Source organism: Citrobacter sp. RHBSTW-01044 (assembly GCF_013781945.1).
Lineage (GTDB): Bacteria > Pseudomonadota > Gammaproteobacteria > Enterobacterales > Enterobacteriaceae > Citrobacter > Citrobacter braakii.
Map to the genome: position 1 here is coordinate 1,034,959 of NZ_CP056180.1, position 115,343 is coordinate 1,150,301.

Here is a 115,343-nt window from a genome sequence, read left to right on the forward strand (position 1 = left end):
AGATGAATTGTCCGTTGGTAATGACCTCCGGCAATCTCAGCGGCAGACCGCCCGCTATTACCAACGCGCAGGCGCTGGAAGATTTACACAAAATTGCCGATGGTTTCCTGCTGCATAACCGCGAAATTGTGCAGCGGATGGATGACTCTGTGGTACGCGACAGTGGCGAGATGCTGCGTCGTTCACGGGGTTACGTGCCGGATGCGGTGGCGCTGCCGCCAGGATTTCACGACGTGCCGCCGATGCTTTGCCTGGGCGCAGATCTGAAAAATACCTTCTGCCTGGTGCGTGGTGAACAGGCGGTTATTAGCCAGCATTTGGGCGATCTCAGCGATGACGGCATTCAGCAGCAGTGGCGTGATGCGCTGCGCCTGATCCAAAACATTTATGACTTTACGCCGCAGCGTATCGTGCATGATGCACACCCTGGTTATGTTTCCAGTCAGTGGGCCAGCGAAATGAATCTGCCAACCGAAACGGTGCTGCATCACCATGCGCATGCCGCTGCGTGTCTGGCCGAGCACGGCTGGTCGCTCGAGGGTGGCGACGTGATTGCTCTGACGTTAGACGGTATCGGCATGGGGGAAAACAGCGCGCTGTGGGGGGGAGAGTGTTTGCGGGTCAACTATCGTGAATGCGAACACCTTGGCGGCTTGCCAGCGGTAGCGCTGGCGGGGGGCGATCTGGCGGCAAAACAGCCGTGGCGCAATTTGCTCGCGCAGTGCCTGCGTTTTGTTCCTGACTGGCAGCGCTACCCGGAAACATCGGTGCTGCAACATCAAAACTGGAACGTGCTGGCGCGCGCCATTGAGCGGGGGATTAACGCGCCGCTGGCGTCATCGTGCGGACGGCTGTTTGATGCCGTTGCCGCCGCGCTTCAATGTGCGCCGGAATCGCTGAGTTATGAAGGTGAGGCGGCCTGCGCGCTGGAGGCGATGGCATCGCAATGTGCTGGCGTTGAGCACCCTGTCACGGTGCCGCTTGAAGGCAATCATCTGGACTTAGCGGTTTTTTGGCAGCAATGGCTGACCTGGCAGGCCAAACCTGCCGAAAGAGCGTGGGCGTTTCACGACGCGCTGGCGCGTGGGTTTGCTACCCTGATGCGTTTGCAGGCCGAAGAGCGGGGGATTAAGACGCTGGTATTCAGCGGAGGTGTGATGCATAACCGCTTATTGTCAGCCCGGCTGGCGTTTTATCTGCATGATTTTACCTTACTGTTCCCACAGCGTTTACCGGCGGGCGACGGCGGGTTGTCGTTGGGGCAGGGCGTGATTGCCGCGGCGCGGGCGTTGGCGCAAAAATAAAAAAGCCCCGGGACTGGCGGGGCAAGAACAACAGGTCGGGGCATACCGACAAGTGGCAACGCACATCCATGTGCGTGAGGTTAATAAATCAAGCAACGGTATCCTGTACTTACACGGGCAGCGTTTTCAGCAGCGCAAAGGCCTCTTTCATGCGGTCTTCGCTGACGACAAAGGCACATAGCTGGCCTGCGTCGTTCATCCCTCTGGCCACTATCCCTTGCGCTTCGGCGGCAATATGCCAGTTCAGATCGCGGCGCTGGGTTTCCCCAGCCAGATGCAAGGGTAATTCCGGCGTTTTGACTTTTACCAGCATGGCAGGCAACTTCAATGGCGCATTGCCGCCGAGCAGGTTTTTCGCCAGATACATGGCGCTCAGCTGAATCGGTTGCAGGAACGGGAGTACCTGACCGTTAATTTCTGCACAGTCGCCGAGGGCATAAATGTCCGGGTGGCTGGTTTGCAGGTAGCTGTCGACGCAGACGCCACGATTGATGTTCAATCCGGCGCGACGCGCCAGCGCGGTTTCAGGGCGCAGACCCGTAGCGGCGATCACCGCATCGACTACTACGCTGCGGCTACGATCGAGCGTGGCGCGAATCCCCGACTCTGTTTTCTCCAGCCCCTGAAGCTGCGATTTCAGCAGCAGGTGTACGCCCATATCGGTCAGACGATGCTGTAAGCGACTGCTTACTTCTGGCGGCATCAGCGAAGCCAGAATGCTGGCGGCGTTGTCGATAAGCGTCACCGCTTTACCAGCACGACAAAAATCCATCGCCAGTTCGCTGCCAATCAAGCCGCCGCCGACAATCAGCACCCGTTGGGCGTCACGCAGTTGTGTTTCACAGGCGCGATACTCTTGTTGGCTGTTCAATGTGAGCATTAACTCACGTCCGGTAATCGGCGGTACGAAGGCAGATGCTCCTGTAGCCAGCACCAGTTTGTCGTATGGCCACTGTTGCTCCTGGCTTTTCACTACGTGAGCATCGGCATCGATGTCGGTTACCCAGGTGTGCGGGAACAGGCGCAAATTAAACTGTTCGGCAAACTCCCCCGCCGACTGGCGGGTGAGGTCGTCTGCACGTTGCGACTGACTGATAACATGGCTGAGATCAGGCTTGTTGTACTCATCCATACTGTCCGCAGCAATCAGGGTCAGCGGGACATTTGCATCCTGCTTACGGATATTTTTGACTAACTGGCGGGCGGCGAAGCCCGAACCAATAATGACAATTCCGCGGCTCATTTTGCCTCCGTTGCCAGTACGTCAAAGACGTCTTTACCTAATGAACATTCCGGGCACAGGAAGTTATCCGGCACGTCGCTCCACGGTGTTCCCGGGGCGACATCCTGCAGCGGTTCACCTTTTGCCGGGTCGTAAATCCACTGGCATACGCTGCACTGCATGCTTGGACCAAGATCAGCGGCAGCCGCAGCGGCACAGGCGCACTCTTCCTCTTTGGTTGCCGTTTTGACGATTGTTTCCGGCAGCGGAGCAAGCGCCCACTGACGTGCGATTTCACGGCCATGCTGGCGACACAGTTCCAGCGCGTCCAGATCCGGACGCCATTTCGCTTTCAGACTCAGCGACATCTCGAAACCGGCATCCTGCAAGCGTGTGGACAAACGGTCTACCGCACCGCCGCTCCAGCCGTGTGAACCAAAGGCGCTGGCGCGTTTGTTACGAAAACGCAGGCCGGTCATCTCTTCTACCAGACCGGCGATTTTTGGCATCATTACGTTATTCATCGTTGAAGTACCAACCAGCACGCCTTTAGAGCGGAAGACGTTAGTCAGGACTTCGTTTTTGTCGCTACGGGCGACGTTAAAGATTTTCACCGCCACGTTCGGGTCAACTTCGTTGATGCCCTGGGCAATGGCGTCCGCCATCATGCGGGTGTTGTTGGACATGGTGTCGTAGAAAATGGTGATACGGTCTTCCTGATAGTCAGCCGCCCATTTCAGATACATTTCAACGATTTGTGTCGGGTTGTCGCGCCATACCACGCCGTGGGAAGTGGCAATCATATCCACCGGCAGGTTGAAGCCGAGAATCTCAGTGATTTTCGGTGTAACCAGACGGCTGAACGGCGTCAGGATGTTGGCGTAGTAACGCTGGCACTGTTCGAACAGTTCGGTCTGGTCAACTTCGTCGTTAAACAGACGTTCATCACAGTAGTGCTGGCCGAAGGCGTCGTTACTGAACAGCACCGCATCGCCGGTCATGTAGGTCATCATGCTGTCAGGCCAGTGCAGCATCGGCGTTTCAACGAAGATCAGCTGCTTACCGTTGCCAATGTCCAGCGAGTCGCCGGTTTTCACCACGTTGAAGTTCCACTCCGGGTGGTGGTGGTGTCCGTTGATAGAGTCAATAGCGTTGGCTGTGCAGTAAATTGGGGTGTCAGGGATGCAGGACATCAGCTCAGTCAGCGCACCGGCATGGTCCTCTTCCGCGTGGTTAATGATGATGTAGTCGATATCTGCCAGGTCAATTTCACTGCGCAGGTTCTGCACGAATTCACGGCTAAACTTGTGGTCTACTGTATCGATCAGGACATTTTTTTCTTCACGGATGAGATAGCTGTTGTAGCTGCTACCGCGCAGCGTTTTATATTCAGTCCCGTGGAAATCACGAACTTCCCAGTCACGTTGGCCAACCCAATGAATGTTATTTTTAACCAGAATAGACATAGCAACCTCAGTAATTAATTCAGCGTTTTTCTAAAAAAGATGTTTTGCTTATTGCAGGTTGCGTGCCAACTTTTTATTTGTTGATTTTAAAGGGTTTGTTTTTTAATGCCTATAAGGTGGTAGTCAAAATGACTATTCATTTTATTGTCAATATGACAATATGAATTGTCAAAATGACAATGAGGTCGTCATGAGTTTTTCCGTAGACGTGCTGGCGGGTATCGCCATTGAATTACAAAGCGGTATTGGACATCAGGACCGTTTTCAACGCCTGATAACCACCTTGCGTCAGGTGCTGGAGTGCGACGCGTCGGCATTGCTGCGCTATGAGTCGCGACAGTTTATTCCGCTGGCGATCGATGGGCTGGCGCAGGACGTTCTCGGCAGGCGCTTTACCCTGGAAGGGCATCCTCGTCTGGAGGCGATTGCCCGCGCCGGGGACGTGGTTCGTTTCCCAGCTGACAGCGATTTGCCAGACCCTTACGATGGGCTGATTCCGGGCCAGGAGAGCCTGAAGGTACACGCCTGCATTGGCTTACCGCTGTTCGCCGGTCAAAATCTGATTGGCGCGTTAACGCTGGATTGCATGGAGCCCGATCAATTCGATGTTTTCAGCGATGAAGAACTTAGGCTGATTGCCGCGCTGGCGGCGGGCGCGCTGAGCAATGCGCTGCTGATTGAACAACTGGAAAGCCAGAATATGTTGCCGGGCCCGTCGACGGCCTTCGAGCAGGTGACTGAAACCCAAATGATTGGCCTGTCGCCCAATATGCTGCAGTTGAAAAAAGAGATTGAGATTGTGGCGGGATCCGATCTCAACGTACTGATTAGCGGCGAAACGGGGACCGGGAAGGAGCTGGTAGCTAAGGCTATCCATGAAGGTTCGCCGCGCGCGGTGAATCCGCTGGTGTATCTGAACTGCGCGGCGTTGCCGGAAACCGTAGCGGAAAGTGAGCTGTTTGGTCACGTAAAAGGCGCCTTTACCGGGGCTATCAGCAATCGTAGCGGTAAGTTTGAAATGGCTGACAATGGGACGCTGTTTCTCGATGAGATTGGCGAACTCTCGCTGGCGTTACAGGCTAAGTTGCTACGTGTGTTGCAGTACGGCGATATTCAGCGTGTGGGTGACGATCGCAGCCTGCGCGTGGATGTTCGGGTGCTGGCGGCAACGAACCGTGATTTACGGGAAGAGGTGCTGGCCGGGAATTTCCGTGCGGATTTGTTCCACCGTCTGAGCGTCTTTCCCCTTTCCGTACCGCCCCTTCGTGAACGCGGCGAAGATGTGGTGCTGCTGGCCGGTTATTTTTGCGAACAATGTCGGCTGCGGCTGGGACTTTCCCGCGTGGTGTTAAGTCCCGGCGCACGTAGCCATCTGTTGAATTATGGCTGGCCCGGGAACGTGCGTGAGCTGGAGCATGCCATTCACCGGGCGGTTGTTCTGGCAAGGGCCACCAGGGCAGGGGATGAAGTGGTGCTTGAGGCGCAGCATTTTGCCCTGCAGGATGAAAACCCGGCTCCCCAGGCGGAGGTTGTTGCGGAGATCCCGCAGCATCGCAACCTGCGTGAGGCAACGGAGTCATTCCAGCGGGAGATGATCCGCCGGGCGTTGGCGCAAAATAATCACAGTTGGGCGGCAAGTGCGCGGGCGCTGGAAACAGACGTCGCCAACCTGCACCGGCTGGCGAAACGTCTGGGGCTGAAGGATTAGATAATACCTGCCTGATAGAAATCCTGCAGGTTGATAGCACCGGTGAGTTTACCGTTTTCATCAACCACCGGTGCGGCAGTGATTTTGCGCTTCATCAGGATCTCTTTGGCGTCAATGGCGCGGCTCTGCGCCTGCAGCGTAATGCCATTATGGGTCATTGCTTCGCTAACCTGAGTGGTGAGCGCTCCGCCGCCAACCAGCCAGCGGCGCAGGTCCCCGTCGGTAAAGACGCCTTTCACCAGCGACTCGTCGTCGCAGACTGCCACCAGGCCAAGACCCGTACGGCTTAATTCCAGCATCGCGTCCATGACGCTGGTGGTGAGCGTCACCTGCGGAATGGCATCGTCACGGCGCATCAGATGATGCACTTTATTTAACAGACGAGCGCCCAGCGCACCCGCCGGATGCGAGCGGGCAAAATCTTCTTCGTTAAAGCCGCGCGCCTGCATCACGGCGATTGCCAACGCGTCGCCCATCATCAGAGTGTTCACGGTACTGGAAGTCGGTGCCAGGCGCATTGGACAGGCTTCGCGCTCAACGGAAATATCCAGCACGGCTTTGGCTGCCAGACCCAGCGGTGAGGTCGGTTTTCCGGTCATTGCCAGCAGAGCGACGGATTTGTCTTCCAGGCGCGGAATGATGAGATCCAGTTCTTTTGCGCCGCCGGAGTAGGAAATAAACAGCATGACATCGCGGCTTTCAATCATCCCTAAGTCGCCGTGCAGCGCTTCAGCCGGATGCACAAAAAAGGCGGGCGTGCCGGTACTGGCGAGGGTCGCGGCTATTTTTTTGCCAATATGGCCTGATTTGCCAATCCCGGAGACAATCACTTTGCCTTCGCAGTGGATGATAGTATTGGCGGCGCGAACAAAATCATCGCCCAGTCGTTCAGGCAGTCGGCTGGCTTCCTGTAGCTCCAGCATTAACGTCTGACGGCCCGCGTTCAGTAGTGCATCACTCATTGGTTTCTCCGGTTATGATCACTTCAATCCCTTTTGCTTCCAGCGCCTGACGAAACGCTGGGTCGATACCCGCATCGGTAATCAGCTTGTCGACGCTTTCCAGACTGCACACAACATTGGGGCTTTTGCGCCCAAATTTTGACGAGTCAGCCATCAGAATCACTTCGCGAGCGGCATTGCACATCGCTTTACTGACGCTAAACACCTCATTAAAGGTGGTCACGCCGGCATTGAGGTCAATGCCGTCGGTGCCCATGAAGAGTTTATCAAAGCTGAACTGCTCAAAGGCGTTTTCTGCCAGCTGACCGTGAAATGACGCAGATTTTTTGCGAAAAGTCCCGCCGGGCATCAGGATAGTTTGCTCGTTGTCCAGCTCTGAAAGGGCGTTAACAATGTGCAGACTGTTGGTCATGACGGTGATGTTGCTAAAGTGGGTGAGCATCGGCACCATCTGCAATACGGTGCTGCCCGCATCCAGAATAATCGAGTCGCCATCGTGAATAAAACGGACGGCGGCTTCGGCAATCTGCTCTTTTTTATGCGTATTGATTAGCGTTTTGTGATCGATTGGCGGGTCGGATTCGTCTTTATTTAATACCACGCCGCCATAGGTACGAATGACGGTTCCGGCATTCTCCAGAATGACCAGGTCTTTGCGAATGGTCGTGCCGGTTGTGTCAAAGTAGTGGGCCAGTTCTTCAACCGAGCATTTTCCCTGCTTTTGCAGGTGCTCCAGTATGGCCGCCTGTCGCTGACGAGGTTTCATAGGCGTGATTACCCTGACTTATTAGGTTGCAAAATGATAATTTCGCAAGCTATTAGCATTCACAACGAAATTACCCATGTTTCAGTTTAAGCGCCAATGATAGTGCATTCTGCGCTAACGGATCATGGGGAAAGATCACATCAGGCTGTAAATCATCAAGATGTTTGCCCATTATCGTGGCAATTTTACCGGGCCTGGCAAATACAGTAAGACCTTTCATAAATAACGAATCGGTAACCCGCTGCTGTTCATCCAGCGCGATGGCGACCACCACGCGGGGTTTAAACCGTCCACCGGAACGACCTACGCCAACCCGACCCCGCTGGCAGAGTTGATCAAACGCCCGGTTAAAGCGGGATATTTGCCAGCCACCGAGCGCCAGTTGCAGGCACCAGGCGATAGCGGCGACGGTAATCAGTGCGGAAACCATAATGTGCTCCTTTGATTTTGCCGGATGGCGGCTGTGCCTTATCCGACCAGATGTGTGTAGGCCCGGTAAGCGCAGCGCCACCGGGCAATCATGTTTCTTAGAACATCACCTGACCACCGGTCACGTTAATGGACTGACCGGTGCAGTAAGAGGCTTTCGGGCTGGCGTAAAACAGCAGCATGTTCAGCACGTCCTGATAATCGCAGCCGCGCTTAAGCGGAACCTTATCAATGTAGTACTGCTCGACTTCGTCTGGCTTAAGGCCAAGCTTGGTCGCATATTGCGGTAATAATGACTGAAACATCGGTGATTTCAGCAGATTGCCGAGCATCAGTGAATGCACGGTGATCCCGTACTCTGCCAGATCCAGCGCCAGCGACTGGGTTAAACCTACGCCGCCAAATTTTGCCGCGCTATAGCCTGAGTTGTGTTTACTGCCCACTTTCCCTGATTTGGAGTTGATCTGGATAATGCGTCCCTGGACGCCATCGCGGATCATCAGGCGTGAAAATTCCCGTGCGCAGAGAAAGTAGCCGACCAGATTCACCTGCAACGAGCGATCGAAATCCCCAAGCTGAAAGTCGCTGATAAACGCGGCTTTTGCGATACCCGCGCTGTAAACCAGCAGATCGACGCGGCCAAATATTTCATCCACTCCGCGCGACAGCGCCAGCACACTTTGTTCGCTGGTGGCATCAGCGCCAAAACCGTAGGCGGTGCCTTCGCCAAACTCGGCGTTAATTTCCTGCGCGACGTTGGCGGCTTTATCGCTTTGGATATCCACCACCGCGACGCGGTACCCTTCTGTCGCAAGCCCACGGCAAAGGAATGCCCCCAGGGTCTGGCCTCCACCAATGACAACGGCAACCTGATTCATCTTTATCTCCTTCAATCTTAAGCAATAAACTTCAAAATACAGCCCGGTGCGATACCGTCCGGTACGGGGCCCGCAACGTGTACGGTGCCGGGAAATTCCGCTTCACTCAGTCCGTCAAAACGCAGAGTGATATGTCCCAGTTCACGTAAGTTTTGTTCCGCCACGCTGCCAACGGCTGTGACCGGGTAGCGATGCTGGCTTAGCTCAAATTGGATCCCAGCCTGCAAAGAGCCGTTCAGCTCCCCATGGCAATGGATGAAGCAAAATTCTTCGATATCCGCAGGCGCGCCTTCACGAAAGGTAATTAGCATCTGGTCGCAGAGTGCATCCGGGGCGCTCTGGCCGATGCGGGTGATGGTGGTTTCATAAATCACGGTCATTTTTGAGTGCCTCTTATTGGTAAATAAAGCCGGAAACAAACCAGGCGATGAGAACGGTCGGTGCGCCGGTCAGAAAACGACTCACCAGTACGGATGGCACACCGACGCGGACCGTGTCCTGGCGCGCTTCGGCTAGCGACAATCCGACTGGAATAAAGTCGCATGCCGCCTGAGCGTTAATGGCGAACAAGGCAGGTAGCGCCAGATGCGGAGGAATGTTCCCCAAACCAATCTGTACGCCGATCAGGACGCCGATAACCTGGGCGATGACCGCACCAGGGCCGAGGAAAGGGGACAGCAGCGGGAAAGAGCAGATCAGCGCCAGGGTTACCAGCCCCAGCGGATGGCTGGCCAGCGGTGCGAGTCCATGGGCAATCCAGTCACCCAGGCCAGACGCCATAATGATGCCGATCAGCGCCGAGACGAACGCCATAAACGGCAGAATGGTTTTCAGGACGGTATCGATAGTGTCTCGCCCAGCCTGAAACAGAACCGCAACGGCTGAACCCATTCCCATGCCGACTTTTGCCAACAGACCGTCGCTTTGTTCGGTAATTTTCTTGCTGGTGTCGTACTCGCGACCCATCGTGCTGTTTGCAGGCGTTGGCGCAGCGGATGCTTCACCGATAACGGTAATGTTTTCTTCTTTCACGCCAGAGACATAGATATCTTCGATAATATATTGGGCCAGCGGACCTGATTTACCCGTCGCGTGAATATTCACTGTTGGTATACGGCGTTTTGGATAGATCCCGCAGCGCAGCGTGCCACCGCAGTCGATGATCGCCACGCCAATTTCGTTCTCTGGCGGCTCGCCTTCTTTGAAGCCATCAACGGCCTGCCAACCTGTCAGGCTGGCTATCCTGTCGACTATTGCGGGGCGAGTCCCGGCGGTGATATAGACAATTTTCTTGCCTGGCACGGCATCCAGTTCAAGCGGGCCGCCCCAGCCGCCGGTGCCTTTTTCAATACGAATACGCGTCATGATGCTGCTCCCGCCAGATGTACTTTCTGCTCAAGTTGAATGCCCATTTTTTTCTCAAAGATGGTGGTGGTGAAATCGGTCACCCAGCCGCGGAAGAAGTTGGTCACCAGGCCGACCAGCAAATAGCTCACCGCCAGCGGGCCGAGCGGAAGACCCAGCGTGGTCAGTCCGCTGGCGATCCCCAGATAGACGAACAGCTCACCGGGGTTGATGTGGGGAAATAAGCCGTTCATTGAATGGCAGCTGTAAGAGGCGGCTGCGTAGTAGCTGGGCTTGAACTTTTCCGGCATAAAGCGGCCCAGGCTCAGCGTCATAGGATTACAAAACACAAATGTGCCGATGCACGGCAGCAGTAGATAGCGGGACAGCGGGTTTCCGGCGCAGCGCTGGGCAAAACGTTCAATACGTTGCTGACCGATAAAGTTAATCAGCGCATTCATGATGACCAGCAGACTGATCAGCAGAGGCAGAATACCGGTCACCATGCCGGTAAACACCTCTCCGCCTTTCTGGAACAATCCGATAAACCACTCAGCACCGAGTGTGATGGTGTCGATCATTATTCTCTCCTGTAGGGGTTTTAGTTATCTTGCCAAACGGTAACTAATTTTAATCAGATCGAAAGATTTAAAAGTGTTATTTTGATCGCAAAATGAAAGATAAATATTTTAATTTGAAAGATTGTGCGTGAGGACGCGCAAATGTGCCGGTCAGGAGTGCAAGAGGGGGGAAATTCTGTGAAGGAGAGCGACTACTGCTTCCTTGTGTGGCGGAGGATGCTTTACCATACTTCTCCCAGGCTGAATTTGTTTAATGGATGTCTCATGTTCAAGCGTCGTTATGTAGCGTTACTTCCCCTTTTCGTATTGCTTGCTGCTTGTAGCAGCAAACCTAAACCTTCAGAGACTCAAACGACTACGGGTACGCCATCCGGCGGCTTCCTGCTTGAGCCACAGCACAATGTCATGCAAACGGGCGGCGATTTTGCCAATAATCCGAACGCGCAGCAGTTCATCGAGAAAATGGTGAACAAGCACGGCTTTGACCGCCAGCAGTTGCAGGAGATCCTGTCGCAGGCCAAGCGTCTGGACTCGGTATTGCGTTTGATGGACCGCCAGGCGCCGACGACTCAACCGCCAGCCGGACCTAACGGTGCATGGCTGCGGTATCGTAAACAGTTCATCACCCCGGATAACGTACAAAACGGTGTGGCCTTCTGGAACCAATATGAAGATGCGCTGAACCGTGCATGGCAGGTCTACGGCGTACCGCCAGAAATTATCGTTGGCATTATTGGCGTAGAGACTCGCTGGGGCCGCGTGATGGGTAAAACGCGGATTCTGGATGCGCTGGCGACGTTGTCGTTTAACTATCCTCGTCGTGCGGAATATTTCTCTGGTGAACTGGAAACCTTCCTGCTAATGGCGCGAGATGAAAGCGACGATCCGCTCGATTTGAAAGGTTCTTTCGCAGGGGCGATGGGCTACGGCCAATTTATGCCATCTTCCTATAAACAATATGCCGTTGATTTCAATGGCGATGGTCACATTAACCTGTGGGATCCGGTTGATGCTATCGGTAGCGTGGCGAACTATTTCAAAGGCCACGGTTGGGTGAAAGGCGATACGGTCGCGGTTCCGGCGAATGGCCAGGCGCCTGGGCTGGCGAACGGCTTTAAAACCCAGTACAGCATTTCTCAGCTTGCCGCCGCAGGCCTGACGCCGCAGCAGTCTCTGGGTAATCATCAGCAGGCCAGCCTGCTGCGACTGGATATCGGTACCGGTTATCAGTATTGGTATGGACTGCCAAACTTCTACACCATCACCCGCTATAACCACAGTACCCACTATGCAATGGCCGTGTGGCAATTGGGTCAGGCGGTCGCGCTGGCGCGCGTGCAGTAATCATTTGTTATCGGTCTACAGGGGCAATTCCTTGTAGACCGAATACGCTATCCTGGTGCGTTATCCGGTACTCTTTTGAATGCGGTTTATCTATTTTCTGAATGCCCCTCGTAAAATTGTCTCCTCATCCCCATCTTGGTTATGAAAGTGCTATCTTGTCCGGCATATTTTTTTAACTGACAGAGGCTGAAATGACCGACAGTGAACTGATGCAGTTAAGCGAGCAGGTTGGCCTGGCGTTGAAAGCGCGCGGGGCAACCGTGACGACGGCGGAATCCTGCACCGGCGGCTGGGTAGCCAAAGCAATTACGGATATTGCCGGCAGCTCCGCCTGGTTTGAGCGCGGGTTTGTGACCTACAGCAATGAAGCCAAAGCGCAGATGATTGGCGTGCGCGAAGAGACGCTGGTCCAGCATGGGGCGGTGAGCGAACCTGTGGTGGTGGAGATGGCGATTGGCGCGCTAAAAGCGGCCCGCGCGCATTTCGCTGTTTCGATTAGCGGTATTGCGGGGCCAGATGGCGGCAGTGAAGAAAAGCCCGTGGGGACGGTATGGTTCGCTTTTGCCAGCGCGAGCGGCGAGGGGATTACTCGCCGGGAATGCTTCAGCGGCGATCGCGATGCGGTGCGTCGACAGGCGACCGCCTACGCGTTACAAACCCTGTGGCAACAATTTCTACAAAATACTTGATACTGTATGAGCATACAGTATAATTGCCCCAACAGAACATTATCTATCACGTTTCGCGGTTTAACCCGAAAGCGGCATGACAGGAGTAATTAATGGCTATCGACGAAAACAAACAGAAAGCGTTGGCGGCAGCGCTGGGTCAGATCGAAAAGCAATTCGGTAAAGGCTCCATCATGCGCCTGGGTGAAGACCGTTCCATGGATGTGGAAACCATCTCCACCGGTTCGCTTTCTCTGGATATCGCATTGGGCGCGGGCGGTTTGCCAATGGGCCGTATCGTTGAAATCTACGGGCCTGAATCTTCCGGTAAAACGACGCTGACCCTGCAGGTTATTGCTGCCGCACAGCGCGAAGGTAAAACCTGTGCGTTCATCGATGCGGAACACGCACTGGATCCCGTCTATGCGCGCAAGCTTGGCGTTGATATCGACAACCTGCTGTGCTCTCAGCCGGATACCGGTGAACAAGCGCTGGAAATCTGTGATGCGCTGGCGCGTTCCGGTGCGGTTGACGTTATCGTTGTCGACTCCGTTGCCGCATTGACGCCGAAGGCAGAAATCGAAGGCGAGATTGGTGACTCTCACATGGGCCTTGCGGCACGTATGATGAGCCAGGCCATGCGTAAGCTGGCCGGTAACCTGAAGCAGTCCAACACGCTACTGATTTTCATCAACCAGATCCGTATGAAGATTGGTGTTATGTTCGGTAACCCGGAAACCACCACCGGTGGTAACGCCCTGAAATTCTATGCTTCTGTTCGCCTGGATATCCGTCGTATTGGCGCGGTGAAAGAAGGCGACAACGTGGTTGGTAGCGAAACCCGTGTTAAGGTCGTGAAAAACAAAATTGCCGCGCCGTTCAAACAGGCTGAATTCCAGATTCTTTACGGTGAAGGTATCAACTTCTACGGCGAACTGGTCGATTTGGGCGTGAAAGAGAAGCTGATTGAAAAAGCCGGTGCATGGTACAGCTACAACGGTGAGAAAATTGGTCAGGGTAAAGCGAATGCCACTAACTGGCTGAAGGAAAACCCGGCAACGGCGAAGGAAATTGAGAAGAAAGTACGCGAGTTACTGCTCAATAACCCGGATTCAAAACCAGACTTCTCTGTTGATGACAGCGGTGAAGATGTAAAAGAAACGAACGAAGATTTCTGATAATCTGACGTTATCGCACATAGAAGGGCTGCATACGATGCAGCCCTTTTCCATTTCTGAAGGCTCACTATGACAGAAGCAACTTCCCGCCGCTCCGCTTATTCCCGACTTCTTGACCGCGCTGTACGTATACTGGCGATGCGCGATCACAGCGAGCAGGAACTGCGGCGTAAGCTGGCCGCTGCGGTGATGGGAAAAAATGGACCGGAAGACATTGATGCAACGCCGGAGGATTACGACAAGGTCATCGCCTGGTGTATTGAAAGTCGTTATCTGGATGATGACCGCTTTGTTCAGCAGTTTATCTCCAGCCGTAGCCGTAAAGGTTATGGACCCGCGCGTGTGCGTCAGGAATTAAACCAAAAAGGGATTTCGCGGGAAGCCGTTGAACGAGCCATGCGCGAGTGTGAAATTGACTGGGCAGCACTTGCGCGCGCACAGGCCATTCGTAAATACGGAGAACCTTTACCTGTAGATTTTTCAGATAAGGTAAAGGTCCAGCGCTTTTTGCTCTACCGTGGCTATCTGATGGAAGATATTCAGGCAATATGGCGAAATTTTGACGATTGAGCGCATACGGGATTTTACTTCCCAGTAAAGAAAACTTATCTTATTCCCACTTTTCGATTGCCAGAGGCGCAGTTTACGTGCCGATGCTGGTAATGACATTTCGTTAGCTTGATTTCTTCAGGATAATTATGAGCAAGAGCACCGCTGAGATCCGTCAGGCGTTTCTCGATTTTTTCCATAGTAAAGGACATCAGGTAGTTGCCAGCAGCTCCCTGGTACCGAACAATGACCCTACTTTGTTGTTTACCAACGCCGGGATGAACCAGTTCAAGGATGTGTTCCTTGGCCTCGACAAGCGTAATTATTCCCGCGCAACCACCTCGCAGCGTTGTGTGCGTGCGGGCGGTAAGCACAACGACCTGGAAAACGTCGGTTACACTGCACGTCACCATACTTTCTTCGAAATGCTGGGCAACTTCAGCTTCGGCGATTATTTCAAACATGATGCTATTCAATACGCATGGGAACTGCTGACCGGTGAAAACTGGTTTGCCCTGCCAAAAGAGCGTCTGTGGGTCACCGTCTATGAAACTGACGATGAAGCCTATGAAATCTGGGAAAAAGAAGTTGGCATTCCGCGCGAACGTATCATCCGTATCGGTGATAACAAAGGCGCGGCTTATGCTTCCGACAACTTCTGGCAGATGGGTGATACCGGCCCTTGCGGTCCGTGCACCGAAATTTTCTACGACCACGGCGACCACATTTGGGGTGGCCCTCCGGGAAGCGCAGAAGAAGATGGCGATCGCTACATTGAGATCTGGAACATCGTCTTCATGCAGTTCAACCGTCAGGCTGACGGCACCATGGAACCGCTGCCGAAGCCGTCCGTGGATACTGGTATGGGCCTTGAGCGTATTGCGGCCGTGCTGCAACACGTTAACTCCAATTATGAAATCGACCTGTTCCGTTCACTGATTGAGTCCGTGGCGAAAGTCACCGGCGCGACCGATCTGAGCAACAAGTCGCTGCGCGTTATCGCTGACCATATCCGCTCCTGTGCATTCCTGATTGCCGATGGCGTTGTCCCGTCGAATGAAAACCGTGGTTATGTGCTGCGTCGTATCATTCGTCGCGCGGTACGTCATGGCAACATGCTGGGCGCGAAGGATACCTTCTTCTACAAGCTGGTTGGTCCGCTGGTGGACGTCATGGGCTCCGCAGGTGAAGAACTGAAGCGTCAGCAGGCTATGGTTGAGCAGGTTCTGAAAACCGAAGAAGAGCAGTTTGCGCGTACACTGGAGCGTGGTCTGGCGCTGCTGGATGAAGAACTGGCAAAACTGTCCGGTGATACACTGGATGGCGAAACCGCATTCCGTCTGTATGACACCTACGGTTTCCCGGTTGACCTGACGGCGGACGTTTGCCGCGAGCGCAACATTAAGGTTGACGAAGCGGGCTTTGAAGCTGCAATGGAAGAACAGCGCCGTCGCGCACGTGAAGCCAGCGGCTTTGGCGCAGACTACAATGCGATGATTCGTGTTGATGGCGCCTCTGAATTTAAAGGCTACGAACACCTGGAACTTAACGGCAAAGTGACCGCGCTGTTTGTTGATGGTAAAGCGGTAGACGCAATTAACGCAGGTCAGGACGCAGTTGTCGTACTGGATCAGACTCCGTTCTATGCGGAATCTGGTGGTCAGGTTGGCGACAAGGGTGAACTGAAAGGCGCAGGCTTCGCGTTTGCCGTGAGCGACACGCAGAAATATGGCCAGGCCATTGGTCACATCGGTAAGCTGTCTGCGGGTTCTCTGAAAATTGGCGATGCAGTACAGGCTGATGTTGATGAAACTCGTCGTGCGCGCATTCGCTTGAACCACTCCGCAACGCACCTGATGCACGCGGCGCTGCGCCAGGTACTGGGCACGCATGTGGCACAGAAAGGCTCGTTGGTTAACGATAAAGTGCTGCGCTTCGACTTCTCTCATACTGAAGCTATGAAGCCTGCTGAAATCCGTGCCGTTGAAGATCTGGTTAATGCGCAAATTCGTCGCAATCTGCCGATTGAAACGAACATCATGGATCTCGAAGCGGCGAAAGCCAAAGGCGCAATGGCGCTGTTTGGCGAGAAATATGACGACCACGTGCGTGTTCTGAGCATGGGTGATTTCTCTACCGAACTGTGTGGTGGTACTCATGCCAGCCGTACGGGGGATATTGGTCTGTTCCGTATTGTGTCTGAGTCAGGCACTGCGGCGGGCGTTCGTCGTATTGAAGCTGTGACCGGTGAAGGCGCTATCCAAACCGTGCATGCTGAGAGCGATCGCTTAAGCGATATTGCGCAGCTGCTGAAAGGCGATAGCCAGAATATTGGTGACAAAGTTCGTTCCGTGCTGGAGCGTACGCGTCAACTCGAAAAAGAATTGCAGCAATTGAAGGAACAGGCTGCGGCGCAGGAGAGTGCAAATCTCTCCAGCAAAGCGGTTGATATCAATGGCGTGAAGCTGCTGGTCAGCGAACTCGCGGACGTTGAGCCGAAAATGTTGCGTACCATGGTTGATGATCTGAAAAATCAACTGGGGTCTACCGTTATCGTTCTGGCAACGGTAGTGGAAGGTAAGGTTTCTCTGATTGCAGGTGTGTCTAAGGATGTGACAGATCGCGTGAAAGCAGGGGAACTGGTTGGAATGGTCGCTCAGCAGGTAGGCGGTAAGGGTGGTGGTCGTCCGGACATGGCGCAAGCCGGTGGTACGGATGCTGCGGGTCTGCCAGCAGCGTTAGCCAGTGTGAAAGGCTGGGTCAGCGCAAAACTGTAATAATTATAAGCGTAAGTCGACGCTGCGGACTTCAATCCGCAGCGTTTGTATCAACGCTATCGACAACGATAAAGTCAGGTTGAAGTTGTGTATATCGGCTAAACTTAGGTTTAACAGAATGTGATGCCGTGACTGCTTACACTTAGGTGTTTGTCATCGCTTACTTTTTGGCGTTATATGATGGATAATGCCGGGATACAGAGAGACCCGACTCTTTTAATCTTTCAAGGAGCAAAGAATGCTGATTCTGACTCGTCGAGTTGGTGAGACCCTCATGATAGGCGATGAGGTCACCGTGACAGTTTTAGGGGTGAAGGGCAACCAGGTGCGCATTGGCGTAAACGCCCCGAAAGAAGTTTCTGTCCATCGTGAAGAGATCTACCAGCGTATCCAGGCTGAAAAATCCCAGCAGTCCAGTTACTAAGGTTTTCGCGTCTCACCTTTCTGGTGAGGCGCAACCTGATTGAATTATCCCTTTTCTTCTCTTTTCTTCTTCGTTTTCCTCATTTTTTCGATTCTCATCCGCGCATTGCCTTTCCCTGCGATTTTTCCGTTTGTTCATTGCTTCAGGAAATTGCCAATTTATCTGTTGATAAAACACTCTTTTTGCCGTTTTTGCAGACTAATTGCGCGTGAAATGTGCAAACGATAAAAGCGCTGGAAAAATTGTTTGACTTATAAGTCCCAGAAAGTAATATGTGCGCCACGCAGCGACGATGAGCAGAAACAAGTTCTTCGAAGCACTCGCAAGAGGCGTGTTGGTGAGGTGGCCGAGAGGCTGAAGGCGCTCCCCTGCTAAGGGAGTATGCGGTCAAAAGCTGCATCCGGGGTTCGAATCCCCGCCTCACCGCCATTTGCATCCGTAGCTCAGCTGGATAGAGTACTCGGCTACGAACCGAGCGGTCGGAGGTTCGAATCCTCCCGGATGCACCATCTTCTCTGCAATAGCGCATTAGCGTTGTTACAGAAAATCGATATCACTTTAGCAGCGATATCAAATCTGCAGTAAGTAAGTTTCCCTGATGCATCCGTAGCTCAGCTGGATAGAGTACTCGGCTACGAACCGAGCGGTCGGAGGTTCGAATCCTCCCGGATGCACCATCTTCTCCGAGATAACAGCAAAACTGTTGTTTCATGGTCTGCGAGATAATCGCGAGCACCAGGGAGGATAACGTTGCTTCAGCAACGGCCCACAGGGCGAGGCGCAGCCGAGTAATCCTCCCGGATGCACCATCTCTTACTTGATATCGCTCATTACGATATCAATATCGGCAGTAAAGCAAGTTTCCCGATGCATCCGTAGCTCAGCTGGATAGAGTACTCGGCTACGAACCGAGCGGTCGGAGGTTCGAATCCTCCCGGATGCACCATCTTCTCCGAGATAACAGTAAAACTGTTGTTTCATGGTCTGCGAGATAATCGCGAGCACCAAGGAGGATAACGTTGCTTCAGCAACGGCCCGCAGGGCGAGGCGCAGCCGAGTAATCCTCCCGGATGCACCATCTCTTACTTGATATCGCTCATTACGATATCAATATCGGCAGTAAAGCAAGTTTCCCGATGCATCCGTAGCTCAGCTGGATAGAGTACTCGGCTACGAACCGAGCGGTCGGAGGTTCGAATCCTCCCGGATGCACCATCTTCTCCGAGATAACAGCAACACTGTTGTTTCATGGTCTGCGAGATAATCGCGAGCACCAGGGAGGATAACGTTGCTTCAGCAACGGCCCCAGGGCGAGGCGCAGCCGAGTAATCCTCCCGGATGCACCATCTTCTCTCCTTTGAATCATTTCCACATACTCCCGGAACACCCCTTAATTCGCTGTCAGCGACAAAATCAATCAATTACGATAAAATAACGTCTGGTCATTCGGCTTGTGAGAAGACGATGTACGAACGTTATGCGGGTTTGATTTTTGATATGGATGGCACCATCCTGGATACCGAGCCAACGCACCGTAAGGCGTGGCATGAGGTATTGGGGCATTATGGATTACGTTTTAATGAACAAGCCATGGTCGCCCTCAATGGCTCCCCAACGTGGTGTATTGCCCAGTCGGTAATTGAATTGAATCATGCCGATCTTGACCCTCATGCATTGGCGCGTGAAAAAACCGACAAGGTGAGAAGTATGCTGCTGGATAGCGTCCAGCCTTTGCCATTGGTTGACGTCGTGAAAGCCTGGCATGGTCGTCGTCCTATGTCGGTAGGTACGGGGAGTGAAAGCGCGATTGCGGAAGCTCTGCTCGCACACCTTGGGCTGCGTCGCTATTTTGATGCTGTAGTCGCAGCCGATCACGTACAACACCATAAACCTGCTCCTGATACGTTTTTGCTCTGTGCCGAACGTATGGGTGTTGCTCCGGCGCGCTGTGTCGTATTTGAAGATGCCGATTTTGGACTGCAGGCGGCGCATGCCGCAGGAATGGATGCTGTGGATGTCCGGTTATTGTGAGTGATGGACTATCGCTCCTGTCACTGTTTGCCAGCAGTTTTCTCAGCGCTACGCTATTACCCGGCAATTCTGAAGTTGTTTTAGTTGCTTTGCTGGTCTCTGGGGTAAGTCATCCCTGGGTCTTAGTCTTAACAGCAACAATGGGTAATAGCCTTGGAGGGTTAACTAACGTTATCCTTGGGCGTTTCTTTCCATTGCGTAAAACATCGCGCTGGCAAGAAAAAGCCACTGGCTGGCTGCGGCGCTATGGCGCTGTCACACTATTATTAAGCTGGATGCCGGTTGTGGGTGATTTACTGTGCCTGTTAGCTGGATGGATGCGCATCTCGTGGGGTCCAGTACTTTTTTTCTTATGCCTTGGCAAGGCGCTGCGCTATGTAGTTGTCGCAGCGGTTACGACGCAAGGCATTATGTGGTGGCACTAATTGTGTTGTGAGATAGCCTTCAGGGTAACCAATACCATTATGCTAATTAAAACGATTTTGACAGGCGGGAGGTCAATTTGATCCCGGACGTATCACAGGCGCTGGCCTGGCTGGAAAACCATCCTCAGGCGTTAAAGGGGATTCAACGTGGGCTGGAGCGCGAAACGCTGCGCGTTAATGCAGATGGGTCATTAGCAACGACAGGCCATCCTGAGGTGTTAGGCTCAGCGCTAACGCATAAATGGATAACCACTGACTTTGCCGAAGCGCTGCTGGAGTTTATTACGCCTCCAGGCGACGACATTGAGAAAATGCTCACGTTCATGCGCGACCTGCATCGGTATACCGCCAGGAATCTGGGCGACGAGCGTATGTGGCCGTTGAGCATGCCTTGCTATATTGCCGAAGGCCAGGATATCGAACTGGCGCAGTACGGTACGTCGAATACTGGTCGTCTGAAAACGCTGTACCGTGAAGGCCTCAAAAACCGTTACGGCGCGTTGATGCAGACTATCTCCGGCGTACACTACAATTTCTCATTGCCGATGGCTTTCTGGCAGGCGAAATGTGGCGTAACGGACGGCGAAGATGCTAAAGAGAAGATCTCCGCGGGTTACTTCCGTCTGATCCGCAACTACTACCGTTTTGGTTGGGTGATCCCGTATCTGTTTGGCGCCTCTCCGGCCATTTGTTCCTCTTTCCTGCAAGGAAAACCGACAACCCTGCCGTTTGAAAAAACCGACTGTGGGATGTATTACCTGCCGTATGCGACGTCGCTGCGCCTGAGTGATTTGGGCTATACCAATAAGTCGCAAAGCAATCTCGGAATTACGTTTAACGATTTGCATGAGTATGTGGCAGGATTAAAGCGCGCGATTAAAACCCCTTCCGAGGAGTACGCGGCGATCGGTCTGGAGAAGGACGGTAAGCGTCTGCAAATCAACAGCAACGTTCTGCAGATTGAGAATGAGCTGTATGCGCCTATTCGCCCGAAACGCGTCACTCGTCGTGGCGAAACGCCTTCTGACGCGCTTCTGCGTGGCGGTATTGAGTACATCGAAGTTCGCTCACTGGATATCAACCCGTTCTCACCGATCGGCGTGGACGAGCAGCAGGTGCGATTCCTCGATCTGTTTATGGTCTGGTGTGCGCTGGCCGATGCCCCGGAAATGAGCAGCGATGAATTGCTGTGTACGCGTAAAAACTGGAATCGGGTGATTCTCGAAGGTCGTAAGCCTGGACTGACGTTAGGTATTGGCTGTGAAACAGCCCAGTTCCCGTTGCCTAAGGTAGGGAAAGATCTGTTCCGTGATCTGAAACGCGTGGCACAAACGCTGGACAGCATCGATGGGGGAGAGGAGTATCAAAAGGTCTGTGATGAACTGGTTGCCTGTTTTGACAACCCAGAACTGACTTTCTCTGCCCGCATCCTACGGTCTATGATTGATGAAGGCATTGGCGGCACGGGTAAAGCGCTGGGTGAGGCTTACCGAAATCTGCTGCGTGAAGAGCCGTTAGAAATATTGCAGGAAGCGGAATTTATTGCTGAAACCGAGGCTTCAAAGCGTCGTCAGCAGGAGATCGAAGCGGCTGATACTGAGCCGTTTAGCGTGTGGCTGGAAAAGCACGCTTGATACAAAAGAAAAAGGCCACTCGGGAGTGGCCAAAATTTCATCTCTGAAAACAGGGATGATGATAACAAATGCGCGTCTTTCATATACTCAGACTCGCCCCGGAACAAAGAGTTCAGATTATTTTCAAAAAATTTATCGGAGGTGGCTAAATGCCGTTGTTAGATAGTTTTACTGTCGATCACACCCGGATGGAAGCTCCCGCGGTCCGGGTTGCAAAAACGATGAACACCCCGCATGGCGACGCAATCACCGTGTTTGATCTGCGTTTCTGCATTCCGAACAAAGAAGTGATGCCTGAGAAAGGTATCCACACGCTGGAACACCTGTTTGCAGGTTTTATGCGTAACCACCTCAACGGCAACGGCGTGGAGATTATCGATATCTCTCCGATGGGATGCCGCACTGGCTTTTACATGAGCCTGATTGGTACGCCAGACGAGCAGCGTGTTGCCGACGCGTGGAAAGCGGCGATGGCGGACGTGCTGAAAGTGCAGGATCAAAACCAGATCCCGGAGCTGAACGTTTACCAGTGTGGCACGTATCAGATGCACTCTCTTAGCGAAGCACAGGATATCGCACGTCATATTCTGGAGCATGATGTACGCGTTAACAGCAATGAAGAGCTGGCGCTGCCGAAAGAGAAACTGCAGGAACTGCATATTTAGTCATACTGATTAGTTGTTCCAGTATTTAAATTAACCTCGGCTTATAACCGGGGTTTTTTATTGCCTCCCGTAAACCATCTCCCTGGGAGGTGGTTTACGGGGCAATAAAAAAGGGATCCGCAGATCCCTTTTATCAGATATTTAGTGCGCGCCACCGCCGCCGCCGCCCGCACCGAAGGGTGGCTTGGCAAACCACACCAGGCCAAGCAAGACCAGGAAGATCCCCGCCGACATCCAGAAGATTTCGTTGGCGGAAATAATCAGCCCCTGATTGGTGATCTGCTGGGCTATCCAGCCTGACGCCTGCTGGTGCGTCATCCCTAAATCCTGCAGCTTATCGTACATTGCCTGCGCGTTTGGATTGTAGGGATTAACGGATTCCGTTAACTGCGCATGGTGAAGTGACTCACGGTTAGTCCACATCGTCGTCGTAATTGATGTGCCAATAGAGCCGGCCAGCGTTCGCGTAAAGTTCGACAAACTTGATGCCGCGGCCAGACGCTCAGGCGGTAAGCCGGACAGCGTGATAGTCGTCAGCGGCATAAAGAAGCAGGCTACCGCGAAACCCTGAATAAACTGTGGCCAGGCCGATGCGCCAAAGTCCATACCCGGTTCGAACGTCCACGCACGCCAGTAGAAACAGACGGCGTACATAATAAAACTGAACGTAACTAACCGACGCATATCAAGCTTGTGCGCGAAGCGGCCGATAATCGGCGATAAGATCACCGGAATCACCCCAACCGGCGCTGACGCCAGACCGGCCCAGGTTGCTGTATAGCCGTATACCTCCTGCAACAGCTGCGGCAGCAGGACGATTGCGCCGAAGTAGAGCATATAGGCCAGACTGATACACAGACAGCCGATGGTAAAGTTGCGCGACTTAAACAGCGAGAGGTCGACAATGGGGTGCTCGTCGGTAAGCTCCCAGACGATCAGGAAGCTGATGGCGACAACGGCGACCACCGTCAGGATGATAATCTCCTGAGAGGCGAACCAGTCCAGCTCTTTGCCGCGGTCGAGCATGATCTGCAAGCTGCCGATACCAATGACCAGCAGGGCCAGACCAATGGCATCGATGCGCCGCTGCTCGGTTTTGGTTTCCCGACCGCGCAGGGTTTGCAGGGTCATCAATACCACCGCAGCACCGATTGGCACGTTGATGAAAAATATCCAGCCCCAGTGATAGTTGTCGCTGATATAGCCCCCAAGAATAGGGCCGCATATCGGGGCAACAATCACCGTCATCGACCATAGCGCCAGAGCGATAGAACGTTTGGCGGGAGGATAGTTATTCAGCAACAAGCTTTGTGACAGCGGAATTAATGGACCGGCGACAATCCCCTGGATTACGCGGAAGAAAATCAGCATGTTCAGGCTGGTGGACATCCCGCATGCCCATGACGCAATGACGAAGGCGATAGTTGACCACATGAATAGCCTTACTTCGCCAAAACGCTTTGCCAGCCAGCCGGTGATCGGAATCGAGATAGCGTTCGCCACCCCGAATGAGGTGATCACCCAGGTACCCTGGCTCAGTGAAGAGCCGAGGTTCCCGGCGATAGTGGGGATCGCCACGTTAGCAATGGTGGAGTCCAGCACCTGCATGAATGTCGCCAGGGACAGCGCGATCGTCATAATGACGAGCTGCGCGCCTTCCAGCGGTTTTTGCTGTTGCATCACACGCACCTTTGAATTAGCCCGCGTTGGCCTGCACGATCTCTTCGATCATCTTATTGACCGGAGCAAGGTTGATTTCCCGTGCATTACTTTCTGATACCGGCGTGGTGCGAACCTGGCTTGCCAGAATTTGTCCGTCACGATTTGAGGTATCTACCGTAACCAGCGTAGATAAACCGATACGCAGCGGATGCTGCGCCAGCTGCTGTGCATCTAGTTCAATACGCACCGGCAGACGCTGGACGACTTTGATCCAGTTACCCGTTGCGTTTTGTGCTGGCAGCAGGGAAAAGGCGCTGCCCGTACCCATATCCAGCCCGACAACCTTACCGGTATATTTCACGTCATCGCCGTAAATATCGCTGATAACGGTCGCAGGTTGACCGATACGCATGTGCGCGAGCTGTGTTTCTTTGAAGTTGGCATCCACCCACAGGTTAGTGGCTGGAACGACCGCCATCAGCGGCGTGGTCGGGCTAATTTGCGCTCCCGGCTGCACGGAACGACGGGAAACATAGCCAGTCATTGGGCTGACGATTCTGGTTCGTTCCAGCGCCAGCCAGGCATTGCGCACTTCAGTGGCAGCCTGTTGCACGGCGGGCTGGTCTTCCAGCTTACTGCCGAGAATCATCGCCTGGTTGGCATTATATTGTTGGATAGCCACATCAAGCTGAGCCTGAGCGCTGGCGACGGCATCACGCGCATGTTGCAGCTCTTCGCGGCCAATCAGGTTGGCGTTGCCCAGCGGGACACGGCGATTAAAGTCGCTTTGTGCCTGCGCCAGCGCGGTTCTCTGCACTTCAATGCTTGCCTGTAACTGCTTGCTATTGATCATCAACTGGTGCGTCTGACGCACGCTGGAAGCCAGCGCAGTTTTGGCTTTTTCAAATGCCTGCTTTGCGTCTGTCTGGTCGAGGGTGACCAGCACATCGCCTTGTTTTACAAAGTCAGTGTTATCAGCCCAGACTTTCGTCACGCTGCCTGATACCTGCGCCATGATTTGAACTTGGTTCCCTGCCACGTACGCATCGTCTGTCTCTTCGACATGACGCAGTACTAAAAACCAATAAATCCCATATGCCACGGCAATAATAATAAAGAGCAAGGTCAGAAGGAGCAGCATACTTTTACGTTTGCCATTCTTCTTGACCGGTTGCTGCGGGGTTTGAGTCTCCGCATTTACGCTCATGTTGTTCTCCACGATCTTCTTTTTTTTCACATCGGCTGAGCCGACCTGTTTATCAGACAGGCCAGCAGTATGCGTGCTGGCCTGTCGGTTTTTTCATTTATAAATCTGGATTTCTGAGCGAGTCGGCGCGTTAGCGCAACGCTTCTAATACCGCGCCATCCTGTTCCATCTGGTCAAGACGGGTCAGAAGTTTACGGGTAATTTGCTCAAGCTGATCTTTTTCGGTGGTGCTGAGAGATGACCAAAGCTGATGCAGGCAGTTATGCTGAGGCGGTAACACCTCTTGCAAAAATGCGTGGCCTTTCTCGGTCAATTGCAGATGCAGACAGCGGCGATCGTTATCGCTTTCGCGACGTTCGATCCAGCCACGTTTTTCTAACTCATCCGCAATGCGGGTTGCGTTAGTGCGTGACGAGCCAAGCGCGCAACTCAGTTCAGAAGGCTGAATACTGTGGTTTTCCTGAGACTCCAGCGTAATCAACGCCATAAACAATGTCTCGTTAATCCCTTGAGCTTTCAGCATCTTATTGCGGTTTTCCAGCAGCTTGCCCTGCATGTGCATGCATAGACGAGTCAGAAGCACTTCCTGATAAGGGAACTCTTCGTAGCGGCTGGCGCGAAATTTTAGCATTTGTTCAATGGGCGTAAACGAACTATCCATTTGGGTATAACCTCATTAATTTCAGCCGATATAGTAACGACAGTGACAAATAAAGTAAATGTATTATTTATTTAAAATGATTGTTTTTATCTATAAGACAATCAGCATTTTCCAGGCTAATCCATAGCCCAGAGCACTCAGTAAGGTTGGAATGATGATGCTGCGGGTCTTATAGAAGCTTGCGCCCAGTATGACAAACCCCACCAGCGTAGGCACGAACCGACGAGAATCGTGCATCACTTCTGGCGCGGTAGACACCACCAACAGGGCGCAAATTGATGCAATGCCAATGGTGTCGAGTAATATGCCCGTCGCGCCGCGCTTCGTCGGGCGAACATTCCCCACTCCAAGACGGAGCGGCAAATAACGAAAACAGTAGTTAACGCAGCCGACCAACAGGCCAAGCAGCAGGACCTCATAGCTCATCGGGACCTCCCTGCCAAAATGACTGGATAAGAGCCGTCAGACATCCGCAGACAATGCCTGCAAGGATGGCGGCAGGAATGGAAAACAGCATGACGCCAGCCAGCGCGCCGGCCAGTGCTGCAGTCACGCAGAGTGCTTGTTGACGCTGGAAAGAGGCGAGCAGGAAGCTCATGAACAGCGCCGGGAGCATGAAGCCCAACGCGGCTTCAACTGCCGGGTAATCCTTGAGTAAACCACTACCGGAAAACGCGCCGATCACCGTGCCAAACACCCAGGAGGCCCAGGAGCATAGCGCAATGCCGATCATCCAGTTTTCACTCCAGCGCCGGTTATCCCGTACCAGCTTCGCCGTGGCGGCGGCAAAGACTTCATCGGTGAGGCCAAAGGCCCACAGCGCGCTTTTGGGTTTGCTCAGTCGCTGGGCGATTCGGCTACGCAGGGAAGGTCCGTACAAAACATGGCGTACATCCATGGCCATGACGGTCAGTGCGGCGACCCACAAAGAACTGCCTGCGGCGAGCATTGTGGTGATGACAAACTGGCTGGCTCCCGCATAGATAATGCAGGAGAAAAACACGCTTTCAACCGGAGTAAAGCCAAGGCGAGTGGCATTGAGACCAAATGCAAAAGCGACCGGAATATAGCTGATGACTATTGGCAGGCTGTCTTTGAATCCTTCAGTTAGCGTCGCAGAACTGGGTTCAGACTGGGATATCGGGCTTTCCATAGGGTTATAGGTTTCATTACCGAAATTAATATAACTTGGTTCAATGAGTTATAACCTTAGCAGACTGATGGGCTCCTTAACACCCTGCGGAGCCCAATCAGCGGTAAACATACGCTATATGCTTAATTTACGGCTTCCTGACGGTGATATCCTCGCCACCAGACCAACAGGTTGAGTAGGGCAACGGTCGTACCGGCCAGACAAACGCCAGCCCAACCGGCATGCTGCCAGGCGGAGGCCGAAATCAGCGAACCTGCCGCCCCGCCAATAAAATAGCTGGTCATGTATCCGGCGGTCAGGCGATTACGCGCGTTCGGATGAATGCGATAGATAACCGTCTGGTTGGTGATATGCACACCCTGAACGGTGAGGTCCAGGACCAGGATACCGATAATCAGCATTGGTACGGAACTATGCCCTAACCAGATAGCCCACCAGGAGAGCAGCAGTAATAACAGACCTGTGGTCGTGGTGAGATGTGATTTTCCCTTATCGGCAAAACCACCTGCCGGACGCGCGCCTAACGCCCCTGCGGCCCCTGCCAGGCCAAACAGCCCGATCGTTCCTTCGGAGTAGTTAAACGGCGGCGCGGCGAGCAAAAACGCCATAGAGGTCCAGAGAATACTGAAATTGGCAAAGGTCAGGCAGCCCAGCATCGCGCGGGTACGCAGCAATTTATCATGGATAAACAGGCTGAATACGGAGCCTAACAGTTGCGGATAGTTGAGATGAGTATCTGATTTCATCTTCGGCAGACCGCGCCACAGCGCAATCGCCATCAGCGCCATTAATATCGATGCGACCCAAAATACGGTGCGCCAGCCGCCAAGATTGGCCAGTAATCCCGCCACGGTGCGCGCCAGCAGGATACCCAGCAGCAGGCCGCTCATAATGGTGCCGACAACTTTACCGCGCTTATCCGGCGTGGCAAGCGTCGCCGCCAGTGGAACCAGAATCTGTGCCACTACCGAGAACAACCCGGTCAGGGCGGTGCCGAGGATCAGCATGCCCAGCGACTGGCTGCTGGCGGTAATAAGCATGCCGCCTGCCGCTAACAGCGTCATGGAGACGATCAGCATCCGACGTTCAAACATATCGCCAAGCGGTACTAAAAACAGCAGGCCGGCGGCATAGCCGAGCTGGGCCGCGGTGACGATAAAGCCAGCGGTGCTGGCCGATAGCGAAAAGTTACGCGCGATGGTGTCGAGCAGCGGCTGCGCGTAATAGTTACTGGCGACGGCGAGGCCGGTGGCGATAGACATTAACAGGATCAGCGAAGGGCTAAGTCCCTGAGTGGTTTTCGTCATGGTTTTCAACTGAAAAATGGGTTGCAGAAAACAATCATAACGTAAGTGATTAAATGTTGCTGATTTGTTGGGTGATGGATTGTGCGGTTGGGAGGAGGGCGTGTAGGCCGGATAAGGCGCATCGCGCCACCATCCGGCATTGGTGTGATGGCGCTACGCTTATCAGACCTACGAGGGGGTTATTTCTGCGCAGCCAGCGCTTCTTTCACCCAGCCATCAAACTGTTGCTGGTGGGCTTTGATCCAGCCGTCAACGTGACCCTGCACGTCGGCTTCAGATGCTTTCCCGTCGTGCATCATCGCGTTCTGCGCGTTGATATCCGCCAGCGGCAGCTTCATGACGGCAAACAGTTTCGCCGCAGCCGGGTTTTTCTCCGCCCAGGCTTTGTTGGCGACGATATGCATAGTGTTCACCGGGAAGCCGTAGTTGGCGCCGTTTGGCAGCTTGGTATCAATGTCTTTCTGCTCGCCTGGCAGGGAAGAGAACGGCACCTGCAGCCAGACCACATCTTTACCCGGTTTCATTACGTCGCTCACCCAGTACGGTGTCCAGGTGTAGTAAAGAATGGGTTTGCCTTCTTTAAAGCGGGTAATGGTGTCAGCCATCATCGCCGCATAGTTACCGTGGCTGACCTCGACGGTTTTTTCCAGATCGAAGGCTTTGTTCTGGTGGTTGATCACCGCTTCGCAGCCCCAGCCCGGCGAGCAGCCCATCATGTCTGCTTTTCCGTCGCCGTTGGTGTCAAAAATTTTGGCGATCTTCGGATCTTTTAACTGAGCAATGTTGGTGATTTTATACTGCTCAGCGGTTTTTTTATCGATCAGATAACCTTGCGCGGCACCCGTAACGAATACCCCCTCGCGATAGAACTTTTTGTCTCCGCCCGCTGCGGCATACATATCATCATGCAGCGGCTGCCAGTTCACAGCGGTAAAAGTTGCATCGCCAGAGGCAATGGAGGTATAGCCGACGTTGTAGTCAACTTCGCTTGTTTTGTTAACGGTATAACCCAGTTTCTCCAGCGCACGGGCGACCAGTTGCGTCTGGAAGGATTCTTCAGAGATAGTGCTCTGGATTGGCTGTACAGTGATGCCTTTGCCTGGCAGATCGGCAGCGAAAGTGCTGGTGGAGACAAGGGTGGCAAACGCTGTGGCAATAATGACGTTCTGTCGCATCGTTGTTCCTTAATTATTGGAGGGACGTATAGGCCCGGTAAGCAATACGCCACCGGGCAACGGGTGAATTACTTCGTGAATGGGCGAGTGATAAGCCCAACGGGACCGGTGGTGTACCAGCGACGGTTGCCACGGCTACGGGCGTCGCGACCGACAGCCTGCGTCAGGCGGTCGAGAATGATGGCGAGGATCACGATCCCAACCCCGCCGACGGTGGCAAGCCCCATATCCAGACGACCGATTCCGCGCAGAACCATCTGACCCAGTCCGCCGACGGCGATCATCGACGCGATGACGACCATTGAGAGCGCCAGCATCAGCGTCTGGTTGACCCCGGCCATAATGGTAGGCATCGCCAGCGGGAGCTGGACTTTAAACAGCATCTGACGCGGGCTGGCGCCAAATGAGCGCGAGGCTTCAATCAAGTCGGCTGGCACCTGGTTAATCCCCAGAATGGTCAGACGCACGATTGGCGGCAGGGCGAAGATAATCGTCACCACCACGCCCGGGACGTTACCAATACCAAACAGCATGACGATCGGCACCAGATAGACGAACGCCGGTGTGGTTTGCATGGCGTCCAGCAGCGGACGAACAATTTTTGCCGCCCGTGGACTGCGCGCCAACCAGATCCCCATGGGTAGACCGATCACCACGCAGAACAGCAGCGCGGTTAGTACCAGCGCCAGGGTGATCATGGCCTGTGACCACGCGCCGATGGCTCCGATTGCAATCAATGAAATCAGCGTAGCAACGCCCATTCCAACGCCGGAAATCTGCCAGGCAATCAGAGCGAACAGGATAATCGCCACCGGGGCTGGCATACCCAACAGAAGCTGCTGGAAGCCGTTGAGAATATAATCCACCGGGACTCGAATGCCCTGGAAAACTGGACGGAAATGGGTAACGACCCAGTCGATCCCTTCTGTGACCCAGCTATCCAGCGGGATCAGCGTTTTATGGAACGGATCCATAATATTGAAATGCTCTGGCGCCGGCGCGGGTGCGCTGGTCAGCCAGTCTGCGCCACCGCCGTCAGCTGGCGCGCCTGATGGCGTACTCCAGGCATCGGCGGTTTGTGCGGCACTGTCGGCCGCTGGTGTGGTATCCCACGGATTGGTTTGATCAGCCATTGTTTGCCCCCTCACGATCTAAAGCCTGTAACAGCATGCGTTTTGAAATGATGCCCACATACTGTTGTTCCTCATCAACAACCGGCACCGCGCACGGGGCCTGGCCGACATGAGAAAGCAACTCGCTGAGAGGAGTTTGTGCATCCACGGCTAGCGGCTCATCGATCAATGCCGCTTCAATACCTTGCGCCTGACTTAATGCTGTTTTTAAAGAGTCGATAGAGACAACGCCGACGAATTTATTGCCGCGCTCGATCACGTAACCATATTCGCGATCTTTGTCCTGCAATAATTGCAGCGCTGAACGTGGACCGACCCCGGGCGTTTTACGAATTAAACCTTCAGGGCTACGACGTGAAATATCCTTGGCACTAAAGACCTGGCTAATATCAACGCCGCGGAAGAAGGTGCGTACATAATCATTGGCCGGATTATTCAGGATTTCATCTGGCGTGCCGACCTGGACCACTTCACCGTTTTGCATAATGGCAATTCTGTCGCCAATACGCATAGCTTCGTCGAGATCGTGGGAAATAAAGACCACGGTACGTTGATGTTTCGCCTGTAGTTTTACCAGTTCATCCTGCATCTCGGTACGAATTAACGGATCGAGGGCAGAAAAGGCCTCATCCATTAATAAGATGTCAGGGTTAATGGCTAATGCACGGGCGAGGCCCACACGCTGGCGCATCCCTCCGGAAAGTTCATCCGGGTATCCGTGAGCATAATTCTCCAGACCAACCTGACGCAGCGCATCTAACGCTTTTTCACGACGTTCATCCGCGCCAACACCGGCTAATTCCATGCCGAATGCCGTATTGTCCAGGACCGTCATGTGCGGCATCAGGGCAAAGGACTGGAAAACCATCGCAATCTTTTTTCTGCGCACCTCGCGAAGCTCAGCATCGGATATCCGGGCGATGTCTACGCCGTCAATCAATACTTGCCCGCGGGTGGGTTCAATCAGGCGATTGAGAAGGCGTACCATTGTGGATTTACCCGAACCGGATAATCCCATGATGACAAATATCTCGCCTTCTTCAATGGCCAGACTGGCGTTCTTAACGCCAAGCGATAGCCCTGTTTTATCCAGAATCTGCTCTTTTGAAAGTCCTTTTTCAATATATTTGAAGGCTCTCTGCGGATGCTCTCCAAATATCTTATAGAGATTTTTAACTTCTAATTTAATTGCCATGCAATAGAATGATTCCTGTTATTTGTTTATATCGATATATTACCTGATGGAAATAGTGACCTTTTTCTACCCTAACATACTGAGAATCTGAGACAACCCTGAATTTGTTTGTGGCACGAATATTGCTGAAGGCCATGTGGCGGGACTTCCCGTGATATAAGGGCTGAGCGCGAATGTGAATGGGGTAATATTTTTTGTAAATGGCAATGAAAAGTCGCCTGAATTGCTGAAATGCAGGCGAATAATGCGGCTGATATTGAGTGTAGATCACACAATTATATTTGCACGACAAAAGTGTGATCCTGTTAGAATATTTCCGCGAAAAATGTACGGTATTTTCCGCGGAAATGAGCGCTAGAAATTCCAGTCGTCGTCTTCGGTTTCGACAGCTTTTCCCATCACGTATGATGAGCCGGAACCCGAGAAGAAATCGTGGTTTTCGTCAGCGTTGGGCGACAGCGCAGCAAGGATTGCCGGGTTAACCTCCGCCATTTCTGGCGGAAATAATGCCTCATACCCCAAATTCATTAATGCCTTATTGGCGTTGTAGCAAAGGAAGGCTTTGACGTCATCCACCCAGCCGGTTTCTGCATACAATTCTTCCGTATAACGCGCTTCGTTATCATACAATTCCATCAGCAGGTCGAGGGCAAAATTCTTTAACTCCTCGCGTGCGGATTCAGAAATGTGCTCCAGACCTTTTTGATATTTATAACCAATGTAATACCCGTGAACGGCTTCATCACGAATGATCAGACGAATGAGATCGGCGGTATTGGTCAGTTTTCCGCGGCTGGAGAAATACATTGGCAACCAGAAGCCGGAATAGAACAGGAAGGATTCCAGAAACACGCTGGCAATTTTTTTCTTCAGCGGTTCTTCGCTGGCGTAATGTGTCAAAATGATCTGCGCCTTGCGCTGGAGTGGGGTATTTTCTTCACTCCACGCGTAAGCCGCATCCACGTCTTTGGTCTGGCAAAGAGTGGAGAAAATTGAGCTGTACGAACGGGCGTGAACCGCTTCCATAAAGCTGATATTCGATAGCACCGCCTCTTCATGCGGCGTTAACGAATCGGCCATCAATGCTGGCGCACCGGCTATGTTCTGAATGGTGTCGAGCAGCGTCAGCCCGGTAAAAACGCGGATAGTCAGCTGCTGTTCGGCGGCGTTCAACGTTTGCCAGGCCGGGATATCGTTGGAGAGCGGGACCTTTTCCGGTAGCCAGAAGTTACTGGTCAGGCGATTCCAAACCTCGAGATCTTTATCATCCTCAATCTTGTTCCAGTTGATGGCACTTACGCGGGATAATGTCATGTTGTCCTCCTTACAGCGCGCATGACACGCAACCTTCGATTTCGGTTCCTTCCAGCGCCAACTGGCGTAGTCGGATGTAGTACAGCGATTTGATGCCCTTACGCCAGGCGTAAATTTGCGCTTTGTTGATATCGCGAGTGGTGGCGGTATCGGGGAAAAAGAGCGTCAGTGAAAGCCCCTGATCGACATGCCGCGTTGCTTCAGCGTAGGTATCAATGATTTTTTGTGGACCAATCTCGTAGGCATCCTGATACAAGGCCAGATTCTCATTGGTCATAAACGGGGCAGGGTAGTAAACGCGCCCGGTTTTGCCCTCTTTGCGAATCTCCACTTTTGACACGATCGGGTGAATGCTTGATGTCGCATGGTTGATGTAGGAGATAGAACCCGTTGGCGGAACCGCTTGTAAATTCTGGTTATAAATGCCGTAGCGCATGACATCTTCACGCAGCTGCGACCACATTTCGCGCGTTGGCAGCGTAATGCCGCTGGTGGCAAACAGTGTGCGAACCTTGGCGGTTTTTGGCTGCCAGTCGCCCTGCAGATACTGGTTAAAATACTCACCGCTGGCGTAGCGGGACTGTCTGAATCCGGCAAAGGTTTTGCCGCGCTCGCGGGCGAGCTTCATCGACGTATTCAGCGCATGCCAGGTGATGGTGTAGAAATAGAGATTGGTGAAATCCAGCCCTTCAGGTGAGCCGTAGGCGATACCTTCCCGTGCCAGATACCCGTGCAGGTTCATCTGCCCAAGACCGATAGCGTGCGATGCGCTGTTCCCGGCCTCAATTGAGGGTACGCTGCGGATATGGCTCATGTCCGAAACGGCCGTTAAACCGCGAACCGCCGTTTCCACGGTGCGCCCAAAGTCTGGCGAATCCATGGTATGAGCAATATTCAACGAGCCGAGGTTGCAGGAGATATCGTGCCCTGTTTGCGCGTAATTGAGGTTTTCATCGTAGGTGGAAGCGCTGTTAACCTGCAAAATCTCCGAGCACAGGTTGCTCATATTGATACGACCGGCAATCGGATTGGCGCGATTCACCGTGTCTTCAAACATGATGTAAGGGTAGCCGGACTCGAACTGGATCTCGGCCAGTCGCTGGAAGAAATCGCGGGCGTTAATGTATTTTTTGCGCACTCGTTTGTCGGCAACCAGTTCGTCATACCGTTCAGTTACGGCGATATCACCGAATGGTTTGCCGTAAATGCGTTCCACGTCATACGGTGAAAACAGCGCCATTTGGGCATTTTCTTTGGCTAACTGGAAGGTGACATCCGGGATCACCACACCAAGCGAGAGCGTTTTGATACGGATTTTCTCGTCGGCGTTTTCACGTTTGGTATCGAGAAAACGCAAAATATCCGGATGATGCGCGTGCAGATACACCGCGCCCGCACCCTGACGCGCCCCTAATTGATTCGCATAAGAAAACGCATCCTCCAGCATTTTCATTACCGGGATCACCCCAGAGGACTGGTTCTCAATGCGCTTAATGGGCGCACCCGCCTCACGCAGGTTAGAGAGCAAAAATGCCACGCCGCCGCCGCGTTTGGAGAGTTGCAGCGCCGAGTTGACCGCCCGTCCAATTGACTCCATGTTGTCTTCAATGCGTAACAGGAAGCAGGAAACCAGCTCGCCGCGTTGCTGTTTACCGCAGTTTAAAAAGGTTGGCGTGGCGGGTTGAAAACGCCCGGAGAGCATTTCATCGGTCAGTTGCAGAGCGAGCGCTTCATCGCCCTGCGCCAGAGTGAGCGCCACCATCGTTACGCGATCCTCAAAGTCTTCGAGATAGCGCTTCCCGTCGAACGTTTTCAGCGTATAGCTGGTGTAGAACTTCCATGCGCCGAGGAACGTCTGGAAACGGAATCCGCTGGCGTGGGCGTGGGCGAATAGCTTCAGCACAAACGCGCGATCGTAGCGGGCTAACACGCTGGCATCGTAATAGCCTTCATCCACCAACGTGTCCAGACGCGCCTGCTGGCTGGCAAACGCCACCGAGTTGGGGCGGACGTGGGCGGTAAAGAATGCCTCCACCGCCTGATGGTCTTTGGCGAACTGAATGCGCCCGGCCTTATCGTACAGATTCAGCATGGCGTTCAGGGCGTGATAATCCAGCGTCTGCTGTTCTACACGTTCTGTGGTTGTCGTTGCCAAAATTCGCTCACTCCTTTTTGCACGTTGTCGATATCGCTTTGGGTGCCCATCAGCTCAAAGCGATAGAGCCACGGCACGCCGCATTTTTGTGAGATGACATCACCCGCGCGACCGTAGGCGTCCCCGAAATTGCGATTGCCGGAGGCGATCACTCCACGGATTAACGCCCGGTTGTGCGTATCGTTTAAAAAGCGGATCACCTGTCTCGGGACCGCGCCAGCTGTACCGCCGCCACCGTAGGAGGGCACGATTAAAATGTAAGGTTCGTCTACCCGGATCCGCTCGCGTTCGTTAAGCGGAATGCGGATGGCAGGCAGCCCCAGACGCTGCATGAAGCGGTGCGTATTTTCGGAGCTGCTGGAAAAGTAGACGAGCTGACTCATGCGCTGGCCACTTGAGGAGCCGGGCGCAGACGGTTGATCATGTCCGGGCGAAATCCTGACCAACTGGTTTCCCCTGCGACCACGACCGGTAACTGACGAAAGCCTTGATCGCGCAGGCGATCAGCCATATCGGGGTGTAAATCGACGTTTACCATCTCAAAGTCAAACCCGCGGCTTTCCATCGCCCGCTTAGTGGCGTGGCACTGAACACAGTTGTTACGAGTGTAAATAACAATGCGCATGATTCGTATTTCCATCTAAAAGTAAAAGAATGACGCGATAGAGGGCGTCAGGTTGTGTGTGTCTTGATAGAGGAGATACTAGATGTAGTTTTAAAAAGATTCAACCATACAAGATATGGTAATTTTAGATTGATGAGGGCATGGGTGATGAGCGTGACGGAGGAGGTGATAGAAACTATGGTAGGTTGCCGGATGGCGTTTATGTCGCCATCCGGCAGCGCAGAATCACATGCGCATCCCTACCGCCAGACGGTTAAAGCAGTTCATCAGGCTAATAGCAAACGTCAGATCGCTAATCTCTTTCGCGCTAAAATGGTCGAGCAGCGGCAGATAAACGTCATCTTCGGCATGGGTGCTGGCTATATGGGTGACGGATTCGGCCCACGCCAGCGCTGCACGCTCCTGCTCGCTGAAGTGATGACTCACCCGCCAGCCTGCCAGCGCGTCCAGTTTGGCCTGCGCAACACCGGATTTGCGCAGCGCCTTACTGTGCATTTCCAGGCAAAAGGCGCAGCCGTTGATTTGCGAGACTCGCAGGTAAATCAGTTCCGTCAGCGTAGGTTCCAGCGCGCAGTTTTCCAGCGCTTTGCTGGCCTGAACCAAAGCGTTATAGATTTCAGGACTGAGTTCATAATAGGGCTGGCGTAACATTGTCATGGTATTTCTCCTCGTTTGGATGACCCGCAATGTAGCACTATAATGGACTGCTACAGAGAGCCATATTGTTGCCAAAAAAGCAGACCATAAATGCCACGCTATCAGCAAATCGCCCGTCAGTTAAAAAACGCCATTGAGAAAGGTGAACTAAAGCCAGGCACAAGATTGCCCTCCAGTCGGACCTGGGCCCAGGAGCTGGGGGTATCACGTTCGACGGTGGAAAATGCCTATGCAGATCTGGTGGCGCAGGGCTGGCTCGCGCGACGCGGGCAGGCAGGAACATTTGTCAGTGAGCAACTGCGACCGGAAAACGCACCTGTGTCTCCCGCCATCTTCGCCGGAGAAAACCCCAGGCCACAGCCTTTTCAGATGGGATTACCCGCACTCGATCTCTTCCCGCGGGACGTCTGGGCGCGGGTGATGGGGCGGCGTTTACGCACCCAAACGCGTTTTGACCTGGCCGTGGGCGATGTTTGCGGCGAACGGGTGTTACGTCAGGCGATTGTCGATTACCTGCGCGTCTCACGCAGTATTGAGTGCCAGCCGGAGCAGATTTTTATTACTTCAGGCTACGCGGCATCAATGACGTTAATCCTGCGCGCTCTGTCTCAACCCGGTGAGGGGATGTGGGTCGAAGATCCTGGCTTTCCGTTGATTCACCCCGTGGTGGCTCAGGAGCGCATTGAGCTGATGCCGGTGGCAGTTGATGCCGATGGCCTGGATGTCTGCGCTGGGATCCGTGACTACCCGCAGGCGCGTTTTGTGCTGCTCACACCCGCACACCAAAGTCCGCTGGGCGTCGCCCTGTCATTAGACCGTCGCCACCAACTGCTTGAATGGGCGACTCGGGAGCAGGCGTGGATCATTGAAGATGATTACGACAGTGAATTTCGCTACCACGGTAAACCGTTGCCGCCGCTAAAAAGTCTGGATGCGCCCCAGCGGGTGATTTATGCCGGAACGTTCAGCAAATCGATGTTTCCGGCTTTGCGCACGGCATGGCTGGTGGTATCCCTGACTCAGGTCGAACATTTTCGTCAGCAGGCGGCGCTAACGGCCTGTAGCGTTCCGGTTTTATGGCAGCAAACGCTGGCGGATTTTATGCAAGATGGCCACTTCTGGCGGCACTTAAAACGTATGCGCCAGAATTATGCCCTGCGACGTCAATGGATGGAAAACGCGCTGAGCGAACAAGGATTTAACGTCATTCCTCAGGAAGGAGGGATTCAGCTGGTGATAACTGTCGACGGAGATGATGTTGCGCTAGTGCGCAAAGCGAATCAGGCCGGGCTGGCGGTTCAGGCGTTAAGCCGCTGGCGAATAACTTCAGCAGGAAAGGGAGGAATATTGCTGTCGTTTACCAACATCAGCTCGGTGGAAATGGCGCAGCAGGCGGCGTATCAATTGCGGATGGCGCTGACATAAATCTGCGCGGTTCTTAAGATATTCGTCCCACCATCGCCACTCGTTTATGGACTTTTCTGAAAGCGTTGCTAATGCTGAATCAGGTAAGGTAAGCCCGCAGTAAAAAAGATAACGAGGAAAATATATGTATTTACGACCTGATGAGGTGGCGCGCGTACTTGAAAAAGTGGGCTTTACCGTCGATGTAGTGACGCAAAAAACGTACGGCTATCGTCGTGGCGAAAATTATGTGTACGTTAACCGTGAAGCACGTATGGGACGTACCGCATTAGTTATCCATCCCACGCTAAAAGAGCGCAGCTCTTCGCTGGCGGAACCTGCGACGGATATTAAAACCTGCGATCACTACCAGCAATTCCCGCTATATTTAGCCGGAGAGACTCACGAACATTATGGTATTCCGCACGGCTTCAGTTCGCGAATTGCGCTTGAGCGTTATCTGAGTGGGTTGTTTGGCGACGTTAGTTCAAACTAATAATGCGACTGGCAGGGCCAGTCGCGAAGAGATCTGTCAGGCTTTAGCCTGGTGATAGCTGCTGACCTTAAACAGGCGGCGGCAATAATCAAGAAAGTAGCCATAGACCGCGCCCATCAGCATTGATACCACGATGTTCGAACTTACTGCAGCCGTAATCTGGTGCCAGTCGGCGCCAACCGTCAAAAGAATAATCATATACACTGGTGACTGGAAGGTGACATAAGCCAGCACGTCCGCCAGATTTTTCCCCCATCCTGCCTGCGTGGCTTTACGCGCCGCGCGCATAAACAAATCGCGATACATGCCGTATGGCCACGCGATCAGGATGTTGACGGGGATAGCCACCAGTCTGGAGTACAGAGACTGTTCGAAGCTCATTCCTGAAAGGAATATTTCGATCAACATGTTCACGACAGAACAATAAACAACCATCGCGAACGTGTCTGCTACTGCATGACGCAAGCGTGACTGCGGAGAGAACATGTTAATGCTCCTTGTAAAAAGGGAAAAAAAGGTTTTGAATACCTTCTTGCTAGTGATTTGTCTTGCTGCTTTCGCGTTTGAATAGGATATCTGCCTGGATAATAACTAGCAACTAGCTTAAAATTTTTATTTATTACCTTTTTGTCGATAAAATGCTCTGTAATGGTTTGTTTTTTGTTCGTTTTGGTATTTTCGTTGCTGATTTAATTAAAGGCATTTTAGATCAATGGGTTATGGAAATTTGTTTTTCTGAATTTTTTGCGCTCCTTTTCTCAATGTTGACTAATGTGCAATATGTATACGCACCGGCTCCGCGCGATGTTGTGGCCTGTTTCTCGAGTGATACCCTGAGATTCCTTGTAGGTATATTTATAGCGACTATCAGAGGAATAGAATATATCGCATAGGCGATATCAAAATGGATGCAATAAATACACGAATTAGCTTTTTTGATTAGTAATATGCGAATAAATTAGACTGGAAATATAATAAGCAGTTGCATACAATATTTAGGGTAATACCGTTTTTATGTTTTACGTTAAAGAGGTTTTGTTAATATGAGTTCAATGTTAAAAAACTTAAATAATATCCGCTCGCTGCGTGCAATGGCTCGTGAATTTTCCGTTGATGTGCTGGAAGATATGCTTGAAAAATTCAGGGTAGTGACCAAAGAACGCCGCGATGAAGAAGAACAACTACAGCGCCAACGTGCAGAACAGCAGGAAAAAATTAATACTTTGCTGGCGCTGATGCAGGCAGACGGGATCAATCCGGAAGAGCTACTGAGCATGACGCCTGCGACGGCAGGTTCAGTTAAAAAACGTCAGCCGCGCCCGGCGAAATATCGTTTTACCGATCTCAATGGTGAAACAAAAACATGGACCGGACAGGGTCGCACACCGAAGCCAATTGCCCAGGCGCTGGCTGCCGGTAAATCTCTTGATGACTTTTTGATCTGATTATTAATGCGGTGAGGGCGACCTCACCGCTTATTTTCAGCAAACGCCAAAATCACCCTCTTCGGTATATCGCGTCACGTCAGCTGCTTTCAGCGTGAATTTTTCGCCGCTTTCATTACTGGCGTGTACCGCCACAATGTGATCGCCATTGACTTCGACAACTTTCAGTTTAGGTCCACCCATGCGTGGTTGAACCAGATCGCCAGGTTTAAACATATTGCTCTCCTTTATTTATCGCAGAACTCACCATAGATCACGTCAATCAGCGGGTACAGTGCAGTTTCAATGATTACCGCTTAATGAGTACGTCGGTTCCAGGGCATGATATCCAGCAATCGCGCCATGCCGCAAAAGCCGGTCACGCCAGCGAGTATTAGCCCGGCGCCCACAAAACCGCTCAGCAGGAAGAAGGCGCTGCTAACGGTGTAGCCCAGAATGACGCCGAGTAAGGCAAGGCTACCTGCGGCTATCTGCACCTGGCGCATCAGCGGTAACGGTTGTGAACGATCTTTTGCCACCGGAAAACCTGCGGCTTTCCAGCCGTCAATGCCACCTTCCAACAACCAGACCTGCGCAGGCGCGGCAATAGCGTTCAGTTTTGTCGCCGCGTTTTGTGTACGTTTGCCTGACTGGCAGTGAAAAATCACCTGCCCGGCGCGTAAATTCGCAGGCAGCGATCCCTGCTCAAGCGTAGGTAATGGCGCCAGATGCGCCTCCGGAATATGCTCGTACAGATACTCGTCAGCATCGCGGATATCAATCAGTTTTGCGCCTTGTGCGACCAGCGTCTGCGCCTCGCGCGGGGAAATCGTCCCAATGGTCATGATGGCTCCTTATGGGCAATACAGTGTTTTTAATGTGGCGATCAGTGAATTCACGGCCGCATTTTTGATGGAGTACAGGATACGCTGGGCATCGCGTTGGCTGTCTATCAGGCCCTCTTCACGCATACGCGCCAGATGCTGCGAAGTGGCGGAAGGACTCAGGCCGGTAACACGGGCTAATTCGCCCGCGCTGGTACCGGGTGAGCCGCAGAGCATGCACAAAATCAGCAACCTTTTCGGGTTACTCATCGCTTTTAGCAGGGCGGCAGCCTGCTCAGCGCTGGCCTGGAGTTGTTCAAGTTCAGTCATAAGTATTTAAGCATGTCCTAAATTAAGCTTATTCTAAAATAAATGGTCAACGTACGCCAGCGTAAAGAGCGTAAAGGAGGGTAAAACAGCAGGGGAAGGCTGGCAGAGTTAGGTACACTGACTATGCTTAGAGATAAAATCTCTTTTTAAACAATGAGTAACTTTTTGCTTGTATGGAGTGTGTATGGGTTTCTGGAGAATCGTTTTTACTATTATTCTGCCCCCGCTTGGCGTGCTGCTGGGGAAGGGGTTCGGCTGGGCATTTATCCTCAATATTGTTCTGACGCTGCTGGGCTACATCCCGGGTCTGATCCACGCCTTCTGGATACAAACGCGTAACTAATTACTTTTCTACTACGGCGCTCTGGCGCCGTTTTCTTTGCGCTTCTTTCTCCTCTGCTACACTTCCTGGTGTTGATTGTTAACTACCGAGGTGGATATGGGACTCTTTAATTTTGTAAAAGATGCGGGTGAAAAACTGTGGGATGCGGTTACTGGCAACCATGACACTGCCTATCTGGCAAAAAAGGTACAGGAACACCTGAACAAAACGGGCATCCCGGATGCGGATAAAGTGAACGTCCAAATTAACGAAGGTAAAGCCACCGTTTCTGGCGATGGATTAAGTCAGGAAGCGAAAGAAAAAATCCTGATTGCGATTGGTAATATCTCTGGTATTGCCAGCGTCGACGATCAGGTAAAAACTTCTGCGCCGGCGAGTGAAAGCCAGTTTTATACCGTAAAATCAGGAGATACCCTGAGCGCTATTGCCAAACAGGTATACGGTAACGCCAACCTGTATAACCAGATATTTGAAGCGAATAAACCGATGCTGAAAAGCCCGGATAAAATTTATCCAGGGCAGGTTTTGCGTATTCCAGAACAATAAGAAAGTTCAGGCTTATTGCGTCAGCAATTTGCCGGACATCGCTTGTTGAATAATCGGAATGGGCGTCAGCAGGTGCTGGCGCATTAATTCGCTGGCACGTGCAGCATCGCGTGCCAGAATTGCTTCGGTCAGCGTTTGGTGCTGATCGTGTTTATCTTCCAACATCTCCACCGACAGCACCGTCTTTCGCAGCCAGATAAACCGGTAGCGCGCCGCCAAATCGAATAGCCGTTCGCGCATTTGCAGCAGATACTGTGAACCGCAGCCAGCGACAATTGCCGAGTGAAAAGCCTGATGGCGCTGATCCCACTCGTCGAGCATCTGTTCACTGGCGTCAACGGCTTCAAGCTTGCCGAGCATATGCGCCCGCGCCAGGATTTCAGCTTCCCAGGCGTCGCCGCCGCGTTCAATGGCCAGCGCGACCAGCATGGCTTCCATATTTGCGCGGGCATCGAAAATATCGAGCAACTCCTGTTCGGACATTGGGGCGACACGATACCCTTTCTGATTGACCACCGTGACCAGCCGCTCGGCAACCAACTGCGAAAGCGCTTCGCGTAGCGGTCCCACGCCAAGCTCATAGCGTGAGGTCAGCAGGCTCATACGCAGTTTTTCATCAGGCTGATACACACCGCGGATGATGTCGTTTTTCAGCCAGCGGTATCCATCAATGGCCGTCGGTTGGGGAATGGCGGTCATGGTCTTACTCCTGAACGGTTTTCCCGGCCTGCGCCGGGAAAAGGTTTAATGCGTATTTTGCAACGGTGCTTTTTGCCACGATAGCAGTTTTTTCCAGCGTGACATAATAGGCACGGTGCAAATAATTCCTATGGCTAACAACCCGGTAGAGATAACTTCCAGCTGTTGAGCCGGGCGAAAGAGCATCACCACCAGCACAAAGATAATAAAGGCGATTACCAGCCAGGTAAGCCACGGATAGAGCCACATTTTCAGTTTAATTTCACCGCCTCGCGCCAGCAGGATTTTGCGCATCCGCAGTTGGGAAATTGCAATCACCAGATAAACCAGCAGGGCGATGGCGCCGGAGCTGTCGATCAGGAATTTGAACACCTTGGCCGGGGCGTAATAGTTGACCACCACGGTGAGGAACGCGGCCCCCGTAGACAGCAACACCGCCACATAAGGCGTTTTACTCCGGTTCGTTTTACCCATAAAGGCGGGAGCATCGCCACGACGGCTCAGGGAGTAAAGCATACGCGAGGACGTATACAGCGCGGAGTTCAGACAACTGGTTACCGACAGCAATATGACACAGTCCATGATCAGCTTCGCGTGTGGGATATGCAGTAACTCCAGCACCGAGCGATAAGAGCCCACCTCTTTCAGTCCCGGCATGTTCCACGGAATCAGCGCGACGACCACGAAAATAGAGCACAGATAGAAGATGGAGATACGCCAGATAACCGAGTTGGTGGCGCGGACGATGTGCTTATCCGGGGTGTCGGACTCGGCGGCGGCGATGGTAACAATCTCTGCGCCCATAAAGGAGAACATGGTGATTAGCATCGCGCTGATCACCGCGCCAAAACCGTTGGGCATGAAGCCGCCCTGATCCCACAGGCGCGAAACTCCGCTGACCTCGGCATAGGGGTAGAAACCGCTAATCGCCACCGCGCCGAGAGTGATAAACGCCAGAATGGCAATCACTTTGCACAGCGCCAGCCAGAACTCGAACTCACCGTAATTTTTGACGCTCAGCAAATTACTGCCGGTTAATGCCAACGTGATAACCAGAGAAAACAGCCAGATAGGAATGCCTGGAACCCAGGAGTGCAGAATGATGGCGGCGATATTCGCTTCCAGCGGGATAACCAACACCCAGAACCACCAGTACAGCCAGCCGATGGTATAACCCGCCCACGGCCCGATGGCCTTATCGGCGTAGGTGGAAAAGGAACCGGTATCTGGGGTGGCAACGGCCATTTCGGCCAGCATGCGCATAATCATCACCACCAGCAATCCGGCGAACAGATAGGCCAGTAATACTGCGGGACCGGCTTCTGCAATCGCCACGCTTGAACCCACAAACAAACTTGCGCCGATAACCCCGGCAATAGACAGCATGGTGACGTGGCGTGATTTCAGCCCGCCCCCTAAATCATGTGATTGTGACACTTGCCCCATCTTTTAAACCTCTCGAAAGTATTTCACTTGGGAGAGCACCCCGGCATTCCCGCGCCGGGGCACGCGTATTTATTGTTATTGACCCTGTCTGCCGGATGGCGGCTCCGCCTTATCCGGCCTGAGGATTGCGTTTTTTATTGGTCGAATGCGGTGTTAACCCTGCTTCGCTTCGGCAAAACACTGAGCGATAATGTCCAGCCCCTGGCGGATTTGGGCATCTTCAATGGTCAGTGGGACAAGAATGCGCAGTACGTTGTAGTAAGGTCCGCAGGAGAGCAGGATCAGCCCTTTATCGCGCGCACGCGCGACGATTTCCGCGGTCAGTTTGGCGTCTGGTTTCGTGTGATCGCCGTCTTCAAACAGTTCGATTGCGATCATCGCTCCCAGCCCGCGTACATCGCCAATCTCGCGGTGGCTTTCCGCGATAGCCAGCAGGCCTTCGCGCAGGGTTTGCCCCAGCTCGTTGGCTTTTTGCAGCAGATTTTCCTGTTCGAAAATATTCAGTACCGCCAGGGCGGCGGCACAGGCAATCGGGTTACCGGCATAGGTACCGCCCAGACCGCCCGGTGGGATTGCGTCCATGACTTCGGCGCGCCCGGTCACTCCCGCCAGCGGGAAGCCACCGGCGATAGATTTGGCGAAGGTGGTGAGATCGGGCGCAACGCCCATCTGCTCCATAGCGAACAGCGTACCGGTACGGCCCGCGCCGCTCTGTACTTCATCGGCAATCAGCATGATGCCGTGCTCGTCACAAATGGCGCGCAGACGTTGCATAAAAGCAGGAGAGGCGGCGTAAAAACCACCTTCGCCCTGGACGGGCTCAATCACGATGGCGGCAACGTCTTCCGGAGCGGCATCATTTTTGAAGATACGGTGAATGCTGGCGATAGCATCGTCTTCACTGATGCCGTGCAGCGGGCAAGGATAAAGCGCACGGTACACGTGGCCCGGCATCAGTCCCATTCCTGCAGAGTACGGGTTTACTTTCCCGGTCAGCGACAGGGTGTAGTGGGTTCGACCGTGGTAAGCGCCGCTGAAGGCGATAGTGCCGGTTCGTTTGGTGGCGGCGCGGGCGATTTTCACCGCGTTTTCCACCGCTTCCGAGCCGGTTGTCACCAGCAGGGTTTTTTTGGCGAAATCGCCCGGCACTTTCTTATTCATGATTTCGCACAGCTCCAGGTACGGCTCATAGGCCAGCACCTGAAAACAGGTATGGGAAAGCTTTTTCAACTGTGCTTCTACCGCAGAGACGATCTGCGGGTGCAGGTGGCCGGTGTTCAGCACCGCAATACCGCCAGCAAAATCGAGGAATTCACGGCCTTCAACGTCCCAGACTCGACAGTTTTCTGCACGCTCGGCAAAAATAGGGTGGATTTGTCCTACGCCACGGGGAACGGCGTTGCTGCGGCGTTGCATAAGTTCTTTGTTGGTGCTCATCAGGTGTTCTCCAGTATTTATTTTATTAAAGGCCGATGCACATATATTTGATTTCTAAGTAGTCTTCGATGCCGTATTTCGATCCTTCACGGCCAAGACCGGAGGCTTTAATTCCCCCAAACGGGGCGACTTCGTTGGAGATAATGCCGGTGTTAATCCCGACAATGCCGTATTCCAGCGCTTCGCCAACGCGAAAGACGCGGCTCAAATCACGGGCGTAGAAATAGGCGGCCAGACCAAACTCGGTGTCATTGGCCTGAGCGATGACGTCAGCCTCGTCCTTAAACCGGAACAGCGGAGCCAGCGGGCCGAACGTCTCTTCTTTGGCGACCTTCGCGTTGTCAGGCACATCCACCAAAATGGTGGGCTGGAAGAAGTTGCCGCCGAGTGCGTGAGGTTTGCCACCCGCGATAATGCGCGCGCCTTTATCCAGAGCATCGGCGATGTGTTCCTGCACTTTGGCTACCGCTTTCTCGTCGATCAGCGGCCCGGTGGTGACGTCAGGTTGCAGACCATCACCGAGGTGCAGTTTGCTCACTGCCTGCTGGAGTTTTTCGGCAAAACGGTCATACACGCCGTCCTGCACGTACAGGCGGTTGGCGCAGACACAGGTTTGGCCTGCGTTACGGAACTTCGATGCCAGTGCGCCTTCCACGGCTTTATCAAGATCGGCATCGTCAAAGACGATAAACGGCGCATTGCCGCCCAGCTCCAGCGACACTTTTTTGATGTCTTTGGCGCACTGCTGCATTAACTGACGGCCAATTTCGGTTGAGCCGGTAAATGACAGCTTGCGCACCAGCGGGTTGCCGGTCAGCTCGTTGCCGACCGCGCTCGCTGAACCGGTCACCACGCTGAAAACGCCTGCCGGGATCCCGGCGCGATTGGCAAGCTCTGCCAGCGCCAGTGCGGAGTAGGGGGTCTGGCTGGCCGGTTTAAGCACCATTGTGCAACCAGCCGCCAGCGCCGGACCGGCTTTGCGGGTAATCATCGCCGCGGGGAAGTTCCACGGCGTAATCGCGGCGGTAACGCCGATCGGCTGTTTGATGACGATTAGGCGTTTGTCGGCCTGGTGGCCGGGGATCGTATCGCCATAGATACGTTTGCCCTCTTCGGCAAACCACTCAATAAAGGAAGCGGCATAGGTGATTTCACCTTTGGCTTCTGCCAGCGGTTTACCCTGTTCCAGGGTCATCAGACGGGCGAGATCGTCCTGATGCTCAATCATCAGGTTGAACCAGCGGCGCAGGATGTTGGCCCGCTCTTTGGCGGTCAGCGCACGCCAGGCGGGCAGAGCGCGGTTAGCGGCGTTAATCGCTTCGCGGGTTTCATCCGCCCCCATTTTCGGTACGCTACCTAATTGCTGACCGTTGGCGGGGTTGGTCACCGCGATGGTCTCGCCGCTGTTGGCGTCACGCCAGTTGCCGTCGATCAGTGCCTGCTGGCGAAATAAGGTTGGATCGTTAAGTTGCATAATTGCGTCCTGTCTAAATCGTTTTAACGGGTGAATGCGGCGTGTAATGTTTCCACGCTACGTGCCGCACGTAGCGTGCGTCCGGGATTACTCTGGTTCTCCAGCAGCGCATGAACTTTGCTGACAATATGCGCGCCGATAGGGATCGCCGACGTTGCTGCTGGAGAAGGCGCGTTACAGGTGTGAATTGAGCGTGGCGTGGTGACAAACAGGAAATCGTCGATTAGTTTGCCGTCCGGTGATACAGCCTGTGCCCGCACGCCAGCAGGCCAGGGCTGCAGATCCTTGAGCGTCAGACTCGGGCAGTACTTTTGTACCAGTCGCAGATAACCGCTTTTGCACAGCGAATTCTTCATTTCGCCAAGTCCTGAGCGCAGGTTGTTTTGCAGCACGCGACGAATGCCGGAAGAGCTGAGGATCTCCAGCGTATCGCTGAACGAGAAGTCGCGTTTACGGTAGCCTTCACGTTTAAATGCCAGTACCGCGTTGGGGCCCACGGTGACGCTGCCGTCAATCATCCGGGTCAGATGAACGCCGAGAAACGGCATCGCCGGGTCGGGGATGGGGTAGATCAGATGGTTGACTATCTGGTTATGTTCTGACGCCAGACGGAAATATTCGCCACGGAACGGACAGATGATAAAGCCGGGTTCAACGCCGAGCATTTTCACTAGTCGGTCCGCCATCAGGCCAGAGCAGCTAATCAGCGTCGCTCCCTCAAATTCCTGACCCTGACGGGTATGTACGACAACGCCCGCAGCGTGCTCTTTTAGCGCGCTGACCTCAGCGTTGTAGATAATCTCACCGCCTTTGGCCTGAAATATCTTCGCCATCGCGGCGGTGACTTCGCGGTAGCTGACGATCCCGCTCGACGGAACAAAAATACCGCCCAGCCCGGTGATGTTGGGTTCACGTTCGCGAAGCTCCTGCGCATTCAGCCATTCGCGCTCAAGGCCGTTAGCGGCGGTGCGATCCCACAGCGCGCGCATGCGCTCCATTTCCAGTTCGGAGGTGGCAACCAGCATTTTTCCGCAGACGTCGTAGCGGATGCCGTTTTGGTCGCAAAAGGCTTTTGTGGCGCGATTTCCGGCCAGGCAAAACTGCGCCTTCAGGCTGCCGGGGGTGTAATAGACCCCGGCATGAATTACGCCGCTGTTGTGGCCCGTCTGGTGACAGGCCGGGCCGGACTCTTTTTCCAGCAGCGCGATTCTGGCGTCCGGATAGACATCAATCAGCTGCATGGCGGTCGACATGCCGATAATGCCGCCGCCAATAATCACAAAATCATACATCCGCTTTATTCCTTCGCGCTTACTGATGGGTCTGGTAGTGGTTTGTCGCGTAAGCGAAATAACCACGCTGGCGCATCAGTTCGCGGCGCAGGTCAGGATGCGAGGTAAAGCGATCGCGACCGTGCAACCAGAACAGGTTGTTGATTAACAGGAATTTACCGACTGAAACCGGAACGGAAATAATGGCCTTGCTGGTTTCCAACGCATCGGACAAATCGCTCAGCCAGACGCCTTCTTCATAATCTTTTGGCTGGACGAACTGGTCGATGTAGCGCATCACCGGGCGGCCCTGCTGGTCAACGTCAAACACCGGATGGAACACTTCCTGGCTGACGTTTTTGCTTGGCGGTGCGGCAAAGCGCATGGCGCGACGCGCCAGCGGGTGGGTAAAGTACTGATCCAGATGTTCCCAGTCGTCGAGGTGCAGCAGCAGCGAGTTACCGCCGGTCATGTTCTGCTCGTCAATCTTCATCATCAGCACATAGTCGGTGATTTCTTCGAGGTAGGTTCCGTCGTTATGCAGTTCCATTACACGGTGCGGCTGGCGCAGATAGCTGTCTGAGTTATCAACGTTTTTCACCACAAAACGGGCATAGTATTGACCGCTCATCGCATCAAAATTGGAGCGCCCGATAAGATGCGCTACCGCCGTCGCCAGCTTGACCATCTCTTCAGCCTGTGCCACATCATCTACGCCAACGGCGTTGATCAGCAGTGCGCCTTCGGCACGATCGAGCAACGTTTTCAGCAGCAAAGGCTGCAACTGATTGCCGCACAGGTCGTCGAGGATCTTGCCCACTTTGAAGCGCAGGAAGGATTTGTATTCCAGTGCCTGCACCGGCCACTGCGCTACGGCTTTCAGAAATTGCTCAGTGGTCTCAGCGGAAAAAGTCAGCTCCAGCAGGCGTGGGGACTGGGCTGATGGTTTCAACGTGAAACCGCTGTAGTGCTGGGCTGGATCATCAACGTTCGGTTTTACGGCAGTCAGTGCGTTCATCAAATCGTTCCTCTCAGTAGATTGTCAGGGAGATATGGCGCAGCTCGTTTCGTAGCCATAAATTAAAAATATCTACATTTTTGAAAAACGCGCACAGAATTGGCTTGTTTGTTTATTATTTGTGATCAAAAACAACAATTATTTAACATTATAAAAAGTAAGTATTTAGAGGCTGGATGGATACTGAGTGGCTATTTCAGGGGCGAACCCCCCTGATTTTAAAGAAGAATATAAGGTGTATTAATGTTCAAGTGCGATGGCGCAGACGTGTTCAACATGAGTCAGATCGTGGTATAAGTCGGGCAAGGTCATCTTTTTACGTATTACGATTTTGAGATTAACCTCAATTTTGCCCTTCTTGATATCCCTGATCGTGATGTTTTCAATAATGTTTTTCTGTTGATGAATGCGGGTTATCAGATTTTCGAGAGCGTCGCGTTGATCAAGAATAACCCGCACTTTTACTTTTCCGGGAAACTGGTTTCTGGTCTGTAAGAAAATAATGAATGGGCTTAGTTTGATGGCGAGTAAAAATAAAGCCGTGGCAAAAAAAGCATGAAAATAAAAACCGGCTCCACAGGTGATTCCCACCCCTGCAGATGCCCAGACAATTGCTGCAGTAGTAAGACCAGAGATAGCATCGTCATGTCGGTGCAGAATGACTCCCGCACCGAGAAAACCAACGCCGCTGATAATCTGGGCCGCCAGGCGCATAGGATCGCTACGGATATTCATCGAAATTTCAGCATAGTATTCAGCAGATTGTATTGATACGACAGTTAACACGCAGCTGGCTACGGATAAAATAACGCAGGTTTTGAAGCCGACCGGTTTCCCTTTCGATTCCCTTTCCAGGCCAATAATGCCACCCAGAATAAATGCAATGCTGATTTTGATGATCGTAGTTAAAGGCAACAATCCTTGCTCATTGATGATGGCGGCCAGATTATTCATGCAATTACCTTAATGAGAGAGTCTTTAACGATCAGGAGTTTGCTTTTTTCAATGTGAGGTCCGTTTTGCGTTTGGAAATATCGTCCCGGAAGAAAATCAGGAAGAATACGCTGACCACTGCGGCAACGCCTGCTGAAACTAGCCAGAATGTTTCCCATTGTGGTAACGACTCTGGACCTTGTTCCGTCACGGTGTTATTAAAGATTTGCCCGCATACGGTAGAAGCAAATAGCAGACCAACGCCGTTGGAGACGATAAATCGTAAGCTTTGGGCTTGTGCTTTGATCTCTGGCGCGGCTTTACGGTCAACATAAATGTCGCCCACGGTAAAGAAAAAGTCCCAGCAGAATCCTTGTAACATCAGGCCGATCAGCACAAACATCATGTTGGCATCCAGCGAAGCATTAGCAAATAATAGTGTGCGGATAATCCAGCAAACGGCGCCTAACATTAGAGTTATTTTGAAGCCAGCTTTCAGTAAGAAGAATGACAGCAGGAACATGAAAATGACTTCACAGGCGATGCCAACCTGCATCATTGAAGCGGCGTTATCGAATCCAAGCGCTTTTAAAAAGACCGGGATATAGGCGGAATAAGCCGTTTTGGGGATCATCAGGACAAAAATACTGAGCATCAAAACTGAGAAACTACGGTCTTTGAAGAGCGCCAGAGCGTCCAGACATAACAGATCGCGAAGCGTAAACACGCTTCCTTTTGCTTTCGGTGGGGTGTTTGGCAACGTAAAACAGTACAGGCCGAGAACGACACCTGAGGCCGACGCAATATACCAGGTGATGGTATTTCCAGAATAACCCATTTCACCAATGATAAAGCCGATGACCATAAAGCCAAATGTGCCGAATACACGAATAAATGGGAAGTATTTTACCCCGTTAATGTGGCTGAAACTGATACTGTTAGCCAGCGCAGTTGTAGGATAAAACAGCAGACCAACCAGGAAAATCATGGTCAACGTCATACCTGTGTTGTGTGCCTCAATAAATTGTGGAACAAACAACAGTACACCAGCATTAATTAAATGCAGGATCGCCATGACTTTTTGTGACGAAAAGAAGCGGTCGGCGACCATGCCAATAAATAGCGGGGAAAGAATAGTCGCCAGGCCAAGCAAGGCATAGGATGAGCCAATAATTGTCGCCATACCATAGGTGCTCAATACCAGCCCCATGGTCATATTCCAGGCACCCTGCATGAAATATTGTATGAACATCATAATCAACAGGCGTGGTGTTTTATTAAGGTCCATATTGCATATCCTTATTGATTGATGCTCAGGTTAAGCCCGTCCCAGGCGACAAGAATGTTTTCTTTGTCGCATGCCGCAATGAGATCGTCGTGCAGCAGACCTCCGCTGTGTGAAATATGCGAGACGATAAGTTGGCTATTTTTCTCAAGGCAACCCAGTTCCGCAAGCCTGTCTCTGGTGGCGAAGACTGTTTCCAGACTCATGTGGTTATTAGTACGATTATCACCATTAAAACCGTAGGTGCATTCCAGGACAGCCAGATCGATTTTTTTCCCTTTCAACCACTGCCATGTGAGCTCAGGAAACCAGCCTGAATCATGTCCGTAGAAAATGGACTGACCTTCCTTTTCGATAAACCAGGTATAACAAAGCTCCCACTTGGCATGGTTAGCCAGTAGTGGAGTGATGCGGTATCCGCGAGTTTCAACGGTCACGAAGGGAACCAGACAATGAAAAGCAAATCTTTCAGCGCTGTAGCCCGGTAACACTTGGGCGGCACCGTTAATTGCACGGTCATTACCAAAAATGTGCAACGGATGAGTAATCTCAAATCCGTACCCTTCCATCCGGCTAAAAAGATCGCCGACGTTGAAATGATCGGGATGAGTATGTGTGAACAATAGCGATCTGATCTCTGTTGCGTCCAGGCCATCTCGCAGCAGTTGCTGACTGAATTCAGGCGCGACGTCAATGAGCAGTTCATCGTCGATAATGGCTGAAGAGTGTGTGCGTAAGTCTTTGCCTTTACGAATGCGGGCTTGCTGGCAGTGCTCACAACGGCAAAAAGGATTGGGGATCCCTTCAGATGCAGCGGTTCCCAGAAAATGAATCTTCATGTTTCCCTCTTAATGACAAATGTGATTGTTGTTTTTTTAAGCGTTAATGTAATAAAACATAATTGGAACGTGTCAATTATGGTTCCGGCGTTTTATATGAACAATGATCTTTTGCTTTAGAAGTGATCTTCTTCAAATATTATAAAATTTATATATGTATTTCATTGTGTTAAGAATTTAATGTCATGAGTTTTGTCTATGAATAGCGTCAGGCTTTTATTTTGACATGCTTATAAAATGCACTTTTTATTTTTGTAACGTTCAAATTCATGTGCTGGAGATAGTTTCCTGATGAGTGCCGTGCTAGCATCAAAGCATCAGGGGAAGGATGTAAAAATGCCAACTATCAAAGACATAGCAAGAATTGCCGGTGTGTCGCATGGGACTGTTTCGAATGTGCTCAATGGCAGAGGGAATGTAAGCGTCGAGAAAATTGAAGCGGTTCAACGTGCAGCCCGAGAAGTTGGCTATCAGTTGAATGCGCAGGCGCAATCGTTGAGAGCCAGCAAAAGTCAGGGAGTGGCATTGATTCTGCCCGACATCAATGCCGAGCAGTATTTTCAACTCTATCGGGGATTGCATCAGGTCTGGCAGCCTTCATTAAGCGAACCGATTGACCTTTACCTGACCAATGATCTGCCCAATCTTGAGCTGGAGATCCTGCAAACGCTGGCGGCAAAGTCTTACCAGGCCATTGTCTCAGTCAGTTGCCTGAATGACAGTCAGCCCTATTACGACTTGCTCAGACTCTCTCCGGAGAATGTTCTGTTTGCCTATCGCCAGCCTGTCGGCGCAGTTTGTTATTTTAGCCTTGATTATGTGACTGCAGGCGAAGAAATAGCGAGAAGGGCGCTGGCACAGCAGCCGGGCCATATTGGCGTTTTCTGTGAACGTCTGGAATTTTCCCACAGCGCGCGCTTCACTCAAGCGATACAGGAAACCTGCCGGGAATTAAGTCCGCTTACAAAGCTGACGATTTTACCTGCACATGCCAGTGAAGCTAACACCGTCGCTTTTGACTTTTTTCGTGGGGCAATTCCCGATCTGTTTATTGTCCAGGACTCTGAGAGAACGCGAGCACTAACGCAAGCAGCCTGGTTTGGTAGCTCCCAGTCCTGCCCGCCGATATTGCAACTGAGTGATAATCTTCCTGCATCTTTCGACGGGATCACAAGCTACCAGATGGATTATGGTCGTTTGGGGACAACTATTGCCTCCAGTATTCGCCAGCCCAAAAGTAAAGAAAAGCATCGTATTCTGACGAATTGCGGTTTTTCCTGGAATGGTCAGTACGTGCCGCCGCCTGAGAAAGAGGCGACGCTGAATATGTTAATTTTACCGAGTCCTTCGACTGATGCGTTGAAGAAACTATTACCCCACTTTTATCGCCAGACCGGTATTAAGGTAAATCTTGCGGTTTATCCCTATGATGAAGTTTTTGAAATTCTCTCCCATCTTCATCTACATCCTTATTACGATTTACTGCGAATCGATATGGCGTGTTTTCCCTGGTTTGCAGAGAAAGCACTATTACCGCTGGAGTCCGTCTCTTCTGAGCTTCCGTTACTGCTGGAACACTTCTCTGAGCAAATTCAACAGCACTTCAGCATAGTAAATGGGACGGCATGGGCAATACCTTTTGATGCCAGTATGCAGCTTCTGTTTTATCGACGAGATCTGTTTGAAGATGCGACGATTAAACGGATGTTTTATGAAGCAACGGGAAAAGAGTTAACGCTTCCAGAGAGCTTTGCGCAATTTGATGAGATAGCGGCTTTCTTTAGTCAATTACATCAGCCAGAAAATAAACAGCGCCCGATGGGAACGGCGGTGACGCTAGGAAGCTCAGGGCTTATCGCTACTGAGTATCTGCTGCGCTACTACGCGCTCGGTGGGCGTTTGGTGCGTGAAGGCGAGCCGGTACAACTCGAGCCTTCACTTGCCACTGCTGCACTCGAACAATATCTACAACAACTTTCTATCGCCGTGAACCTGCCCGGAGAGTGGTGGAGTGACGCGGTAAAACAGTTTGAGCGTGGAAATCTTGCCATGCTGATCATGTATCTCAATTTGTTTAACGATGTGGCGCACACCGCCATAGCTCCCACAATTGGCTATGCGCCCGTTCCGGGGCAACTTCCACAATTGGGTGGCGGCTCCATCGGAATGTCCCGCTACAGTAAAAAGAAAAAACAGGTTGAGCAGTTCTTTCATTGGCTCTATTCCGATGAAATTGCCCGGCATCTGGTTCTGCTGGGAGGGAATAGCGCCTGGTCTGGAATATGTCACGACCAAAACGTTCTCAATCTCTACCCGTGGTTTAATTTATTGAATGAAAAAGGTATGACGGGAATAAGGGAGTCTGAGGGAAGTAAAGGTGAACCTTTCAACCTGCGCCAGGCAGAGATTATTATCGGGCAAGGTGTGACGAATGCGATTAACGGCATTATGGATGTCACCCAGGCCGTGGAATATATCAATGCGCGAATAAGAAACGAAACGGGTGCCTGAAAATAGGCAGCGCCTCGCCTCTTACTGATGACGTAAGAGGCGAGGTAATGCTTTGATCAGTAACCGACTTTATAAATGCGTCCGGTTTGGATGCCTTCCACGCTGCGGCGATAGGCATTGGCAACGGTAGCGGCGGGGACGCTTTCAAAGCCTGGGAAGAAACCATCGTATGCTTCGGCGGATTCACTGAGTACGGTTGGGCTTATCAGGTTAATGCGCTGACCACGACCTAGCTCACAGGCAGCAGCGCGCACAAATCCTTCCAGTCCGGCATTGATCGTTGCCGCATTCGCCCCTTGTGCGATGGGTTCATGGGCGATAATGCCGCTAATTAGCGTAATCGAGCCGCCATCATTGAGGAAATGTTGCCCGGTTAATGCCAGACGTATCTGGCCTAACAGCTTATCCTGTAATCCCTGATTAAAGTCCTCGTCGGTCATTGTCGACAGCGGGCCAAAGAACAGGTTGCCGGTGGCGGAAACGATCGCATCTACCCGACCGACTTTTTCAAACAATGCCTCGACACTCTCCTGCGAGGTGATATCGACCTGGTAATCTCCCTGCGTGCGACCTACGCGGATCACCTCATGTTTACGGCTTAACGTTTCTGTGACTGCGCGCCCCACTGTACCGCTGGCACCAATAATTACGATTTTCATAACCACCTCCAGAATAGTGTGAGCCACTATTCTTTAATGAAAATGAAATCGGATAAACTGGCTATAAGTTAGATGATTACTAACCAGAGGTTTGTAATATGGATAAGCTGCGCGGCATGGAAACGTTTATCGCCGTGGTGGAGAGCGGAAGCTTTACCTCCGCGGCAACTAGACTCGAGATGTCTGCGGTGATGGTGGGAAAATATATCACCCAACTGGAAGCACAGCTTGGCACGCGTCTGCTGGAGCGCAATACTCGCCGCCAGAGCCTGACCGATGCCGGGCGTGTCTATTTTGAAGAAGCCCGCCGCGTGCTGGAGCAGGTGTCGATAGCCGAGCGTTCGGTAGAGCGTCTGCGGCTGGCCCCTGCGGGGACGCTGCGCATTAGCGCGCCTACTTCTTTTGGCGCTTGCGTTATCTCGCCGCTGGCCGCTGCGTTTTTACAGGCCTGGCCAGACGTGCGCATTGAGCTGGATCTGACCAACCGGATGGTTGATCTGGTGAATGAAGGCGTCGACCTGGCGATCCGTATTGGCGATATCCATCAGACTGATGTGGTGGCGAAATACCTGTGTCCTTACCGTATGGCGATCTGTGCATCAAAGGATTATCTTGCCCGTCATGGCACGCCCCTTACGCCAGCGGATCTGGTGGATCATCTGTGCCTGTCCCATACCGTGTGGACGGCTCGCAACGAATGGATACTGCCTGGCGTGACGGGCGAAGTCAGATGGAAGCGTGATGCGATCCTGCGCTGTAACGATGGTCATGGCCTGCGTATGGCGGCGGTAGCGGGGGCTGGACTGTTATTGCAACCGGAGGTGCTGCTGGCGCAAGAGTTGGCTACCGGGAAACTGATTCGGATACTGGAAAAGTTTACGCCGCAGCCGCGGCCGATTCATCTACTGTGGCGACAAGATTTGCGTCCGCTGCCTAAGCTGACGCGGTTTGTTGAGCACGTACTCAGTGCCGTTCAGGAATTAAGATGAAAATGCCGGATAAGGCGCGTCAGCGCCGCTATCCGGCATATTATTAGCTGATATCCACCTGCGGTTTGCTGTTACGTTTACGAATCAGGCGTAGCACTGGCGGGACCACGATAACCAGTACCGCCATCACCAGCAGCACTTTCGCCACGCCGCTGGCCCACAGAATATCCATATTACCGTTACTGATAGACAGCGCCCGACGGAGGTTCTGCTCCAGCATTTCCCCCAGAACGAAGCCTAAAATCAACGGCGACATCGGGAAGTGCATTTTGCGCAATATGTAGCCCAGCACGCCGAGGGCAACCATCAGCACCAGATCGAAAGTGGTGCTGTGGACGGCATACACGCCCACCGCGGAGACTGCCGCGATAGCGGGTACCAAAAACCACAAGGGGATGGTTAGCATACGGGTAAACAGGCCGATCAACGGGATGTTCATCACCAGCAGCATCACGTTAGCAATCAGCAGCGCCGCAATCAGCCCCCAAACGATATCCGGCTGTTCGGTGAACATGGCCGGACCCGGGGTGATATTGTACAGCGTCAGCGCGCCCATCATCACCGCCGTGGTGCCGGAACCCGGTACGCCGAGCGTCAGCATCGGGATAAAGGAGCCACAGGCCGAGGCGTTGTTGGCGGCTTCGGGGGCCGCCACGCCGCGTATATCCCCTTTGCCGAAGCTGTCGCTATTGCCGCTGAGCTTTTTCTCGGTCATGTAGGTGATAGCGCTGGCAATGGTTGCGCCCGCGCCAGGCAGGACGCCGACGAAAAAGCCAATCACCGATGAACGCAGGGTTGCGCCAACGCACTGCGCACCTTCTTTGGCGTTAAATAACATGCGGCCCGTTTTACGCACCAGCGTCTGGCCACTGCTGGTATGTTCCAGCATTAACAGTATTTCAGAGACTGAGAACAGCCCAATCACTACCACGATAAACTGCACACCGTCGGAGAGATGAACGCTGTCAAAGGTAAAGCGATAAACCCCGGTATTGGCGTCTACGCCGACGGTCGCAAGGCCGAGACCGATAAGCGCTGCCAGAAATGATTTCAGCGGGTTTTGCGCCATCATGCTGCCAAGGCAGGCAATGGCGAAAACCATTAAGGCAAAGTATTCCGCCGGACCGAAGGCCAGCGACCATTGGGCTAACGCCGGGGCAAACAGAATGATGCCGCCGATAGCGATAAGCGAACCAATGAAAGAGCTGACCGCCGAGATAGAGAGCGCAACGCCGCCGCGGCCTTGCTGCGCCATCGGGTAGCCATCCAGCGCGGTCATAATCGCCGCCGCATCGCCGGGAACATTCAGCAAGATGGAGGAGATACGTCCGCCGTATTCGCAACCTATGTAGACCGTAGCCAGCAGGATCAGCGCAGATTCTGCAGGCAGATGCAAAGCGAAGGCCAGAGGCAGCAGGATCGCCACGCCGTTAATGGGTCCAAGACCAGGCAACAGCCCGACAATGGTACCGACAAAACAGCCAATCAGGGCGATGACCAGGTTTTCCGGCGTCATGGCCACCGCGAAACCCTGAGAAAGATAAATCCAGGTATCCATCGTTTCTCCGTTAACCCAGCCAGGCGCCGAGTGGTAAGGTGACGTCAAGCAGTCGGTCAAAGGCATACCACAGCAGAATGCCGAGTACCGCGCCGGAAATCCCCGCAGCCGGAATGGTTGCGCCGAACAGCATGCCAATTACCACGGTGAGAATGGCGGTGGAGATGGGAAAACCGAGCCATTCGAAACCCCAGGCGTACATCAACAGAACAATCACCATCGTCAGCAGCTTTTGCAGCACGTGACGGCGGGGCCAACTGATGGTGTCGGGATGGCGCAACAGCAGCGCCACGGCGCATACCAGCATCAGGCTGATAATGCCAAGCGGAAAGGGACGCGGCCCAACCGGCTCATAGCTGTATTCGCTGGTGATTTGCCAGGCCACGAACAGCCCGGCTATACAGAGCAACAGCCAGATACCTGCAAAAATACGATCGCTCATCATCTTTGCCTCTGCGCTTATTTCGCCAGACCGAAGGCTTTCGCCTGCTCACGGTAATCCGTGACCTGCTTTTTCACGTATTCGTCGAGCTGCTTACCGCTCATGTTGAATTCAAACAGGCCGCGCAGATCGCGCTGCTTTTTAAACTCATCGGTCTGCTGGAGTTTGTTAAAGGCATCAACCCACCACTGATACTCGGCGTCGCTGACTTTTGGTCCAACGTAGAAGCCACGAATGATGGGCCACACGAGGTCATAACCCTGCTCTTTGGCGGTTGGCACGTTAGCTAACTGGCCTGGCAGACGTTCATCAGAGAACACGGCGAGCACGCGGATTTTGTCGCCGCTAAGATAAGGCACCATCTCGCTGAGATCGCCGGAAACCACCTGGACGTGATTCCCCATCAGCGCGGTGACCGGTTCGCCGCCGCCCTCAAAGGCCACATAGCGCATCTTGTGTGGATCGACGTTGGCTTTTTGCGCCAGCAGCGCCGACTTCATCCAGTCCTGACTACCGATAGAGGCGCCTGCGCCAATGACCACGCTGTTAGGATCTTTCTCCATTGCCGTCAGCAGATCTTTCAGCGTTTTCCATGGTGAGTCCTGGCGTACGGCAATCATGCCGTAGTCAGTGCCGACGCTTGCCAGCCAGCGGACATCATCAACGCCGTAGCGACCAAACTTCCCTTGTGACAGGTTCAGCAGCGAGCCGCCGGAGAATGCCACTACGGTACCCGCTTCAGCCGGACGTTGCGCGACGATCGCGTTATAGGCCACGGCGCCAACGCCACCGGGCATGTAGGTAACGCGCATCGGTTTTTCGATAGCACCGGTTTCCATCATGCTCACTTGAATCAACTTACAGGTGAGATCGAAACCACCGCCAGGTTTAGCAGGGGCGATACATTCTGTGCGCGATGGCGCTTGTTCCGCCAGAACAGAGGTACTCATCAGTAAAATGCTTGCAGTAAGGGTACGAAGTAACTGTTTTTTCATTGTTTATCCTCACGCCGGAAAACCGGATTTTCGGGTACGGAAGAAGATTTTTGTGATTATGTGAGCCGATGTGTAGCAGTTCGGTTGCGTGATTGTTAAAACATTAACCTTTCAATTCCCTTTCAATGCGGCAGAAACTTTACAGGATGTGATATGCGTCTCTTATTAGCGGAAGATAACCGTGAGTTAGCTCACTGGCTGGAGAAAGCGCTGGTGCAAAACGGTTTTGCCGTCGACTGCGTTTTTGATGGCCTGGCGGCCGACCATCTTTTACATAGCGAAACGTACGCGCTGGCGGTGCTGGATATCAATATGCCGGGACTGGATGGTCTTGACGTCGTTCAGCGCCTGCGCAAACGCGGGCAGACGCTTCCTGTTCTGCTGCTGACGGCGCGCAGCGCGGTGGCCGATCGGGTGAAAGGATTGAACGTCGGGGCCGATGATTATCTGGCAAAACCGTTTGAAATCGAGGAGCTGGATGCGCGGCTGAGGGCTTTGCTACGCCGCAGTGCGGGGCAGGTGCAGGGCATACAGCAACTGGGCGAACTGGCGTTTCACGATGAGGGCTATTTTCTGTTGCAGGGGCAGCCGCTGGCGCTCACGCCGCGCGAACAGGCATTGCTGACGGTGCTGATGTACCGTCGATTGCGACCGGTTTCGCGTCAGCAGTTGTTTGAACAGGTCTTCAGTCTAAACGATGAGGTCAGCCCCGAAAGCATTGAATTGTACATCCATCGTCTGCGTAAAAAGCTACAGGGAAGCGATGTGCGCATCGCCACGCTACGCGGGCTGGGCTATGTGCTGGAGCGTAGCGATGAAGTGGGTTAAACCCCAATCGTTGTACCTGCAACTGCTGATGTTTCTGGGTTTGCCGCTCATGTTGTTGTGGGGGCTGTCGGCATTTAACAGCTATGTCAGCGCGCTACAGGCGGCGACGCAGGCGTATGACCGGACGCTGCTCTCGTCTGCCAGAACCGTCTCCGAGCGACTGGTTGTGCACAACAAACAGCTGGAAGTGAATGTGCCGTGGGTGGTGCTGGACAGCTTTGAGCTGAATATGAACGACAGGTTGTATTACAAGGTGGTCGATCCGGCGGGGAAGGTTATCTCAGGTTATGACGATTTACCTGCGATGCCGCCTGCGACATCGCGTACGCGGCTTTATCCGGCGCTGGCGTGGTTTTATCACACTGAATATCGCGGGGAGGCAATTCGCGTGGCGCGTCTGCTGCAGCCCGTCAACGAGGGCGGCATTATCGGCATGGCCGAGATTTATGTCGCCGAAACGCTGCAATCGCGACGTTACCTGGCGCGACAGCTGCTGTTTTCCTCGTGGGTTTCGCAAGGGCTGCTGGTGCTGCTCACGCTGGTGCTGGTCGGCTGGCTGCTGCGTCGGGTGTTACGCCCGATGCGCCAGCTGTCATCGCTGATGGTGCGTCGCGAGCCTGGGCTGCTGACGCCGCTGCCGGAGCTGCTGCCGTGGTCGGAAACCCGTCTGTTGATTGTGGCATTCAACCGTTATCTGGACCGACTTCGCGGCCTGATCTCTCGCCAGGAGCGCTTCAGCGCGGATGCTTCCCATCAGCTTAAAACGCCGCTGGCGGTGCTAAAAACTCAGGCGGCGGTGGCCCTCGCCAGCCAGCAGCCGCAGCAATGGTATGAGAGTCTGCAAGCCATGAGCTCCACGCTGGACAACACCATTCAACTGACGGAAAGGCTGTTACAGCTGTCGGCTGTGAAGCGCAAAGAGCAAGGAGAAAGGCACTTCTCGCCGGTTAATTTGTATGAGGTGGTGCAAAGCAGTTGTTTCACGCGACTGGCGCAGGCGCGCAGTAAAGGGATCGATCTGGGCTATGAAGGGGAACAGGATGCGGTGTGGATTGAGGGCGATGAAGTCCTGCTTGGCGAACTGTGCGGGAATCTGCTGGATAACGCACTGAAATACACGCCGCCGCATGGTGTGGTAACCGCCCGTCTGCTGCGAAAAGGAGAGGCGGTGGTGCTGGTGGTTGAAGATAGTGGGCCGGGTATCGATGAGCAGATGGTGCACCAGGCGCTGCTACCGTTTCATCGCCTTGATAACGTCGGTAATGTCCCTGGCGCCGGGATAGGCCTGGCGCTGGTCAACGACATTGCTCGTCTGCACCGCACGCACCCTCAGCTATCACGGAGTGAAACATTAGGCGGGTTAAGCGTACGACTGCGGTTTTTATGCCTGGTGCGAGACGCGCATGACGATCAGCATCGTCCTGCGCCTGTTATTTAAAGGTCACCGTCGCATTGACAGGGATACTAAATGTGCCGGGTTGGGGAGGATTTTTCAGCCAGAACAGGGTTGCCATGAACTCTTTGCGTCGGCTGTCGCTCTGGTTGGTAAACGCGCTGCTGGCAAAATCGATACGGTTGCCGCTGATAATGTCCCCGGAGCCGGGGTGTGCAGCATCCTGGAGCGTAACGCCGATATCTGGCGTACCCTGACCGGTAAAAACTGCGCCGCTGTTGCTCGTGGTGCCGGTAAACGTTACCGCGTAGTTGATGCCGCGACATTCATGCTTCCCGGCGGCTTCTGCGGCAATAACGGCAAACTGTTTACTGTGGCTGTTATCTTTTCCCACTTTTGCTTCGGTAATGCTGATCCTGCCAAACTCGACGGTATCCGTTCCTTTGTCAGAGCTGATAGAGACGATCGGTTCGCAGTTGATATAACTGATGTTATTCAGGCCATTAAGCGCGGGGCCAAAGTTTTTTGCCGGATTGCTGGTGGAGCAATGCGAACCGCAGGCGTTAATGCTGCCAATACCGTCGACGACAAAAACTTTGTTGATGGTGCGACCGGCCAGCGCAGGCAAAGGATCCGGGAGTTTTCCGGTAGCGACCAGACTGAGGTTAAAGGTGAAAGAAAATGTTTGTGGGCGCGCCTGGCAGTCACTGGTATGGCTGTGGTTATTACTCCTGCAGTAGTTGTCTGAACCTGCTCGGGGCAACGTTGCCTGATATTGGGTGGTGACGGCCTGGGCGCTTTGATCGTAGGGGCGACCATCAATGCTCACCACCAGTTTCATATTGGTTCCCTGCAGAAAATGCGCAAACTCATGATCAGGGTCGATGTAGATTCTGGCGGCTTCGCCGTGGGGCATATAGTCTGTGTCGCGGCAAGTGACGCTAACGGTTTGTGGATTGGACACCCAAACGGTGTCCCCAGCGGTGGTACTGTGGCTGATTTTAATGGGATCAACGTGTACGGAGACGCTGTTTGCTGTACAGGTAACCGCATAGCTTGCACTACTGAATATCGGCAAACAAAGCAGCACCACGAGTTTAACTATTTTTAACGGATTCATTGATTGCACCTTACGAGCCGACGCACTGGGCGGTAATTTGTGTATATCCGATTTTCTTCACCGGCTGGTTATGGTTATCCGGCATTTGAATAAAGCAGTGTTCATTTGCGTGGGAGCCCCAGCGCACTTCCAGGCGAGAATTGTCCTCCACGCCGCTGGCATACAGTGCGCCATGCATACCGACCAGACCGTGGCTACGACCTTTGGTATCTCGTACGTTCGCGCCGACCGGGGGGGCAATATTGCCGGGCATGACGGCATTGACCAGATAGTTGCGGCCGCTGAAGGTTTCAAACACCACTTTGCCGATGGCTTTCTCTGTTGGAACAATTTTTTTCTGTGCCTGCGGAATATCCAGCCCGGCACCAATATCAGCGGTATTCAGACTCACCACGTTGTAATGCCATGCGTCTGCGGCGGTAAGGACCGCATAGCCGTTACCGTCAATTGCCACGCCATTTTGTTGCTGGATATGGACACCGTCGGCATTTTTGGCCTCGACCAACACCATGGTATCGCCAGGAGAGTGCATGAGCGTCACGCCGCCTGCGTGCAGCATTGCCCCGCCGCTGATGCCCATATTCATATTCTGGTAGTTGCGTCCTGCGCTGTAGCCCCCCTGAACATTCATCTTGTCGCCTTGCCAGGCGGCGTTAACCCCGGCAGAGGAATCCTGTCGATCGGTGGTACTGCCCTGAACGCCCCAGCTCAGACGATCGTCAAATGCTGTATTGCTGTAGCTGGTGGAGTAGCTGTCGCCATTCTGCTGGCTATGCATGATGTTGGTGGAGACAAAGCCGCGGCTATCCATGAAATCGAATGGAATGGAAAGCGTCAGGTTGATACTGCGGTCCTGGTAGTCGTACTGGTTACGGGTATCCTGTACATAAACGCTCCAGTTGATTTTCCCCAGTGTATCGTTGTAACCCAGCTGTATCGTGCGGTCGTGACTCCCGTTGTGCCAGTAGTTTTGCTGGCTGGCGCTGACGTAAAGAGAGGCGTTATCCCACAAACGCTGGTTAACAGAGACCTCAAAACGTTGGCGGCGATTATTGTAGTTAGTGGTGTAGTAATGCTTTTTGTTGTGCTCCTCGCCAGGGAAACGCAGCTGTTGATTCGGGTCGTCATAGGCGATGTCGTAATAGCCCGAGGACCAGCTGTTATGCTCGTTAATGGTGTCGCTAAAGCTGTAATAACCGGAGGTATTGTAGCGGTAGCCTACCAGACGGAAATCCGTACCGTACTGGTTCAGCGATTTGGAGTATAAGAAACGGTAACTTTGTCCTGTGGACGTATCTCCACTGGCAAGCTGCGCTCTGGCGGTAGTGATATCGAAAGAGATCGCGCCGAACTGGTGCAGATCCTGCGCGATCCCGGTGGCAATCGCATTATAGCTTTCTGCGGTCAGGAAACCACCGTACAACGTGGAGCCAAAGCTGAGACCATAACTCAATGTGCCTTGAACAAAGCGGGGCCGCCAACCACCGCTGTAACCGTCGCGGTATTCCCCTGCCGTAAACTGAAAGCGGTTGTTACCTGCACGCAGCATGTTCGGTACCGCCGAATAAGGCACACTGAAATTACGCCGACTGCCATCGGCTTCAATAACGCTGACGTACAGGTCGCCGCTTTGGTTGCTGGGGTTGATATCATCAATGTCAAATGCGCCCGGCGCGACGTTTTTACTGTAAATCAGATAGCCATTTTGACGGATTTCGATTGTGGCATTGCTATTGGCGACGCCGCGAACGACTGGCGCAAAATCGCGTTGGCTATCAGGCAACATGTTTTCATCGCTGGTGAGCTGTGCCCCGGTAAACTGGATGCTGTCAAACACATCGTCGTCCGTATAGGTTTGCCCGAAGCGCAAGCGGCTACGCAGCGCAATAATATTACGTTCCACCCACGTGGAAACCGCCTGCCATTGACGGCCTGAACCGCTGGCATAGCTGAAAGTAGACTGGTTACGAAAATGCCATCCCGCCAGGTTTATACCGTTGGCAAAACTGGCAAAAACAGAGTCATGATCCTGGCCCTGTTCAATCAGGTGCGTCGTATTGGCGTTGTAGCCGACAAAAGCGGCATTAATCCCATCGTCATAGGCCGATTCAGGCACGGCGTCATGCGCAGTCGAAAGCAGAAAAGCTTCTGGTACTGAAATATCAATGCGCTGGTAGTTTGCATCTGCCGTCAGGCGACTGTTTGCGATCAGAGCCGTGAGCTCCACGCAGGTATCGGCGTTACCTTCAGGGATTTTAATCCCGTATTTGCGCAGATCGTCCGCGCTCAGGCAAGGTTGCGGCTTGCCTTGTGGTTGACGTCTTTTAAAGTCAACATTGCGCGTTTCGACGAAGCTATGGTCTAGATATATATCGTATTCAAACGTGCCTTCGCTAAGTCCGTCATTACGGGCTATTTGCACTACGGAGGTAATATTTTGCGTACCATGTACAAAACGGGTATTAAACTGCGGCGTGCTGCTGGCGTATGCAGGTATGCACACGGCCAGCGTTGACAGCGTAAAGAGGGTGTACCGTTGCGGGTGCTTATTTTTTTTCATCATGTGCAACCCCAGCTTAATTGCAAGATACCGGGACGTTATTAACCGCGTTAGTGCCGCCGTAATCATCTACCCAGCTAAAACCGATATGGCTGACTTTTTGCTGTGACAACGCAAACGTGCGTTCGCCATGCGGATTAATCATGTCGGCATCAATGTTTTGGCCGTTAATATGTAATTGCGTCAGGGAGATATGTAACGGCGTCGCATTGACCGCCCGCAGAGTATGACCGTGGCACTGCCACTGTAATTTCTCAACGGCTTCAGGTAGCGTCATATTCAGCCCAACAGGGCGATAAAATAGTTTGATGCGAATACGCTGCGCCAGCTGTAAGGTATTTTCTTCATTCTCGATGGTGGGGATTTCCTGCACATTAATCCACACTACAGATTCAACATCCTCAGGAAAGCCGTTGCCCTGATAAATAGCTCGCAACACGGCTGATTTATGGCCGTCAAGTTTCAGGATCGGGGGCGTAATTAACATTGGCAGATTGGCAGGCGTCTCATCCGGATTACCATTATCCAGCCACGTCTGTACCATATATGGCTTGTCTGTATTATTGTTGACGTCAAACATCGCCGCTTTATCGTTCTCATTATAAATAACGCGCGTTTGACCCAAATTAATTGCGCTGTGAGCGGTGCTAATCACACACAGCAGCAGGTAAAAGAATATTTTATTCATCAGGTGCACTTTCCAGGTTCAGGGAAGAGTGCCATCCATAGCAATCAACGTCCGTTATTTATAAATGACGGTGTAATTCATATCCGCAGTGATCGTGCCAGCCGCAGGCAGCGTTCCGCCAATTTGCTGATATTTGGCGACCAGATCGATTTGTGCATCGCCATTTTGATCTGCTTTTAAGCTCACCTCATTACTACCGGAAGCGAAATCGAGGGCATGACCCGCTTGATCCACTTCGATGCCAACATCGGTGGCAGAAGCCGAGCCACGTTTCGCTTCCAGAAGTGCTGTGTTACTGCCAGGGGTTTTACCGGTAAAGACCACCACATAGCCGCTTCCTCCAGTTACCCCACTACAGCCGCTAAATTGCAACGTAAACGGAGTATCACCGGTGCTAGAGCCCGCGCCGCTAAATAGCTGGTTGGTAACTTGTGGCAATGCCACTGTTTTACCTGGCTGGTTTGCTGTGCTCACCACGCAGGTACTGGCAACAATTTCACCGGTAAAATGGACCGTCGCGGTGGCTTTAGAACCTGTTGCGGCAGTGGTAACGTAATTCGCTGCTGCGCCAGCATTAGCGGCAAACAAAGCGACCAGTACACTGCTGGTAAGTGCAGTTTTCATCATCATAACTCCGTTAAATTTATTATTTACCCAGAAAAGTACTTGTCAGAGGCACAGATTCAGCTGGAGTTCATCAACGTCAAAAAATGATGTAGGACTTCATTTGAAAGAAATGATTAACGTGCGTAAATTGCTCAACAAGTAATCCGGCGCGGATATTATTTATTTGCGAAAAATAAGTAAACAAAATTTTTTTGGCATGATTGAATGGCTTTGGAAGGTGTTTTTATATATATCTTAACAAAAGTGTATACATTGTTATCAATAATTCGTTGGGGCGATTTACGCTGCTTTTAACAAAATTTTAATGCTGTCATTTATTCTCTTCTCTTTATTTTAAATTGATGTGTTGGTAAGCGCTGTAAACTCTGATGTTAAAGGTGTGTTCATGCAGAATGTTGACATTAGTAATATGTAACACGCATTTTCTCAATGATTGGCTATCGTTTTAATTTAAGCCATGCTTGCCGCTTCTACTCATCGGAGTTGCTACAATTATTTAAACTAAATTTTTTTACTATTCGTTTTTTTTTTGAAATTTGAGCGTGAAAATGAAAGCAATCGCAGACTCTTCGTAAAATACCTTATTTATAATAAGGTTGCTAATCATTGCTTTGTAAATGTGTTACTAAGTTATTTTTATGGTGGGAATTATAAATACACTTATTGATTTCTTCTTGTCGCTCTCCAGGACTCTCATCACTGAGCGTAGCGCAACGAGGTTTGGACAAAGTATTGCTTTTTGTAAGGTTAACCCGTTGTCAGGCGCTCATCATGTGATTCTAGCCACTGGTAGCTTATGAATTGTGATCTGTCAATGACGTTTATGTTGCAATTAATCATGTTTTTTAAGGATGAAATTAAAAAATATTACCAATAAATAATCATCTAAATCATTGGGTTGCATTTGTATGGTGCGAAACCCATCACATTGTATTACATTGTTTTTTACATTTACTGACAGTGTGCCATTGCGTTTTTAAGACTTGTGATATAATTAGCAACATAAATGAGAAAAAAACAATTAAAGATCAATAAATAATGGGCTGAGATATGCTTAAAAAATCGCTAAAGATTAGCAGCCAGGGATATCCAGTCTTTTTAAAGCTGGTCGATTTCATTGTAATCAATGCGACGTTAATTTTTAGCGCCCATCTGTTAGGTCTGGCGCCATTTAACACCATTGCCATTCTGAGTATTCTCTTCTCAGTCTTTTTCTTACTGTTTGCTGAATACATTAAAATGTATCAACAAAAGATTAAGACGATCGGTTTACGTAATCAAAAACGGTTGGTTTTTTGTACACTACTGGCGATTTTTCTGAACGAACTGGTCAGCATGACGGTGGCTGAACCCGAGTCTCTCGGCTACTTAGACAAACTGCCTTCCCCCTTTTATTCAGCGATTATTTACTGGTACTTCATCCCATTACCTTTTCTTTATTACATTCGCTTTTTCATTTTTAAATATTCAACGAAAAAGAGTATGCGTGTGGCGATTATTGGTCTGACCGACAATGGCCTGGCGGCAGAAAACGCGTTAATGGATGAATACGCTAATATCACATTAGATCTGGCTTTTTATGATGAGCGCGCCTTATCCCGCTGTGGCGATATCGTCGATAAGGTTAAAAGCCCCTTTCGTGGGCCGGTGATCAATCTGGTTGAGGAAGCCCGGCAGGGAAATATAGACGAAATCTACATCGCTTTACCGATGGTAGCTTTACAACGCATTCGTCATTTTTTGGCGATGATGTCAGACACCACCGTAGATACGTATATTGTTCCTGACTTCCACACCTACAGTAACAACATGTCCAAGCTGCGCTCCATTCACAACCTGCAAACTATTGGCATTTTTAGTTCGCCGTTCGAAGGGGCGGGTTCGTTTATCAAGCGGGCGGAAGATTTGGTGCTTGGTAGCATCATTATGGTGATGATTTCTTCGCTGATGTTGGCCATTGCCATTGGAATCAAACTCACTTCCCGCGGGCCAGTCTTTTTCAAACAAGACCGGTATGGTCTTAGCGGGCAAAAAATTAAGGTCTGGAAGTTTCGCTCGATGCGCGTTATGGAGAACGCCGATACGGTTATTCAGGCCACTAAAAACGATCCACGAGTAACCAAGTTTGGTAGTTTCTTACGCCGTACCTCACTGGATGAACTACCGCAATTTATCAATGTATTGCAGGGAAGTATGTCGATTGTCGGTCCCAGACCTCATGCGGTTACGCATAATGAGCAGTACCGTAAACAGGTCGAAAATTACATGATCCGCCATAAAGTTAAGCCTGGGATCACCGGGCTTGCGCAGATCAACGGTTTCCGCGGGGAAATCGATGCGCTTTATAAGATGGAAAAAAGGGTTCAGTACGATATTGAGTACATTCAAAACTGGTCTTTATGGTTGGATATAAAAATTATTATTAAAACTATTTTTAAAGGATTTATCGGTAAGAATGCATACTAAATTACTCGTGATTACCGGAATCGTGATATCGCAGCCCGTATGGGCTGATTTAACACCGAAATCACACATTGGCTTTGCGGGGATCGACTTCCAGGGCAAGGTCGCTGTGGACTATGGTTATAATGATAACGTGTCTTATCAGCCACATAGCAGAGATGCTATCGGTTCCTCGTTTCAGAGCGCAGCGCCCGTTTTGAGTATGATCGGAGAGCGCGGTCAGGATAAGTATTTACTGATGTACTCCGGTGATTATCGTAACTACTCAAGCGATTCCGCTGATAACTATAACGATCATTTTTTCCGTTTTAACGGTGCCTGGCGCTATGGGCTCAAGCACGGCTTAACACTCAATCTGGAGGATACGCTTGGGCACGAATCCCGCGGTCGAGGGATCACTGAGGGGTTTCTACCGGGTCAATTCGAGCAGTATGGGATTAAATCTCCGCTGACGACGAATTTTATTAACAGTGAATTGCGCTACAGCTTTGGCGCGCCGGATGGGCGCGGGAAAGCGGAACTGGCGTTGTTATACAAAAAACTGACGTTCGGCAATACGTCTGACGCCCAGGAGAGTAGTGAAGATTTCTACAATTACATTCAGGAACAGGAATGGCACGAAAATAGCCTGGTGGCAGAAATTTTTGACCAATACACATCCAGAACGCGTTTTCGCTATAGCTTTATTACTAACCAGCGTCACTATGATAACAACTCAGAAAAAGACACTAATGAGTATTATTTACTGTATGGCCTGAAGTCACAGTTGACGGGAAAAACCAATGTCGACATGAATATTTCATGGTTGTACAAGACATTTGAAAACAACGCAAACTCGCATGATTTTAATGGTCTAAACTGGGATGTAAAAGGGGAGTGGAAGCCGTTACAACAGTCTGTTTTCACGGTGCACTCAGCGCAAAGCATTAAAGACCCATCGGAAGTTGGGGGATATATTTTAGTCACCCAGTATGGTCTTTCTTACCAGCACTTCTGGTTAGGCAACCGTTTCTCTACCTTGCTGGATTACTCATACACTTCAGAAGACTATAAAAAACAGAATAAAGATCGGCATGATAAAGATGGGGTATTTAGCGTAACCATGAGCTATGACTACACACCGTCGGTCAATTTTGAGATTAAATATCAAATAGATACGTTGAATTCGAATAAGGATACTGATTCGTTTTATATCGGTCCCAACGACAATCAGGAAGTCATCAGAACGTTGGGTTATGATAATTCTATGATTATGCTTAAAGCTAAGGTTCAGATCTAAAATGAAAATAATAGAACTGTGCGCGGTTTTGCTATTCAGTATCCTGATGGTCGGATGCACAACGTCCAGCCCGAGATTAATGGACGATCCTGCTACTGTTCAGCAGGATTACCGACTTGGGGCAGGGGATACTGTCAATATCGCTGTTCATGGTCAACCCGATATGACGATGCGGTTTATTTTGGATAAGAGTGGGGAGATTAATTTCCCGTTTGTTGGTGCTCTTATATTAAAAGATAAAACTGTTGAGCAGGTGACTAACGAATTAACTCAACGCCTGACTGGAGATTATTTTACTACTCCGATGGTGACGGTGAGTATTGCCGAGTTCCGTAAATACTATGTTTCTGGCGAGGTGAAAAGTCCGAATGGATTCGCTTATGAGCCAGGACTTACCGTCGAGAAATCTATTGCGCAGGCGGGGGGATTTACAGATCGTGCTGACCGTCAAGATATCAACATTCGCCTGTCAGGTAGCAATCAGCTGCTTGAGAATGTTGATTTAACGCACTCTGTTCATCCTGGGGATGTCGTGATTATTGGCATGGGGTTCTTCTGACGATGAAACTATCAATAGTGGAAAACGGCAAAAAACGAGAAAGCACTGTTGAATTCTCCCGCTTTGCCAAAGCGCTGAAAAAGAACGCCTGGAAAATCGCGCTGGCCGGTATCGTTGCCGGGGTCGTGGCTTATCCGTTAATCAGCATGATGTCCTCAAAGTATGTATCAACGGCGACGGTGCTGATTAAGGCGCAGGCCGATAACGTTTCTCCGTTCCCACAGGTTGATGGTTTCGATTCAACGCGCAGTGGTTACTACGAAACGCAATATGCGTTGATGCATTCACGAATTGTGCTCGAGCAAGCCGTTCGCGATATGAAGCTGGATGAAAACCCGGCATTTACCGGGGAAAAAGCCGATGCTCAGGGCGCTGATAGCAGTGAAAGTCGGCAACTGAGAATGGAGCTGGCGCTGAAAACGTTGTCGAAAAACCTGAATGTCATCGGTATTCGGACAACGAACCTCGCCTCTATTACCTATGAATCGACTTCGCCCCAGGTTGCGGCTGATATCGCCAACGGCGTCGCGCAGGCTTTCATCAACTATACGCTGGAGCAAAAGCGTCAGAAAGTAGAGAAAGCCCGCGAACTGAATTATGAAAAAATGGAAGAGATTCAGAAGTCGATAGCGAAGCAAAAAGAAGAGATGGAAAGCTATCTGAAAAATGCCGGGCTGTTGACCTTTCGCGGTATAGATGGTTTTGAAACCGAGCAGTTAAGTATCGTGACCAATCGTCTGGCCGACGCGACCCAACGTCGTGTTGCCGCTGAATCCGTTTATAACGAAGTGAATGGAGCTGGGAAGTCCGCCGAGAGCGTTATCTCGCTGCCTTCGGTCTCTAACCACGCTCAGATTCAGGATCTGCGCATTGCGTTGATTCAGGCGCAGCGTACGTTGTCTGAACTGCGCAAAGTTTATGGGCCAAAAAACCCCGCCATTTTAAAAGCAGAGGCCGATGTTCAGTCGATCCAAAGCCAAACCGGACGGGTGTTGGGTGAGCTGAAAGTCGGCTTACGTCAGCAATATCTGGCGGCGCTGGCGGATGAAAAGAACTATCAGCAACAGGTGGAACAGCAGAAAGAGATCTTCCAGAAAATGGCGTCAAAACGGGATGCCTGGAACGGCCAAAAACTGTCGTTAGATAAAATGGAAGACCTGTATAAATCGCTCTATCAGCGTACTCAGGAGTTGTCGCTGTCCGGCGTGAATGCCGATGCGGTGTTATACGATCCCGCAGTTCCTGCATTAAAACCGGCGAAGCCGAATAAATCACTGCTGTTGGTGATGGTGGTCATGCTGGTGGTTGTGTTCAGCATCATGTATTTCATTGTCAAAGCGGCGATGGATAACTCAATCGCTAGCCTGAGTCGCATGAAAAAGCGCCTCAACGTTACCCCGCTGGGCGAAATCCGTCGTTTTAGTGGAACCTCAGGGCGTGCGCAAGTGCGGGACATGATCCTGAAGAACCCGCTGAATGCCGATATTGTGCACGGTATCCGTACCCGGATTATGCTGGATAATCGTCCATTACAGACGCTCGCCGTGGCATCGACGGAACACGGTGATGGGCGTTCTTTGTTGGCGAATCTGTTAGCGAACTCCTTTAGTTTTGACCAGAAAACGCTGCTTATTGATGCAGATTTCTTTAATACGGGCGGGCTTTCTTCTGAACTGGCATCAGCCACATCCGCAGGCCTGGCTGAGCTGCTGCGCGGAGAGACTCAGCTGGAACAGGCGCGGATCACGCTCAGTGATAATCTCGACTTTATTGCGCACGGCAAGAGCACCATCTCTTCTTTACTGATGTTGTCGTCGGAGCACGTTGAACCCTTAATGCGCGAACTGAAATCGCATTATCAGCGCATCATTATTGATGTTGCTGCTGTGAATCAGAGTCAGGATGTTCAACTGATCAAACGTGCCGTCGATGGGGTTGTTTTCATTGTGAAAGCCGGGGTGGGGTCGGCGGTACACATCGCCAGCGCACTGGATAAGATTGAGGAAAATAACGGCGTGGTGATTGGCGCGGTACTCAATGCGGTTGAAGAAAAAGATCTTGAAACCCAGGAGGGTCTGCGTTCACTTAACTTCAGTACCGATCAACTGATGACGACGCCAGGCCGGGTATGAGTCTACTGAAGAGCGCTTCCACGATAGCTGGTTCATCAGTCATCTCGCAGTTGATTGGTGCGCTGTCTATCTGGTTGATTTCGCACAAGTATGATATGGCTGAGGTGGGGCTTTACGCGCTCAATTACAGCATCGCCGTGGTGGGCGCGCAGGTGTGTACCTTTGCATCGCAGCTTTTAATTCCAAAACAGCACGACGACGAACTGGTACAGAACGTCGTATTTTGCCTGATCCAAAGCACGATCATTGCCTTACCGTACGCCGTACTGTCAGCGTGGCTGTTTCACCAGAACATCCTGTTCCTCTATTTGCTGACGCTGGCGACGGCGTGGGTTTTAATCTCGGAAAACCTGTCGCTGCGCACGGCCAATTTTCGTTTTCTGATTTTCCAGCGCATCTCTGTCTCTGTGGTGGTATTACTTTCGGTTCTGGTTACGCATCAGGTGCAACTGTTTTATTGGTCATGGGCCTGCGCGACGATGGTGCTGACCATAAGCTGTATTTTGCATTCGTTTGATATTCGCTCTGTGGCGGCTAGACATTTGCGACCTGCCAGTAACTGGCATTTTTTCAAACAAAATATCCATCACATTACCAAAGTCGGTAGTGCGGAAGTGCTGGCGATGGCCAGCAGTAATTTGCCGATTATGTTGATTAACTTTTGGTTCTCGGCGCTGACGGCAGGTTATTTTTCCGTGGTTAGCCGCTTTTGCCTGGCGCCGGTGGTGATCATCGGCAACGCAGTGCGCAATACTATTTTTTCCAAGTGGTCTATCGACTTCAGAAATAATACCTTTAATTATCATGAATATACCAGGGTGCGGATGCTACTGTTGGTTCTGGGGGTTATCTGTACTCTCGGGGTGTTTATTTTCTATCCAATAGTGATGCGTCTGGGCTTTAGTGAAGACTGGATTAACTCCATTGAAACGTCGCGCTACATGTTGCCCTATTTATTCCCGGCGCTGGCGATAAGCCCTCTGACGGTGATTGAGCTTATTTTTGGTTCCCACCGCTATTTTCTGCGTATCCAACTGGAACAGCTGGCGATTGTGTTATTCGCATTTGTCGTCATTCCCTATTTTCATAAAGATTATGCCACGTCGGTTATCCTGTTTTCTTCACTGACATTTATTCGCTACGCCTTCATTTATCTGAAAATGAATAAGCGAGCCAATCTTCTGAAAGACAAGCCGGTGATACTATGACGCTGAATACCGGATACTATTTACAGGTTTTTAGCTTTATCACGCTGATCCTGTGTGGCCTGGTGCAATACTTTACCGGCATGCAGTCGGTGCTGTGGATCCCCTTTTTCCTGACCCTGTTGATGGTGGGATTATTGGTGATGCAGACGCGTGATGGCTCGCTGCAGCTGGATGCGCAGGAGACGATTGTCCTGGCATTGTATTTTTCGTTCCTGATACTGGCCGGAACATCGACGCTGATTCAGGGTGGGATCACCGTCGCGATTGTGGCATTTAAAAATGAAATCGCATTGTCACTGGTGATGATCTGTTTGCTGCTGGGATTTTGCCGGGAGTCGCAGATTTACCGTGCAACGCGCTATCTGTACTGGGTGTTTTACGCGCAAATCCCGGTAATGATTTATCAGGTTTTACTGGTCGTTCCCCAGCGCGTTGCGGTGCGTGGCGAAGATGAGAAATGGGACTCTGTGGTTGGCACGTTTGGCGGTGACCCCATGGGGGGCGGTAACACTGCTGCGATGGGCCTGTTTTGCCTGTTGATTATGTTGTTAAAAGTCTCTGAGTATAAGCACGGGTTGACCACGTTCAAGTCCATGGCGCTGCACATTGTTCTTGGGATCGGGCTATGTATTATTGGTGAAGTGAAGTTCGTCATTCTGCTGTCACCTCTGTTCCTCGCGTGGGTGTGGATCTCACCGAGCTACGTCAAAGACGTCAGTAAGGTTAATCTGAAGACGCTGTTGGTTATTGTGGCGGGCATGCTGCTGCTTATTAGCCTGTCGATAGTGATCCTCGCGTACTATTATTCTTCCGCGTTTGGCGGCGATCCGTCGAAAAGCTCGTTAAGCATTTTCATCGACTCCTTAAGCTATATTTTTGACCCGAACTACATCATGTCTACCGGGGAGTTAGGGCGCTTTACGACGTTCCTGTTCTGGTTGAAAAATAACGATCTGTGGGGGCTTTCAGGAACATTATTTGGGTACGGGCTCAACGCCACTAACAGCGGGAGTACGGTGTCGCCGGGCTTTTTGAATATCATTTATAACTTAATTCTCGACTCGACTTCCCTGAGTATGCTGCTGTGGGAAGTCGGGGTGATCGGCACGTTACTTTTTATTAGCTTATTCATTTATATCCTGAAAGTTTGTCAGCCAAAGCCATTACTGACGCTTGAACAACTGGACCAGCAGGATCTTCAGTTGCTGAGCTTTGCACCGGCGTTTAACGCTTTTGCTATCAGTTGCTTAATTAGCTTACCTTACAGCCAGATACTGATGATTACACCGATGTTACAATTCCTGTTCTATTTATCACTAGGATCAAGTTTAGTGATTCGTCGAACCGTCCTTCGCTGTGTAGGGTAATTGTATGGACCAAAAACCGTTTATTTCAGTGAGTATTAAAACACTCAATGAATCTGAATGTATTGAGAAAACGATAGACAGTATCCGCAGGCAGCTTGTTGATTATCCACATAAAATTATAGTGGCAGATAGCCTGTCAACGGATAACACCCAACAGCTTGCGATCGATAAAGGGGTGACCGTGGTCTCTTTAACTGACCCTGGCGATCGCTGCTGCGGCGTCGGGCATCAGTTAGGTTATCTGTATAGTGAAGGGGAATATCTGTTGCTGATGGACGGCGACATGGAGCTGGAAGAGGGCTTTGTGGATCAGGCTGTCGCTTTTTTGCAGGCTGAGCCGGAATATGCAGGTGTCGCGGGAACCGTTGAAATGGACGATGCCGTTAACTATGAATTTAAATCGCGTAAGCAGCGTATTAGTAAAATCTATCCGCTTGGAGATAGCGACCATTTAGGCGGTGGTGGGTTATATCGCCGCTCTGCGATTGAGAAAATTGGTTATCTCACCAACCGTAATTTGCACGCTTATGAAGAAGCTGAACTTGGCCTGCGTTTGCTCGATGCGGGTTATAAACTACGCCGTCTGAATATTCCGTATTTTATTCATACTTCGCATACCATGCCGACCTTTCAGATGCTGAAGCACCGCTGGAAAAGTGGATACTATCAGGCACCGGGCGAGCTTTTACGTTGTGCGTGGGGAAAACCTTATTTCGGCAAAGCGTTAAAAATGGTTAAGAACGAGGCGATTTTTTCTGTGTATCTGATTGCCTTGTTTATTGCGGCGGTGACCTTCAATCTCGAACTTTTCGATATTGCATTTCTACCCTTGCTAGCCTTTATTATCTTGAAAACCGTGCAGAATCGATCGTTATTGAACGGATTGCAGAGCGTAATGAACCTGGCCGTGCTTTCTGCGGGACTTGTTAAAGGGTTGACTAAACCAGTACGCGATCCGTTGACTCCGCCTGACAGTAAAATCATTCATGAATAACTAAGGCTGGCGCAATGAAAGTTTTATTAGTGAATAAGTTTTTTTTCATTAAAGGCGGCGCGGAAACCGTTTATTTTCAAGAGCGCGAGATGCTGAAACAGGCCGGAGTGCAGGTTATTGATTTCTCGATGCAGCATGAGAACAATTTCCCTTCGGACTATGCGGATTATTTCGTCAGCAATGTGGACTACCACCAGGAGAGCAATCTGCTGGGCGGGCTCAAAACGGCGGTTAACTTTATTCATAATTCGCAAGCCTGCAAAAAGATGCTGGCGCTACTACAAAAAGAGCGTCCGGATATCGTCCACTTCCATAACATTTACCATCAGTTAACGCCAGCGTTGATTAAAGTGGCCCGCAATTTTGGCTGCAAAACGGTGCTGACCGCGCATGACTATAAAATCGTCTGTCCTGCCTATTCCATGCTGCGCGACGGTAAAGTGTGTGATTCCTGTATTACCGGGACGGTTTTCAATGCCTTCAGGTATCGTTGCCAGGAAGGCTCTGCTTCAAAAAGCCTCTTGCTCTCTTTAGAGGCGACCTGGCAATATATTGCGCAAAATTACCAGGCGCTGGATGTGATCGTTTCGCCGAGCGTCTTTTTACGCGGCGTATTGTTGCGTACGCTGCCGAATTCGCGCATTGATGTCATCGTCAATGGCGTTGATGACAGCCGTCCTCTGGATGAGGTAAGCGATGCGGGCTATATGCTGTACTTCGGTCGCCTGAGCCGTGAAAAGGGCGTGGCAACGTTATTGGCGGCGCATGAGAAAATGCAGAACAAAGCGCCGCTGAAAATTGTGGGGCACGGTCCCCTGCACGACGAATTAGTCGCCCAATACCCGGACGTTGAGTTTTTAGGTTATGTGCAACAAGGGGAAGCTCTCGATAACCTTATTAAGCATGCCCGGGCAGTGATCCTTCCTTCAGAATGCTATGAAAACTGTTCTATGGCGATATTAGAGGCGATGTCCTTAGGCAAGCCGGTGATCGGATCGCGCATCGGCGGCATCCCGGAACAAATTCGTGACGGTATCGAAGGGATTTTATTCGAACCTGGCAATGCGCAGGAGTTAGCAAATGCGATGGATGCACTGGCCGACTTGCCAGAGAAGGCGCGGGTCATGGGCTTACAGGGTCGTGCGCGATTGAGTGAAAAATATGCGCTGAGTAAACATATGGATACTCTACTGGCGCTCTATAAAGAACTGCTGAGCAGGCCATAGTATGAGTAAAAAAATAACGGTTTTTGGTACGCGTGGTATTCCTGATGTATTGGGCGGGGTGGAGACACACTGTCAGAATCTATATCCTGCCATTAAGCAGCAGTTGGACGTTGATATTTGCGTGATTGCACGCTCGCCGTATGTAAATTACAAACGATCGTTATATAAGAAAGTTGAAACCTACGCGCTGTGGGCACCCAAAAAGCGCTCGCTGGAAGCGATTGTCCATTCCGTTTTAGCGGCATTTAGGACAAGTATCGACCATTCGGATATTGTGCATGTCCATGCTATCGGGCCTGGGCTTGTGATCCCATTATTACGCATGTTAGGGAAAAAGGTGGTGTTCACCCATCATGGACCTGATTACGATCGTCAAAAATGGGGATTCGTTGCTAAAAAAATATTGCTGCTGGGTGAGCGTTGGGCTGTGAGATATGCCAACGAAGTGATTGTGATTTCTGAGGTTATTAATCAACTGATCCAGAAAAAACACGCTCGCTATGATGCGCATTTAATTCACAATGGCGTCAACGAACCGCGGTCGTTATCTGCGCTGACCATCGACAATACGCTCTCCCGCTTTGGGCTGCAGCCGAAAAACTACCTCGTGGTGGTTGGGCGATTTGTGGAAGAAAAAGGGATGCATGATGCCATTGCCGCCTATCAGCGCAGCGGTTTCACTATGCCGTTAGTGTTAATTGGCGATGCGGATCATCCGACCGAATACAGCATTCGCCTCAAAAAGCTTGCCGCGGACACGCCTGGCGTTGTGATGACGGGGTTCTTGCGTGGTGATGAGCTTCAGGCGGTGTTTTCGCAGGCACAGCTGTTTGTGATGCCTTCATACCATGAAGGATTGCCCATTGCGCTGCTGGAAGCGATGTCATTTTCTCTTCCTGCCGTCGTCAGTGATATTCCGGCTAACCTCGAAGTTCAACTGCCGTCCGAGGCCTATTTTAAGGTGGGGGATGTGACCAGCCTGGCCGAAAAACTAACCGAGTGGGCGGCAACCAATAGCGTGGACTATCGTGTATATTTGCAAAACTATAACTGGCATGAAATCGCCAAAAAGACGATTAACGTCTATCACTCAATTGATAAAGATATAGGTTAATTTTGACCAGTCCTCAAAATCGTCCTCCCGTCATCGAACGATTTTATGCTCACCTTGACGAGCCGATTGCGCAAGGGTTGACTCCTGAACAAAAAGAAGGGGTGGAAAAAGCGATCCTGGCCTCGACTCTGACTTCGCGGCATCAGATCGATATTCGCCGAAGCTTTCCCTTTTTCAGTAAACGCTATTATCTGGTTTTTTTGTTTGGCAGAGATTTGCGTCGGCTGCATCGTCAGGAATCGACCCTGTCGAGAATATTGCTCACTTTTTTGCTGCTGATAGCCGTGTTGTTCGTTACCTGCTGCGTATTGCTGACGCTGTATATGATCAAATCAGCATTAGGTATTGATGTGTTCCAAAATTTTCATGTGGGTATATGGGACTGGTGGTTAAGTCTGAAAAACCGCTAGCGTAAACAAACCTGTGGAGGGCGTCACTGCGATGAAGTGTAAATGGGTTTCTGCGCTGTTGTTGATGTCCTTTCCGTTGGCGGTTATGTCCGCATTAACGACCGTAACCCCCAAAGCATTAACGGGCCCGCTAACCAATCCGGGGATTGGCGTGGCAAGTTTCCATCAGGGGTACGGTGAAACGCTGGGTCTGGCGGATTATCCCAATACCGGATTTGAATACGAGCGATTTTACTGGCGAGAGCTGGAGCCTGTTGAAGGTCAGTATAATTTTGCGCTGGTGGATGATGCCTTCAAATACGCGGCAGCGCATCGTCCCGCGATGAATGTCGGGCTGCGGTTTATGGTGCTTGCCGATCCGGGGGATGGCACCAAAATTCCCGATTGGCTGATTAAAAAAGGCGTGAAAGGTAGCTGGACGCCCGATAATAAAACATTTATTCCGGATTTAAGCGACCCGCTGTTTATTGAGTACAGCCAGCGTCTGCTGAACGCATTCGGAAAACGCTACGACGGTAATGCGAATCTCGCTTTTGTGGATATCGGCATGGTGGGGGCCTGGGGGGAATGGCATAACAGCAATTTCCCTGAGCTGAAACCACTGTTGGAGCAGTACTCCACCGCGCAGTTAGACCGCTACGTCGCAATGCACTTTTCTGCCTTCCCTTCGACGCCGAAAATAATGTTGATGAGCGGTGGGCAAAGTCTGGCGAATGCGGTGGCGCGAGGGGCTGGATGGCGGGCGGATTGCTGGGGTGACCTGCGCGTATTTTCGGACTCCTGGAGCCATATGGCCGATGATTACCCGCAGCGATTACTGGCAGCACAGCAGAGCTATTCGGGGTTTAACGATGCCTGGAAACGTGCGCCGGTCAGTCTGGAAATCTGTTCATATATGCAGGACTGGAAGAACACCTTCCACTATACGCGTGCCGAAGTGCAGGGCATTTTTGACTGGGCGGTCAAGCAGCACGCCAGCACGATCAACCTGAAATCGAGAGCGATACCCAGCGATTATCGACCGATTGTTGATGATGCGCTGACCAAACTGGGCTATCGGTTTCGCTTAGCGTCTCTGAGCCATGAGTCCGTGTGGGACGGCGGACAAACGTTGAGGTTGAACAGTACCTGGTATAACGAAGGTATCGCACCGATTTATCTGCCCTACACGCTGGCATTTCGTGTGGTGGATAGCGCCAATAAGGTGGTGGCGCAGGGGAATGCGGCGGATGATATACGACGTTGGCTCCCGGGCGTTTATCAGGTTAGCTACGCATTGCCCATGCCGGGTCGACTGGCGAAAGGGCAATACGCCATTGAGGTTTCGATGCTGGATAAATCCGGGGCGGCAAGAATTAACTTTGCCAACGAAGGAAAGCAGAGCAGCGGCTGGTATCGCGTATCAACGATAACGGCACACTAGCCCGTCACTGCAACGAGCCTGAGGCTCAGGCTCGTTGCCGGGTACATCAGATGTTATAACCATTCGGGTTGTTTTTTTGCCAGTTCCAGGTGTCACGCATCATTTCATCAAGGTTGTAGATGGCCTTCCAGCCTAACTCTTTGTATGCCAGTGACGGGTCAGACCAACATTCGGCAATGTCGCCGGGCCTTCTGTCGACAAACTGATAGCTTATTTTTTTCTGCGCCGCTTTTTCAAACGCCTCAATCAGATTAATCACAGAATAACCGACCCCGGTACCGAGATTAATCACCTTATAGGCAGCGCCTTTATTCTGGCTATCCAGCGCGGCTAAATGGCCGGTCGCCAAATCCATGACGTGGATATAATCACGAACGCCGGTGCCGTCGGGGGTTGGATAGTCATTGCCGTACACCGACACGGTTTTCAGCTTACCAATCGCAACCTGGGAGATGTACGGCACCAGGTTATTGGGGATACCGTTGGGATCCTCACCAATTCGACCCGATGGATGGGCGCCGACTGGGTTGAAATAGCGCAGGCAGGTAATGCGGAAATCGGGCTGCGCGCGGGAGAAATCGGCCAGAATCTGTTCGACCATTAATTTAGAGGTACCGTACGGATTGGTGGTTCCCCCCGTACGCGATTGCTCGCTCAGCGGCACGCTTTCCGGATTACCGTATACCGTAGCAGATGAGCTAAAAATGAATCGATTAACGCCTGCGGCCAGCATCTCATCCAGTAAAACCAGCGTTCCAGTGACGTTGTTTTCGTAGTAAGCAAGGGGTTCTTTTATCGACTCGGAAACCGATTTGAGGCCCGCAAAATGAATGACATCAGTGATGTTATGGTTGGCGAAAATGTTTTTTAATGCCTGCCTGTCGAGAACATCAGCGATATAGACAATGGGTTCCCTTCCTGTGAGTTCCGCGACCCTGTCCAGCGAGATTCGGCTGGCGTTCGCCAGATTATCGATGACAACGACATCATCTCCTCTTTCCAGTAGCGTTAAAACAGTATGTGAACCAATATAACCTGCACCACCAGTGACAAGAATAGCCATACAGACTCCAGAAAAATGCTAAAAACCCGAGCGATTTTCCAGCAATGCACCCAAGGATCCAGTGGATCAGTTATTTTGCCGGGAAAGATATACGTTTCTATATTTTATCATACACTTATATGATATTTTTTTAAAGATTGCCAACAGACTGAACTTATTTATTTTTGTATCATAGGCAATATAATTACTTGAGAAGTTTAGCGTGTGAACGCCGTCACTGTGGTTGATCGACGAATTGATTTGTTCGATCAGATTCTCATCAAAATTAGCGTCATTCAGTGTGACTAATTCTTTAATGTAGATAGATTTTCCATACGTTTCAGGTGTGCATTCCTGGGTTAAGAAATACATTTTGTTATCGACAAGATAAGGCGCACCCGCTCCCCGATGATGATGATTACTCACCTTTAATGCAGGAGTAATTCTCTGCCACTGTCCGTGAAGATGCTCTGCCGAATGAATAATTATTTTATTATCCATGGTGGTCGACATAAGATAGCAGGTCTCATTCATTGAAAGAAAAATGTTATCTGTCACTTCGGTGTCAGAGATTAGAACTTTAATTTTCTTCCAGCGCGTAGGAAACTCTACTGACTGAAACAGTATCACTTCTTTTCTTTCTGATGATTCAGGAATCATGAAGAGCTGATCGTTAATATTAATCAGGAAAGGAAATGACAAATGACACATCAGGTCGTCAAAACCTTCAAGTTTCACGTCATCAATTTCAACCAGTTCACGATCAAGAATACGGCATCGGAGCGTGCCTTTCGAGTTGCGAAAGCTAAAAGCTTCATAAAAAACAAACAGTTTATCATCTTTTTCAATAAGAAAAGGATCGGCCTGAAACGTATATTTCTTTTTTAACTGCTGTGCAGCGGATTTACTTAATATATCCAGTGTATTATTTGGGAATAAGTGTGTACCATGATCCTTAATAATCATGATATCCCACGACTCATGATAGAATAACATATTTATTATTCTTTTTATTTTTGCTTGCATTCGTACCCGCTCCTTTTTATCGCCTGCATCATGTATGAACAGCTATTTGCGGCTCAGTTCATGAGACCTGTCGCAACGTTGTATGAATGTGCGAAAACTGATGTGAGAACACCAGTGGCTATTTTAAAACTAGTCGCAAGCATGTTTTTTGTCTATAGCACAAAAGTAGGTAAAAGCTCTCCAGAGCATCCTTGCTCCAGTGGACGATTTACTCGAAATGCACCTGCGGGTTATCAGCAAGGGAGACGTAGGTTTTGCTGTTTTTATCCAGGGTACGGATTTCACCGCTTTCGATGTCATATACCCAGCCGTGCAGACGAAGCGCATTATTTCGCAGCCCAACCGCGACGCAAGGATGCGTTTTAATATTATTGAGCTGTGCGATAACGTTTTCTTCCACCATGGCGTTAACTTTATCGATTGGGTTATCCCAGGTTTTCTTCTCAACCACGGCTTTCGCGGCATCGGCATAGTGCAACCAGTGAGCCACAGCGGGCATCGGATCCAGAGGCTGGCTATCGGCAATGGCTTTCATCGCGCCGCAGTTGGAGTGTCCGCAGATGACGATATCCGTCACGCCAAGTGCGACAACCGCGTATTCAATCGTAGCAGATACGCCACCGGGTTCCGGTCCAAAAGACGGAACGATATTACCGGCGTTGCGGATAACGAAAAGCTGTCCGGGCTCTTGCTGAGTAACGAGTTCTGGCACCAGGCGGCTATCGGAACAGGAGATGAAAAGCGCTTTAGGATTCTGGCTGGATGCCAGGCTGCGAAAGAGTTCCTTACGTTGAGGGAAAATCTCTTTTTGGAAGTTGAGGAAGCCCTCAATGATATGTTGCATAGCAGTGTCTCTTTTCTCTGTTTAAGCAGGTTATGATGAAGATCACACTTTCCAGTTTAACACCAGCCGACAGAACGGAAAAACTTTATAGCAGTTCTGCAACATCTTTGTATAGTTTTGCCCCACCGTGGCGGGGCAAAGAGTGTGATGCGCGCTATGCGTTCTGTCGTTTTTGGTACGCCGCTTTCAGTCGGTTCATCGCTTCTACCAGTACCGAGCGCGGGCACCCAACGTTGAGTCTCATGTGACCCTCTCCGCCGGGGCCATATTGCGCGCCTGGTGACAGACCCAGTTTTGCTTCCTTCACAAAAAATGCGCTTAGCTGTTCATCGCTAAGATTCATTTTTTCCGCGTTCAGAAACAGAAGATACGATGCGCCGCCATACACAATGGAGATTAAGGGACAGTGCTTTTCAATTTCACTTTTAACAAACGCCACATTGTCGGCCAGGTAGGCTAATAATTTCTGGTGCCAGTCGCCACAATGGGTAAAGGCGCTGTAAATGGCCGCCTGCTGTAATGAATGTGTCTCGGCAAGGTAGCAGTTATCCAGGAAACCATAGAACTGATGGCGTAATTCATCATTTTTAATAATGGCAATTCCGCCCTGGATCGCCGCCGTGTTGAAGGTTTTACTGATTGAGGTCAGCACGATTGACTGGCTCCCTGTCGCTTCGTCTAAAGTAAAAAACGGCAGATGGCGCTTGCCTGGCAGGGTTAAATCACTATGCACTTCATCAGAGAGAATAATGACGCCAGCTTGCTGACAATAGTGACTTACTTTTTCCAGCGTTTCCCGCGACCACACCATACCGCCCGGATTATGCGGCGAAGGGAAAAGAAACATTTTGCACTGCTTGAGTTTTTCGCTGAAATCATGCCAGTCAAATTCGTAATGACCATCTTTCTCAATGAGGCGCGTTTGAATCAAATTCCTGCCGCTGGTGTTTACCAGATTAGGGTAGGGGTCATATATTGGCGTACAGGTTAAAATATTATCACCTGGTCGGGTAAACACCATCAGAGAGAGTACGATAGTTTTTATGACGCCGGGAATAAAATGCAACCAGTGTGGCTTTATGTCGACATCATACTGTTGCGCATACCAATGAATAACGGACTCTTTCCATTGCGGATAATCCAGGTTGTAGCCTTGTACTGGCTGCGATACCACTGAACGCAGTGTGCTCATGATTGGCTCTGGCGTCACAAAATCCATATCTGCAATCCACAGCGGTAATACATCGGTGGTGCCGTACATCTGTTGTAATTGACCGTATTTACGGCAATTAACATCCCTTATGACAATATCATCAAACAAAGACATTGCTGACTCCTGGACAGTCTCTGAAAAATAGTTTAAGCAACGCAACAGTGAAGAATATTTCTGTATATCTAATCGATATATTAAATTTACCCTGGTGGTAGCCAATATTTAGCTATTTATTAACCTATGATTTTTGCTCAACCATATGCTCTGTAGCTTCATTTGGTTCATATTTAGCAATGCCAATACCGGTGGCAGCCCACAGCAGGGCAAAGATGATGCCGCTGTAGCAGAGGATTGCCCATGGCAAATAATCAAGTGTCGCCACGCCCAGCATCGTGGCGCAATAAACGCCTGAGGCAGACCAGGGAATAATCGGTTCGACAACGGTTCCGGCATCTTCGGTAGTACGCGAGAGGTTCTTTGTCGCAAGTCCTCGTTTTTTATATTCTTCTTTAAAGGCATCGCCGCACAGCAGCAGTGGCAAGGTTCCATTTGCCGTACAGGCACAGATGGTGAACGTCGTCACAATCGTGGTGGCCACCAGGCGGAATGTGGATTTAACGCCTTTCGTGAGCGCGTTTATCACGGTGTGCAAAGAGCCTGTCGCACTCATTGCGCCGGCAAAGCTGAAGGCGCTGAAGACGGTGACGAAGCTGCTAAACATTGAAATGGCGCCGCCTCGTTCCAGTAAGCGCGAAACATCTGATGACAGTGTTGGCAGGTTATCTCCGGTGAGCATCGCGAGCTTAAAACCGCTAACCACGGATTCGCCAACCGATGATGCGGTAAATTGCTGAAAGGCTAATGCCAGAATCATCGAGACTATTGTGGATAAAAAGAGCATCGGGATTGGCGGTCTTTTTGACAATGAGCCATACAAAACGATGATCGGTGGCAACAGTAGCAGAATGTTAAAGTGATAAATCTGGCCGATAGCGTTCATCAAGTTGGTGATATTAGCTGGCGCGCTGGATGAGGCATCAATGCCCATGCCCATATAGCTGTATACGACGCAGCAAATAATAAATCCCGGGCCGGTGGTCCACAGCAGATGGCCGATATGCGAGTACAGGTTTACACCGGCAGCCAGCGCCGCCATGTTGGTTGAGTCAGAAACCGGAGAAAGCTTATCACCAAACCAGCAGCCGGAGACAATAGCGCCAGCAGCAATGGGCAGCGAAACATTCAGACCAATCGCTACGCCAATCATGGCGATCCCGACGGTTCCGATAGATCCCCAGGAGGTGCCGGTACAGACTGAGATCAGCGCTCCCAGCATAAATGCTGAAATATAGAAATACTGCGGGTTAATCCACTTCAGACCATAATAAATCATCATTGGAATAGTGCCTGACACCATCCATGCGCCAATTAAGAAACCGATACTGGCGACGATTAATATGACAGGAAGCGCTTCAGATATTTTATTGCAAATAGATTGTAGAATGTCATCCCATGTGTAGCCGTGAGCGATGGCGATAAACGAGGCGGTTGCGGTTCCCATGAGGATCATGGGTTCAGCTCGAATATTGAAGATAAAATATCCGATGCTAATGCCACCCAGCATGACTATCATGGGTAAAACTGACCAAAAGAAAGACAATGGCTTTCTGTTGTTAGCGGTGCAGCTATTTAATTCCATAATTCCATCCCAATCGATAATGGTTGAACACGTCAAATAAATACCTGCTACAGGTCACCCATAAATGGGTAACATAGTTGCCAGAGTTCATGGCTGAACCCTATTTTATTAACTGCTGCAGATTATCTATTTTGACCTGCTATTCTGACGCTTATATTTTGGTAGTAAGGTAAGAGTGAGTTTGACGAATAAATTACCCCTCGGCATAAGGTGAATGATTTCGGCGCTGTTGGCTCAGTTTGCGATATTGCTGCGGCGGCATGCCGACGTATTTATGAAATGAGCTATAAAAACGGCTGCTGGATCGGAAACCTGCAATTGTAGCGATATCCAGAATTGTTTTATCCGTATCGCTGAGCAAAGCCCGCACATGGTTGATGCGCATTGCGGTAATATACTGTTTCATGGTTAGTTGCATCACGCGATGAAAAATGCCCATCGCATAATTTGGGTTGAGCTTAACGTGTTCGGCAATAGCATCGACCGTAAGCTGTTTGTCGCAGTTTGCGGCAATAAACTCCAGCATCTGGCTGACGTAAAACTGTGAATGCCGTGAAATACTGTTTTTCTGGGTGCGCGATGTTTTGTTACCCAGCACTGGCCGCCAGCCAGCGAGGCTAAATCGCTTGAGCATCAGGGCAATCTCATCAATGGCTAATTGACGAATTGGCTCATTGTCGCTGTTGAGTTCACTCTGCCAACGCTGCACTTCAAAAGCGCTCAGCTGCTGCGAGGCAAGCGACGTGATCACCATCCCATGCGTCACGTGGTTGATCAGTTCCCTGTCCAGCGGCCAGGACAAAAACAGATGCATCGGTAAGTTGAAGATGGCCATCTGTTTACAGTGCCCGGCATCCGTCAGCTGATGGGGGGTGCAGGCCCAGAACAGCGTGATAAAGCCCTGTTTGCTTTTCACCACTTCGTCATTGAAAAGGTACTCCACATCGCCATCAAACGGCACATTCACTTCAACCTGACCGTGCCAGTGGCTGTAGGTCATGGCCAGCGGAGCCCGCAGCTCGACGTCCATCCGCTGATACTCTGAGTAGAGCGCCAGCGGACTTCGCGACTTTTTTTCATAGCTGCGACACATATGTGGGTCGAGCGGCAGCTGCGGGGTACTTTTTGCCATTATGGGTGGGTTCCTGAATAGTGAATCTGACCATGGGTAGCGCCAAAGCATGAACATAGCTTAACCGAAAAAAAACGCCGTTTTCTCTCCATTTTCGCGAAGTTATTCCCAAAAACTCAGATCCTGTGCCTGTCGCTTGCCAATCTGAGTTAACGGGAATGGCGGGTTTTGATTTTAAAAACGGTCAATCAAAGCTGCTCACTTTGCAAAGCGACAGCGTTTTTCTGCCAATAAATCGGATTCATAGCGATAGCCAATATTCACGCAATACCATACATTTTGTATGTATCCATATCTTAAGGAATCATCATGTCCAGGCTCCGTACTTTAGCAACGGCTTTAGTTGCCGTTGCCGCGATGTCGATGTGCGCTATCCCCGTTTCGGCTAACCCCGGCAATGGCAACGGAAATGGTAATAGCGGCAACCATGGTAATAGTGGGAATAAGGGTAATAGCAGTCATAGCCAGAAAGGAAATCCAGGCCCAAAAAACAACTCGCAATCGGAACAGCGTAAAAATTATGGCAAGCCGGACCATGTTGATAGTGATATTAGCTATAACGTGGCCAGGCAGTATGCCGTCAGATATGGTTTGACGGGATATAAGTCACTGCCTCCGGGCATCGCCAAAAATCTGGCGCGAGGAAAACCACTTCCTCCGGGGATCGCTAAGAAAAGTGTCCCATCCTCGATGCTGAATCAACTGCCATATTACCCGGGTTATGAATGGCAGGTTGTTGGCGACAATCTGGTGTTGATTGCACTGAGCACGGCAATTGTCACCGCGGTTATCAATGGTGTGTTTGATTAAGTATCCCTGTACTTAATTTGCTCTGTTATACCCACCACAAGCCCGCGCTACGCGGGCTTAATTGTTAAAAAAGTGGGGCTCACAAACCATACAGTTTTATTTTTCGATAGAGCGTGGCAATACTGACTCCCAGTTCTGATGCAGCCTGTTTTTTGCCCTCCACGCTTGAACCAAATCGCTGGATGGCATTTTCGATGGCGTCCCTTTCCGCTTGTTTTCCTTGGTTCGCCAGCTGTCGGGGTTGTGCGGTCATCGTGGTTTTCCTGCTGTCAGCCGGGGAGAGTAAATAAGGGGGCAGATGGCTGGCGTTGATCCCGGCGGCTTCTCCGCGCATCACAAAAATGTATTCGATGACGTTGCGTAATTCGCGAATGTTCCCCGGCCAGTGCCAGGCATAAAGGCGATTAATAACGTCATCGGGCAGTTTTTGCGGTGAACGCTGGTAACTGACCGAAAACTCATCGGCAAAGTATTGTGCAAGGACGGCGATATCAGCCCTGCGTTCACGCAGGGAAGGAAGCACCAGAGGGACGACATTCAGGCGATAGAAAAGGTCTTCGCGAAACTGATTATTCTCCACCATCGCGCTAATATTTTTGTTGGTCGCGGCAATAATGCGCACATCAATATTAATGATGTTATTAGAACCCACGCGGGTGATCGCTTTTTCCTGCAACACCCTGAGCAGCTTGGCCTGCAGGTGCAGCGGCATATCGCCGATCTCATCCAGAAACAGGCTGCCGCCGTTGGCCAGTTCAAATTTCCCCATTCGTCCTTTGGGATCTGCACCGCTAAATGCACCGCGTACATAGCCAAACAGTTCGCTTTCTAGTAGTTGCTCGGGGATTGCCGCGCAGTTGATTGTCACGAAAGGGGCGGCTTTACGGGGGCTGTTTTGGTGAATGGCAAATGCCACGACCTCTTTACCCGAGCCGCTTTCCCCGGTGATGAGCACGCTGGCGTAGCTGTTGGCAATTTTGCTAATGGTGCTTCTGAGCTGCTCCATTGAGGAAGAGTGACCAATCAGCCGCACCTGCGTGTCAGACTCGTAAGGGGATGGAGTAAGGTTACTCAGGTAGTCGTGCGCATCACGAAAGATGACCATCGTTAAGCGATCGTTATCCAGCGAGGAGAGCGAAATTTGTTTGCACAGTACATGGTGTTTCTGGCCTTCAAGCGTCAGCCATGCTTCTTCATCGCCATACAAACTGTCCCCGGTTGTTTCAATGGTTAGCGGTAATCCCTGAACTTCGCGGTTGAGAATGCGATCGGCTGAATGATTGGCATGCCAGATAAGACCATTGCCATCAATTGCTACAACGCCGCGGTCCATGGCATCGATCAGACGCCGAAATGCGCCGAGGGTTTCCTGCGCGCGTAAACGCTCCAGACATTCAAAGACCTTACTGGAGATCATCACCGCGATTTGCTCAATAAAAGTGACAAACTTATCAATCTGGCTCAATAACGCGTCACGCTGCGCCTGGGTTGAGCAAATAATTCCGATCACGCCAATCACACGATTGTTGAGAAAAATTGGTGCGTTCAAATCCAGCATTTCAGAACAGTAGTGGTGTTTTTCACATAACTGACACAACGGATGTTCGCCGGGGTTTTTGATAAGAACCGTTTCTCGGACCTGCAAAACGTGGTGGTAGATGTAGCCATTTTTTGCCACGTTTTCATTGAGCATATGTCGGTATTTACCGGTGCCAGCGATGCGCATTAAGGATTCATCGATGATTTCAACATCCGTTCCGGTTATGCCAGAAATAGCGTCGGCATAATTGCAGATATCATCCTGGATATTGCTGAGTACTGAAATCATGGTACTTCTCCGGCAGTGAGTGGCATTTCTCAAGGGAGATGATAAATATGCGAAGCAATGCAAAAATGATTTGCGAAAAATCAATCTACCGCTCTGTTTTTGGATGTTTTTTTATTTTATCTTCCGCGATCACACTATTTATCAATTGTGAGAATTTATCAAACGAGGCGATAAACTAACGCTGTGGTATTTTTCAGTGCCCATCTCGGTTTCCTTTTAATTATTTGAAAATAAAGACTTTGTTAAAATATTTATAAGGTTTTACTCGATTAATAAAAAACTGGTAAGCATTTTGCTCTATTGGCAATACCGATAGCGTAAATATCTCTGTATACGTCTATTACAGGGAGTGAAATACCAGAACAATGAGGTTTTATGATGCAGGAAAACTTATCATTTTTTATCAACCAGACACCGTTTACTGAACATCCAAACGCGCCGCTGGCACCGTTTAGTCGCCAGGAGCTGGTAAAAGCGTTGAATTTTCATCGGTCTATTCCGGGTTATGCGCCGACGCCGTTATATACGCTGCCGGCTCTTGCACAAAAGCTGGGTGTTAAAAATATCTATCTCAAGGATGAGTCTCAGCGTTTTGGCCTGAAAGCCTTCAAAGCGTTAGGTGGCTCCTATGCGATGGCGTGCCATATCGCGGAATTAATCGGCAAGGATATCAGTGAACTGCCGTTTGACGTGATGACCAGCGAAGAGGTACGCCGCGATCTCCAAACCGTCACGTTTGCCACCACCACCGATGGCAACCACGGTCGCGGTGTGGCGTGGATGGCGCGCCAACTGAAGCAAAACGCCGTGGTTTATATGCCGAAGGGCTCTTCGCAGCAGCGTTTGACCTCCATCCGTAATGAAGGCGCTACCGCTGAAATCGTCGATATGAACTATGACGATGCGGTTCGCATGACCGCGGAACAAGCACAAAAGCATGGCTGGATTGTGGTGCAGGATACCGCCTGGGAAGGGTATGAAAAAATCCCGCAGTGGATTATGCAGGGCTACGGCACGCTGATGCTGGAGGCGATAGACCAGCTGCATCAGGTTGCGCCGACGCATATTTTTGTTCAGGCAGGCGTTGGCTCGTTTGCCGGAATGGTGCAGGGAATGGTGACGGCAGCCTGGGGTGAACACCGCCCGAAAGTGATCGTCGCTGAAGCGTTAATTGCCGATTGTCTTTACCGCTCTGCCCGTTCTAAAGAGGGGGATGCAATTGCGGTGGGCGGCGATTTGCAAACCGTGATGGCTGGTCTCGCCTGCGGTGAGGCGAACAGCATCGGCTGGAAACTGCTACGTGATTATGCCAACGCATTTGCCTCCTGCCCTGATGAAGTTGCAGCGCTGGGCATGCGTATGCTGGGTAATCCGTTGGCGGGCGATCCGCAGATCGTATCCGGTGAGTCCGGCGCGGTCACTTCCGGTCTGCTGGCGCTGCTGATGACCTCACCTGAACTGGCGCAAACGCGTGAACAACTGGGGCTGGATGCGCATTCCCGCGTGCTGTTGGTCAGTACCGAAGGCGACACCGACCCACAACAATATCTGGATATTGTCTGGGGCGGTCAGTATCCGGGCATCAAATAACACATTTCCTGATTGAGAGAAATAACGGAGAAACCCATGTTATCTGCAAAACGTATTGATGAAGTCATTAAAAACTGTCAGGCGCTGATCCAACAAAAAAGTTATTCCGGTCAGGAAGGGGAAGTGGTTAATGCCATAAAAAAAATGATGCAGCATTACCAGTTCGATGACATCCACGTTGATAAGTACGGCAACATTGTGGGCGGCATTGTCGGCAATCAGCCGGGGAAAACGCTGGTTCTCGATGGACATATCGATACCGTGCCGGTCAACGAAGAGAAGTGGAGCCGCAACCCGTACGGCGGTGATATCGACGATGGCAAAATTTATGGTCGCGGTACAACCGATATGAAAGGTGCCGTGGCGGCGATGATTTCCGCCGTGGGTTTTTTCGGCCAGGACAATCAGCGTAATTTTGCCGGCAAAATCTACGTTGCCTGCATCGTGCATGAGGAGTGCTTTGAAGGTATTGCTGCCCGGCTGGTCAGCGAGCGCTATAAGCCGGACTACGTGATCATCGGTGAAGCTTCCGAGTTAAACCTGAAAATTGGTCAGCGTGGCCGCGCTGAAATTGTGGTCGAAACGTTTGGTAAACCCGCGCACTCCGCCAACCCGCAGGCAGGCATTAACGCGGTGTACAAAATGGCGCAATTGATCGACAAAATTCGCACAATCACTCCGCCAACGCACCCGGTACTGGGGCCTGGCATTCTGGAGCTTACCGACATTAAATCTTCGCCATTCCCGGGAGCTTCGGTAGTGCCGGATTATTGTCGCGCAACCTACGATCGTCGTTTGCTGGTGGGTGAAACCAAAGAAAGTGTTATTGCCCCACTGGAAAATGCGCTTGCGGAACTTACCGCACAGGATCCGCAGTTTAAGGCCCGTGTCTCCTACGCGGTAGGTCAGGAGTCTTGCTATACCGGTGCCACGATTGAGGGCGAGCGCTTCTTCCCGGGCTGGGTGTATGACGAGTCTGACGAATTCGTGCAGGCCGCTCTGGCTGGCGTTCGCGAGGCCGGGTTTAATCCAACCATCACACAGTACTCATTTTGCACCAACGGTAGCCACTATGCGGGCGAAGCGGGAATTAAAACTATCGGCTTCGGACCTTCACGCGAAAACCTGGCCCACACCATCGATGAATATATCGAGATTGATCAGTTAACCGGCTCGGCCAGCGGCTATTACAGCATCATTCAAACACTCTATCGCCAATAAAAATAAAGATAACAACCTCTTACCTTACAAGTGGTGTCGTGAAGCGACACCGCTATGGAGAATAACGATGAAAACCATTTTCAAAAACGGAAATGTAATCGATGGAACGGGCAGTGAAGGCAGAATTGCCGATGTGATGGTTGACGAAGGACGCATTGTCGCAATCGGACAAATTGACGTTGGCGTTAATGAGCAGGTTATTGACGCAACGGGAAAAATTATTTGTCCTGGTTTTATTGATACCCATACGCACTCTGACCTGTCGGCCATTATTAACCCCGCGCTGTCGGCAAAAATTCGTCAGGGTATTACCACCGAGCTGTTAGGGCAGGATGGTGTCGCCCTGGCGCCGTTGCCTGAAGAATATATTCCGGCCTGGCGTAAAAATATCGCCGGACTGGATGGCGATACCGACAAAATAGACTGGAAATATAAAAACACAGACGGCTACCTCAATCTGCTGGCATCGCGTCATCCGGCGACAAACCTCGCGTATTTAGTTCCGCATGGCAACGTACGCATGGAAGCCATGGGCCTGGATGGGCGCCCCTCTACTCGTGAGGATGTGGCGAAGATGTGCGAAATCCTTGATCGGGAGTTACAAGCGGGGGCGTTTGGTCTTTCCACTGGGCTCATCTACATGCCTTGCGCCTTTGGCGATACCGCCGAAATGATTGAACTGTGCAAAGTGACGGCGAAATATGACGGGATCTTTGTGGTGCATCAGCGCAGTGAAGCGGACGATATTATCAACTCAACGCAGGAACTGATTGATATCGCCACCGCCACCGGTGTCTGGCTGCATATTTCACATATGAAGGTTTGCGGTAAGAAAAACTGGGGGCTGATTGACCAGATGCTGGGCATGTTGGAACAGGCGCAGGAAGAGGGGATTCGTATCTCTTTCGACCAGTATCCGTATGTGGCGGGCAGCACGATGCTCGGCGTGATCCTGCCGCCGTGGGTCCACTCCGGTGGCACTGACAAATTACTTGAGCGGCTGGCCTCGCCTGAACTGCGCGCCAAAATGATCGACGATATTCAGCAGGGCATTCCTGGCTGGGATAACTTTATCGATTTTGCCGGGCTGGACCAGATTTTTGTCACCAGCGTGAAAACGACAAAAAACCAGGATGCCGTCGGTCTTAACCTCGTTCAGTTGGGCGAGCTACGCGGAAAAGATCCGTACAACGCCACCTTCGATCTGCTGTTTGAAGAAGAAAACGCCGTTGGGATGGTCGACTTTTACGGTACTGAAGAGCATGTGATTAAGTTCCTTTGCCGTCCTGAGCAAAACGTCTGTACCGACGGTTTAATGGGGGCTGGCAAACCGCACCCGCGCGTGTTTGGCGCATTCCCTCGTGTGCTCGGTAAATATGTGCGTGAAGAGGGATGTCTGAGCTGGGAAGCGGCAATCCGTAAGATGACTGGCAAACCCGCTGAGGTATTAGGCCTGCAGGATCGTGGGCTGCTGAAAGTGGGTTATGCGGCGGATATTGTGATGTTCGATCCTAACACCATTGCCGATAAGGGCACTTTTGTTGAACCCAATCAATATCCGGAAGGGATTGAAATTGTCATGGTTAATGGGCGCATTGCCTTAATCAATGGCACTGAAAGTTATGCCTGTAGCGGTACGGTTATTAGAAAACAATATTAATAAATAACGCTAAACACGCATTGATTTATCGCGACCATTTATGGCCGCGGTAGATCACTACACCCTAAGGACATCACAATGAACCTACAAACGTCTTTACCTTCAGGTAAACCAAAGACCTGGAAAGCAAGGTATACCGTCCTGACATTGATCTGGCTGGCGTGGCTGCTCTCTTTTCTCGACAGAATGGTGATGAGTGTATCGCTCCCTTATATCGGCAAAGATTTAAATCTGGATACGACCCAACAAGGGTTAATTATTAGCGCCTTTTTTATTGGTTATGCCGCGTTTCAAATTCCCGGCGGTTTACTGGCGGATAAGTTTGGCTCGCGCAAAATCATGGCCATCGGTATTGCCTGGTGGTCTGTTTTCACCAGCTTAACCGGCGCCGTGTTGACGCTGCCGCTAATGCTGGCCGTTCGCTTCTTCTTTGGTGTTGGTGAAGGTTGTTTCCCGTCGGCTTCCTGGAAGATGATATCAACCTATTTCCCGTCTAAAGAGCGTGGCCGCGCCACGGCGATTCAGTCAACGGTAAACACCTTAGGCCCGGCGCTGGCGGTAGTGGTAGCCGCAAGCATAATCGGGGCCTTTGGCTGGCACATGGTCTTTATCGTGCTAGGTATTCCGGGTCTGTTTATCGCGGCGGGGATTTACTTATTTACCCGTGACAATCCGAAAGATCACCCCGCAATTACGCAGCAGGATCTGGCGGAACTGGCTGCTGACGAGCAGGGAAGCCTGCAAAACACCAGCGGCATCGCGTTTAAAGACGTCCTCAAAATGCCGGTGCTCTGGCAAATGGCAAGTATCTGGTTTTTGTTTGATATCACCTTCTGGGGCTTTTCAACCTGGCTGCCAAGCTACCTGATCACCGTTCGTGAGTTTTCTCTGGCAAAAACCGGCGTCATGGCGGCCATTCCCTTCCTGTTTGGCGCAGGCGGAACGTTGTTAGGCGGCTATTGCTCAGATAAATTTAAACCCAAGCGTAAAACGTTGTATGTCGTGACCTCCGTTATCGCCGCGGGTTTCCTGTACCTGACCTTCAGCGTGAGCAGTGCAGATATGGCGGTGGTTTATCAGTGTATTTCAGCCCTGTTCATGTTCTTCGCCATGGCGACATTTTGGGGCATTCTGATGGACACCATTCCCAGCAACATCATGGGGCGGGCATCCGGGATCGTTAACTTTGGCGGTCAGATGGCGGGAGTTGTTTCTGCACCTATCATCGGCTGGCTGATCCAAAGCAGTGGTGGAAGTTATAACAGCGCCTTTATCTTTATGATTGCCGCGCTGTTGTGTTCTGCCGTCGTTACGCTGACCGTGAAAAGCTCCCATGCTATTGGGGCGTTGCCCAGTAAAGCCTGATTCATGACTGACTCCTGTGGCTCTGTTGTTTCCTGAGCCACAGGGCGTTTTACTATCAAATCAGCAGGTTTATTATCTTTTTCTCCAGATTTGACCTGGTATAAAAATGATTCTTAGATAGCTATTCTGCATATACACCTTTGCCGTTGTGATGAAAACTCCCCCTGGTTATATGACCCCGGCCATTAAGAATGAATCATAATAAATGAGGGATTTATCCTACGCATGTAGGAATATTCCTTTTGGTTGTGTTAATGGTTTGATATTTAGATAGGCTCAAGGTTTAAAATTTGTAAAATGCAGTGTTGCATTTATGCCTTATTCTTCGTTTTTATAAAAAACTAATAAATATACGTGTGAATGTGTTAGGATTTACCTGATAACGCCTTATTTTTATAAATTATAATGCTTAAGGCTCACCTGCTCGATAGCCATCGCCTCTCTTTATTTATCGGGATTCTTATACGCAATGAACGCGATAATCGTTGATGATCACCCATTAGCTCGCATAGCCATCCGCAACTTACTCGATACTAATGGTATTACCGTAACCACCGAGCTCGACAGCGGAGAGCATGTGGTCCAAACCGTTGAGAAAACTAAGCCGGAGTTACTGATTATTGATGTGGATATTCCGGGCATCAGCGGCATCGAAGTGCTGGAGCAACTGCGAAAGCGGCACTATGCTGGTGTAATCATTATCATTTCAGCCAAAAATGAATTTTTTTACGGCAAACGTAGCGCCGAATACGGTGCCAACGGATTTGTGAGTAAAAAAGAGGGTATGAATAATATTCTTGCCGCAATCGAAGCTGCAAAAAATGGGTATAGCTATTTTCCCTTTTCCCTTGAGCATTTTACTGGCTCATCTGTCAGCGAACAGGATAAGCTTGATACGTTGTCGACCCAGGAAATGAGAGTGTTGCGTTATATTCTTAACGGTATGGATTACAGCACTATTGCCAGCAAAATGAACATCAGTAATAAAACGGTAAGCACCTATAAAAGCCGTTTGATGGAGAAATTAGATTGCTCGTCATTAATGGAAATTTATGATTATGCGCAAAGAAATAAAATAGGATAGAGTAATGCTGGAACGCTTGTTTATTTTTTTGATGGTCATATTTACCATCGGGTTTTCTACGGGTGTAAGCTCAGCCCGGCAAGTTGAGCTAAAAAGTAACTATAATACCTCAGTACAACATATCGGCCTGAACAGTGAAGAAACAAACTGGTTAGCGCATAAAAAAACCTTGGTTGTTGGCACCTGGTTACCGGAAGTCTCCCCCATTGTTTATCAAAATAGCGGTGAATATTATCGGGGCGTCAACGCGGATTATCTTGCGCTAATGCAAAAGAATCTCAATATAAAAATTGTTATAAAGCAGTATGATAATGAGCAAGAAGCGCTGACCGCACTTGCCTGTAACGATGTAGATACATTGATAACTCAGCTGTCCCGGCGACAAGATGTTGGCGGCCATTTATTGCGCACTTCGGCATTGCTGACGACGTGGCCGACGCTTGTGACCTCGCTAAAAAACACCATGCTGCCGCTGACCTCGGAGCATCCGGTTAGCGTCGCGTGTGTGCGAGATTGTCCTTTTCTTGATGTTATCCAGGATGCTTTTCCTGAAGCTAAAGTCTCATTTTACGACGACGAGTATCAGGCCATGGCATCGGTAGTGAACGGTGATAACCAATATTATATTGGGAACAACATCACCAGCAGTCATTGTGTATCCCGATATTTTTCGCAATCACTGGTTATTACGCACTACTTTGATAAACAAGAGCAATATAATTATTTTGTGGTGAAGGACGACCAGCCGGTATTAAGAAATATTCTTGATGGTTTCATTACGTCAATCAGTAATGAAATTCATATGCAGGTCATGCAGAACTGGCTGAACCGCGGTAACCTTGCTTTTCTGAATGCGCCTATTCCTTTTACCGATCAGGAAAAAGCGTGGCTGAAGAAGAAACATACTATTCGCATTCTTATCAATCCAGATTATCCGCCTTACACGCTTGTCGATCGCAGCGGTGAGTTACGTGGAATTCTTGGCGATTTGCTGAATATTATTCATCTGCAAACGGGGATTGATTTTGAGCCGGTTTTGGCCAACACCAAAAGTGAACAGACAAAACAAATAAGCGGCGAACGATGGGATATGTATCCCACTATCACCCTGACAAATCAAAATCAGCACAATTCGACCTTTAGCGATCCGCTGATGAATGTGGCGTTTGTGATTATCACTTCCCGCGATGAAACGGCCGACTCGTTACTGAATACACCGATCCGTATTGCGTTGCCCGCCGGGCATGTTTTGGAAAGTGACTTGAAACAACGCTACCCGCAGGCCACCTGGGTGGATGCTGATACTGGCAGCGTCGCGATGACTATGCTCAGGGATGGCAAGGTTGACGCGGCAATTGCTACTGAATTGTCGGCAAGGTTCATGGTCGATCATGACTACCAGAAAAACATGCACTTTTTTAGGCTACCAGATATGCCTGGCGCGTCGGTGAGCTTTGCGGTTTCTCCCCACGAGCCCATGTTGAAGTCCGTAATGGATAAAGCGCTGCAGGCGATACCGCCGCGTGAGATTTTGCAGATGACGGAGAAGTGGTCGAAAATTTCTAATACGCAGGTCGATCTCTGGAGTCGGTATAGCAAACAGTTCTATCAACTGGTGGTGTTTGCGCTGTTGCTGATAGCAATTAGCCTGATCTGGGGGATCTCACTCTCCCGTGAGGTAAATAAAAGAAAACAATCGCAGCGGCAGCTGGAAGAGCAGCTTCATCTCAAAGAGGCATTGTCTCAAGAACTGGAAACCGAAAAAAATAAAGCGATTGAAGCAACCAAGGCCAAAAGTCGCTTTCTTGCGAGCATGAGCCATGAATTACGTACCCCTGTCAGCTCGATTGTGGGCTTTCTGGAATTACTGTCGAGCTCAGAACTCAGCCCGGCACAACGAAAAGAGGCGATTGCTCTTACCGCAGCGACAGCCCAGTCACTGCTTGGGCTGATCGGTAAGATTCTGGACGTTGATAAGATTGAGTCTGGTAAATATCAGGTTGTTCCTCAATGGACGGATCTCTCGCAGCTCATTGAATTGCAGTGTCACTCTTTTGATGCCTTAGCCAGACAGAAAGGCGTTACGCTTGCTTGCGTAAGCCAGTTGCCGGCAAACGAGCGGGTATTTGTCGATCAACAAGCTTTGCGGCAAATTCTCACCAACCTGGTGGGCAATGCGCTGAAGTTTACCGAGCAGGGTAGCATTCATGTGACAGCCCGTTTAACACCTGACGGGGAGAATCACGGTACCCTGACCATCGCCATTAGCGATACCGGTTGCGGGATTAGCGAAGAGGAGCAGGCCGGGCTGTTTCGTCGCTACGCTCAGGGGCGCTGTGGACGTCAACAAACGGGGTCTGGTCTGGGATTATTTATCTGCAAAGAGCTGGTGACGCTGATGGGCGGTACGCTGGAGTTGATGAGCGTCCCGGCGCAAGGAACCACGTTTACCATAACGCTGCCGGTTGAGACTGCCCGCCAGTCAATTGTACCGGATAGCAACACGCCAGGTGCGCTGTTGCCGCTGCCGTGTCTGTCTATTTTGATAGCAGATGACAACCCGACCAATCGCCTGCTGCTTAAGCGACAGTTGAACACCATTGGTTACAGCGTGGATGAAGCGTGTGATGGTGAGGAAGCCGAAGCCAAACTGGCTAAAAAATCATACGACCTGTTGATAACCGATGTGAATATGCCGAAGAAGGACGGGTTTGATCTTGCGGCTTCGTTACGTCGTCAGCAGCCTCATTTACAAATATGGGGACTGACGGCCAGCGCGCTCCCACAGTCACGTGACAGGTGTCTGCAAAACGGCATGAATTTGTGTCTGTTTAAGCCCGTGTCTATTCAGACACTGACGCATGAATTAAGCAAAATCGAAACCGGTTATTCGTCTCCTTGTGCAATCCGGCATCTGAAATTCAATGTCTTGACGGAAAATACTGGCGGCGATCGCGCATTAATGAACGAGATACTCGAAACATTCCGCGAGGCAACGTTTAGCGATTTACAGGCGGCCGAGAAAGCCGTTGAGCAAGACGAACCCCAGCTGTTTTTGCGAGCCCTTCACCGGTTGCATGGTTCGGCGCAAATTCTGGGCATTACTGCTCTTCAGACGCTATGCGAACCTTTTGAATCGATGCGACATGACGATCTTCCTCTGGCAGTACGCCAGGAAGCATTACAGAAGATTGTTGCCGTCATGCGGGAAATTGAGATTGAGATTAACAGTCTGATTAGCCATTAACCCCCCTGATCGGGTTGCCGTAGCAACCCGATCAGGAGAGAAAGTCCTGGTTCAACACTCCGTAGTGCTGAGTATTACTGGCCTGCGCCCAGCATCTCGCTATCGATCACAATGCCTTCTTCAGCACCCTTTAACACAAGGTTTGCTTCATAGTATTTACCTGAAGACAGCAGTTTTTGAGCGCTGGCAACGGCTTTACGCGTCTGATTCAGGGGCATCAGGTATTGGGTCTGAAGCACGCTGATACCCGCCAGTTGCAAGGTATCCACAGCACCTTTCCAGTCGCCTTTAGCCATTTTGCCATTCGCTGTATTGATAGCGGATTCTTTAGCTGGGGTGGCAATATAGTCTTCTGACAGCGCAATCGTAGCGTTAATAATCACGTACTGATCGTCAATCATCTTGGCTTTAGGCGCAGCTTTTACAAATTTCGCCCAGTCGTGGCTGTCACCTGCAAGCAGGGAAGCGGCGTCATCGGTTAACTTTTTAGCACTGTCAGGCTGTCCATGAAACAGGGCCAGACGGGCAAGCTGAATATCACGCATCGCGTTTGCACCTTGTACTGCGACCTGCATAATATCGGCAGCTTCTTTTTGTACATTGGCGGTAGCAGTTTGTGCCGGCGTGGTAGTGGTAGCTGCCAGTACCGGGGCTGAGCCCATCATGGTTGCAAGCAGACCTGCAAGAATAATCTTTTTCATTACTTTCTCCTGAATAAATTTGGTATATCTCACCAAACGAAATAAGCATATTAAATAACTTCGAAGAGTGGAATCAGAGCCAGGATAGAATAATGAGCGTTTAATCTTACATGTGTCAGACGTCTGACACGTGTAGGATTATACGGATAATGACATTCCTTTATTCTTATATACGAATTCGGAGTGAAAGTCTTATCATCCCATTGTAAGTGATATGTATTAAGTGAATATTACTCTTTTATTAGTAGGTTACATTGCGTTTCTATGTAACGGAGGATGTATGTTTGTTTTTAATCAGCAAAGCCTGAAAGCATTTAATGAAAAAACACTATTTCATTATAAAAGACACGCCACAATCATGGCCGTGCTGTTGTTGGTTTGCGGCATCTGCTGCTTAATCTATCCAATCGCTGCAGGTGTTTACTTAAGCTATGCAACAGGTTTTATGTTCCTGGTGTGCGGCTTCTATTCTATTTACAGCCTGTTTTCCTCGGGTAAAAAGCAGTTGAAAGCCAAATTTACCTATGCCTTTTTTGCTATCGCATGGTTGCTGCTGGGATACTGTTTCCTCGAAAATCCTGTGATAGGTATGAATTCATTGGCAATGGTTTTTTGCTGCCTGTTTATTCTTGGCGGGATTTTTCGTGTTGCTTCCGGCGTCAAAATGTTCCGCAGTCCGGGCTATGGATGGAATATTTTTATCGGTATTTTTGACCTGCTTATTGCAGCCGTGTGGCTGAATATGGATCCCGACCGTTCTTATGTGTTTACCTCCATCTTTATAGGCGTTGAGATGATCTTTAGTTCTTTGGCTTTTATCAGTCTGCGCAGAAATGCGTCGTTGGTACAAACTGAAAAACTCGCCGATAAAAATTAATGCTACTTCTGGAGCGCATTGTGAATATTAAATTGATTGTCTCTACAGCTATTCTTATGGCCTCTGTTATGGCGCCGATGAGCCGTGCTTTTGCTACACAGGCAACGGAAGCGGCGCCACAAGATATGACCTGTAAAGAATTCGTTGATATGAGTCGGCAATACATGACAGCAATTGCCTTTGTGATTGTTAATAAAAATTCGGACTTTAAAGGCGATGATTATGTTCCCCTGCATGAGGTGGAAACTGTCGCTGTACCGAAGATGATTAAAATGTGTCATCGACACCCTGATACTAAATTGGGCGAGCTGGCCGTAAATCTGAAGGGTTCCGGTCTGCACTATTGATTACCCGTTTTGATAGCCTGGCATGAGTCAGAATTGACAACCTCTGTACCTACCTTAGTTGTTACCCTACAAGAAAAAATCCCCGTAATGTTTACCCTGCTATCCACGAGAAATTCGCTGGATAGCAGGGCCCGCTAACAACCGTAGACCTGATAAGCGAAGCGCCACCGGGCATTGATTACCCGCAGAGCAGAGGGACTCAAGTGTGGTGGAGAATGCCACTCTTAACGTAGTCACTGTATCGTCGCTGTAATGAAATGAAGAACTTAAGGTGAATGGAACCCTTTCTCTGAGAGAGCATTGAGAATCCCTGGGATTTAATAAACTTATCCCAGGGATAATCACGTACGAGGGCAGGGAATCAGCGCCGTGTTTTGAATCGCGCCAGCATGTTTTCTACGAGAACAAAGAACAGCGGAACAAAGTAGATCGCCAGCACTGTTGCGGCCAGCATCCCACCAATAACACCCGTACCGACGGCATTTTGCGCGCCAGAGCCCGCGCCGTTGCTTATTGCCAGAGGGATAACCCCTAAGATAAAGGCCAGTGACGTCATCAAAATAGGGCGTAAGCGCATTTGCGCGGCCTCTACTGCGGCTTCAAGCGGCGTTTTTCCTTCCTTTTGCATGATCTCGACGGCGAACTCGACGATCAGAATGGCGTTTTTAGCCGAGAGCCCCATGGTGGTGAGCAGGCCTACCTGGAAGTAAACATCATTGCTCAGGCCGCGCAAGTCGGTCGCCAGCAAAGCGCCGACCACCCCGATTGGCACAACCAGCATTACCGAGAACGGTATCGACCAGCTTTCATACAGTGCCGCCAGTGCCAGAAACACGACGATCAGCGAAATGCCGTACAGCATTGGTGCCTGGTTTGTGGACAGCGCCTCCTGATAAGACAGACCGGTCCAGGCATAGCCGACGCCCGCAGGCAGTTTATTTATCAGCGATGCCATAAATTTCATCGCATCGCCGCTGCTTTTCCCTTCGACCGGCTGGCCCAGAATTTCCATTGCAGGCTGACCGTTGTAGCGTTCAAGGCGGGGAGAACCGTAGGTCCACTCGGTAGATGAGTAGGCCGAAAGCGGCGTCATAGCGCCGGAGGCATTACGTACGTACCAGTGATTGATATTATCCGGCAACATACGGAACGGCGTATCGGCCTGGACATACACTTTTTTAACGCGTCCCTGATTCAGGAAATCATTGACATAGCGACTACCGAACGCCGTAGAGATGGTCTGATTGATATCCGATAATGCAACGCCCATGGCTTCTGCCTTCGTGGCGTTGACATGAATGCGGAACATCGGTGTATCTTCCAGACCATTCGGGCGCACCCCGTCGACCTCACCGGACGACTGGTTGGCCAGCGCCAGAAGCTCGTTTCGGGCCTGCATCATTTTTTCATGCCCAAGGTTACCGTTATCCAGCAGCTCCATGTCAAAACCTGAAGCCGTTCCCAGTTCTGCAACTGCGGGTAAATTAAACGGATAAACGACGGCATTATTGATGGTGCTTAAGGCCATCATCGCCCGTCGAATAATGGCGGTAACTGAGTTTTCTTCACCAACGCGTTCTGACCACGGTTTCAGGCTGATAAACGCCAGACCGTTGTTTTGCCCCTGGCCGCTAAAACCAAATCCGCCTACGGTGAAAACCGAAGCGACATTTTTCTGTTCTTTCGTCAGGTAGTAATCCGTTATTTCCCCGAGCACTTTGCTGGTGTTCACCATCGTTGAGCCCGAAGGCAATTGCGCGGTGGTCATGAATACCCCCTGGTCTTCTTCAGGCAAAAAGGAGGTCGGGGTACGTAGAAACAGCACAATCATGCCCGCGCCAATCACTAAGTACACGACCATATAACGGCCTGTGCAACGTAGCAGTTTACGGGTGCTGTCCGTGTAGTGCTGAGTACATTTCTCCATGAAGTGATTGAAACGGGTAAACAGAAAATGTGTGTTTGCTTTTTCTCCCTCGTGGGATTTCAACAGCATGGCGCAGAGGGCTGGCGTCAGGCTCATCGCCACAAACACCGACAGCAGCATGGAGGAGATTAAAGTGATAGAAAACTGACGGAAAATTTCACCGGTTGCTCCGCTCATAAATGCCATCGGCATAAATACGGCGGATAACACAACGGCAATACCGACCAGCGCTCTCTGCAACTGGCCCATCGCTTTGTGGGTCGCCGCTTTTGGTGACAAGTGTTCTTCGGCAATAATGCGTTCTACGTTCTCAACCACCACAATGGCATCATCGACTAGCAACCCTATCGCCAGCACCATGCCAAACATCGTGAGCGTATTAATCGAAAAACCCGCGACGTCGAGTATCGCAAAGGTGCCAAGGATCACTACCGGAACGGCGATTGTGGGAATAAGCGTTGCGCGGAAACTTTGCAAAAACAGATACATGACGAGGAATACCAGAATGATTGCCTCGATCAAAGTATGAAAAACCCCCTGAATCGAAATCTCGATAAACGGAGTGGTGTCATAGGGATAAACGGTTTTCATGCTGGCCGGAAACCAGGCCGATAATCTGTTCAGCTCCTGTTTGACTGCCTGGGATGTTTCCAGGGCATTCGCGCCAGCGGCAAGTTTAATTGCAATCCCGGCGGCGGGTTTTCCGTTGTAGCGTGCAACCGTTGCATAATTTTCCGCACCCAGCTCAATTCGCGCGACATCGCGCAGCAGAACCTGGGAGCCATCTTGCTGAACTTTAAGGAAGATCTTGCCAAATTCATCGGTAGTTTGCAGGCGCGTCTGGACGATTATCGACGCATTTAGCTGCTGATCGGCTGACTGAGGCATGCCTCCCAACTGCCCGCCCGATATCTGGTTGTTCTGAACTTTGAGCTGGGTAATGACGTCCTGAGGTGTGAGGTTATACTTGTCGAGCTTTTGCGGATCCAGCCAGATACGCATGGCGTATTGCGAACCGAATAACTGTACGCTCCCCACCCCGGCAGTGCGGCTTATTGGGTCTTTGATGTTTGAAGCCACATAGTCGGCAATATCATATTGGCTCAGGCTGTTATTATCAGAGATAAAGCCGGCGACCATCAAAATATTGCTGCTGGATTTATCAACACTGATCCCTTGCTGCTGTACTTCCTGCGGTAAAGAAGGCATCGCCAGCTGTAGTTTATTCTGTACCTGAACCTGCGCAATATCGGGTGACGTGCCCGTTTTGAAAGTCAGGATAATCGACGCATTACCTGCCGCATCGCTGGTGGATGACATATACATCAGGCCATCAAGACCATTCATATTCTGTTCAATCACCTGAGTTACGGAGTCTTCAACGGTCTTTGCGTCTGCCCCTGGGTAGGCAGCGCTGATGGTAATGGTTGGGGGAGCGATTTGTGGATATTGGGCGATCGGCAGGTTCATTATCGCGATACCGCCCGTAAACATCATGATAATGGCGAGCACCCAGGCGAAAACCGGGCGCTCAATAAAAAAGTTGGCCATGAAGAAAGTGTCCTTAATACCTGAAATATTACTGTTCAGTTCCCGCGTCAGGAGTGGTCAGTTTTGAAGGGAGGACCCGGGCTTTGATTCCCGGACGAATTCTTTGTAATCCGGACACAATGACCCGATCGCCGGGGCGTAATCCTGCGGTCACCAGCCATTGATTGCCAACGGCCTTCACGGCGTTTATTTCGCGTAGTTGCACCACGTTTTGCTGGTCAAGGATCAGCGCAGTGGCTTTTCCTTGTTCGTTATGCGTAATCCCCTGTTGGGGGACCATCAAAACGTTCTGCTGGCTGCCTTCGTCCAGCAACGCCGTGACATACATGCCGGGTAAAATTTCACCTTCAGGATTGGGGAACACGGCGCGCAAAGTCACCGATCCGGTGGTCTCATCGACGGCGGGATCGGAAAACTCAAGCGTACCGGTATGGCGATAGGGTTTGCCGTTTTCCAGCATCAGCTCAACAGGAATTTTGCCTTGTTGCTGGGCAATTTTGCCGTTGGCTTTCTCTTCTTTCAGGCGTAAGAAATCTTGTACTGACTGTGTTAAATCAACATAAATCGGATCCAGCCGCTGAACGGTGACCAGCGCGTTTTCCTGATTTGCGGTGACCAGGGCACCCACGGTTACGGAGGATTTACCGCTGATGCCATCAATCGGTGAGGTGACATTAGCGTAACGAAGGTTGATGGTGGCCTGCTCAAGATCCGCTTTGGCGACGGCGACATTGGCTTCTGCTTCATTAAGCTGTGAGCGTGTCGTGTCGTAGTCCTGGCGGCTGACGTAATTGGATTTTATTAACGCTGACTGCCGATTTAATGTCAGACGCACATTATTGGCCGTCGCCAGTGCCTTTGCCAGCGCGCCTTTGGCTGAATCCAGTCGTGCCTGCAGCGGGGCTGGATCAATTTGATACAGTGACTCTCCTTTGCTGACTTTATCACCTTCAATAAAGTTGCGTTTTATGATGATCCCACCAACCTGAGGGCGGATTTCGGCGATCTCGAATGAAACCGCGCGACCTGGAAGTTCACTTTTAATATTCACTGAAGAGGGCGCTAAGGTAACAACGCCGACCTCGGGCTCCATCGCGGTGGTTTTTACTGCAGGTTTATTATCGCAGGCGGTGATGATGACGCTACTAAAAAATAATGGTATCAACAGTAAGCATTTTCTGTTCATAGTAATCCCTGAATAAATCGTAAACACCAATGTTCTTTTATTACAGGCAGGGTGGAAGAGTTATCGGTAAATAACAAAAGATGCTCAGGCATGAGATGGCTAAAGCCCATTTTTTCGCTCAAGTGTTAGCGGGTAAAATTATATGTAACAGGAAGAATGCGTGCTAAGCGAAGGATCTCATAAAGCAGGATGGCGCAATAAGGTTAACGCGGGGTGATGTGGTGGGCGTTTGTCAGTACCCGACTCCGGTATATATTCGCGCCATCTTACTACAGAGATTATTTCACTAGCTCCGGAGTTACCTGAGTTACTGTATTAGCGTAATAGGGGGCGCCCCACATGGGTTCAGGCCAGAACGCGCCATAGCCGTAATCCCACATATTATAGGTGGTGTTGACTGACTCCGTTAAATGCCAAACCTGAATACCTTGTAAATCAACTTTAACAAAGTTGTACGGGACTTTGTTGATGAATCCTGGTTCATCTCCTTGAATTGTCCCCAAAATAGTAACGAAATGGTTTCTGTAGTTTACCGGATCGAGAAAACCTTTCTGCTGGGCAAGAATACGCCCCTGATAGCTCGCGTCTATTTGCGGTTTAGCATAATTGTTCAGTGGCAGAACGGCGATTTCCAGTAATGTATCCGTTTTGCTGTTAATCACATTGATGACTTTACCCCCAAAGCGGGCCTGCTGACCGGTATATAATCCCGGTTGGTTATGCACGGAGATAAAGTTTTTTTGTATATCTGGTTGATTATTACCTTTGATATTCTCAGGAATTGAAGCACATGACGCCAGGGTGAAAGCAAGGGCAACAATTATCAACCCTTTTGTTTTTTTCATTTTACTTTCCTGCTAAAAAAAGACAGGCCAATAATAACCCTTTGCTCATTATTGTCAGCAAACGTGCCGTTGATTATCTAAAATTAATATTATTGTAGCTTATGGTAATAACAGGCTGTATTTTATCTGGTCGCTGGATAGGGCGAAAGTGTGTGGCGACAGGGAAAGCGATTTACTGTCGCCACACGTGGAGTCAGGTCCAATGCGTTACCGTGCCCTGCTCTGGTTTAGCCAGGCGGGTAGGCAATCCTGGATTACGGCACATTACTACGATTTACTAACGCAGACGTTCGTTGGCGAAAAGGTATTGCCTAACAGGTAGGCATTATTAATTTTATATATTTGCGCACGCTTACTGGGTGTGAACGGGTCATAGATATTATGGATAAACATCTCATCCGACACGTTATCCAGACTGTGTTTACTCATTTTCACGTCTTGCAGAAAAACGACGCCTTTATCTTTTATCCGATAATTAAAACTGACGGAGCGTTGCAGGATAAGGCGACGTCCTGGGCGGTTGTCTGCCAGTGGGGTTGTGGTAATAATCCCTGAGAAATCAATGACGCCAGTGTTATCTGTTTGCAACTGGATCATCAGGCTACCATCGTATTTCCCACCCCCGGGCAGTTCGGGTAGTGAAAGTGTGGAGACGCAATGCACGCTTATTCCCTGATTGACTGGAATGAGGGTGATTCCATTCGCGCTTAACAAGGCGCTGACAGCGACCAGAACGGCCGCTCCTGCAAGTAATATCTTGGTTTTATATTTAGTATTCATGGATATAAAGGTCCTTGCATCCAGCAAACTTTGTTTTTTCTGCATTATTGAAAGTACAGCGGGATAAAAATATGCGACCTTTTTCGCCGTAGACGTACAGATCGTCAGGCTGGAAAATAAACAATGCGCCAGCCAGACACTTCAGGTGTAAATCAGCCATTTTTTTGGCTTTTTCAAGTTTCGCAGTTGCCACTTCTCGTGAGCTTTCAAAAACGGTATAGACCGGACAGAGGTCGATATTGCCAAGTTTATACAACTGCACGACGGGAAGGTGGTTTTGAGTGCTGTTAAACAATGTGTTGACTGGGTAAAGAAGCATGAATAATGAGACGCCCCCAGCTGCAAGCAGCATCATTTTTACGCGTTTTGACAGGGAAGGCGTGGCTTTTGCGGGAGTGAGGGACGCCGCGGAAACCAAAGGCGGTTCCTCTATGGTGGTTACCAATCCTTCAGCGATGAAAAAGCCGACCCGTGGTACGGTTTGAATGATCTCGTGTTCACAACCGAGCTCCTGTAATCCTTTACGAATCAAAGAAATATACTGGCTTAATGAGTTGTTTGAGGCTTGCAGACCATTTTTGTCCCAGACATTCGTAAACATCTCTTCTCTCGAGACTACTTTCCCTTCCTGCTCGAGGAGATAGGTGAAGATCCTGTTTGCGGTAATAGACAGGGTGAGTGAGTTGTCCGACGGACTCAGACTCGCCAAAACGCCATCATCAGTCCTAAATGTAACTTCATTGTTAATTAGATATTTCATTTTTTCATCATTAACAGAGTATTACTTAATTATAAACCATAGTGGTATTTCTTCTTCACTACAGTATCGTGAGATGTGACAGGGCCGAGGCAGGAGGAGGGGGGCATTTGAGCATTGTAAAATATCCCCTCTGGCATAAAAAACTATGAAATTATTCATTTTAAGTATAAATACCTGCTTCACTCTGATTAAATTATAAGAGTGCTACTATTTTCAGATAGACCATTATAATCATTCGCCGGTTTGAGGACTGCGTAGTTCTGAGTCTCTGGTTGATTTACAAATTGTCAGTAACTTTAGTAAGTGGCATTTTTATAATGAGTAAACGAAAAGTTACTTAAGTAAAATAATCTAAAAATAGTATGGTATCAAGCGTCTTAAACAACAATTAGAAAGGCTTTGATATTTTTTACTTATTACATTCAACCCCTGGCGGTACAGATGCCGCGGAACTTGCTTATCGCGAGGTGTGTTTTCGACTGACTGAAATCCCTGTTTCTCGCAGTTATAATTTAAGTAACTCAAATGGGTTATGTTTTTTCAATATAACTCATGCAATAAGATTTATCTTATAAGTTGTTTGTTGTTTAAGAGCTGTGATTATAAATTTTTTTTACGAGATATGAAATAAATTAATATGCGTTTTATTTAATTTGAAATGTTTGTTTATTGTGTAGAAAATTAGGTCGTCATATTACATTGTTTATGCAATTCATTAACAGTTGCTTATGTGTTCCTGTGATGATATCGATACTTAAATCTATAATCACTTATCTTTTTAGATAAAACATCTATAAATTGCAAATTTATCAGTATAAATAGATTGGTTGTTGATGCGGTAATACCATTCGTCATGTACAGATCGCTCAATGTTTCAGCGGAAAAAACTCCAGAGAAGAGGTATCTGACCGCTGGGTAATTATGAGCATCCCATAATGCTATGTGACCACGAATTTTTCCCAGGAAGGGTATTCGTGGAATTATTCGGAATGGTAATGATGAACAAGATTTTTAAAGTGGTATGGAGTGTTTCGCACTCTTGCGCGGTTGTTGTTTCTGAACTGGCAAAACGTTGTGGTGCTTCTGTGGAAACCAATAGTTCTGCTCGCATTGAATCTGGAACGCATAAATTTAATATTTCAAGAATTGCGCTAAGTATAATAGGTGCCGTACTGGCTACGCATTCAATATATGCTTTTGCCGCTGACTACATCTTGCCTGATTACTTACCGTCGACTAACGCTAATGGCGCAGGGCAACTTGTTGTCGGTGACGGTGAAACCATGAATATTATCACCGGTACTAAAGGATATGGCAGCATCGCCTCTGGTGCATCGGGCTTTAAAACGATGACTATTCAGCAGGCAATGGATAATGGTTATATTTCGTCAGGTCGTGAAAATATAAATCTGACGCAGACGACTTTAGGTGGTCGTACCCACAGCATTCAATACGTTGACCCCATCACCGGGGCTTCGCGTACAGTCCAGGTGTATGACAGCGATAATTTTGCCTCTACCAGCGTTGGCGATCTGACGACTTATCTGGGGGTCAGCGTCGGTGATGGGCAGTATGTGAATATGAAGCTGGCGACAGTGACATCAGGCGGCACGCTTGATGTGAATGTTGGTTCAACGGAAAGCGGCTGGGCATCGAACTCGGCAAATATCTTCAATGCTGTCACCAAGGTCTCTGGAGTTTATAACGTTGAGAGCAGCGCCAGTGACACTAAAGACGCGGTACTGAATTACAACGCCAAAACCATCGTGCAAAGCGGTAACGTTGGTAATGTCGCGAAAAATACCGGTAAAGATTATAACTTTGATACCGCAACCTATAACGGCACCTTCTCCAGCGCGCTTGGCGAGTATACGGTTAATAATCTTGATGATTTAAAAAACTACAATGATGCTCTGGTGAAAGCCGTAGAGGCTGGGCAACTTTCGCCCACGGACTACGAAGCTGAGCTTCATAAAGCCTATACCACGGAACAGAAAAACATTCACTTCGACACCAATATCCCGGATGGCGATGCGGTGTTGCAGGCTGCGAATCGTGATGTGAACAGTTTTATTAAAGCTTCCGGTGCGCGCTCTGTCGTCAATATTTCTGCTGATGCCAATATTCAGGCGGTTTTTAGCGATACCTCCGTGGTGACGCTGACCGACGGAGCCACCCTCAATAACAACGGCACACTGGGGGTTGCCGCCGGTGCAGCCGGTGGTGATTATGTCGTTTCAGCGCGTGATAGCATCGTAAATAACAATGGAATTATTGATGCGGGTACCAGTCTTGATGTGAAAAATGCGTGGGTTGGCGCCCATACCGGGATTCTCGCGACCGGGACGACAAAGGTAAAGAACGACGGCGTCATCAACCTTGCCTCGCATCAGGATATCTATAACGCCTATGGCGTGCTGATGAATGACACGGCGACCTTTATTAATAACGGAGTAATGAATATTGCCACCGGAGGTGAGCCTGCGAAATCTTCCGATGGTGTCTATACCTACGGCGTGTTTGTTCAACGTAATGCCGTGGCTACTAATAACGGGACGCTCTACATCGGACGCACTGCACAAGCGGTAAAAGATGAGGCGAGCAGTGACGTTCAGGTCACTCTTCCGGCCATTGGTATGTTTGTGAAGAGTGGAACCATCAATAACACCGGGAACATCACGATCGGAGAAAAAGTCGAGAATGCTGTTGCCATTCAGGCAAACGGCAGTGCGTCTCCTGGTGCAATCAACGTTACCCAGGACGGCGTCATTGACATCAATGGCATCGGCTCAGCGCAAAATATTGGCCTGATGGGGATTAACGGTGCAAAAGGGCTGGTAAACAGCGGCACGATTAACCTCAATGGGTACAGCGCCAGCGGTATTGAACTGCAGGGAGGGAGTCAGGCGCTTCACTCGGGCACGATAAATATCACCAATGGTAGTACCACGGATAATACATTAAAAAATATTGGTGCCTGGGTCGAGGGGACCGGGTCTCAACTCACGATGAGTGGGAGTGTGAATCTTGCTGCTGATAACGCTATTGGTCTGCACGTTCGTGACGGCGGTGTTATCGATATTACCGATACAGGCAAAGTCTCATTTACCAGTGGCAAAAACCAGATTGGCTATTTTATTTATGGTGAAGGTTCAAAAGTAAACGCCTCCTCTACCAATACGCAAGATGTCTCGACTGAAGGGTCAACATTATATCGCATAGAAGGTGGTGCGACTTTTGATGGCAGCGGGTCGTCTGGTACGACAATGACGGCATCAGGCACCGACAGCACTATTCTGCAGGTGACCGGGACGGGGAGCCATTTTGATTCCGGCTCGCAATCGCTGAGTATCACGGGTGACGGCGCGACCGGGATTCGGGTTGAAGGCGGAGCGGATGGGGTTATCACCAAAGACGCGGTGATCGTGAAACTTTCCGGTAAAGATACCACCGCCGGGATTGTGGACGGTAATTATTATGACTTGTCCGGGAATGTCGATGAGAATCAGAAAGGTGACTCAATCCTGACCAGTTACGCCACGCTGAATACCAGTAATACGGCGGATGGTGCTTTCGGCTACATCGCCCGCAACGGCGGTACGCTCAACCATAAAGGCAGCATCGACTTTGACCAGGCGGGCAGCACAGGCGTGCTGGTTTCCGGTGGTACGTTGAATAACGACGGCGACATCAAGGTTAATGGCGTGGCGGTCAGCATCGAAGGCGCTGATTCCGTTGTGAACAACAATGCGACGGTTACCGCGACGGATGGCACCGCAGCCTATCTCGTGGGCAATGATGCGTCATTAAGTTTGACGGGTTCGGGAGAAACCAAAGCATCGGGAGACGCGCACGGTATCTTGTTGGCCGCCGGTGCGAAAGGTCTGCTGGTCGATGGAGCCATCATCACGATGGACAGTACGGGTAAAGGAAGCGCGATTGAAAACGTCGCCAACATTGCGGGTATCCAGCTAAAAGATACAACTATCAGTGTGGGGAATGGAATCGGTATTCATACCGGAGCATCCCTGGCGCAGACCAACTCCGGAACGATTAATGTTACGGGGAGCGGTACGGGGATCCTGTTTGAAAATATCGACGGCAGCGAAACGAATCAAACGCTGGATATGTCTGACTCACGCGATCTGGTTATCAATGTTGAGCAGGCTGCGGGTAAAGGGATCGTCACCAATGCGTCAACCGACCTGAAAACGGGCGTCAGCGTTAACGTACTCGACGCTAACGGTGGTGAAGCGTTGATTGTCGGTGGCACGACCAAAAATGTTGAACAGGCCGGTGAGTTGACATCGAAATCGACCAGCCACGCGGTGGTGAATGTTGATAACGGTTCCCTGGAAACGTTTATCAATAAAGGCGTTATTAAAGCGCTGGATGCGTCGCAAAAAGCGGTAGAAATGCTCTCGGGGGCAGGCATCGCGTTTACTAACGCGGCGGGAGCCAGCATTGTTGGTCAGGTTAACCTGATGAGCGGTGATAACACCGTTACGCTGGAGTCTGGCAGTACCGCAACCGACATCAAGACGGGCAGTGGTAACGATCTGTACCTACTGAAAGATGTCAAAGAGACAGAAACCTCGCTGTTTACCAGCCTCAATGGTGGTGATGGGGAGGATACACTTCAGTTGAATAACGCACAGTACATCCTCAATCACGCCGATGCTATTACCGGCATGGAGCATATCGATCTGACTGCTGGTTCAGTATTTACCGTTAATAATGTTGATTTTGCGTTGGGTGATAACCAAAACGATGCGACCGGTACGGGTTACAACATTGATACGACCAGCACCTTGTCGCTGAATTCCGACGCTGCGCTGGCTTTTAATAGCCATCTGGCGGGAACCGGAACTGTCGCCGTTGATGCCAGCGGTAATGCGTTTGATTTTACCAGCAACAATGCGGCAGATGGATTCAACGGTACGCTGGCGCTAACGAACAGCACCTTTGAGCTGGCTGGATTAAATACTCAGGCGCTGAGCCAGGCAACATTAAATGTAGGCGAGGGGAACGTCACCCACGTGGGGTCCGGTGAGCAAAATATCGGAGGCCTGGCGTTTAACGGCGGCACCGTCAGCTTTGACGGGGTGACGCCGGGGCAGAGCAGTTCCGAAGGAACAATTCATGCTGGCGCGATGGATCTCTCCGGACGCGGAACCGTGCAGGTTGATACCGGCACGATTACGAACGATCGTCCGCTGGCTGATACCACGCTATCACTTCTTGAGCAGGACGATGCGCAGTCCCTGATTCAACTGGCAACATCTGATTCTTCCATCACCGGCGGTGCGGGCAATCTGACGCTGACCGATAGCAATGGCAATATCATCAGCGATGGGGTTGAAGCCGGTATCAGCCAAAATGGCGAGATTGTTGCGAATGGAACCTATGATTATCGCCTCACCGGAGGGGATAACGATGATGGACTGTACATTAGCTATGGTCTGACACAAGTCGAACTGCTCGCATCCGGAGACAATGCACTGGTCCTGGATGCGAACGGAAAAACCGGTAATGCCGCAGATCTGAGCGCTCGCGTGACTGGCAGTGGCGATCTGGCGTTTGACAGCGCCAAAGGCCAGACGGTATCGCTGTCGAATATGGATAACGATTACACCGGTATCACCGATGTGCGCAGCGGCAACCTGCTGATGAAAAACGATAATGTTCTGGGACA

General features: G+C 50.7%; 98 protein-coding genes, 5 tRNA genes and 2 pseudogenes (2 of these 105 only partly in view). 48 read left to right on the forward strand and 57 right to left on the reverse strand.

Annotated elements, in window-relative coordinates; genetic code table 11:
- Window positions 1-1,304, forward strand: partial view of a carbamoyltransferase HypF gene (gene hypF / locus HV352_RS04980; RefSeq protein WP_181635241.1) — the 3' portion only. It extends 937 nt beyond the left edge of the window; 1,304 of the gene's 2,241 nt are visible here — the last part of the coding sequence; its start codon lies off the left edge, out of view; it ends in the stop codon at window positions 1,302-1,304.
- A 109-nt stretch (window positions 1,305-1,413) separates the two neighbouring features.
- Here the strand turns inward: hypF and norW are convergent, their stop codons facing one another.
- Both norW and norV read right to left on the reverse strand, forming a co-directional pair.
- Window positions 1,414-2,547 (reverse strand): NADH:flavorubredoxin reductase NorW, encoded by a 1,134-nt coding sequence (gene norW / locus HV352_RS04985; protein ID WP_181635242.1) that lies wholly within the window; start codon window positions 2,545-2,547, stop codon window positions 1,414-1,416.
- Entirely contained in the window at window positions 2,544-3,992 is a 1,449-nt protein-coding gene (norV, locus tag HV352_RS04990; RefSeq protein WP_016154175.1) for an anaerobic nitric oxide reductase flavorubredoxin, read from the reverse strand. Before norV ends, norW begins: the two co-directional genes overlap by 4 nt.
- 190 nt (window positions 3,993-4,182) lie before the next feature.
- Here norV and norR point away from each other — a divergent pair, with 190 nt between their 5' ends.
- On the forward strand, window positions 4,183-5,700 hold the full coding sequence (norR, locus tag HV352_RS04995) for a nitric oxide reductase transcriptional regulator NorR (protein ID WP_153646964.1): 1,518 nt from the start codon (window positions 4,183-4,185) through the stop codon (window positions 5,698-5,700).
- Here norR and gutQ read toward each other — a convergent pair.
- The 7 genes from gutQ to srlA form a co-directional block, all read right to left on the reverse strand.
- A complete protein-coding gene (gene gutQ / locus HV352_RS05000; protein ID WP_016157311.1) occupies window positions 5,697-6,662 on the reverse strand; it encodes an arabinose-5-phosphate isomerase GutQ in 966 nt (321 codons plus the stop codon). The two genes, norR and gutQ, sit on opposite strands and share 4 nt — an antisense overlap.
- Window positions 6,655-7,428, reverse strand: a complete 774-nt coding sequence (locus HV352_RS05005; protein WP_181635243.1) for a DNA-binding transcriptional repressor — start codon at window positions 7,426-7,428, stop codon at window positions 6,655-6,657. Before HV352_RS05005 ends, gutQ begins: the two co-directional genes overlap by 8 nt.
- A 70-nt stretch (window positions 7,429-7,498) precedes the next feature.
- Window positions 7,499-7,858 (reverse strand): transcriptional regulator GutM, encoded by a 360-nt coding sequence (gene gutM / locus HV352_RS05010; protein WP_016154172.1) that lies wholly within the window; start codon window positions 7,856-7,858, stop codon window positions 7,499-7,501.
- Window positions 7,859-7,955: 97 nt separating this feature from the next.
- Window positions 7,956-8,735, reverse strand: coding sequence for a sorbitol-6-phosphate dehydrogenase (srlD, locus tag HV352_RS05015; protein ID WP_003037345.1), 780 nt, complete (start codon window positions 8,733-8,735; stop codon window positions 7,956-7,958).
- Between the two features lie 17 nt (window positions 8,736-8,752).
- Complete coding sequence (srlB, locus tag HV352_RS05020; RefSeq protein WP_053389534.1) at window positions 8,753-9,115, reverse strand: PTS glucitol/sorbitol transporter subunit IIA; 363 nt, start codon at window positions 9,113-9,115, stop codon at window positions 8,753-8,755.
- Between the two features lie 13 nt (window positions 9,116-9,128).
- Window positions 9,129-10,100 (reverse strand): PTS glucitol/sorbitol transporter subunit IIB, encoded by a 972-nt coding sequence (locus HV352_RS05025; RefSeq protein WP_016154170.1) that lies wholly within the window; start codon window positions 10,098-10,100, stop codon window positions 9,129-9,131.
- Window positions 10,097-10,660: a PTS glucitol/sorbitol transporter subunit IIC gene (gene srlA / locus HV352_RS05030; protein ID WP_016154169.1), complete on the reverse strand. Its 564-nt coding sequence runs from the start codon at window positions 10,658-10,660 to the stop codon at window positions 10,097-10,099. The genes HV352_RS05025 and srlA overlap by 4 nt, the downstream gene beginning before the upstream one ends.
- Before the next feature lie 264 nt (window positions 10,661-10,924).
- Between srlA and mltB the strand changes: the two genes are divergently transcribed.
- From mltB to luxS, 15 genes are all read left to right on the forward strand, one after another.
- On the forward strand, window positions 10,925-12,004 hold the full coding sequence (mltB, locus tag HV352_RS05035; protein ID WP_032947148.1) for a lytic murein transglycosylase B: 1,080 nt from the start codon (window positions 10,925-10,927) through the stop codon (window positions 12,002-12,004).
- A gap of 191 nt (window positions 12,005-12,195) precedes the next feature.
- The gene (pncC, locus tag HV352_RS05040) at window positions 12,196-12,693 is read left to right on the forward strand and encodes a nicotinamide-nucleotide amidase (RefSeq protein WP_016154167.1); all 498 of its coding nucleotides are present in this window, start codon (window positions 12,196-12,198) and stop codon (window positions 12,691-12,693) included.
- Window positions 12,694-12,785: 92 nt separating this feature from the next.
- Entirely contained in the window at window positions 12,786-13,850 is a 1,065-nt protein-coding gene (recA, locus tag HV352_RS05045; RefSeq protein WP_016154166.1) for a recombinase RecA, read from the forward strand.
- A 69-nt stretch (window positions 13,851-13,919) separates the two neighbouring features.
- Window positions 13,920-14,420: a recombination regulator RecX gene (gene recX, locus HV352_RS05050; protein ID WP_181635244.1), complete on the forward strand. Its 501-nt coding sequence runs from the start codon at window positions 13,920-13,922 to the stop codon at window positions 14,418-14,420.
- 128 nt (window positions 14,421-14,548) lie between these two features.
- Window positions 14,549-17,176, forward strand: a complete 2,628-nt coding sequence (alaS, locus tag HV352_RS05055) for an alanine--tRNA ligase (protein WP_181635245.1) — start codon at window positions 14,549-14,551, stop codon at window positions 17,174-17,176.
- Between the two features lie 238 nt (window positions 17,177-17,414).
- Window positions 17,415-17,600 (forward strand): carbon storage regulator CsrA, encoded by a 186-nt coding sequence (csrA, locus tag HV352_RS05060; protein WP_000906486.1) that lies wholly within the window; start codon window positions 17,415-17,417, stop codon window positions 17,598-17,600.
- A gap of 336 nt (window positions 17,601-17,936) precedes the next feature.
- Window positions 17,937-18,029, forward strand: a tRNA-Ser gene (locus HV352_RS05065).
- Between the two features lie 3 nt (window positions 18,030-18,032).
- Window positions 18,033-18,109, forward strand: a tRNA-Arg gene (locus HV352_RS05070).
- A 91-nt stretch (window positions 18,110-18,200) separates the two neighbouring features.
- A tRNA-Arg gene (locus tag HV352_RS05075) sits at window positions 18,201-18,277 on the forward strand.
- Between the two features lie 192 nt (window positions 18,278-18,469).
- Window positions 18,470-18,546, forward strand: a tRNA-Arg gene (locus HV352_RS05080).
- 192 nt (window positions 18,547-18,738) lie between these two features.
- A tRNA-Arg gene (locus HV352_RS05085) sits at window positions 18,739-18,815 on the forward strand.
- A gap of 249 nt (window positions 18,816-19,064) precedes the next feature.
- On the forward strand, window positions 19,065-19,631 hold the full coding sequence (yqaB, locus tag HV352_RS05090) for a fructose-1-phosphate/6-phosphogluconate phosphatase (protein ID WP_181635246.1): 567 nt from the start codon (window positions 19,065-19,067) through the stop codon (window positions 19,629-19,631).
- On the forward strand, window positions 19,628-20,056 hold the full coding sequence (locus HV352_RS05095) for a YqaA family protein (RefSeq protein WP_003825961.1): 429 nt from the start codon (window positions 19,628-19,630) through the stop codon (window positions 20,054-20,056). Before yqaB ends, HV352_RS05095 begins: the two co-directional genes overlap by 4 nt.
- A gap of 77 nt (window positions 20,057-20,133) precedes the next feature.
- Entirely contained in the window at window positions 20,134-21,690 is a 1,557-nt protein-coding gene (gene gshA, locus HV352_RS05100; RefSeq protein WP_016154161.1) for a glutamate--cysteine ligase, read from the forward strand.
- A gap of 149 nt (window positions 21,691-21,839) precedes the next feature.
- Window positions 21,840-22,355, forward strand: a complete 516-nt coding sequence (luxS, locus tag HV352_RS05105) for an S-ribosylhomocysteine lyase (protein WP_016154160.1) — start codon at window positions 21,840-21,842, stop codon at window positions 22,353-22,355.
- A gap of 141 nt (window positions 22,356-22,496) precedes the next feature.
- On the opposite strand, the gene emrB is transcribed toward luxS, so the two are convergent.
- The 14 genes from emrB to HV352_RS05175 all read right to left on the reverse strand — a co-directional run bounded on the left by emrB (window position 22,497) and on the right by HV352_RS05175 (window position 36,599).
- Window positions 22,497-24,035 carry a multidrug efflux MFS transporter permease subunit EmrB gene (gene emrB, locus HV352_RS05110; RefSeq protein ID WP_016154159.1) on the reverse strand — a complete coding sequence of 513 codons (1,539 nt, stop codon included), beginning with the start codon at window positions 24,033-24,035 and terminating at the stop codon, window positions 22,497-22,499.
- 16 nt (window positions 24,036-24,051) lie between these two features.
- Window positions 24,052-25,224 carry a multidrug efflux MFS transporter periplasmic adaptor subunit EmrA gene (emrA, locus tag HV352_RS05115; RefSeq protein ID WP_016154158.1) on the reverse strand — a complete coding sequence of 391 codons (1,173 nt, stop codon included), beginning with the start codon at window positions 25,222-25,224 and terminating at the stop codon, window positions 24,052-24,054.
- Window positions 25,225-25,354: 130 nt separating this feature from the next.
- Window positions 25,355-25,885: a multidrug efflux transporter EmrAB transcriptional repressor EmrR gene (emrR, locus tag HV352_RS05120; protein WP_003037300.1), complete on the reverse strand. Its 531-nt coding sequence runs from the start codon at window positions 25,883-25,885 to the stop codon at window positions 25,355-25,357.
- Window positions 25,886-25,975: 90 nt separating this feature from the next.
- On the reverse strand, window positions 25,976-26,311 hold the full coding sequence (ygaH, locus tag HV352_RS05125) for an L-valine transporter subunit YgaH (RefSeq protein WP_016154157.1): 336 nt from the start codon (window positions 26,309-26,311) through the stop codon (window positions 25,976-25,978).
- Window positions 26,301-27,038, reverse strand: coding sequence for an AzlC family ABC transporter permease (locus HV352_RS05130; protein WP_019077531.1), 738 nt, complete (start codon window positions 27,036-27,038; stop codon window positions 26,301-26,303). The genes ygaH and HV352_RS05130 overlap by 11 nt, the downstream gene beginning before the upstream one ends.
- Before the next feature lie 122 nt (window positions 27,039-27,160).
- Entirely contained in the window at window positions 27,161-28,345 is a 1,185-nt protein-coding gene (locus HV352_RS05135; RefSeq protein ID WP_016157303.1) for an MFS transporter, read from the reverse strand.
- A gap of 179 nt (window positions 28,346-28,524) precedes the next feature.
- Entirely contained in the window at window positions 28,525-29,520 is a 996-nt protein-coding gene (gene proX / locus HV352_RS05140) for a glycine betaine/L-proline ABC transporter substrate-binding protein ProX (RefSeq protein ID WP_016154154.1), read from the reverse strand.
- A 68-nt stretch (window positions 29,521-29,588) separates the two neighbouring features.
- Window positions 29,589-30,653 carry a glycine betaine/L-proline ABC transporter permease ProW gene (gene proW, locus HV352_RS05145; RefSeq protein WP_016157302.1) on the reverse strand — a complete coding sequence of 355 codons (1,065 nt, stop codon included), beginning with the start codon at window positions 30,651-30,653 and terminating at the stop codon, window positions 29,589-29,591.
- Window positions 30,646-31,848, reverse strand: coding sequence for a glycine betaine/L-proline ABC transporter ATP-binding protein ProV (gene proV, locus HV352_RS05150; protein WP_016157301.1), 1,203 nt, complete (start codon window positions 31,846-31,848; stop codon window positions 30,646-30,648). The genes proW and proV overlap by 8 nt, the downstream gene beginning before the upstream one ends.
- A 354-nt stretch (window positions 31,849-32,202) precedes the next feature.
- Complete coding sequence (gene nrdF, locus HV352_RS05155; protein WP_103928507.1) at window positions 32,203-33,162, reverse strand: class 1b ribonucleoside-diphosphate reductase subunit beta; 960 nt, start codon at window positions 33,160-33,162, stop codon at window positions 32,203-32,205.
- A 10-nt stretch (window positions 33,163-33,172) separates the two neighbouring features.
- Window positions 33,173-35,317, reverse strand: a complete 2,145-nt coding sequence (gene nrdE / locus HV352_RS05160; RefSeq protein WP_181635247.1) for a class 1b ribonucleoside-diphosphate reductase subunit alpha — start codon at window positions 35,315-35,317, stop codon at window positions 33,173-33,175.
- Complete coding sequence (gene nrdI / locus HV352_RS05165) at window positions 35,290-35,700, reverse strand: class Ib ribonucleoside-diphosphate reductase assembly flavoprotein NrdI (RefSeq protein WP_016157298.1); 411 nt, start codon at window positions 35,698-35,700, stop codon at window positions 35,290-35,292. Before nrdI ends, nrdE begins: the two co-directional genes overlap by 28 nt.
- Window positions 35,697-35,942 carry a glutaredoxin-like protein NrdH gene (nrdH, locus tag HV352_RS05170; protein WP_016157297.1) on the reverse strand — a complete coding sequence of 82 codons (246 nt, stop codon included), beginning with the start codon at window positions 35,940-35,942 and terminating at the stop codon, window positions 35,697-35,699. The genes nrdI and nrdH overlap by 4 nt, the downstream gene beginning before the upstream one ends.
- Window positions 35,943-36,167: 225 nt before the next feature.
- Complete coding sequence (locus tag HV352_RS05175) at window positions 36,168-36,599, reverse strand: carboxymuconolactone decarboxylase family protein (RefSeq protein WP_016154147.1); 432 nt, start codon at window positions 36,597-36,599, stop codon at window positions 36,168-36,170.
- Window positions 36,600-36,689: 90 nt separating this feature from the next.
- On the opposite strand from HV352_RS05175, the gene HV352_RS05180 reads away from it, so the two are divergent.
- Window positions 36,690-38,024, forward strand: a complete 1,335-nt coding sequence (locus HV352_RS05180; protein ID WP_181635248.1) for a PLP-dependent aminotransferase family protein — start codon at window positions 36,690-36,692, stop codon at window positions 38,022-38,024.
- Window positions 38,025-38,148: 124 nt separating this feature from the next.
- On the forward strand, window positions 38,149-38,499 hold the full coding sequence (locus HV352_RS05185) for a DUF2002 family protein (protein WP_016154145.1): 351 nt from the start codon (window positions 38,149-38,151) through the stop codon (window positions 38,497-38,499).
- A gap of 36 nt (window positions 38,500-38,535) precedes the next feature.
- On the opposite strand, the gene alaE is transcribed toward HV352_RS05185, so the two are convergent.
- On the reverse strand, window positions 38,536-38,985 hold the full coding sequence (alaE, locus tag HV352_RS05190) for an L-alanine exporter AlaE (protein ID WP_016157294.1): 450 nt from the start codon (window positions 38,983-38,985) through the stop codon (window positions 38,536-38,538).
- 557 nt (window positions 38,986-39,542) lie between these two features.
- Here alaE and stpA point away from each other — a divergent pair.
- A complete protein-coding gene (stpA, locus tag HV352_RS05195; protein WP_016154142.1) occupies window positions 39,543-39,944 on the forward strand; it encodes a DNA-binding protein StpA in 402 nt (133 codons plus the stop codon).
- Between the two features lie 36 nt (window positions 39,945-39,980).
- Here stpA and HV352_RS05200 read toward each other — a convergent pair whose 3' ends face one another.
- From HV352_RS05200 to HV352_RS05210, 3 genes are all read right to left on the reverse strand, one after another.
- Window positions 39,981-40,160 carry a hypothetical protein gene (locus HV352_RS05200; RefSeq protein WP_016154141.1) on the reverse strand — a complete coding sequence of 60 codons (180 nt, stop codon included), beginning with the start codon at window positions 40,158-40,160 and terminating at the stop codon, window positions 39,981-39,983.
- 80 nt (window positions 40,161-40,240) lie between these two features.
- The gene (locus HV352_RS05205; RefSeq protein WP_016154140.1) at window positions 40,241-40,768 is read right to left on the reverse strand and encodes a rhodanese family protein; all 528 of its coding nucleotides are present in this window, start codon (window positions 40,766-40,768) and stop codon (window positions 40,241-40,243) included.
- A 9-nt stretch (window positions 40,769-40,777) separates the two neighbouring features.
- Window positions 40,778-41,077 (reverse strand): metalloregulator ArsR/SmtB family transcription factor, encoded by a 300-nt coding sequence (locus HV352_RS05210; protein ID WP_016154139.1) that lies wholly within the window; start codon window positions 41,075-41,077, stop codon window positions 40,778-40,780.
- Window positions 41,078-41,261: 184 nt separating this feature from the next.
- Here HV352_RS05210 and HV352_RS05215 point away from each other — a divergent pair, with 184 nt between their 5' ends.
- On the forward strand, window positions 41,262-41,420 hold the full coding sequence (locus HV352_RS05215; RefSeq protein ID WP_003037242.1) for a YqaE/Pmp3 family membrane protein: 159 nt from the start codon (window positions 41,262-41,264) through the stop codon (window positions 41,418-41,420).
- A 96-nt stretch (window positions 41,421-41,516) separates the two neighbouring features.
- On the forward strand, window positions 41,517-41,966 hold the full coding sequence (lysM, locus tag HV352_RS05220; protein ID WP_181635249.1) for a peptidoglycan-binding protein LysM: 450 nt from the start codon (window positions 41,517-41,519) through the stop codon (window positions 41,964-41,966).
- Window positions 41,967-41,978: 12 nt separating this feature from the next.
- On the opposite strand, the gene csiR is transcribed toward lysM, so the two are convergent.
- The 9 genes from csiR to HV352_RS05265 all read right to left on the reverse strand — a co-directional run bounded on the left by csiR (window position 41,979) and on the right by HV352_RS05265 (window position 52,368).
- Window positions 41,979-42,665 (reverse strand): DNA-binding transcriptional regulator CsiR, encoded by a 687-nt coding sequence (csiR, locus tag HV352_RS05225; protein ID WP_047358821.1) that lies wholly within the window; start codon window positions 42,663-42,665, stop codon window positions 41,979-41,981.
- 45 nt (window positions 42,666-42,710) lie between these two features.
- Complete coding sequence (gene gabP / locus HV352_RS05230; RefSeq protein ID WP_016154136.1) at window positions 42,711-44,111, reverse strand: GABA permease; 1,401 nt, start codon at window positions 44,109-44,111, stop codon at window positions 42,711-42,713.
- Window positions 44,112-44,264: 153 nt separating this feature from the next.
- Window positions 44,265-45,548 (reverse strand): 4-aminobutyrate--2-oxoglutarate transaminase, encoded by a 1,284-nt coding sequence (gene gabT, locus HV352_RS05235; protein WP_047358822.1) that lies wholly within the window; start codon window positions 45,546-45,548, stop codon window positions 44,265-44,267.
- A 25-nt stretch (window positions 45,549-45,573) separates the two neighbouring features.
- Entirely contained in the window at window positions 45,574-47,022 is a 1,449-nt protein-coding gene (gene gabD / locus HV352_RS05240) for an NADP-dependent succinate-semialdehyde dehydrogenase (protein WP_016154134.1), read from the reverse strand.
- Window positions 47,023-47,045: 23 nt separating this feature from the next.
- On the reverse strand, window positions 47,046-48,314 hold the full coding sequence (lhgO, locus tag HV352_RS05245) for an L-2-hydroxyglutarate oxidase (protein WP_181635250.1): 1,269 nt from the start codon (window positions 48,312-48,314) through the stop codon (window positions 47,046-47,048).
- A 19-nt stretch (window positions 48,315-48,333) separates the two neighbouring features.
- Window positions 48,334-49,311: a glutarate dioxygenase GlaH gene (glaH, locus tag HV352_RS05250; RefSeq protein WP_181635251.1), complete on the reverse strand. Its 978-nt coding sequence runs from the start codon at window positions 49,309-49,311 to the stop codon at window positions 48,334-48,336.
- A 240-nt stretch (window positions 49,312-49,551) separates the two neighbouring features.
- Window positions 49,552-50,265, reverse strand: a complete 714-nt coding sequence (locus HV352_RS05255; RefSeq protein ID WP_016157288.1) for an MgtC/SapB family protein — start codon at window positions 50,263-50,265, stop codon at window positions 49,552-49,554.
- Between the two features lie 31 nt (window positions 50,266-50,296).
- Window positions 50,297-51,532, reverse strand: a complete 1,236-nt coding sequence (locus HV352_RS05260; protein WP_016157287.1) for an MFS transporter — start codon at window positions 51,530-51,532, stop codon at window positions 50,297-50,299.
- An 11-nt stretch (window positions 51,533-51,543) separates the two neighbouring features.
- The gene (locus tag HV352_RS05265; protein WP_181635252.1) at window positions 51,544-52,368 is read right to left on the reverse strand and encodes an MBL fold metallo-hydrolase; all 825 of its coding nucleotides are present in this window, start codon (window positions 52,366-52,368) and stop codon (window positions 51,544-51,546) included.
- A 336-nt stretch (window positions 52,369-52,704) separates the two neighbouring features.
- Between HV352_RS05265 and HV352_RS05270 the strand changes: the two genes are divergently transcribed.
- Complete coding sequence (locus tag HV352_RS05270) at window positions 52,705-54,879, forward strand: extracellular solute-binding protein (protein ID WP_049270958.1); 2,175 nt, start codon at window positions 52,705-52,707, stop codon at window positions 54,877-54,879.
- A 56-nt stretch (window positions 54,880-54,935) separates the two neighbouring features.
- Here HV352_RS05270 and HV352_RS05275 read toward each other — a convergent pair whose 3' ends face one another.
- Window positions 54,936-55,538, reverse strand: coding sequence for a short chain dehydrogenase (locus tag HV352_RS05275; protein WP_047414795.1), 603 nt, complete (start codon window positions 55,536-55,538; stop codon window positions 54,936-54,938).
- A 98-nt stretch (window positions 55,539-55,636) separates the two neighbouring features.
- On the opposite strand from HV352_RS05275, the gene HV352_RS05280 reads away from it, so the two are divergent.
- A complete protein-coding gene (locus tag HV352_RS05280; protein ID WP_046274856.1) occupies window positions 55,637-56,527 on the forward strand; it encodes a LysR family transcriptional regulator in 891 nt (296 codons plus the stop codon).
- Between the two features lie 43 nt (window positions 56,528-56,570).
- Here HV352_RS05280 and HV352_RS05285 read toward each other — a convergent pair whose 3' ends face one another.
- From HV352_RS05285 to HV352_RS05295, 3 genes are read right to left on the reverse strand one after another with little or no spacing between them, the layout of a single operon-like run.
- Window positions 56,571-58,085 carry a tripartite tricarboxylate transporter permease gene (locus tag HV352_RS05285; RefSeq protein ID WP_016154129.1) on the reverse strand — a complete coding sequence of 505 codons (1,515 nt, stop codon included), beginning with the start codon at window positions 58,083-58,085 and terminating at the stop codon, window positions 56,571-56,573.
- Between the two features lie 10 nt (window positions 58,086-58,095).
- The gene (locus HV352_RS05290; RefSeq protein WP_016154128.1) at window positions 58,096-58,530 is read right to left on the reverse strand and encodes a tripartite tricarboxylate transporter TctB family protein; all 435 of its coding nucleotides are present in this window, start codon (window positions 58,528-58,530) and stop codon (window positions 58,096-58,098) included.
- A 14-nt stretch (window positions 58,531-58,544) separates the two neighbouring features.
- Complete coding sequence (locus tag HV352_RS05295) at window positions 58,545-59,522, reverse strand: tripartite tricarboxylate transporter substrate binding protein (RefSeq protein ID WP_080859118.1); 978 nt, start codon at window positions 59,520-59,522, stop codon at window positions 58,545-58,547.
- Between the two features lie 153 nt (window positions 59,523-59,675).
- On the opposite strand from HV352_RS05295, the gene tctD reads away from it, so the two are divergent.
- The gene (gene tctD, locus HV352_RS05300) at window positions 59,676-60,350 is read left to right on the forward strand and encodes a transcriptional regulator TctD (protein ID WP_016157281.1); all 675 of its coding nucleotides are present in this window, start codon (window positions 59,676-59,678) and stop codon (window positions 60,348-60,350) included.
- On the forward strand, window positions 60,337-61,788 hold the full coding sequence (locus HV352_RS05305; RefSeq protein ID WP_181635253.1) for a sensor histidine kinase: 1,452 nt from the start codon (window positions 60,337-60,339) through the stop codon (window positions 61,786-61,788). The genes tctD and HV352_RS05305 overlap by 14 nt, the downstream gene beginning before the upstream one ends.
- Here the strand turns inward: HV352_RS05305 and HV352_RS05310 are convergent.
- The 4 genes from HV352_RS05310 to HV352_RS05325 are packed head-to-tail and all read right to left on the reverse strand — an operon-like array spanning window position 61,781 to window position 66,738.
- On the reverse strand, window positions 61,781-62,863 hold the full coding sequence (locus tag HV352_RS05310) for a fimbrial protein (RefSeq protein ID WP_019077517.1): 1,083 nt from the start codon (window positions 62,861-62,863) through the stop codon (window positions 61,781-61,783). The genes HV352_RS05305 and HV352_RS05310 overlap by 8 nt on opposite strands.
- Before the next feature lie 10 nt (window positions 62,864-62,873).
- Complete coding sequence (locus HV352_RS05315; RefSeq protein ID WP_101700149.1) at window positions 62,874-65,426, reverse strand: fimbria/pilus outer membrane usher protein; 2,553 nt, start codon at window positions 65,424-65,426, stop codon at window positions 62,874-62,876.
- A 13-nt stretch (window positions 65,427-65,439) separates the two neighbouring features.
- Complete coding sequence (locus tag HV352_RS05320; RefSeq protein ID WP_019077515.1) at window positions 65,440-66,111, reverse strand: molecular chaperone; 672 nt, start codon at window positions 66,109-66,111, stop codon at window positions 65,440-65,442.
- 54 nt (window positions 66,112-66,165) lie between these two features.
- Window positions 66,166-66,738 (reverse strand): fimbrial protein, encoded by a 573-nt coding sequence (locus tag HV352_RS05325; RefSeq protein ID WP_019077514.1) that lies wholly within the window; start codon window positions 66,736-66,738, stop codon window positions 66,166-66,168.
- Between the two features lie 1,050 nt (window positions 66,739-67,788).
- On the opposite strand from HV352_RS05325, the gene HV352_RS05330 reads away from it, so the two are divergent.
- Genes HV352_RS05330 through HV352_RS05380 form a run of 11 tightly spaced genes read left to right on the forward strand, consistent with a single transcriptional unit; the run spans window position 67,789 to window position 80,913 of the window.
- Window positions 67,789-69,204 carry an undecaprenyl-phosphate glucose phosphotransferase gene (locus HV352_RS05330; protein ID WP_019077512.1) on the forward strand — a complete coding sequence of 472 codons (1,416 nt, stop codon included), beginning with the start codon at window positions 67,789-67,791 and terminating at the stop codon, window positions 69,202-69,204.
- Window positions 69,194-70,480, forward strand: coding sequence for an outer membrane beta-barrel protein (locus HV352_RS05335; RefSeq protein WP_109017942.1), 1,287 nt, complete (start codon window positions 69,194-69,196; stop codon window positions 70,478-70,480). Before HV352_RS05330 ends, HV352_RS05335 begins: the two co-directional genes overlap by 11 nt.
- Window position 70,481: 1 nt before the next feature.
- The gene (locus tag HV352_RS05340; RefSeq protein WP_016154118.1) at window positions 70,482-71,039 is read left to right on the forward strand and encodes a polysaccharide biosynthesis/export family protein; all 558 of its coding nucleotides are present in this window, start codon (window positions 70,482-70,484) and stop codon (window positions 71,037-71,039) included.
- 2 nt (window positions 71,040-71,041) lie between these two features.
- Complete coding sequence (locus tag HV352_RS05345) at window positions 71,042-73,171, forward strand: tyrosine-protein kinase domain-containing protein (protein WP_137367368.1); 2,130 nt, start codon at window positions 71,042-71,044, stop codon at window positions 73,169-73,171.
- Window positions 73,168-74,379 carry an oligosaccharide flippase family protein gene (locus HV352_RS05350; protein ID WP_049043332.1) on the forward strand — a complete coding sequence of 404 codons (1,212 nt, stop codon included), beginning with the start codon at window positions 73,168-73,170 and terminating at the stop codon, window positions 74,377-74,379. Before HV352_RS05345 ends, HV352_RS05350 begins: the two co-directional genes overlap by 4 nt.
- Window positions 74,376-75,746, forward strand: coding sequence for a hypothetical protein (locus tag HV352_RS05355; protein ID WP_047358832.1), 1,371 nt, complete (start codon window positions 74,376-74,378; stop codon window positions 75,744-75,746). Before HV352_RS05350 ends, HV352_RS05355 begins: the two co-directional genes overlap by 4 nt.
- Window positions 75,747-75,750: 4 nt before the next feature.
- The gene (locus HV352_RS05360) at window positions 75,751-76,740 is read left to right on the forward strand and encodes a glycosyltransferase (protein WP_016154114.1); all 990 of its coding nucleotides are present in this window, start codon (window positions 75,751-75,753) and stop codon (window positions 76,738-76,740) included.
- Between the two features lie 14 nt (window positions 76,741-76,754).
- A complete protein-coding gene (locus HV352_RS05365) occupies window positions 76,755-77,966 on the forward strand; it encodes a glycosyltransferase family 4 protein (protein WP_137380811.1) in 1,212 nt (403 codons plus the stop codon).
- A 1-nt stretch (window position 77,967) separates the two neighbouring features.
- Complete coding sequence (locus HV352_RS05370; RefSeq protein ID WP_172860522.1) at window positions 77,968-79,080, forward strand: glycosyltransferase family 4 protein; 1,113 nt, start codon at window positions 77,968-77,970, stop codon at window positions 79,078-79,080.
- A gap of 2 nt (window positions 79,081-79,082) precedes the next feature.
- Window positions 79,083-79,490 (forward strand): hypothetical protein, encoded by a 408-nt coding sequence (locus tag HV352_RS05375; protein WP_181635254.1) that lies wholly within the window; start codon window positions 79,083-79,085, stop codon window positions 79,488-79,490.
- 31 nt (window positions 79,491-79,521) lie between these two features.
- Window positions 79,522-80,913, forward strand: coding sequence for a DUF4832 domain-containing protein (locus HV352_RS05380; RefSeq protein WP_181635255.1), 1,392 nt, complete (start codon window positions 79,522-79,524; stop codon window positions 80,911-80,913).
- Between the two features lie 46 nt (window positions 80,914-80,959).
- On the opposite strand, the gene galE is transcribed toward HV352_RS05380, so the two are convergent.
- From galE to melR, 6 genes are all read right to left on the reverse strand, one after another.
- Window positions 80,960-81,976 (reverse strand): UDP-glucose 4-epimerase GalE, encoded by a 1,017-nt coding sequence (gene galE, locus HV352_RS05385; protein ID WP_016154109.1) that lies wholly within the window; start codon window positions 81,974-81,976, stop codon window positions 80,960-80,962.
- A gap of 66 nt (window positions 81,977-82,042) precedes the next feature.
- Complete coding sequence (locus tag HV352_RS05390) at window positions 82,043-82,981, reverse strand: hypothetical protein (RefSeq protein ID WP_016154108.1); 939 nt, start codon at window positions 82,979-82,981, stop codon at window positions 82,043-82,045.
- Between the two features lie 208 nt (window positions 82,982-83,189).
- Window positions 83,190-83,825 (reverse strand): carbonic anhydrase, encoded by a 636-nt coding sequence (locus HV352_RS05395; RefSeq protein WP_016154107.1) that lies wholly within the window; start codon window positions 83,823-83,825, stop codon window positions 83,190-83,192.
- Window positions 83,826-83,979: 154 nt separating this feature from the next.
- Entirely contained in the window at window positions 83,980-85,152 is a 1,173-nt protein-coding gene (locus HV352_RS05400; protein WP_047414825.1) for a PatB family C-S lyase, read from the reverse strand.
- 124 nt (window positions 85,153-85,276) lie between these two features.
- On the reverse strand, window positions 85,277-86,737 hold the full coding sequence (gene nhaC, locus HV352_RS05405; RefSeq protein ID WP_016154105.1) for a Na+/H+ antiporter NhaC: 1,461 nt from the start codon (window positions 86,735-86,737) through the stop codon (window positions 85,277-85,279).
- A gap of 193 nt (window positions 86,738-86,930) precedes the next feature.
- Window positions 86,931-87,869 (reverse strand): transcriptional regulator MelR, encoded by a 939-nt coding sequence (gene melR / locus HV352_RS05410; RefSeq protein ID WP_181635256.1) that lies wholly within the window; start codon window positions 87,867-87,869, stop codon window positions 86,931-86,933.
- 309 nt (window positions 87,870-88,178) lie between these two features.
- On the opposite strand from melR, the gene HV352_RS05415 reads away from it, so the two are divergent.
- Window positions 88,179-88,679 (forward strand): anti-virulence regulator CigR family protein, encoded by a 501-nt coding sequence (locus tag HV352_RS05415; protein WP_016154103.1) that lies wholly within the window; start codon window positions 88,179-88,181, stop codon window positions 88,677-88,679.
- Between the two features lie 79 nt (window positions 88,680-88,758).
- Here HV352_RS05415 and HV352_RS05420 read toward each other — a convergent pair whose 3' ends face one another.
- Window positions 88,759-90,507, reverse strand: coding sequence for a sigma 54-interacting transcriptional regulator (locus tag HV352_RS05420; RefSeq protein ID WP_065554904.1), 1,749 nt, complete (start codon window positions 90,505-90,507; stop codon window positions 88,759-88,761).
- 378 nt (window positions 90,508-90,885) lie between these two features.
- Here HV352_RS05420 and dpaL point away from each other — a divergent pair, with 378 nt between their 5' ends.
- The 6 genes from dpaL (at window position 90,886) to HV352_RS05450 (ending at window position 100,674) form a co-directional block, all read left to right on the forward strand.
- Entirely contained in the window at window positions 90,886-92,097 is a 1,212-nt protein-coding gene (gene dpaL, locus HV352_RS05425) for a diaminopropionate ammonia-lyase (protein ID WP_016157260.1), read from the forward strand.
- Between the two features lie 36 nt (window positions 92,098-92,133).
- The gene (locus tag HV352_RS05430; RefSeq protein WP_181635257.1) at window positions 92,134-93,318 is read left to right on the forward strand and encodes a YgeY family selenium metabolism-linked hydrolase; all 1,185 of its coding nucleotides are present in this window, start codon (window positions 92,134-92,136) and stop codon (window positions 93,316-93,318) included.
- Between the two features lie 67 nt (window positions 93,319-93,385).
- Window positions 93,386-94,978 carry a D-aminoacylase gene (locus tag HV352_RS05435; RefSeq protein ID WP_181635258.1) on the forward strand — a complete coding sequence of 531 codons (1,593 nt, stop codon included), beginning with the start codon at window positions 93,386-93,388 and terminating at the stop codon, window positions 94,976-94,978.
- Between the two features lie 78 nt (window positions 94,979-95,056).
- Window positions 95,057-96,343, forward strand: a complete 1,287-nt coding sequence (locus HV352_RS05440) for an MFS transporter (RefSeq protein ID WP_181635259.1) — start codon at window positions 95,057-95,059, stop codon at window positions 96,341-96,343.
- A gap of 469 nt (window positions 96,344-96,812) precedes the next feature.
- On the forward strand, window positions 96,813-97,427 hold the full coding sequence (gene evgA / locus HV352_RS05445; protein ID WP_016157256.1) for an acid-sensing system DNA-binding response regulator EvgA: 615 nt from the start codon (window positions 96,813-96,815) through the stop codon (window positions 97,425-97,427).
- A 4-nt stretch (window positions 97,428-97,431) separates the two neighbouring features.
- The gene (locus HV352_RS05450) at window positions 97,432-100,674 is read left to right on the forward strand and encodes a transporter substrate-binding domain-containing protein (protein WP_181635260.1); all 3,243 of its coding nucleotides are present in this window, start codon (window positions 97,432-97,434) and stop codon (window positions 100,672-100,674) included.
- 74 nt (window positions 100,675-100,748) lie between these two features.
- Here the strand turns inward: HV352_RS05450 and HV352_RS05455 are convergent, their stop codons facing one another.
- Window positions 100,749-101,375 (reverse strand): YfdX family protein, encoded by a 627-nt coding sequence (locus HV352_RS05455; protein ID WP_016154099.1) that lies wholly within the window; start codon window positions 101,373-101,375, stop codon window positions 100,749-100,751.
- A 280-nt stretch (window positions 101,376-101,655) separates the two neighbouring features.
- Here HV352_RS05455 and HV352_RS05460 point away from each other — a divergent pair, with 280 nt between their 5' ends.
- Window positions 101,656-102,252, forward strand: a complete 597-nt coding sequence (locus HV352_RS05460) for a DUF308 domain-containing protein (RefSeq protein WP_049040331.1) — start codon at window positions 101,656-101,658, stop codon at window positions 102,250-102,252.
- Between the two features lie 56 nt (window positions 102,253-102,308).
- Entirely contained in the window at window positions 102,309-102,599 is a 291-nt protein-coding gene (locus tag HV352_RS05465) for an HdeA/HdeB family chaperone (RefSeq protein ID WP_223949840.1), read from the forward strand.
- Window positions 102,600-102,960: 361 nt separating this feature from the next.
- On the opposite strand, the gene HV352_RS05470 is transcribed toward HV352_RS05465, so the two are convergent.
- From HV352_RS05470 to HV352_RS05490, 5 genes are all read right to left on the reverse strand, one after another.
- Window positions 102,961-106,077 carry an efflux RND transporter permease subunit gene (locus HV352_RS05470; protein ID WP_016154096.1) on the reverse strand — a complete coding sequence of 1,039 codons (3,117 nt, stop codon included), beginning with the start codon at window positions 106,075-106,077 and terminating at the stop codon, window positions 102,961-102,963.
- A gap of 28 nt (window positions 106,078-106,105) precedes the next feature.
- Complete coding sequence (locus HV352_RS05475; protein WP_016157251.1) at window positions 106,106-107,263, reverse strand: efflux RND transporter periplasmic adaptor subunit; 1,158 nt, start codon at window positions 107,261-107,263, stop codon at window positions 106,106-106,108.
- Between the two features lie 278 nt (window positions 107,264-107,541).
- Window positions 107,542-108,108, reverse strand: a complete 567-nt coding sequence (locus HV352_RS05480; protein WP_172860528.1) for a Slp family lipoprotein — start codon at window positions 108,106-108,108, stop codon at window positions 107,542-107,544.
- 267 nt (window positions 108,109-108,375) lie between these two features.
- A complete protein-coding gene (locus tag HV352_RS05485; RefSeq protein WP_016157248.1) occupies window positions 108,376-108,888 on the reverse strand; it encodes a hypothetical protein in 513 nt (170 codons plus the stop codon).
- Window positions 108,878-109,648 (reverse strand): winged helix-turn-helix domain-containing protein, encoded by a 771-nt coding sequence (locus tag HV352_RS05490; RefSeq protein WP_016154092.1) that lies wholly within the window; start codon window positions 109,646-109,648, stop codon window positions 108,878-108,880. The genes HV352_RS05485 and HV352_RS05490 overlap by 11 nt, the downstream gene beginning before the upstream one ends.
- A gap of 998 nt (window positions 109,649-110,646) precedes the next feature.
- On the opposite strand from HV352_RS05490, the pseudogene HV352_RS23640 reads away from it, so the two are divergent.
- Together HV352_RS23640 and HV352_RS23645 are read left to right on the forward strand one after the other, a co-directional pair.
- Window positions 110,647-110,699, forward strand: a pseudogene (locus tag HV352_RS23640) (hypothetical protein); the annotation flags it as partial.
- A 3,622-nt stretch (window positions 110,700-114,321) separates the two neighbouring features.
- Window positions 114,322-115,343: pseudogene (locus HV352_RS23645) on the forward strand (autotransporter outer membrane beta-barrel domain-containing protein) (its annotated part continues 2,217 nt past the right edge of the window); the annotation flags it as partial.

Excerpts from the sequence above, each read along its gene's own strand:
- norW (WP_181635242.1), bottom strand. The coding sequence starts at position 2,547 with ATGAGCCGCGGAATTGTCATTATTGGTTCGGGCTTCGCCGCCCGCCAG.
- norV (WP_016154175.1), bottom strand. The coding sequence starts at position 3,992 with ATGTCTATTCTGGTTAAAAATAACATTCATTGGGTTGGCCAACGTGAC.
- norR (WP_153646964.1), top strand. The coding sequence starts at position 4,183 with ATGAGTTTTTCCGTAGACGTGCTGGCGGGTATCGCCATTGAATTACAA.
- gutQ (WP_016157311.1), bottom strand. The coding sequence starts at position 6,662 with ATGAGTGATGCACTACTGAACGCGGGCCGTCAGACGTTAATGCTGGAG.
- HV352_RS05005 (WP_181635243.1), bottom strand. The coding sequence starts at position 7,428 with ATGAAACCTCGTCAGCGACAGGCGGCCATACTGGAGCACCTGCAAAAG.
- gutM (WP_016154172.1), bottom strand. The coding sequence starts at position 7,858 with ATGGTTTCCGCACTGATTACCGTCGCCGCTATCGCCTGGTGCCTGCAA.
- srlD (WP_003037345.1), bottom strand. The coding sequence starts at position 8,735 with ATGAATCAGGTTGCCGTTGTCATTGGTGGAGGCCAGACCCTGGGGGCA.
- srlB (WP_053389534.1), bottom strand. The coding sequence starts at position 9,115 with ATGACCGTGATTTATGAAACCACCATCACCCGCATCGGCCAGAGCGCC.
- HV352_RS05025 (WP_016154170.1), bottom strand. The coding sequence starts at position 10,100 with ATGACGCGTATTCGTATTGAAAAAGGCACCGGCGGCTGGGGCGGCCCG.
- srlA (WP_016154169.1), bottom strand. The coding sequence starts at position 10,660 with ATGATCGACACCATCACACTCGGTGCTGAGTGGTTTATCGGATTGTTC.
- mltB (WP_032947148.1), top strand. The coding sequence starts at position 10,925 with ATGTTCAAGCGTCGTTATGTAGCGTTACTTCCCCTTTTCGTATTGCTT.
- pncC (WP_016154167.1), top strand. The coding sequence starts at position 12,196 with ATGACCGACAGTGAACTGATGCAGTTAAGCGAGCAGGTTGGCCTGGCG.
- recA (WP_016154166.1), top strand. The coding sequence starts at position 12,786 with ATGGCTATCGACGAAAACAAACAGAAAGCGTTGGCGGCAGCGCTGGGT.
- recX (WP_181635244.1), top strand. The coding sequence starts at position 13,920 with ATGACAGAAGCAACTTCCCGCCGCTCCGCTTATTCCCGACTTCTTGAC.
- alaS (WP_181635245.1), top strand. The coding sequence starts at position 14,549 with ATGAGCAAGAGCACCGCTGAGATCCGTCAGGCGTTTCTCGATTTTTTC.
- csrA (WP_000906486.1), top strand. The coding sequence starts at position 17,415 with ATGCTGATTCTGACTCGTCGAGTTGGTGAGACCCTCATGATAGGCGAT.
- yqaB (WP_181635246.1), top strand. The coding sequence starts at position 19,065 with ATGTACGAACGTTATGCGGGTTTGATTTTTGATATGGATGGCACCATC.
- luxS (WP_016154160.1), top strand. The coding sequence starts at position 21,840 with ATGCCGTTGTTAGATAGTTTTACTGTCGATCACACCCGGATGGAAGCT.
- emrB (WP_016154159.1), bottom strand. The coding sequence starts at position 24,035 with ATGCAACAGCAAAAACCGCTGGAAGGCGCGCAGCTCGTCATTATGACG.
- emrA (WP_016154158.1), bottom strand. The coding sequence starts at position 25,224 with ATGAGCGTAAATGCGGAGACTCAAACCCCGCAGCAACCGGTCAAGAAG.
- emrR (WP_003037300.1), bottom strand. The coding sequence starts at position 25,885 with ATGGATAGTTCGTTTACGCCCATTGAACAAATGCTAAAATTTCGCGCC.
- ygaH (WP_016154157.1), bottom strand. The coding sequence starts at position 26,311 with ATGAGCTATGAGGTCCTGCTGCTTGGCCTGTTGGTCGGCTGCGTTAAC.
- HV352_RS05130 (WP_019077531.1), bottom strand. The coding sequence starts at position 27,038 with ATGGAAAGCCCGATATCCCAGTCTGAACCCAGTTCTGCGACGCTAACT.
- HV352_RS05135 (WP_016157303.1), bottom strand. The coding sequence starts at position 28,345 with ATGACGAAAACCACTCAGGGACTTAGCCCTTCGCTGATCCTGTTAATG.
- proX (WP_016154154.1), bottom strand. The coding sequence starts at position 29,520 with ATGCGACAGAACGTCATTATTGCCACAGCGTTTGCCACCCTTGTCTCC.
- proW (WP_016157302.1), bottom strand. The coding sequence starts at position 30,653 with ATGGCTGATCAAACCAATCCGTGGGATACCACACCAGCGGCCGACAGT.
- proV (WP_016157301.1), bottom strand. The coding sequence starts at position 31,848 with ATGGCAATTAAATTAGAAGTTAAAAATCTCTATAAGATATTTGGAGAG.
- nrdF (WP_103928507.1), bottom strand. The coding sequence starts at position 33,162 with ATGACATTATCCCGCGTAAGTGCCATCAACTGGAACAAGATTGAGGAT.
- nrdI (WP_016157298.1), bottom strand. The coding sequence starts at position 35,700 with ATGAGTCAGCTCGTCTACTTTTCCAGCAGCTCCGAAAATACGCACCGC.
- nrdH (WP_016157297.1), bottom strand. The coding sequence starts at position 35,942 with ATGCGCATTGTTATTTACACTCGTAACAACTGTGTTCAGTGCCACGCC.
- HV352_RS05175 (WP_016154147.1), bottom strand. The coding sequence starts at position 36,599 with ATGACAATGTTACGCCAGCCCTATTATGAACTCAGTCCTGAAATCTAT.
- HV352_RS05180 (WP_181635248.1), top strand. The coding sequence starts at position 36,690 with ATGCCACGCTATCAGCAAATCGCCCGTCAGTTAAAAAACGCCATTGAG.
- HV352_RS05185 (WP_016154145.1), top strand. The coding sequence starts at position 38,149 with ATGTATTTACGACCTGATGAGGTGGCGCGCGTACTTGAAAAAGTGGGC.
- alaE (WP_016157294.1), bottom strand. The coding sequence starts at position 38,985 with ATGTTCTCTCCGCAGTCACGCTTGCGTCATGCAGTAGCAGACACGTTC.
- stpA (WP_016154142.1), top strand. The coding sequence starts at position 39,543 with ATGAGTTCAATGTTAAAAAACTTAAATAATATCCGCTCGCTGCGTGCA.
- HV352_RS05200 (WP_016154141.1), bottom strand. The coding sequence starts at position 40,160 with ATGTTTAAACCTGGCGATCTGGTTCAACCACGCATGGGTGGACCTAAA.
- HV352_RS05205 (WP_016154140.1), bottom strand. The coding sequence starts at position 40,768 with ATGACCATTGGGACGATTTCCCCGCGCGAGGCGCAGACGCTGGTCGCA.
- HV352_RS05210 (WP_016154139.1), bottom strand. The coding sequence starts at position 41,077 with ATGACTGAACTTGAACAACTCCAGGCCAGCGCTGAGCAGGCTGCCGCC.
- HV352_RS05215 (WP_003037242.1), top strand. The coding sequence starts at position 41,262 with ATGGGTTTCTGGAGAATCGTTTTTACTATTATTCTGCCCCCGCTTGGC.
- lysM (WP_181635249.1), top strand. The coding sequence starts at position 41,517 with ATGGGACTCTTTAATTTTGTAAAAGATGCGGGTGAAAAACTGTGGGAT.
- csiR (WP_047358821.1), bottom strand. The coding sequence starts at position 42,665 with ATGACCGCCATTCCCCAACCGACGGCCATTGATGGATACCGCTGGCTG.
- gabP (WP_016154136.1), bottom strand. The coding sequence starts at position 44,111 with ATGGGGCAAGTGTCACAATCACATGATTTAGGGGGCGGGCTGAAATCA.
- gabT (WP_047358822.1), bottom strand. The coding sequence starts at position 45,548 with ATGAGCACCAACAAAGAACTTATGCAACGCCGCAGCAACGCCGTTCCC.
- gabD (WP_016154134.1), bottom strand. The coding sequence starts at position 47,022 with ATGCAACTTAACGATCCAACCTTATTTCGCCAGCAGGCACTGATCGAC.
- lhgO (WP_181635250.1), bottom strand. The coding sequence starts at position 48,314 with ATGTATGATTTTGTGATTATTGGCGGCGGCATTATCGGCATGTCGACC.
- glaH (WP_181635251.1), bottom strand. The coding sequence starts at position 49,311 with ATGAACGCACTGACTGCCGTAAAACCGAACGTTGATGATCCAGCCCAG.
- HV352_RS05255 (WP_016157288.1), bottom strand. The coding sequence starts at position 50,265 with ATGAATAATCTGGCCGCCATCATCAATGAGCAAGGATTGTTGCCTTTA.
- HV352_RS05260 (WP_016157287.1), bottom strand. The coding sequence starts at position 51,532 with ATGGACCTTAATAAAACACCACGCCTGTTGATTATGATGTTCATACAA.
- HV352_RS05265 (WP_181635252.1), bottom strand. The coding sequence starts at position 52,368 with ATGAAGATTCATTTTCTGGGAACCGCTGCATCTGAAGGGATCCCCAAT.
- HV352_RS05270 (WP_049270958.1), top strand. The coding sequence starts at position 52,705 with ATGCCAACTATCAAAGACATAGCAAGAATTGCCGGTGTGTCGCATGGG.
- HV352_RS05275 (WP_047414795.1), bottom strand. The coding sequence starts at position 55,538 with ATGAAAATCGTAATTATTGGTGCCAGCGGTACAGTGGGGCGCGCAGTC.
- HV352_RS05280 (WP_046274856.1), top strand. The coding sequence starts at position 55,637 with ATGGATAAGCTGCGCGGCATGGAAACGTTTATCGCCGTGGTGGAGAGC.
- HV352_RS05285 (WP_016154129.1), bottom strand. The coding sequence starts at position 58,085 with ATGGATACCTGGATTTATCTTTCTCAGGGTTTCGCGGTGGCCATGACG.
- HV352_RS05290 (WP_016154128.1), bottom strand. The coding sequence starts at position 58,530 with ATGATGAGCGATCGTATTTTTGCAGGTATCTGGCTGTTGCTCTGTATA.
- HV352_RS05295 (WP_080859118.1), bottom strand. The coding sequence starts at position 59,522 with ATGAAAAAACAGTTACTTCGTACCCTTACTGCAAGCATTTTACTGATG.
- tctD (WP_016157281.1), top strand. The coding sequence starts at position 59,676 with ATGCGTCTCTTATTAGCGGAAGATAACCGTGAGTTAGCTCACTGGCTG.
- HV352_RS05305 (WP_181635253.1), top strand. The coding sequence starts at position 60,337 with ATGAAGTGGGTTAAACCCCAATCGTTGTACCTGCAACTGCTGATGTTT.
- HV352_RS05310 (WP_019077517.1), bottom strand. The coding sequence starts at position 62,863 with ATGAATCCGTTAAAAATAGTTAAACTCGTGGTGCTGCTTTGTTTGCCG.
- HV352_RS05315 (WP_101700149.1), bottom strand. The coding sequence starts at position 65,426 with ATGATGAAAAAAAATAAGCACCCGCAACGGTACACCCTCTTTACGCTG.
- HV352_RS05320 (WP_019077515.1), bottom strand. The coding sequence starts at position 66,111 with ATGAATAAAATATTCTTTTACCTGCTGCTGTGTGTGATTAGCACCGCT.
- HV352_RS05325 (WP_019077514.1), bottom strand. The coding sequence starts at position 66,738 with ATGATGAAAACTGCACTTACCAGCAGTGTACTGGTCGCTTTGTTTGCC.
- HV352_RS05330 (WP_019077512.1), top strand. The coding sequence starts at position 67,789 with ATGCTTAAAAAATCGCTAAAGATTAGCAGCCAGGGATATCCAGTCTTT.
- HV352_RS05335 (WP_109017942.1), top strand. The coding sequence starts at position 69,194 with ATGCATACTAAATTACTCGTGATTACCGGAATCGTGATATCGCAGCCC.
- HV352_RS05340 (WP_016154118.1), top strand. The coding sequence starts at position 70,482 with ATGAAAATAATAGAACTGTGCGCGGTTTTGCTATTCAGTATCCTGATG.
- HV352_RS05345 (WP_137367368.1), top strand. The coding sequence starts at position 71,042 with ATGAAACTATCAATAGTGGAAAACGGCAAAAAACGAGAAAGCACTGTT.
- HV352_RS05350 (WP_049043332.1), top strand. The coding sequence starts at position 73,168 with ATGAGTCTACTGAAGAGCGCTTCCACGATAGCTGGTTCATCAGTCATC.
- HV352_RS05355 (WP_047358832.1), top strand. The coding sequence starts at position 74,376 with ATGACGCTGAATACCGGATACTATTTACAGGTTTTTAGCTTTATCACG.
- HV352_RS05360 (WP_016154114.1), top strand. The coding sequence starts at position 75,751 with ATGGACCAAAAACCGTTTATTTCAGTGAGTATTAAAACACTCAATGAA.
- HV352_RS05365 (WP_137380811.1), top strand. The coding sequence starts at position 76,755 with ATGAAAGTTTTATTAGTGAATAAGTTTTTTTTCATTAAAGGCGGCGCG.
- HV352_RS05370 (WP_172860522.1), top strand. The coding sequence starts at position 77,968 with ATGAGTAAAAAAATAACGGTTTTTGGTACGCGTGGTATTCCTGATGTA.
- HV352_RS05380 (WP_181635255.1), top strand. The coding sequence starts at position 79,522 with ATGAAGTGTAAATGGGTTTCTGCGCTGTTGTTGATGTCCTTTCCGTTG.
- galE (WP_016154109.1), bottom strand. The coding sequence starts at position 81,976 with ATGGCTATTCTTGTCACTGGTGGTGCAGGTTATATTGGTTCACATACT.
- HV352_RS05390 (WP_016154108.1), bottom strand. The coding sequence starts at position 82,981 with ATGCAAGCAAAAATAAAAAGAATAATAAATATGTTATTCTATCATGAG.
- HV352_RS05395 (WP_016154107.1), bottom strand. The coding sequence starts at position 83,825 with ATGCAACATATCATTGAGGGCTTCCTCAACTTCCAAAAAGAGATTTTC.
- HV352_RS05400 (WP_047414825.1), bottom strand. The coding sequence starts at position 85,152 with ATGTCTTTGTTTGATGATATTGTCATAAGGGATGTTAATTGCCGTAAA.
- nhaC (WP_016154105.1), bottom strand. The coding sequence starts at position 86,737 with ATGGAATTAAATAGCTGCACCGCTAACAACAGAAAGCCATTGTCTTTC.
- melR (WP_181635256.1), bottom strand. The coding sequence starts at position 87,869 with ATGGCAAAAAGTACCCCGCAGCTGCCGCTCGACCCACATATGTGTCGC.
- HV352_RS05415 (WP_016154103.1), top strand. The coding sequence starts at position 88,179 with ATGTCCAGGCTCCGTACTTTAGCAACGGCTTTAGTTGCCGTTGCCGCG.
- HV352_RS05420 (WP_065554904.1), bottom strand. The coding sequence starts at position 90,507 with ATGATTTCAGTACTCAGCAATATCCAGGATGATATCTGCAATTATGCC.
- dpaL (WP_016157260.1), top strand. The coding sequence starts at position 90,886 with ATGCAGGAAAACTTATCATTTTTTATCAACCAGACACCGTTTACTGAA.
- HV352_RS05430 (WP_181635257.1), top strand. The coding sequence starts at position 92,134 with ATGTTATCTGCAAAACGTATTGATGAAGTCATTAAAAACTGTCAGGCG.
- HV352_RS05435 (WP_181635258.1), top strand. The coding sequence starts at position 93,386 with ATGAAAACCATTTTCAAAAACGGAAATGTAATCGATGGAACGGGCAGT.
- HV352_RS05440 (WP_181635259.1), top strand. The coding sequence starts at position 95,057 with ATGAACCTACAAACGTCTTTACCTTCAGGTAAACCAAAGACCTGGAAA.
- evgA (WP_016157256.1), top strand. The coding sequence starts at position 96,813 with ATGAACGCGATAATCGTTGATGATCACCCATTAGCTCGCATAGCCATC.
- HV352_RS05450 (WP_181635260.1), top strand. The coding sequence starts at position 97,432 with ATGCTGGAACGCTTGTTTATTTTTTTGATGGTCATATTTACCATCGGG.
- HV352_RS05455 (WP_016154099.1), bottom strand. The coding sequence starts at position 101,375 with ATGAAAAAGATTATTCTTGCAGGTCTGCTTGCAACCATGATGGGCTCA.
- HV352_RS05460 (WP_049040331.1), top strand. The coding sequence starts at position 101,656 with ATGTTTGTTTTTAATCAGCAAAGCCTGAAAGCATTTAATGAAAAAACA.
- HV352_RS05465 (WP_223949840.1), top strand. The coding sequence starts at position 102,309 with ATGGCCTCTGTTATGGCGCCGATGAGCCGTGCTTTTGCTACACAGGCA.
- HV352_RS05470 (WP_016154096.1), bottom strand. The coding sequence starts at position 106,077 with ATGGCCAACTTTTTTATTGAGCGCCCGGTTTTCGCCTGGGTGCTCGCC.
- HV352_RS05475 (WP_016157251.1), bottom strand. The coding sequence starts at position 107,263 with ATGAACAGAAAATGCTTACTGTTGATACCATTATTTTTTAGTAGCGTC.
- HV352_RS05480 (WP_172860528.1), bottom strand. The coding sequence starts at position 108,108 with ATGAAAAAAACAAAAGGGTTGATAATTGTTGCCCTTGCTTTCACCCTG.
- HV352_RS05485 (WP_016157248.1), bottom strand. The coding sequence starts at position 108,888 with ATGAATACTAAATATAAAACCAAGATATTACTTGCAGGAGCGGCCGTT.
- HV352_RS05490 (WP_016154092.1), bottom strand. The coding sequence starts at position 109,648 with ATGAAATATCTAATTAACAATGAAGTTACATTTAGGACTGATGATGGC.